Source organism: Kitasatospora sp. NPDC059646 (genome assembly GCF_042734615.1).
GTDB lineage: Bacteria > Actinomycetota > Actinomycetes > Streptomycetales > Streptomycetaceae > Kitasatospora.
Window position 1 is genome coordinate 1 of record NZ_JBHWDS010000005.1, and the last position, 110,909, is coordinate 110,909.

Annotated in this window: 103 protein-coding genes and 1 tRNA gene (1 of these 104 running past the window's edge); 47 read left to right on the forward strand and 57 right to left on the reverse strand. The window is 75.0% G+C overall.

Going from position 1 to position 110,909, the window contains the following annotated elements; genetic code table 11:
• Window positions 1-46: 46 nt before the first annotated feature.
• Both ACFV1L_RS04580 and ACFV1L_RS04585 read right to left on the reverse strand, forming a co-directional pair.
• The gene (locus tag ACFV1L_RS04580; protein WP_380362816.1) at window positions 47-679 is read right to left on the reverse strand and encodes a hypothetical protein; all 633 of its coding nucleotides are present in this window, start codon (window positions 677-679) and stop codon (window positions 47-49) included.
• 14 nt (window positions 680-693) lie between these two features.
• Window positions 694-1,530: a hypothetical protein gene (locus ACFV1L_RS04585; RefSeq protein ID WP_380362818.1), complete on the reverse strand. Its 837-nt coding sequence runs from the start codon at window positions 1,528-1,530 to the stop codon at window positions 694-696.
• 630 nt (window positions 1,531-2,160) lie between these two features.
• Between ACFV1L_RS04585 and ACFV1L_RS04590 the strand changes: the two genes are divergently transcribed.
• Window positions 2,161-2,946: a transglycosylase family protein gene (locus ACFV1L_RS04590; RefSeq protein WP_380362820.1), complete on the forward strand. Its 786-nt coding sequence runs from the start codon at window positions 2,161-2,163 to the stop codon at window positions 2,944-2,946.
• Window positions 2,947-3,118: 172 nt separating this feature from the next.
• Here ACFV1L_RS04590 and ACFV1L_RS04595 read toward each other — a convergent pair whose 3' ends face one another.
• The gene (locus ACFV1L_RS04595) at window positions 3,119-3,919 is read right to left on the reverse strand and encodes an MBL fold metallo-hydrolase (RefSeq protein WP_380362821.1); all 801 of its coding nucleotides are present in this window, start codon (window positions 3,917-3,919) and stop codon (window positions 3,119-3,121) included.
• A gap of 161 nt (window positions 3,920-4,080) precedes the next feature.
• Between ACFV1L_RS04595 and ACFV1L_RS04600 the strand changes: the two genes are divergently transcribed.
• From ACFV1L_RS04600 to fusA, 6 genes are all read left to right on the forward strand, one after another.
• Window positions 4,081-4,767, forward strand: coding sequence for an alpha-ketoglutarate-dependent dioxygenase AlkB family protein (locus ACFV1L_RS04600; protein WP_380362823.1), 687 nt, complete (start codon window positions 4,081-4,083; stop codon window positions 4,765-4,767).
• Window positions 4,768-5,004: 237 nt separating this feature from the next.
• Entirely contained in the window at window positions 5,005-5,868 is an 864-nt protein-coding gene (locus tag ACFV1L_RS04605) for an acyl-CoA thioesterase (protein WP_380362825.1), read from the forward strand.
• 164 nt (window positions 5,869-6,032) lie between these two features.
• Window positions 6,033-7,637, forward strand: a complete 1,605-nt coding sequence (locus ACFV1L_RS04610; protein ID WP_380362827.1) for a DUF1684 domain-containing protein — start codon at window positions 6,033-6,035, stop codon at window positions 7,635-7,637.
• A complete protein-coding gene (locus tag ACFV1L_RS04615) occupies window positions 7,634-8,536 on the forward strand; it encodes a VC0807 family protein (RefSeq protein WP_380362829.1) in 903 nt (300 codons plus the stop codon). Before ACFV1L_RS04610 ends, ACFV1L_RS04615 begins: the two co-directional genes overlap by 4 nt.
• A gap of 121 nt (window positions 8,537-8,657) precedes the next feature.
• The gene (locus tag ACFV1L_RS04620; protein ID WP_380362831.1) at window positions 8,658-9,062 is read left to right on the forward strand and encodes a hypothetical protein; all 405 of its coding nucleotides are present in this window, start codon (window positions 8,658-8,660) and stop codon (window positions 9,060-9,062) included.
• Between the two features lie 505 nt (window positions 9,063-9,567).
• Complete coding sequence (gene fusA / locus ACFV1L_RS04625) at window positions 9,568-11,664, forward strand: elongation factor G (RefSeq protein ID WP_380362833.1); 2,097 nt, start codon at window positions 9,568-9,570, stop codon at window positions 11,662-11,664.
• A gap of 60 nt (window positions 11,665-11,724) precedes the next feature.
• On the opposite strand, the gene ACFV1L_RS04630 is transcribed toward fusA, so the two are convergent.
• Window positions 11,725-12,156, reverse strand: coding sequence for a very short patch repair endonuclease (locus ACFV1L_RS04630; RefSeq protein WP_380362835.1), 432 nt, complete (start codon window positions 12,154-12,156; stop codon window positions 11,725-11,727).
• Between the two features lie 56 nt (window positions 12,157-12,212).
• Window positions 12,213-13,151: a helix-turn-helix domain-containing protein gene (locus ACFV1L_RS04635; protein WP_380362837.1), complete on the reverse strand. Its 939-nt coding sequence runs from the start codon at window positions 13,149-13,151 to the stop codon at window positions 12,213-12,215.
• 141 nt (window positions 13,152-13,292) lie between these two features.
• On the opposite strand from ACFV1L_RS04635, the gene ACFV1L_RS04640 reads away from it, so the two are divergent.
• Window positions 13,293-13,907 carry a YbhB/YbcL family Raf kinase inhibitor-like protein gene (locus ACFV1L_RS04640; protein ID WP_380362838.1) on the forward strand — a complete coding sequence of 205 codons (615 nt, stop codon included), beginning with the start codon at window positions 13,293-13,295 and terminating at the stop codon, window positions 13,905-13,907.
• A gap of 154 nt (window positions 13,908-14,061) precedes the next feature.
• Here ACFV1L_RS04640 and ACFV1L_RS04645 read toward each other — a convergent pair whose 3' ends face one another.
• Entirely contained in the window at window positions 14,062-14,781 is a 720-nt protein-coding gene (locus tag ACFV1L_RS04645) for an SDR family oxidoreductase (RefSeq protein WP_380362840.1), read from the reverse strand.
• 269 nt (window positions 14,782-15,050) lie between these two features.
• On the opposite strand from ACFV1L_RS04645, the gene ACFV1L_RS04650 reads away from it, so the two are divergent.
• The 4 genes from ACFV1L_RS04650 (at window position 15,051) to ACFV1L_RS04665 (ending at window position 18,195) form a co-directional block, all read left to right on the forward strand.
• Window positions 15,051-15,701, forward strand: coding sequence for a TetR/AcrR family transcriptional regulator (locus ACFV1L_RS04650; protein WP_380362842.1), 651 nt, complete (start codon window positions 15,051-15,053; stop codon window positions 15,699-15,701).
• 251 nt (window positions 15,702-15,952) lie between these two features.
• Complete coding sequence (locus ACFV1L_RS04655) at window positions 15,953-17,191, forward strand: MFS transporter (protein WP_380363129.1); 1,239 nt, start codon at window positions 15,953-15,955, stop codon at window positions 17,189-17,191.
• A gap of 134 nt (window positions 17,192-17,325) precedes the next feature.
• Window positions 17,326-17,399 (forward strand) — tRNA-Pro (locus tag ACFV1L_RS04660).
• A 235-nt stretch (window positions 17,400-17,634) separates the two neighbouring features.
• Window positions 17,635-18,195: a hypothetical protein gene (locus ACFV1L_RS04665; protein ID WP_380362844.1), complete on the forward strand. Its 561-nt coding sequence runs from the start codon at window positions 17,635-17,637 to the stop codon at window positions 18,193-18,195.
• A gap of 585 nt (window positions 18,196-18,780) precedes the next feature.
• Here ACFV1L_RS04665 and ACFV1L_RS04670 read toward each other — a convergent pair.
• Window positions 18,781-19,329 (reverse strand): MarR family transcriptional regulator, encoded by a 549-nt coding sequence (locus ACFV1L_RS04670; RefSeq protein ID WP_380362846.1) that lies wholly within the window; start codon window positions 19,327-19,329, stop codon window positions 18,781-18,783.
• Between the two features lie 174 nt (window positions 19,330-19,503).
• On the opposite strand from ACFV1L_RS04670, the gene ACFV1L_RS04675 reads away from it, so the two are divergent.
• Window positions 19,504-22,287 carry an RICIN domain-containing protein gene (locus ACFV1L_RS04675; RefSeq protein ID WP_380362848.1) on the forward strand — a complete coding sequence of 928 codons (2,784 nt, stop codon included), beginning with the start codon at window positions 19,504-19,506 and terminating at the stop codon, window positions 22,285-22,287.
• A gap of 134 nt (window positions 22,288-22,421) precedes the next feature.
• Here the strand turns inward: ACFV1L_RS04675 and ACFV1L_RS04680 are convergent, their stop codons facing one another.
• Together ACFV1L_RS04680 and ACFV1L_RS04685 are read right to left on the reverse strand one after the other, a co-directional pair.
• Entirely contained in the window at window positions 22,422-22,940 is a 519-nt protein-coding gene (locus ACFV1L_RS04680) for an EF-hand domain-containing protein (protein WP_380362850.1), read from the reverse strand.
• A gap of 27 nt (window positions 22,941-22,967) precedes the next feature.
• Window positions 22,968-23,486 carry a hypothetical protein gene (locus tag ACFV1L_RS04685; RefSeq protein WP_380362851.1) on the reverse strand — a complete coding sequence of 173 codons (519 nt, stop codon included), beginning with the start codon at window positions 23,484-23,486 and terminating at the stop codon, window positions 22,968-22,970.
• 435 nt (window positions 23,487-23,921) lie between these two features.
• Between ACFV1L_RS04685 and ACFV1L_RS04690 the strand changes: the two genes are divergently transcribed.
• Together ACFV1L_RS04690 and ligD are read left to right on the forward strand one after the other, a co-directional pair.
• On the forward strand, window positions 23,922-24,527 hold the full coding sequence (locus ACFV1L_RS04690; protein ID WP_380362853.1) for a DNA polymerase ligase N-terminal domain-containing protein: 606 nt from the start codon (window positions 23,922-23,924) through the stop codon (window positions 24,525-24,527).
• Window positions 24,528-24,666: 139 nt separating this feature from the next.
• A complete protein-coding gene (ligD, locus tag ACFV1L_RS04695; protein ID WP_380362855.1) occupies window positions 24,667-25,569 on the forward strand; it encodes a non-homologous end-joining DNA ligase in 903 nt (300 codons plus the stop codon).
• A gap of 22 nt (window positions 25,570-25,591) precedes the next feature.
• Here ligD and ACFV1L_RS04700 read toward each other — a convergent pair whose 3' ends face one another.
• Window positions 25,592-26,968 carry an MFS transporter gene (locus ACFV1L_RS04700; protein WP_380362857.1) on the reverse strand — a complete coding sequence of 459 codons (1,377 nt, stop codon included), beginning with the start codon at window positions 26,966-26,968 and terminating at the stop codon, window positions 25,592-25,594.
• Between the two features lie 441 nt (window positions 26,969-27,409).
• Here ACFV1L_RS04700 and ACFV1L_RS04705 point away from each other — a divergent pair, with 441 nt between their 5' ends.
• A complete protein-coding gene (locus tag ACFV1L_RS04705; protein ID WP_380362859.1) occupies window positions 27,410-28,039 on the forward strand; it encodes a hypothetical protein in 630 nt (209 codons plus the stop codon).
• Window positions 28,040-28,063: 24 nt separating this feature from the next.
• On the opposite strand, the gene ACFV1L_RS04710 is transcribed toward ACFV1L_RS04705, so the two are convergent.
• From ACFV1L_RS04710 to ACFV1L_RS04765, 12 genes are all read right to left on the reverse strand, one after another.
• Window positions 28,064-28,978, reverse strand: coding sequence for a glycosyltransferase family 2 protein (locus tag ACFV1L_RS04710; RefSeq protein ID WP_380362861.1), 915 nt, complete (start codon window positions 28,976-28,978; stop codon window positions 28,064-28,066).
• Window positions 28,975-29,877 carry a glycosyltransferase family 2 protein gene (locus tag ACFV1L_RS04715; RefSeq protein WP_380363131.1) on the reverse strand — a complete coding sequence of 301 codons (903 nt, stop codon included), beginning with the start codon at window positions 29,875-29,877 and terminating at the stop codon, window positions 28,975-28,977. The genes ACFV1L_RS04710 and ACFV1L_RS04715 overlap by 4 nt, the downstream gene beginning before the upstream one ends.
• A gap of 8 nt (window positions 29,878-29,885) precedes the next feature.
• Window positions 29,886-30,872: a glycosyltransferase family 9 protein gene (locus ACFV1L_RS04720; protein ID WP_380362863.1), complete on the reverse strand. Its 987-nt coding sequence runs from the start codon at window positions 30,870-30,872 to the stop codon at window positions 29,886-29,888.
• Window positions 30,869-32,287, reverse strand: coding sequence for a D-glycero-beta-D-manno-heptose 1-phosphate adenylyltransferase (gene rfaE2, locus ACFV1L_RS04725; RefSeq protein WP_380362865.1), 1,419 nt, complete (start codon window positions 32,285-32,287; stop codon window positions 30,869-30,871). Before rfaE2 ends, ACFV1L_RS04720 begins: the two co-directional genes overlap by 4 nt.
• Complete coding sequence (locus ACFV1L_RS04730) at window positions 32,284-32,937, reverse strand: SIS domain-containing protein (protein ID WP_380362867.1); 654 nt, start codon at window positions 32,935-32,937, stop codon at window positions 32,284-32,286. The genes rfaE2 and ACFV1L_RS04730 overlap by 4 nt, the downstream gene beginning before the upstream one ends.
• Window positions 32,937-34,187 (reverse strand): glycosyltransferase, encoded by a 1,251-nt coding sequence (locus tag ACFV1L_RS04735; RefSeq protein WP_380362869.1) that lies wholly within the window; start codon window positions 34,185-34,187, stop codon window positions 32,937-32,939. Before ACFV1L_RS04735 ends, ACFV1L_RS04730 begins: the two co-directional genes overlap by 1 nt.
• Entirely contained in the window at window positions 34,184-35,146 is a 963-nt protein-coding gene (locus ACFV1L_RS04740; protein WP_380362871.1) for a glycosyltransferase, read from the reverse strand. The genes ACFV1L_RS04735 and ACFV1L_RS04740 overlap by 4 nt, the downstream gene beginning before the upstream one ends.
• The gene (locus tag ACFV1L_RS04745) at window positions 35,143-36,207 is read right to left on the reverse strand and encodes a glycosyltransferase family 9 protein (RefSeq protein ID WP_380362873.1); all 1,065 of its coding nucleotides are present in this window, start codon (window positions 36,205-36,207) and stop codon (window positions 35,143-35,145) included. Before ACFV1L_RS04745 ends, ACFV1L_RS04740 begins: the two co-directional genes overlap by 4 nt.
• Entirely contained in the window at window positions 36,204-36,839 is a 636-nt protein-coding gene (locus tag ACFV1L_RS04750; protein ID WP_380362875.1) for a D-glycero-alpha-D-manno-heptose-1,7-bisphosphate 7-phosphatase, read from the reverse strand. Before ACFV1L_RS04750 ends, ACFV1L_RS04745 begins: the two co-directional genes overlap by 4 nt.
• 34 nt (window positions 36,840-36,873) lie before the next feature.
• Complete coding sequence (locus tag ACFV1L_RS04755) at window positions 36,874-37,929, reverse strand: glycosyltransferase family 2 protein (protein WP_380362877.1); 1,056 nt, start codon at window positions 37,927-37,929, stop codon at window positions 36,874-36,876.
• Window positions 37,926-39,596 (reverse strand): carbamoyltransferase, encoded by a 1,671-nt coding sequence (locus ACFV1L_RS04760; protein ID WP_380362879.1) that lies wholly within the window; start codon window positions 39,594-39,596, stop codon window positions 37,926-37,928. Before ACFV1L_RS04760 ends, ACFV1L_RS04755 begins: the two co-directional genes overlap by 4 nt.
• Before the next feature lie 65 nt (window positions 39,597-39,661).
• Window positions 39,662-40,621: a UDP-glucuronic acid decarboxylase family protein gene (locus ACFV1L_RS04765; protein ID WP_380362881.1), complete on the reverse strand. Its 960-nt coding sequence runs from the start codon at window positions 40,619-40,621 to the stop codon at window positions 39,662-39,664.
• Between the two features lie 784 nt (window positions 40,622-41,405).
• Here ACFV1L_RS04765 and ACFV1L_RS04770 point away from each other — a divergent pair.
• Together ACFV1L_RS04770 and ACFV1L_RS04775 are read left to right on the forward strand one after the other, a co-directional pair.
• Window positions 41,406-41,750 (forward strand): hypothetical protein, encoded by a 345-nt coding sequence (locus ACFV1L_RS04770; RefSeq protein ID WP_380362883.1) that lies wholly within the window; start codon window positions 41,406-41,408, stop codon window positions 41,748-41,750.
• 20 nt (window positions 41,751-41,770) lie between these two features.
• Window positions 41,771-42,454: a diguanylate cyclase gene (locus ACFV1L_RS04775; protein ID WP_380362885.1), complete on the forward strand. Its 684-nt coding sequence runs from the start codon at window positions 41,771-41,773 to the stop codon at window positions 42,452-42,454.
• Here the strand turns inward: ACFV1L_RS04775 and ACFV1L_RS04780 are convergent.
• Window positions 42,446-43,360: a DUF6801 domain-containing protein gene (locus ACFV1L_RS04780; protein WP_380362886.1), complete on the reverse strand. Its 915-nt coding sequence runs from the start codon at window positions 43,358-43,360 to the stop codon at window positions 42,446-42,448. The genes ACFV1L_RS04775 and ACFV1L_RS04780 overlap by 9 nt on opposite strands.
• Window positions 43,357-45,705 carry a helix-turn-helix domain-containing protein gene (locus tag ACFV1L_RS04785; RefSeq protein ID WP_380362888.1) on the reverse strand — a complete coding sequence of 783 codons (2,349 nt, stop codon included), beginning with the start codon at window positions 45,703-45,705 and terminating at the stop codon, window positions 43,357-43,359. The genes ACFV1L_RS04780 and ACFV1L_RS04785 overlap by 4 nt, the downstream gene beginning before the upstream one ends.
• Before the next feature lie 215 nt (window positions 45,706-45,920).
• On the opposite strand from ACFV1L_RS04785, the gene ACFV1L_RS04790 reads away from it, so the two are divergent.
• The 7 genes from ACFV1L_RS04790 to ACFV1L_RS04820 all read left to right on the forward strand — a co-directional run bounded on the left by ACFV1L_RS04790 (window position 45,921) and on the right by ACFV1L_RS04820 (window position 53,305).
• Entirely contained in the window at window positions 45,921-46,604 is a 684-nt protein-coding gene (locus tag ACFV1L_RS04790; RefSeq protein WP_380362890.1) for a hypothetical protein, read from the forward strand.
• Between the two features lie 113 nt (window positions 46,605-46,717).
• A complete protein-coding gene (locus tag ACFV1L_RS04795; protein WP_380362892.1) occupies window positions 46,718-47,569 on the forward strand; it encodes a protein phosphatase 2C domain-containing protein in 852 nt (283 codons plus the stop codon).
• Window positions 47,566-49,566 (forward strand): hypothetical protein, encoded by a 2,001-nt coding sequence (locus ACFV1L_RS04800; RefSeq protein ID WP_380362894.1) that lies wholly within the window; start codon window positions 47,566-47,568, stop codon window positions 49,564-49,566. Before ACFV1L_RS04795 ends, ACFV1L_RS04800 begins: the two co-directional genes overlap by 4 nt.
• A gap of 56 nt (window positions 49,567-49,622) precedes the next feature.
• Window positions 49,623-49,850 carry a hypothetical protein gene (locus ACFV1L_RS04805; RefSeq protein ID WP_380362896.1) on the forward strand — a complete coding sequence of 76 codons (228 nt, stop codon included), beginning with the start codon at window positions 49,623-49,625 and terminating at the stop codon, window positions 49,848-49,850.
• Between the two features lie 37 nt (window positions 49,851-49,887).
• Entirely contained in the window at window positions 49,888-50,856 is a 969-nt protein-coding gene (locus ACFV1L_RS04810; RefSeq protein ID WP_380362898.1) for a sensor domain-containing protein, read from the forward strand.
• Window positions 50,853-52,652: a hypothetical protein gene (locus ACFV1L_RS04815; RefSeq protein ID WP_380362900.1), complete on the forward strand. Its 1,800-nt coding sequence runs from the start codon at window positions 50,853-50,855 to the stop codon at window positions 52,650-52,652. Before ACFV1L_RS04810 ends, ACFV1L_RS04815 begins: the two co-directional genes overlap by 4 nt.
• Before the next feature lie 38 nt (window positions 52,653-52,690).
• Window positions 52,691-53,305 carry a hypothetical protein gene (locus tag ACFV1L_RS04820; protein ID WP_380362902.1) on the forward strand — a complete coding sequence of 205 codons (615 nt, stop codon included), beginning with the start codon at window positions 52,691-52,693 and terminating at the stop codon, window positions 53,303-53,305.
• 68 nt (window positions 53,306-53,373) lie between these two features.
• On the opposite strand, the gene ACFV1L_RS04825 is transcribed toward ACFV1L_RS04820, so the two are convergent.
• The 5 genes from ACFV1L_RS04825 to ACFV1L_RS04845 all read right to left on the reverse strand — a co-directional run bounded on the left by ACFV1L_RS04825 (window position 53,374) and on the right by ACFV1L_RS04845 (window position 59,192).
• Window positions 53,374-54,327 (reverse strand): phosphatidylinositol-specific phospholipase C, encoded by a 954-nt coding sequence (locus tag ACFV1L_RS04825; protein ID WP_380362904.1) that lies wholly within the window; start codon window positions 54,325-54,327, stop codon window positions 53,374-53,376.
• A 140-nt stretch (window positions 54,328-54,467) separates the two neighbouring features.
• Window positions 54,468-55,391, reverse strand: a complete 924-nt coding sequence (locus tag ACFV1L_RS04830) for a carbamate kinase (RefSeq protein ID WP_380362906.1) — start codon at window positions 55,389-55,391, stop codon at window positions 54,468-54,470.
• The gene (gene argF, locus ACFV1L_RS04835) at window positions 55,391-56,395 is read right to left on the reverse strand and encodes an ornithine carbamoyltransferase (RefSeq protein ID WP_380362907.1); all 1,005 of its coding nucleotides are present in this window, start codon (window positions 56,393-56,395) and stop codon (window positions 55,391-55,393) included. Before argF ends, ACFV1L_RS04830 begins: the two co-directional genes overlap by 1 nt.
• A gap of 23 nt (window positions 56,396-56,418) precedes the next feature.
• A complete protein-coding gene (locus ACFV1L_RS04840) occupies window positions 56,419-57,642 on the reverse strand; it encodes an arginine deiminase (RefSeq protein WP_380362909.1) in 1,224 nt (407 codons plus the stop codon).
• A gap of 116 nt (window positions 57,643-57,758) precedes the next feature.
• On the reverse strand, window positions 57,759-59,192 hold the full coding sequence (locus tag ACFV1L_RS04845; RefSeq protein ID WP_380362911.1) for an amino acid permease: 1,434 nt from the start codon (window positions 59,190-59,192) through the stop codon (window positions 57,759-57,761).
• A gap of 394 nt (window positions 59,193-59,586) precedes the next feature.
• On the opposite strand from ACFV1L_RS04845, the gene ACFV1L_RS04850 reads away from it, so the two are divergent.
• Entirely contained in the window at window positions 59,587-61,278 is a 1,692-nt protein-coding gene (locus ACFV1L_RS04850) for an FUSC family protein (RefSeq protein WP_380362913.1), read from the forward strand.
• A gap of 131 nt (window positions 61,279-61,409) precedes the next feature.
• A complete protein-coding gene (locus tag ACFV1L_RS04855) occupies window positions 61,410-61,889 on the forward strand; it encodes a MarR family winged helix-turn-helix transcriptional regulator (RefSeq protein ID WP_380363133.1) in 480 nt (159 codons plus the stop codon).
• A gap of 19 nt (window positions 61,890-61,908) precedes the next feature.
• Here ACFV1L_RS04855 and ACFV1L_RS04860 read toward each other — a convergent pair whose 3' ends face one another.
• Window positions 61,909-62,442, reverse strand: coding sequence for a MarR family winged helix-turn-helix transcriptional regulator (locus ACFV1L_RS04860; RefSeq protein ID WP_380362915.1), 534 nt, complete (start codon window positions 62,440-62,442; stop codon window positions 61,909-61,911).
• 191 nt (window positions 62,443-62,633) lie between these two features.
• Window positions 62,634-63,962 carry a YhgE/Pip domain-containing protein gene (locus ACFV1L_RS04865; protein ID WP_380362917.1) on the reverse strand — a complete coding sequence of 443 codons (1,329 nt, stop codon included), beginning with the start codon at window positions 63,960-63,962 and terminating at the stop codon, window positions 62,634-62,636.
• Between the two features lie 194 nt (window positions 63,963-64,156).
• Here ACFV1L_RS04865 and ACFV1L_RS04870 point away from each other — a divergent pair, with 194 nt between their 5' ends.
• On the forward strand, window positions 64,157-64,825 hold the full coding sequence (locus ACFV1L_RS04870) for a MerR family transcriptional regulator (protein WP_380362919.1): 669 nt from the start codon (window positions 64,157-64,159) through the stop codon (window positions 64,823-64,825).
• 110 nt (window positions 64,826-64,935) lie between these two features.
• Here the strand turns inward: ACFV1L_RS04870 and ACFV1L_RS04875 are convergent, their stop codons facing one another.
• The 7 genes from ACFV1L_RS04875 to ACFV1L_RS04905 all read right to left on the reverse strand — a co-directional run bounded on the left by ACFV1L_RS04875 (window position 64,936) and on the right by ACFV1L_RS04905 (window position 73,497).
• Complete coding sequence (locus tag ACFV1L_RS04875) at window positions 64,936-65,796, reverse strand: amidohydrolase family protein (RefSeq protein ID WP_380362921.1); 861 nt, start codon at window positions 65,794-65,796, stop codon at window positions 64,936-64,938.
• A gap of 8 nt (window positions 65,797-65,804) precedes the next feature.
• Entirely contained in the window at window positions 65,805-66,689 is an 885-nt protein-coding gene (locus tag ACFV1L_RS04880) for a 3-hydroxyacyl-CoA dehydrogenase NAD-binding domain-containing protein (RefSeq protein ID WP_380362922.1), read from the reverse strand.
• Complete coding sequence (locus ACFV1L_RS04885; protein WP_380362924.1) at window positions 66,686-68,656, reverse strand: acetoacetate--CoA ligase; 1,971 nt, start codon at window positions 68,654-68,656, stop codon at window positions 66,686-66,688. The genes ACFV1L_RS04880 and ACFV1L_RS04885 overlap by 4 nt, the downstream gene beginning before the upstream one ends.
• On the reverse strand, window positions 68,653-69,447 hold the full coding sequence (locus ACFV1L_RS04890) for a crotonase/enoyl-CoA hydratase family protein (RefSeq protein ID WP_380362926.1): 795 nt from the start codon (window positions 69,445-69,447) through the stop codon (window positions 68,653-68,655). Before ACFV1L_RS04890 ends, ACFV1L_RS04885 begins: the two co-directional genes overlap by 4 nt.
• A gap of 47 nt (window positions 69,448-69,494) precedes the next feature.
• On the reverse strand, window positions 69,495-71,132 hold the full coding sequence (locus ACFV1L_RS04895) for an amidohydrolase (protein WP_380362928.1): 1,638 nt from the start codon (window positions 71,130-71,132) through the stop codon (window positions 69,495-69,497).
• Window positions 71,133-71,179: 47 nt separating this feature from the next.
• Window positions 71,180-72,598 (reverse strand): APC family permease, encoded by a 1,419-nt coding sequence (locus ACFV1L_RS04900; protein WP_380362930.1) that lies wholly within the window; start codon window positions 72,596-72,598, stop codon window positions 71,180-71,182.
• A gap of 200 nt (window positions 72,599-72,798) precedes the next feature.
• Window positions 72,799-73,497 (reverse strand): substrate-binding domain-containing protein, encoded by a 699-nt coding sequence (locus ACFV1L_RS04905; protein ID WP_380362932.1) that lies wholly within the window; start codon window positions 73,495-73,497, stop codon window positions 72,799-72,801.
• A gap of 77 nt (window positions 73,498-73,574) precedes the next feature.
• Here ACFV1L_RS04905 and ACFV1L_RS04910 point away from each other — a divergent pair, with 77 nt between their 5' ends.
• From ACFV1L_RS04910 to ACFV1L_RS04940, 7 genes are all read left to right on the forward strand, one after another.
• Window positions 73,575-74,342: an IclR family transcriptional regulator gene (locus tag ACFV1L_RS04910; protein WP_380362933.1), complete on the forward strand. Its 768-nt coding sequence runs from the start codon at window positions 73,575-73,577 to the stop codon at window positions 74,340-74,342.
• A gap of 103 nt (window positions 74,343-74,445) precedes the next feature.
• Window positions 74,446-75,657, forward strand: coding sequence for a 4-hydroxybenzoate 3-monooxygenase (locus ACFV1L_RS04915; RefSeq protein WP_380362935.1), 1,212 nt, complete (start codon window positions 74,446-74,448; stop codon window positions 75,655-75,657).
• A 24-nt stretch (window positions 75,658-75,681) separates the two neighbouring features.
• A complete protein-coding gene (locus tag ACFV1L_RS04920) occupies window positions 75,682-76,707 on the forward strand; it encodes an amidohydrolase family protein (RefSeq protein ID WP_380362937.1) in 1,026 nt (341 codons plus the stop codon).
• An 18-nt stretch (window positions 76,708-76,725) separates the two neighbouring features.
• Complete coding sequence (ligK, locus tag ACFV1L_RS04925; RefSeq protein WP_380362939.1) at window positions 76,726-77,421, forward strand: 4-carboxy-4-hydroxy-2-oxoadipate aldolase/oxaloacetate decarboxylase; 696 nt, start codon at window positions 76,726-76,728, stop codon at window positions 77,419-77,421.
• The gene (locus ACFV1L_RS04930; RefSeq protein ID WP_380362941.1) at window positions 77,418-78,335 is read left to right on the forward strand and encodes an amidohydrolase family protein; all 918 of its coding nucleotides are present in this window, start codon (window positions 77,418-77,420) and stop codon (window positions 78,333-78,335) included. The genes ligK and ACFV1L_RS04930 overlap by 4 nt, the downstream gene beginning before the upstream one ends.
• 25 nt (window positions 78,336-78,360) lie before the next feature.
• Window positions 78,361-79,668, forward strand: coding sequence for a protocatechuate 4,5-dioxygenase subunit alpha (gene ligA, locus ACFV1L_RS04935; RefSeq protein WP_380362943.1), 1,308 nt, complete (start codon window positions 78,361-78,363; stop codon window positions 79,666-79,668).
• A 1-nt stretch (window position 79,669) separates the two neighbouring features.
• Window positions 79,670-80,641 carry a Gfo/Idh/MocA family oxidoreductase gene (locus ACFV1L_RS04940; RefSeq protein WP_380362945.1) on the forward strand — a complete coding sequence of 324 codons (972 nt, stop codon included), beginning with the start codon at window positions 79,670-79,672 and terminating at the stop codon, window positions 80,639-80,641.
• A 64-nt stretch (window positions 80,642-80,705) separates the two neighbouring features.
• On the opposite strand, the gene ACFV1L_RS04945 is transcribed toward ACFV1L_RS04940, so the two are convergent.
• Window positions 80,706-81,758 (reverse strand): LacI family DNA-binding transcriptional regulator, encoded by a 1,053-nt coding sequence (locus ACFV1L_RS04945; protein ID WP_380362946.1) that lies wholly within the window; start codon window positions 81,756-81,758, stop codon window positions 80,706-80,708.
• A 174-nt stretch (window positions 81,759-81,932) separates the two neighbouring features.
• Here ACFV1L_RS04945 and ACFV1L_RS04950 point away from each other — a divergent pair, with 174 nt between their 5' ends.
• From ACFV1L_RS04950 to ACFV1L_RS04970, 5 genes are read left to right on the forward strand one after another with little or no spacing between them, the layout of a single operon-like run.
• A complete protein-coding gene (locus tag ACFV1L_RS04950) occupies window positions 81,933-83,579 on the forward strand; it encodes an ABC transporter substrate-binding protein (RefSeq protein ID WP_380362947.1) in 1,647 nt (548 codons plus the stop codon).
• A complete protein-coding gene (locus tag ACFV1L_RS04955) occupies window positions 83,579-84,532 on the forward strand; it encodes an ABC transporter permease (protein WP_380363135.1) in 954 nt (317 codons plus the stop codon). The genes ACFV1L_RS04950 and ACFV1L_RS04955 overlap by 1 nt, the downstream gene beginning before the upstream one ends.
• Window positions 84,529-85,395 carry an ABC transporter permease gene (locus ACFV1L_RS04960; protein ID WP_380362949.1) on the forward strand — a complete coding sequence of 289 codons (867 nt, stop codon included), beginning with the start codon at window positions 84,529-84,531 and terminating at the stop codon, window positions 85,393-85,395. Before ACFV1L_RS04955 ends, ACFV1L_RS04960 begins: the two co-directional genes overlap by 4 nt.
• Window position 85,396: 1 nt before the next feature.
• The gene (locus ACFV1L_RS04965) at window positions 85,397-86,368 is read left to right on the forward strand and encodes an ABC transporter ATP-binding protein (protein ID WP_380362950.1); all 972 of its coding nucleotides are present in this window, start codon (window positions 85,397-85,399) and stop codon (window positions 86,366-86,368) included.
• Window positions 86,365-87,174, forward strand: coding sequence for an ABC transporter ATP-binding protein (locus tag ACFV1L_RS04970; protein ID WP_380362952.1), 810 nt, complete (start codon window positions 86,365-86,367; stop codon window positions 87,172-87,174). Before ACFV1L_RS04965 ends, ACFV1L_RS04970 begins: the two co-directional genes overlap by 4 nt.
• A gap of 70 nt (window positions 87,175-87,244) precedes the next feature.
• Here the strand turns inward: ACFV1L_RS04970 and ACFV1L_RS04975 are convergent, their stop codons facing one another.
• The 12 genes from ACFV1L_RS04975 to ACFV1L_RS05030 all read right to left on the reverse strand — a co-directional run bounded on the left by ACFV1L_RS04975 (window position 87,245) and on the right by ACFV1L_RS05030 (window position 99,221).
• A complete protein-coding gene (locus ACFV1L_RS04975) occupies window positions 87,245-88,477 on the reverse strand; it encodes a type III PLP-dependent enzyme (protein WP_380362954.1) in 1,233 nt (410 codons plus the stop codon).
• Between the two features lie 156 nt (window positions 88,478-88,633).
• Window positions 88,634-89,593: an alpha-ketoacid dehydrogenase subunit beta gene (locus tag ACFV1L_RS04980; RefSeq protein WP_380362956.1), complete on the reverse strand. Its 960-nt coding sequence runs from the start codon at window positions 89,591-89,593 to the stop codon at window positions 88,634-88,636.
• On the reverse strand, window positions 89,590-90,531 hold the full coding sequence (locus tag ACFV1L_RS04985) for a thiamine pyrophosphate-dependent dehydrogenase E1 component subunit alpha (RefSeq protein WP_380363137.1): 942 nt from the start codon (window positions 90,529-90,531) through the stop codon (window positions 89,590-89,592). The genes ACFV1L_RS04980 and ACFV1L_RS04985 overlap by 4 nt, the downstream gene beginning before the upstream one ends.
• Before the next feature lie 41 nt (window positions 90,532-90,572).
• A complete protein-coding gene (locus tag ACFV1L_RS04990; protein ID WP_380362957.1) occupies window positions 90,573-91,487 on the reverse strand; it encodes a phytanoyl-CoA dioxygenase family protein in 915 nt (304 codons plus the stop codon).
• A gap of 35 nt (window positions 91,488-91,522) precedes the next feature.
• A complete protein-coding gene (hppD, locus tag ACFV1L_RS04995; protein ID WP_380362959.1) occupies window positions 91,523-92,515 on the reverse strand; it encodes a 4-hydroxyphenylpyruvate dioxygenase in 993 nt (330 codons plus the stop codon).
• A gap of 54 nt (window positions 92,516-92,569) precedes the next feature.
• Window positions 92,570-93,835 carry a beta-ketoacyl-[acyl-carrier-protein] synthase family protein gene (locus ACFV1L_RS05000; protein ID WP_380362960.1) on the reverse strand — a complete coding sequence of 422 codons (1,266 nt, stop codon included), beginning with the start codon at window positions 93,833-93,835 and terminating at the stop codon, window positions 92,570-92,572.
• Window positions 93,832-95,451 carry a class I adenylate-forming enzyme family protein gene (locus ACFV1L_RS05005; RefSeq protein WP_380362962.1) on the reverse strand — a complete coding sequence of 540 codons (1,620 nt, stop codon included), beginning with the start codon at window positions 95,449-95,451 and terminating at the stop codon, window positions 93,832-93,834. The genes ACFV1L_RS05000 and ACFV1L_RS05005 overlap by 4 nt, the downstream gene beginning before the upstream one ends.
• 94 nt (window positions 95,452-95,545) lie before the next feature.
• On the reverse strand, window positions 95,546-96,055 hold the full coding sequence (locus tag ACFV1L_RS05010) for a beta-ketoacyl synthase N-terminal-like domain-containing protein (protein WP_380362963.1): 510 nt from the start codon (window positions 96,053-96,055) through the stop codon (window positions 95,546-95,548).
• Window positions 96,052-97,158: a beta-ketoacyl synthase N-terminal-like domain-containing protein gene (locus ACFV1L_RS05015; RefSeq protein WP_380362965.1), complete on the reverse strand. Its 1,107-nt coding sequence runs from the start codon at window positions 97,156-97,158 to the stop codon at window positions 96,052-96,054. Before ACFV1L_RS05015 ends, ACFV1L_RS05010 begins: the two co-directional genes overlap by 4 nt.
• Window positions 97,155-97,415, reverse strand: a complete 261-nt coding sequence (locus tag ACFV1L_RS05020) for an acyl carrier protein (protein ID WP_380362967.1) — start codon at window positions 97,413-97,415, stop codon at window positions 97,155-97,157. The genes ACFV1L_RS05015 and ACFV1L_RS05020 overlap by 4 nt, the downstream gene beginning before the upstream one ends.
• Complete coding sequence (locus ACFV1L_RS05025) at window positions 97,412-97,699, reverse strand: acyl carrier protein (protein WP_380362969.1); 288 nt, start codon at window positions 97,697-97,699, stop codon at window positions 97,412-97,414. Before ACFV1L_RS05025 ends, ACFV1L_RS05020 begins: the two co-directional genes overlap by 4 nt.
• Window positions 97,700-97,751: 52 nt before the next feature.
• Window positions 97,752-99,221 (reverse strand): class I adenylate-forming enzyme family protein, encoded by a 1,470-nt coding sequence (locus ACFV1L_RS05030; RefSeq protein ID WP_380363139.1) that lies wholly within the window; start codon window positions 99,219-99,221, stop codon window positions 97,752-97,754.
• Window positions 99,222-99,397: 176 nt separating this feature from the next.
• Between ACFV1L_RS05030 and ACFV1L_RS05035 the strand changes: the two genes are divergently transcribed.
• The 3 genes from ACFV1L_RS05035 (at window position 99,398) to ACFV1L_RS05045 (ending at window position 102,934) form a co-directional block, all read left to right on the forward strand.
• Complete coding sequence (locus tag ACFV1L_RS05035) at window positions 99,398-100,492, forward strand: alpha-hydroxy acid oxidase (RefSeq protein WP_380362970.1); 1,095 nt, start codon at window positions 99,398-99,400, stop codon at window positions 100,490-100,492.
• A gap of 199 nt (window positions 100,493-100,691) precedes the next feature.
• Window positions 100,692-101,624 (forward strand): alpha/beta hydrolase, encoded by a 933-nt coding sequence (locus ACFV1L_RS05040; protein WP_380362972.1) that lies wholly within the window; start codon window positions 100,692-100,694, stop codon window positions 101,622-101,624.
• Window positions 101,621-102,934: a PLP-dependent aminotransferase family protein gene (locus ACFV1L_RS05045; protein WP_380362974.1), complete on the forward strand. Its 1,314-nt coding sequence runs from the start codon at window positions 101,621-101,623 to the stop codon at window positions 102,932-102,934. The genes ACFV1L_RS05040 and ACFV1L_RS05045 overlap by 4 nt, the downstream gene beginning before the upstream one ends.
• Window positions 102,935-102,981: 47 nt before the next feature.
• Here ACFV1L_RS05045 and ACFV1L_RS05050 read toward each other — a convergent pair whose 3' ends face one another.
• From ACFV1L_RS05050 to ACFV1L_RS05065, 4 genes are all read right to left on the reverse strand, one after another.
• Window positions 102,982-103,746 carry an ABC transporter permease gene (locus ACFV1L_RS05050; protein WP_380362976.1) on the reverse strand — a complete coding sequence of 255 codons (765 nt, stop codon included), beginning with the start codon at window positions 103,744-103,746 and terminating at the stop codon, window positions 102,982-102,984.
• Between the two features lie 24 nt (window positions 103,747-103,770).
• Window positions 103,771-104,724, reverse strand: coding sequence for an ATP-binding cassette domain-containing protein (locus ACFV1L_RS05055; RefSeq protein ID WP_380362978.1), 954 nt, complete (start codon window positions 104,722-104,724; stop codon window positions 103,771-103,773).
• An 87-nt stretch (window positions 104,725-104,811) separates the two neighbouring features.
• Complete coding sequence (locus ACFV1L_RS05060; RefSeq protein WP_380362980.1) at window positions 104,812-105,969, reverse strand: glycosyltransferase; 1,158 nt, start codon at window positions 105,967-105,969, stop codon at window positions 104,812-104,814.
• On the reverse strand, window positions 105,966-106,283 hold the full coding sequence (locus ACFV1L_RS05065; RefSeq protein ID WP_380362982.1) for a hypothetical protein: 318 nt from the start codon (window positions 106,281-106,283) through the stop codon (window positions 105,966-105,968). The genes ACFV1L_RS05060 and ACFV1L_RS05065 overlap by 4 nt, the downstream gene beginning before the upstream one ends.
• Window positions 106,284-106,382: 99 nt before the next feature.
• Between ACFV1L_RS05065 and ACFV1L_RS05070 the strand changes: the two genes are divergently transcribed.
• The 4 genes from ACFV1L_RS05070 to ACFV1L_RS05085 are packed head-to-tail and all read left to right on the forward strand — an operon-like array spanning window position 106,383 to window position 109,164.
• A complete protein-coding gene (locus tag ACFV1L_RS05070) occupies window positions 106,383-107,315 on the forward strand; it encodes a 3-oxoacyl-[acyl-carrier-protein] synthase III C-terminal domain-containing protein (RefSeq protein ID WP_380362984.1) in 933 nt (310 codons plus the stop codon).
• A gap of 38 nt (window positions 107,316-107,353) precedes the next feature.
• Window positions 107,354-107,668: an acyl carrier protein gene (locus ACFV1L_RS05075; protein ID WP_380362986.1), complete on the forward strand. Its 315-nt coding sequence runs from the start codon at window positions 107,354-107,356 to the stop codon at window positions 107,666-107,668.
• A gap of 3 nt (window positions 107,669-107,671) precedes the next feature.
• On the forward strand, window positions 107,672-108,481 hold the full coding sequence (locus ACFV1L_RS05080) for a hypothetical protein (protein WP_380362988.1): 810 nt from the start codon (window positions 107,672-107,674) through the stop codon (window positions 108,479-108,481).
• On the forward strand, window positions 108,478-109,164 hold the full coding sequence (locus ACFV1L_RS05085) for a 4'-phosphopantetheinyl transferase family protein (RefSeq protein ID WP_380362989.1): 687 nt from the start codon (window positions 108,478-108,480) through the stop codon (window positions 109,162-109,164). The genes ACFV1L_RS05080 and ACFV1L_RS05085 overlap by 4 nt, the downstream gene beginning before the upstream one ends.
• Before the next feature lie 68 nt (window positions 109,165-109,232).
• On the opposite strand, the gene ACFV1L_RS05090 is transcribed toward ACFV1L_RS05085, so the two are convergent.
• Both ACFV1L_RS05090 and ACFV1L_RS05095 read right to left on the reverse strand, forming a co-directional pair.
• On the reverse strand, window positions 109,233-109,730 hold the full coding sequence (locus ACFV1L_RS05090; protein WP_380362991.1) for a GNAT family N-acetyltransferase: 498 nt from the start codon (window positions 109,728-109,730) through the stop codon (window positions 109,233-109,235).
• Window positions 109,727-110,909: the 3' portion of a DUF6271 family protein gene (locus ACFV1L_RS05095; protein ID WP_380362993.1), read on the reverse strand. The gene runs 122 nt beyond the window's last position; the window shows 1,183 of its 1,305 coding nt (coding positions 123-1,305); its start codon lies off the right edge, out of view; its stop codon occupies window positions 109,727-109,729. Before ACFV1L_RS05095 ends, ACFV1L_RS05090 begins: the two co-directional genes overlap by 4 nt.

The window sequence follows — 110,909 nt, forward strand, 5'->3', positions numbered from 1 at the left end:
CGGACACCCGCTGGTGTCCGCGGCCCACGGCCGTTCTCCGGTCCGGTCAGGCGTCCCGGCCGGGCGGCAGCGACAGCACCGAGCGGTGCCGCCCGCCCGCCTGGCCCGCGCCCGGCTGCGGCGCCGGCCCGAGGTAGCCGGACGCCACCCAGCCCTGCCCGTTCGCCTGCGCACCCGACGGCTGCCCGGGCACGAACTGCGGCGCGCCGCCCGCCGACTGCCCCGCGTACGGTTCGAACGACGGCTGCTGCGGGTACCCCGGCGGCTCGCGCCGCTCCGCCGCCTCCCGCGGCTGCTGGTCGCGCACCGCGAAGCCGGTGAACCTCAGCCCCTCCTCGCCGGAACGGTCGCCCGGCAGCGCCCGGAACATCCGCCGGTACTCGGAGTACAGCGAGTCGTAGATCGGCGTGGCCGACGCCGGGTGCTCCGCGTCGTACGACGGGCGCATGCCGGGGATCGACCGGTTGGCGGCGGAGGAGTGGGGACGGCCGGGGGAGGCGAGGTCGTAGCTGTACACGTAGGAGCCAACGAGCGAGACCGGCTTGGGATGCGGGGGCGCCGCCCCCAGTCCTATGGCCCGCCCGCCGCCCCGTCCCTCCTCAACCTCCGCCCGGACGGCGGGGGTTGACGCGGCGTCGGAGGATCCGGTGGCGGCCGGGTCGTTCACGGGGTCGGTCATCGGCGCGCCCCCGCTCAGGTGCCGGCCAGCGGCAGGACGCCGGCGGCGAGCAGACCGCGGGCGGCGGCCCGGTCCAGCGCCTGGCGCAGCAGGTCCTCGCGGGGCTGGCGGCCGACCGTGCCGGCCGGCACCGCGTACATGACCATCTCGGACTTGCGGGCCGCCGCGGCCCGCCACGACGGGGTGACCTGCAGCGGCTGGTGGGCCTGCCACCAGGCGGCCGAACCGCCGGTCGCCGACGGCTGCAGGATCGCGTGCAGCTGCCCCATCGCCATCAGCACCGACCAGCCGGCCCGCGGCCGGGCCGGCGTCAGGTTGACGTCGTGGACGAGCTGGAAGCCGTGCTCGGTCAGCAGCGACAGGAACTGGTCCTCGCCGGTGGTGCTGCCCGGCCGCCCGACCGGGCCGGTCGGCTCGACCACAAGCGCGGCCTGCTGGGTGTCGCCGCACAGCACGATGCCGCAGGTCACGCCCAGCACGGCGGGCTGCGGCCGGCCGGCCGGCGCGGGCGCGATCGGCTCCGGGATGCTCACCGGCGCCGCGGGCACCGGCGCGGGCGGCTCGGGCGCGGGGGCCGCGGCACCGCCCCGGTTGATCGAGGCGACGGCGCCGCGCAGCTGCTGCTCGTCCACCGCCACCACCTGGGACGGGATGCAGCGGGCGTGCGCGAACGCCAGCACCGCCGTCTCGTCGCCGACGAACAGCACCGTGCTGGTGGGCTCGCGCAGCGAATCGCCCGGTTGTCGGCACGAGGTGCAGTCGTACGCGTCCGGGGCGTGCGCTCCCGCCAGCAGGCTCTCGGCCTCGTCGTCGCCGATCTCGGCGCGTACGTCCTCGCTCACCTCAAGCATGCGCGGCACAAAGACTCCTCGTTTCGCCCTGACGTTCTGGGTGCGCCCGGCGGGGACCCTCCGGGCGCGCGGCGCGGGGCGCGCCGATCGCCATTACCAACGGGAGGTTGTGGCCGGGGTCACGGGTGACCGGCCGGACGACGGTATTTGCGCGGCTTCTGACTGCCCTGTGTGCACGGAGCGTCGCTATTTGTCGACGCTGTGCCCGACCTCACACCGGCCAAAGAGTGACCGGGGCCATATCCCCATAAGGTTTGATCTTGGGAAAATGGGGCGAATGGGACATTTATCCTTCTCTTACTTGATCGATACTCCCGGTAACCCCCGGCTGACCTGGGACAACCCGAAACTGTTTGGCGCCCCGCCCGGCGGCTCGTAGGTTCATGGCCGGTGCAACGAGCACCTCCCGGGTTCACCCCCGACGCACGGTCCGCCCGGCTCACCCCGGACCCGGACCCTGCGCCCACCGGCGCGACGGCAGCCAGCCGCCGCCGGGGATGCGGACAGGTGGCCGGGGCGGCAGCGGCACGTCCGACACGTGCACGGCCGCCCACCGGACTTGGCGAGCGAACACGGCCCTTCCAGGGCCTGGTTCCGCCTGCCCATCCCGGGAACGTCGAGAGGAATCTCATGACTTTCCGTAACGAGACCGCCGCTGCCACCACCGCCTCCAAGCGCAACCGCGTCCGCGCGGCTGTCGTCGGCGGCGCCCTGCTCGCCGTCCCGGTGGCCGGCCTCGTCACGGCCACCTCGGCCTCCGCCGCCGACGTCGCGACCTGGGACAAGGTCGCCCAGTGCGAGTCCGGCGGCAACTGGTCCATCAACACCGGCAACGGCTTCTACGGCGGCCTGCAGTTCACCTCCTCCACCTGGGCCGCCTTCGGTGGCACCGCGTACGCCGCGCAGGCCAACCTGGCCACCAAGGCGCAGCAGATCGCCGTCGCCGAGAAGGTGCTCGCCTCCCAGGGCCCCGGCGCCTGGCCGGTGTGCTCCGTCAAGGCCGGCCTGACCAAGGGCGGCACCCCGGCCCAGGTCGACACCTCCGCCGGCTCCTCCTCGACCTCGTCCTCGAAGTCGACCTCGTCGAACACCGCGAAGTCCGACTCCGCGAAGTCGAACAGCACCGCCACGGACAACTCGGCCAAGGCCTCCCGCTCCGAGTCCCGCGCGCAGGCCCCCAAGGCCGCGACCAAGGAGACCACCTCCTCGGCCAAGCAGGACGCCCCGAAGCAGACCTGGAAGAACAACTCCGCGGCCAACACCGCCAAGGGCAGCTACACCGTCAAGTCCGGTGACACCCTGTCGAAGATCGCCGCCGGCCTGGGCGTCGACTGGCACACCCTGTACAACAACAACACCGGTGTCGTCGGCGGCAACCCGGACCTGATCTACCCCGGCCAGGTCCTCTCCGTCTGAGACCCTGTCCGAGACCCCACGGTCTGGCACCCCCCGGAAGCACCCGCTTCCTCCGGGATCCCCTGATCCCACCCTGTCGGCGTGAAGCCGCCACCCCCTCGCCGGGGTGGCGGCTTCCGCCGTTCCGGGCCGGAGGCCGGGGGCCGGGTGTTCGGGTGTTCGGGTGTTCGGGTCAGGGGTGGGCCAGGGCCGTGCGGACGCTGGCCGTGACGGTGGCCGGCAGCGCCGCCGACGGGAAACGGCGCAGCAGGGCGGCCTCCACGTCCTCCGGCTCGACCGGCTTGCCGAGCTCGGTCTCGAAGGCGCGCAGGTAGTCCCGGGTCCAGGCGACCGGGTCGGCGTGGTCCGGGGCCGGTGCGGCGAGCCGGCGGTGACCCGGGACGGTGAACTGCGGATCGAGCCCGGCGACCTCGTCCAGCAGGTCGACCCAGGCGACGCGCTCGGCCGCAGTCGGGGAGTCGGCGATCCGCGGATGGACGTTCAACCAGAGCAGCGGCCCGCCGAACAGCGTCCGGCTGCGGTGCTCCCACACGTAGTGCCGGTCCGGCAGGCCGAGCGACGCCCCGCGCAACTCCAGCCGGTGGCCCTCCAGGTCCACCGCGTCCTCGTCCAGCGGCTCCAGGGCGACCAGCCGGGACGGCAGTTCCGACCCGAGACCCGACCACTCCGCGCGCACCGCCGCGTGATCACGCTCGATCCGGGCCAGCACCGGAGCGGGCCCGACGAACCGGACCTCCGGGAACTCGTCGCACAGGACCTCCGCCGCGAGCCAGAACTCCGGCGCGAAGTCCGGCACCAGCACGGTGCTCAGCCGCCGCCCCGAGGACGCCACCTCCCGCGCCAGCCGCCGCCCGTCCGACACCCGCAGCCCCGTACCCACCAGCACCGCCCGATGCTGCCCCAGCGCGAGCAACGCCACCTGGCAGAACGACTCCTCGGGAAGATCCACCACCCGGAACTCCAGCGGATGCATCGCGCCTCCTCCGCCAACCGGCAACACCCCTTCCCCCAGGGTCCGACGGGACGGGGGCGGGCGCATGCGGGAAGCCGAGACGCGAAGGGGCGGGGGCGAGGTGTGGGGCGGCGGCCGGCGGGCCCGGGAGGGGGAACGGGCGGCGGTGGGAGCATGGAGGGGTGAGCGGTGGCGGGGTGTTCTCCGAGGAGCTGTTCGGGCGTGGTCGGGAGGAGCCGGCGCCCGGAGTGGTGCTGGTGCCCGGGTGGCTGGGGGCGGCGGAGCAGCGGGAGCTGGTGGCGGAGTGCCGGGAGTGGGCGCGGCCGCCGGCGGGGATGCGGACGGTGACGCTGCCGACCGGCGGGGTGATGTCGGTGCGGACGGTGTGCCTGGGCTGGCACTGGTACCCGTACGGCTACGCGCGCACCGTGCTGGACGGCGACGGTGCGCCGGTGAAGCCGTTCCCGCCGGGGCTCGGCACCCTGGCCCGGCGCGCGGTCGAGGAGGCGTACGGCGACGGCGCCGGCGAGATCGCGGGCGCGGCCGGTTTCGCGCCGGACGTGGCGCTGGTCAACCACTACCCGCACGGCGCGAAGATGGGCCTGCACAAGGACCGCGACGAACGGGTGAACGCGCCCGTGGTGTCGCTGTCGCTGGGCGACAGCTGCGTGTTCCGGCTCGGCAACACCGAGACCCGCACCCGCCCGTGGACGGACCTGGAGCTGCGCAGCGGCGACCTGCTGGTGTTCGGCGGCCCGATGCGGTTCGCGTACCACGGGGTGGTGCGGACGCTGCCGGGCACGGCCGACCCCGACCTCGGGCTGGTGGGGCGGCTGAACATCACGGTGCGCCAGTCCGGCCTGGAGTGACGGCGGCCGTCGTGACCGCGACGGCGTGGCCTCCGGGCGGGCGGGCGGCCGGCGTCGGCCCCGGGACGGTGCGGCCTCCGGGTGGGACGGGCCGTCCGGCTGTCGGCCCCGGGACGGCGGGTGCGCCGCGTGCCGGAGGGCGGGAATTCCCGGCGGGCGCGGAGACTTGTGCTGGACGGAACACGGCGTCCGGCGGTACACCCTGCCCCGCCCGGACGCCCGGAGAGGGAGCGAGACATGGGAACCCCCGTCGACCAGCTCGTCGACCTGCTCGACCTGGAGCGGATCGAGCTGAACATCTTCCGCGGCCGCAGCCCCGAGGAGGCGCTCCAGCGCACCTTCGGCGGGCAGGTCGCCGGCCAGGCGCTGGTCGCCGCGGGCCGCACGGTGGACGAGGACCGGCCGGTGCACTCGCTGCACGCGTACTTCCTGCGCCCCGGTCTCCCCGGGGTGCCGATCGTCTATCAGGTGGACCGGATCCGGGACGGACGGTCCTTCACCACCCGCCGGGTGCTGGGCATCCAGGACGGGCGGTCGATCTTCGCGCTGACCGCGGACTTCCACAAGCCCGAACCCGGAGGCATCGAGCACCAGTTCCCGATGCCGGACGTCCCCGCCCCCGAGGACCTGCCGAGCGCCCTGGACGAGGTCGGCGGACGGCTCGGCGAACTGCCGCCGTTCATCAGCCGCCGCCAGCCCTTCGACATCCGGTACGTCGACCGGCTGAAGTGGAGCCGCGAGGAACTCGAGGGCGTCGAGGCGCGCAGCGGCGTCTGGCTGAAGACCAACGGCCCGCTGCCCGACGACCCGCTGATCCACGTCTGCGCGCTCACCTACGCCAGCGACATGACGCTGCTGGACGCCGTCCGCGCCCCCGTCGAACCCCTGTGGGGCGAACGGAACTTCGACATGGCCTCGCTCGACCACGCGATGTGGTTCCACCGCCCGTTCCGCGCCGACGACTGGCTGCTGTACCGGCAGGAATCGCCCATCGCGCACGGGGCGCGGGGCCTGGCCCGTGGCGAAATCTACGACCGGGCGGGGCAGTTGGTGGTCTCCGTCATGCAGGAAGGCCTGTTCCGCCCGCTCGCCGGGCGCTGACCCGCACGGCCGGACGCGGCGCCGACCCGCACCGGCCGGCCCCTCGCCGGCCCGGCCCGTCGAGCGATCGAAGCGGAACCCCCGAACCCGATCGAAGCAGAACCCCCGAAGCAGAACCCCCGAACCAGAGCCCCGAACCAGAGCCCCACTTGGGAGGCAGTCCGATGACCGACACCGCAGCCGAGGCGTGGCAGCACTGGACCGAGTCCCGGAACGCGGCGGTGAGCGCCCCGCACGGCCCACTCGCGCTGACCGGCACCCACTGGCTGGAGCCCGAACCGGCCGAACTGCCCGGCCTGCCCGGCCGCTGGTGGGCCGAGAGCGGCACCGTGTGCGCCGAACTCGTCACCGGGGACGGCGTCCGGCTGGAAGGCGAGCAGCGGGAGGCCACCGGTCGGGTCGCGCTGCGCCCCGACACCGACGCGGCCGCGCAGATCGCGGTGCTGAACGGCATGCGCCTGGTGCCGATCGAGCGCGAGGGCGAACTCGCGCTGCGCGTCTTCGACCCGGCCGCACCGCGACGCGCCGCGTTCGCCGGGATCTCGGTCTATCCGTACGCGCCCGAGTGGGCGGTGCCCGCCGTGTTCACCCCGTTCGACAAGGGCGCGCAGGACGTGCTGGTGGAGAACGCCGACGGCCGGGCCCGTCCGCTGACCGTCACCGGCCAGGTCGCCTTCACCCTGGCCGGCCGCCCCCACACGCTGACCGTCAGCGGCTCCGGCGGCCCGCTCAGCGGCGTCGTCGCGGACGAGACCAGCGGCCGGGAGACCTACCGGTTCCGCTTCATCACGCTGCCCGCGCCGGACGCGGACGGGAACACCGTGCTGGACTTCAACCGGGCGTTCCTGCCGCCGTGCGCGTTCTCCGACCACTTCATCTGCCCGTTCCCGCCGCCCGGCAACCGGCTCACCGTCCCCGTCGAGGCGGGCGAACGGCACGTGGTCGGCGTCGGTGGGGTTTTTGGGGGGCCCCTCCACCCCGGGGGGGCTCTGGGCCGGGTAATGTCCCGGCCCGCGGGGGGTCGCCGCGGGCCCGTCTGCTTGCCCGCACGACTTCTTGCTCGTTCGAGCAAACAGCGCTACCTTCTTGCTCGGGCAAGCAAGGGATGGCTCGGGCGAGCAGAGAGGGGTGCTCCGGTGGGGCGCACGTTCACGGAATCGGCGCGGCGTCGGCAGATCGTCGAGGCGGCCATCGAAGTGATCGCCGAGGCGGGGTACGCCAAGGCCTCGTTCGCGCGGATCGCCAAGCACGCGGGGCTGAGCAGTACCGGGATGATCTCGTACCACTTCAAGGGCAAGGACGACCTGCTGCGCGAGGTGATCGCGGAGGTGATGCGGGTCTCCGAGGCGTACATGCTGCCGCGGATCGAGGCGGAGACCGGGCCGCGGGCGCGCCTGCGGGCGTACATCGAGTCCAACGTCGAGCTGGCGGCCGCGCATCCGCGAGAGCTGGCGGCGCTGGTGGAGATCCTGAACGGCCAGGGCGACGACGCGGAGGGCCAGTTCGCGGCGGGCCGCCGGGCGGTGATGGATTTTCAGGAGCAGCTGGTCCGCGCCGCGCAGGCGGACGGCGAGTACGGGGCGTTCGACGCCCGGGTGCTGGTGACGGCGATCCGGGGGGCGATCGACGCGGTCCTGGTCCGCGTCCTGCGCGACCCGCAGATGGACGTGGCCGCCAGCGCAAAGGAGTTGGCCGACCTGTTCGACCGGGCGGTGCGCCCCGCGGAGGTCTGCATGGAAGCGCACCGGATCCCGGGGGAGGACGCATGAACGAGCAGGGGGCGGAATCGGTGGGGGCGAAGAACGTGACGGGGGAGAACGCGATGGCGACGGACCTGGCGGGGGCGGACGTGACCGCCGGAGCGGCTGCGGCTGCGGGCACAGGCAGCTCGGCGAGTACGGCCGGCCCGGCGAGTACGGCCGGCCCGGTGGGAGCGGCCGGCACCGTGGCTGCGGTCGGTGCCGTGGCTGCGGCGGAGCCGCCGCGAACGGCGGACGGGCAGGTGGACTGGGCGGCACTGGCGGGGGACGACTCGACGCCGGCGCAGCGGGTCGCGCGCGGGCGTCGGCAGGCCGCCAAGGCGGTGGTCTTCGAGTTGGCGGTCCCGCTGGGCGCGTACTACGCGCTGCTCGGCTTCGGTGCCGGCCAGTGGGCGGCGATCACGTTGAGCAGCCTGGCCGCACTGCCGTGGCTGCTGTACGGCCTGGTGCGCCACCGCCGACTGGACGTGATGCCGGTGTTCACGCTGCTGCTGATCGCCGTCGGCGCGCTGCTGTCGGCGGTGACGGGCAGCCCGAGGGTGCTGATGGTGCGCGACAGTTGGGTGTTCGGGGTGATCGGCCTGTGGATCCTCGGCAGTCTGCTGACCCGCCGTCCGTTCATGCTCGGCGCGGCCCGGACGGTGGTCGCCGCGAAGATCGGCCCGGCGGGCGCGGACGCGTGGATCGGGCAGTGGGACGACGACCCGGTGTTCCGCCGCCACATCCGCCTGCTGACGCTGGTCTGGGGTGTCGGGTTCGCCTTGGACGCCCTGATCCGGGTCGGCTTCGCGCTGACCCTTCCGCTCGGTGCGGTGCCGTTGGTCAACTCGCTGCAGTGGCTGGCCGTGCTGGGCTCGATGATCGGCTTCCACACCTGGTACGTGAAGCGGAACGGTCTGCTCGTCTGAGGCCGGGCACGGGGGAGGCCGTGGTGCGGTGGTTCCGTTGCGGGGCAGCGGGGCCGCCGCAGGCGGGTGTGGGCGGTGGTGGGCACGGTCGGTGTCAGTGGCGAGGGGAAGGATCGGTGACGTGATAGCCGTCGAGGACGTGATCGAGCGGGCCGGCCCGGAGGGCGTGCTGCCGCTGGTGTCCCTGGCCGACTTCTTCGCGGGCAACACCGTCGAGGACTCGTTGGCGCCGAACCAGTGGGGTTACGGCCGTCCGCCGCTGGCCGAGCTGGCCGCCGCCCTGGACCGGATCGCGGATCGGCCCGAGGTGGCCTGGGTGCGGGTCCAACTCCACCCGGAGACACTGGAGTTGGAGGAACTGCTCGCGGAGGCCGTCGCGGTGTGCACCAGTGCGGACGCCGAGACCTGCGAGTCGTGGACGGCGGGCTGGGAGTCCGACGGCGTGCTGAACGGCCTGGTGGACGAGTACCGGGACGTCCCGCCGGTCCCGGACGGCATGGCGATCCGCTCGATCGTCTGGGACTGACGGCCCGTCAATGTGACTCGTCAATTTGCCTCTTGTCGGGAGGCGGCGGAAATCCCGGTGACGGCGAGGGGCGCGTGTCCCTAGACTCGCCTCGCTGCAAGACGCCCGGGCCGGACGGCCGGCCGGGGTGCACCGTGACGTGGAGAGGGAGGGGCCGGCCGTGCGTAGCACCGCTGCTGTCGTTCCCCCGTCGCGGTTCGAGGTGATCCTGGTGTCCTGGGCAGGCCGGCGCCCGCTGCGCGGCCGGTGCCGGTAAGGCCCTTCGAGCTCCCACCCAACCCCCTGCTGTGAAGGCCCCGTTGAGGGACCCGTCGGCGCTGCCGAGACTGTCTTCGCGGCCGTCTTCGGGGCAGTCTTCGCGACCGTCTCGTGGTCGCCTCCGCAGGTGCTGCACCGCCGTGAAGTGCTGATCGGAGTCGGGTCGGGTGCTGTGCGACTGCTGCCGCTCGTGGTGCCGTGAATTGCGCTGCCCAATCCAGGACCGACCTCCGAAAGGCACGGGGCCATGCGCACCGACCTCTCCACCACCACCAGCACCAGCACCAGCACCCGCACCGTCACCGTTCCGGCGGCCGCCGCGGTCCGCAACCTCGGCATCCTCGCCCACGTCGACGCTGGCAAGACCACCGTCACCGAACGCATCCTGTTCCTGGCCGGCGAGACCCACCGGCGCGGGGAGGTGCACGACGGCACCACCGTCACCGACTGCCACCCGCAGGAGCGCGACCGCGGCATCACCATCTTCGCCGCCGCGGTCGGTTGCGACTGGGCCGGGCACCGGCTGAACCTGATCGACACGCCCGGGCACGTGGACTTCGCCGACGAGGTGGAACGTGCGCTGCGCGTGCTGGACGGCGCGGTGGCGGTGTTCGACGCCGTGGCGGGCGTCGAACCGCAGAGCGAATCGGTGTGGCGGCAGGCCGACCGGCACGGCGTGCCGCGAATCGCGTTCGTCAACAAGATGGACCGGCCCGGCGCGGACCTGGACGGCGCGGTCGCCTCGATCCGGGAGCGGCTCCACCCGGTGCCGCTGGCCGTGCAGTTGCCGATCGGCCGGGAGGGCGGCTTCACCGGCGTGGTCGATCTGCTCCGACTGCGCGCGCTCACCTGGCCGGACGGTGACGACGGCCCCGATGGCGTTCAAGTCGGCGACGTCCCGGCCGAGTTGGCCGAAGAGGCGGAACGCCGACGACAGGCGCTGGCGGAGGCGGTGGCCGAACTGCACCCGGCGGCGCTGGACGAGTACTGCGCCACCGGCACCCTGGGCGCCGACACGCTCGCCGGCACGCTGCGTCAACTCACCGCCGACGGACAGGCGGTGGTGGTGCTGTGCGGCTCCGCGTACCGCAACCGGGGGATCGAACCGCTGCTCGACGCGGTGACGGCGTACCTGCCCTCGCCGCTGGACGTCCCGCCGGTGCGCGGCGACTGGCAGGGCACCGTCCAGGAACGTCCCGCCGACGCCCGACAACCGCTGGCCGCCCTGGTGTTCAAGGTGAACGCGAACACCACCGGACGGCTCAGCAGCCTGCGGATCTACTCCGGCACCCTGCGGAAGGGGGACACCGTGCTCGACGCACGCACCGGGCGCACCGAGCGGATCGGGCGCATCCTCCGGGTGCAGGCCGACCGGCACACCGAGACCGACACGGCGGTGGCCGGCGACATCGTCGCCGTCATCGGGCCCAAGGCCGCCCGCGCGGGCAGCACGCTGTGCACGCCCGACGCCCCGCTGGTGCTGGAGCCGGCCGTCGCCGCCGACCCGGTGGTGACCGTCGCCGTCGAGGCCCGCCGCTCGGTGGACACCGACCGGTTGGCGGCGGCGCTGTTCCGGCTCGCCGAGGAGGACCCGTCCCTGGTGGTCGGCACCGATCCGGAGAGCGGGCAGCGGGTGCTGTCCGGGCTGGGCGAACTGCACCTGGAGGTCGCGGTGGAGACGCTGCGCCGCTCCGGGCTGGAGGTCACCGTCGGGCGGCCGCAGGTCGCCTACCGGGAGACGCTGTCCCGGCCGGTCGCCGGCCTCGTTCTGCGGCACGTCAAACAGGACGGCGGCACGGGGCAGTTCGCGCACATCGTGATCGACGTCGAACCGCTCGGCGAACCCGGCACGGACGGCTTCGAGTTCCGCTCCACCGTCACCGGCGGGCGGGTCCCGCAGGAGTTCGTGCAGGCCGTCGCGGCGGGCTGCCGGGACGCCCTCGCGGACGGCCCGCTCGGCCACCCGGTCACCGGGGTCCGGGTCACCCTCACCGACGGGGCGACCCACGTCAAGGACTCCTCCGACCTGGCCTTCCGCACCGCGGGACGGCTCGCCCTGCGCGAGGCGCTGCGGCGCGGCGACCCGGTGCTGCTGGAGCCCGTGGTCACCGTCACCGTCACCGTCCCGCCGGACGGCGTCGGCGGCGTCCTCGGCGACCTGTCCGCCCGGCGCGGCCGGGTGCACGGCTCCGAACCGCGAGGCGCCCACGGCACGGTCCTGACCGCGACCGTCCCGCTCGCCGAACTCTTCGGCTACGCGGGCGCCCTCCGCGGCCGCACCCAGGGCCGTGGCACCTTCACCACCCGCCCGGCCGGCTACGCCCCGGCCCCGCACCGGCAGTAACGGCCCGACCGGCGGCCCCACCCGCAACTCGCGGGCGGGGCCGCTCACTTGGCGGCCGAGCTAGGGGCGGGACGCGCGGGCACGGCGGGCGCGGACCAGGTCGTGGATGGTGCGGGCGATGTCCTCGGGGGACTGGTGCTCCCAGAAGCGGAGGACGGTCCAGCCCTCGGCGGTGAGGTGGTCGGTGGTCTCGCGGTCGCGGGAGATGTTGCGGTCGAGCTTGCTGCGCCACCAGTCGGCGTTGGCCTTGGGGCTGGTGGCGTGCTCGGGGCAGCCGTGCCAGAAGCAGCCGTCGAGGAAGACCGCGACGCGCGGACCGAGGAACAGGATGTCGACCGTGCGCCGCGGCATGCCGGGAACGCGCGCGTTGACCCGGTAGCGCAGGCCCGCGGCGTACAGCAGCCGTCGGACCGCGAGTTCCTGGGCGGTGTCCCGGGAGGACTGCCGGCTCATCCGGGCGGCGACGGACGGCGAGGACGCGGTGGGCGACATACCGCCAGTATCCGCCGGCCCTCGGACAGCGGTCGAAACCCCGGCCGCGGGGTGGCTCACGCGGCGGTGATCGGATGGACGACCGTGCCCGCGGTGCGGCCGGTGTGGGCGGTGACCAGGCGGCGGAGGGCGTGTTCGGTGGCCCGGTCGGCCGGGGTGACGGTGAACAGCAGGTGGTCGGAGGCGGGGCCGGTGGACAGGATGTCGTAATGGAGGCGGAGCTCGCCGGCCTCGGGGTGGCGGACGCGCTTGCTGCCGGCGCTGCGTTCGAGGACGGTGTGGTCGTTCCACCAGGCGTCGAACTCTGGGCTGTGGCTGCTCAGTTCGGCGACCAGCGCGGCCAGTCGGGGATCACCGGGGTGACGGGCGTGCCCGGCCCTCAGGTGGCCGACGGTCTCGCGGGCGACCCGCTGCCAGTCGAGCTGACCGGCGCGGGACGCCGGGTCCAGGAACAGCATGCGCGCCGTGTTGTCGGCCCGTCCGGTGCCGAAGCCCGGCCCGAACAGGGCGCGCGCCGCCGGGTTGTGGGCCAGCACGTCCAGCCGGTGGTCGGTCAGGTAGGCCGGGAACAACGGTATTCCGTCCAGGAGTTGGAGCAGCGAGCCGCGGACCGGAGTGACGCGCCCGGAGCCGCCGGGGTCGTCGAACGTCTCGCGGCGGCCTTCGTGCCGGCTCTCGGGGCGGGCCAGCAGGTGCAGGTGCCGGCCCTCGTCCGGGGTCAGCCGCAGGGCTTCCGCGAGCGCGTCCAGGACGGCCGCCCCCGGGGTGCCGACCCGCCCCTGTTCCAGGCGGACGTACCACTCGACGCTGACGGCGGCCAGCTGGGCCACCTCCTGGCGGCGCAGCCCCGGCGTGCGGCGGCGCGGGCCGCGGGGGAGACCGACGTCCTCGGGCTGCAGGCGGGTGCGCTTGGCACGCAGGAAGGCTGCCAGCTCGGCCTGTTGGGGCGGGCGACGGGGTTCGGGGTGAGGTGCGCGGTGCGGCGTGCCGGTCATGGTGTCGATGATGGTCGCGGGCGCAGCGGGCCGTCCAGCGGCGATCCTGGTACGCCGGATGCCACCATGCGGCGTGGCTCCCCAACTCCTCCGACGAGGACGAGGGTTGGTGAGACGAAACCGACCTGAGGAGAGATCCCGTTGCCACGCCCGTCCCGCACCACCGCGCTGCTGCTGGCCTCCGCCACCGCCCTCACCCTGCTGGGCGCCGCCGATTCGAGCGCCCAAGTTCGCTCGTCGGTCCGCGAGTTCGGTCGCACATCGGTCCGCTCCGGTATTCCGGTCGACGCGAAGCGCTTCGCCGTCACCAGTCCCGACCTGGTGAACGGCGGCTTCCCGCAATCGAATTGGGCGAACGCGTTCGGCTGCGACGGCGGCAACCGCCCGCTCCACCTGGAGTGGCACGGCGCCCCCGAAGGCACCCGCAGCTTCGCCGTCACCATGTTCGACCTGGACGCCCCGACCGGCTCCGGCTTCTGGCACTGGCTGAGTTGGGACCTGCCGGCCACCACCACCGCACTCGGCGACACCCCGCCGCCCGGCACGGTCTCCGGGACGGACGACGCCGGCCTGCGCGGCTACCTGGGCCCCTGCCCGCCGGTCGGCGACCGCCCGCACCGCTACCGGATCACCGTCTACGCGCTGGACACGCCGAGCCTGGCCCTGCCGGCCGAAACGCCGCCCGCCGTCACCGCGTTCACGATGAGCGGCCACGTCCTGGCCTACGCGCAGGTGACGGCGGTGGCCGCGCGGTAGCCGTCCCCGATCAATGCGGCCGGTCCGCACGCGAGTTGATTGCCTGCGGGCCGGACTGCGGTGGGGGAGCGGTCGGTTCACCGCGGTGCGTGCCGCGGTCGGTTCACCGTGGTGCCTGCTGCGGTCGGTTCACTGTTGCGCGTGCCGCTGGCGGTCAGTTCAAGGTGATCAGGTGGAGTCCGCCGTCCGACTCCAGCACGGTGCCGGTCAGGTTGCGGTTGGTGGCGGCCAGGGCCACCGCCTCCGCGACGTCCTCCGCGTCCGCGATCCGCCGGACCGGCAACTGGGCCGCGGCGTGCGCGAAGTAGGCCTCCCGGGCGTCTTGCGGCAGACCGTCCCACCACGGGGTGGCGACCAGGCCGGGGGAGACCGCGTTGACCCGGCGCGGGGCGAGCTCGACCGCGAGCGGCCGGATCATCGACTCCAGCGCGCCGTTGACGGCTGCCAGGCCGGCGGTGCCCGGCAGGGCCGTCCGCGCGGAGATGGCCGTGACCAGGGTGATCGACCCGTCCTCGGCCAGGTGTGGCAGCGCGGCCTGGACGGTCGTCAACTGCCCCCAGAACTTGGCCTCGAACGCGCCGCGCAGGGCGACCAGGTCGAGCTCGGCGAACGGGCCCGCTCCCTCGGCGCCGCTGAGCGCGACCACCAGCCAGTCCAACGTCCCGATGGTGCCCAGGACTTCGGCGATCTGCTCGCGGTCCCCGCCGTCCGCGCGGTGCCCGACCAACTCGGGGTCGCTCACCGCGAGCGCCTCCAGGCGCTCCTTGCTGCGGCCCACCACGTGCACCGCCGCACCCTGAGCGTGCAGCCGGCGCGCGGTGGCCAGCCCGATGCCCGAGGTGCCGCCGACCACCAGTGCAGTGCGCTCACTCATGCGTGCCATCTCCCCTGTGCCAGTTCCTGTGTCGGTTCCCGGGTCGGTCCCTGCACCCGTCCATGCGCTGCTCCTCGGGCCTGCTTACGTGAACCGACTCTCGCGGTTCGGCTCTCGTGATCCGGCTCTCGCAGTTCGGTCCGTGGCTCGGTCTCGCGGTTCGGCCGAAGTCGGTTCCGGCGGAGTGCGCTCCCGATGTGGTGCGGTGCCGGCCGTCCGGCTATTTCGAACCGCGACGTCTCGTCTCGAATTAAGGTAGCGTGCTGCCCGTGATCGAGCAAGCAGAATCTGCCGCCGGCAGAGCACCTGACGGAACATCAACTCCCGGACGTCCGGGCCGACGTCGCAGCGAGGAGAGCCGGCAGGCGATCCTGACCGCCGCGATCGAACTGCTCGGCGAGGTCGGCTACGCGCGCCTCACCGTCGAAGGCATCGCCGCCCGCGCCGGCACCGGCAAGCAGACCGTCTACCGCTGGTGGCCTGGCAAGGCGGACGTCCTGCTCGAAGCCGTCACCGTCCATGCCCGGCAGCACATCGCACTGCCCGACACCGGCGACCACGCCGCCGACCTGCGGACCTTCCTCGCCGCCACGTTCGCCGCCGCCACCCCGCCCACCACCGACGCCCTCCGCGCGCTGATGGCCGAGGCGCAGGTCGACCCCGCGTTCGGCGACCGCTTCCGCCAGACCCTCCTGCACCCGCGCCGCGAAGCCCTCGGCACCCTCGTCGACCGCGCCCGCACCGCCGGACTGCTCGCCCCCCACCTCACCACCCCCACCGCCGTCGACCTCGCCTTCGGAGCCCTCTGGTACCGACTGCTCGGCACCCGCGACCCGCTGGACGACGACCTCGCGGAACTCCTGACGCGGACACTGCTGCAGCCGCCCGCCGCACCCTCCGGAGACGCCCCCCGGATGTGATCGCCGGACCTGATCGCCGGACCTGATCTCCGGACATGATCGCCGGAACGCGATCGCCGGGCGGGGCCCTCGGTCGTGGCCCTCGGTCGTGGTCGCTGGACGCGAGGGTGGACGGGAGCTGATGATCGGCCGCGGAGCGGGGTGGTGCGGGACCCGGCCGCGGGCCCGTCGGGGAGCTGACCGACCATGGCGGGGTGCCCACCGACTCACCCTCCCGCCCGCCGATACCCGCCCCCGCCCCCGCGTCCCGGCTGCGCCGGCTGACCCGCGGCGCCTTCGCCGACCTCACGCCGCTGCGCCACAGCCCGGACTACCGGCGGCTCTGGTTCGGACAGTCCGTGTCCGCGATCGGCCAGCAGATGACCGCCGTCGCCGTCTCCGTCCAGGTCTACGACCTCACCGGCTCCACCTTCGCCACCGGCCTGGTCGGACTCTGCTCCCTCTTCCCCCTGATCGCCTTCGGCCTGTACGGCGGCGCGATCGCCGACCGGGTCGACCGCCGCCGCCTCGGACTGATCGGCTCCGGCGGACTCGCCGCCGTCTCCGCCCTGCTCGCCGTCCAGGCCCTGCTGCACCTCGACACCGTCGCCCTGCTCTACGCGGCCGTCGCACTCCAGGGCGGCTTCTTCGCCGTCAGCTCGCCCGCCCGGTCCTCGATGATCCCCCGACTCGTCCCGCGCGAGCAGTTGACCGCCGCCAACGCCCTCAACACCATCGGCATGAACCTCGGCCAGACCGTCGGACCGATGCTCGGCGGCATCGCCATCGCCGCGTACGGCGCCCAAGCCGCGTACCTGGTCGACACCGTCGCCTTCACCGCCACCCTCTACGCGATGTGGCGACTGCCCGCGATGCGCCCGCAGAGCGTCGGCGGCAAGCGCGCCACCGTCCTGGACGGCCTGCGCTTCCTGCGCGACCAGCCCAACCTGCGGACGTCCTTCCTCGCCGACCTCGCCGCGATGATCTTCGGCCTCCCGCGCGCCCTCTTCCCCGCCATCGCCGTCGCCTTCTACGGAGGCGGACCGGGCACCGTCGGCCTCCTGGTCGCCGCCCCCGCCGTCGGCGCCCTGGCCGGCGGACTCTTCTCCGGCTGGATCGGCCGCATCCACCGGCACGGCGTTGCCGTCCTCGCCTCCGTCGCCGCATGGGGCCTCGCCATCGCCGCGTTCGGACTCGTCCACAACCTGCCGCTCGGACTGCTCCTGCTCGCCGCGGCCGGCTGCGCCGACACCGTCTCGATGATCTTCCGCAACACGATGATGCAGGTCGCCGCCCCGGACGAGATGCGGGGCCGCCTCCAAGGCATCTTCATCGTCGTGGTCGCCGGCGGGCCCCGCCTCGGCGACTTCGAATCCGGCACCGTCGCCACCCTCACCACCCCCACCGTCTCCATCCTCACCGGCGGCCTCGCCTGCGTCGCCGCCGTCCTCCTCCTCGCCGCCCGCCGCCCCGCCTTCCTCCGCTACGACGCCCGCCACCCCACCCCCTGACCCGCCCCCGCCACACCCCCCGAAACCTGGCAGCGAGCACCCCCCGACGTGCTGTATTGTTTTCCACGTCGCCGGGACACCGGAGACAAGGTCAGAAGGCCAAGAAGCCCGCCGGGCAACTCGGCAGACGACCACGGGACGTGGCGCAGCTTGGTAGCGCACTTGACTGGGGGTCAAGGGGTCGCAGGTTCAAATCCTGTCGTCCCGACAGTGATGTCGGAAGGCCGTTGATCGGGAGAAATCCCAGATCAGCGGCCTTTTCCGCTGTCCGCCTCTTGATGCCGCCACCTGCCCCTGCCATGCTTCGGGCGATCTTGCCAGGGGCCAGCCGGGGACCGCGGTGTCGGCCGGGCACAGCCGGGAGGGCAATGGGGCCGAGCCTCGTCGGGGAAGAAGGCGGCGCGCGAAGCCGGGAGAACCCGGGGTCCAACACGGTGCCGAAGATGTACGTGCGGCGGTTCGCCGAGCACCGCGGCCGACGTCAGCACGAACTGGCCGTCCGCAGGACCGCCGCCATCGACGCACCGTTCCCGCGATGGTCGGCAACATCCTTGCCGAGCGCGGCTATTACTGGGGGATCACCCTGGAAGGCGTGCCCCACCACGTGGTCGAGGATCGCCCAGGAACTCGCCGCCGCCATCCTGTCCGGCAGGTCCGCCGACCGGCTCGCCCCCTGGCGTCCCGACCGCGCGCCCATCGCGGACCGGACGAAGCAGGAAGCCGTCGAGGAAGCGCTCGTCCAGCACCGGGCGCTCGCCGCCGAATCCCGTCTGCGCCCGCCCCTGACCGGCGACTGGCCCGGCCGCCTGGACGACGCCTACCGCCACCAGCTCACCACCGCCTACGACCGCCTCCCCGAAGGCTTCACGCTCCCACCCGAGTTGGCACCCCTCGCCTACGAACACGGCCCCGAACTGGCCGAACTGATCGCCCGTCACCTCGCCCGCGCCGCCCGGGCCGCAGCGCCGGCGCGTGCGGTCGGCGGGAGGAGCGGGCTGCCGTAGCGCACCGACCGCTGGCCGCCGAGGGCCGGCAGGGGCAACGACCGGCGCCCTCCAGCCGGTCCGGCGGGTCGTCCGGTTCGGCCGGGCACCGGACCGGGCCGCCGATCCGACCTGGTCCTGCGACCGTCGCGGAGCAACCGCGGCCGAGACCCGCCCCCGTGTCGAGGGCACCGCCCCGGCCGCAGCCCCGCTCGCCGTCCGAAAAAGCGCCGGGAAAGCGGGCTGCTTCGCTCTCGCAGGGGCCGCGGGGCCGGAGAGGCGGGCAGCCGCGGGCGGGTCGCGGCGACCCTGCTCACCGCTTCGGCGTGGACGGTCTTGTGCTGGTAGTCCCGCGCCAGCAGGCTTGCACCGTTCCAAGGCCGGGACCCCGCACCGGCGGCAACGGCTCGGTCACCGCTTGCTGAGCATCCGTCAGGGACGGGGCGCTGAAAGGCCCGAAGCCGCCCGCCCGTGCCGAGTCGGCGGCTCGGCAGGGCAGGGCAGAGCAGGGCAGGGCAGGGCGGGGCGGGGCACGGAGGTCACCGCACGGCTCACTGGCCGGTGCGGCAGCCGTGGGCGTCGCCGCCGTTCCGGGGCGGGCGCGGTTCAGTCGACGGGCGGGGTGAGGCGCAGGAGGCCCTCGATCTGTCCTTCGGCGATGTCGGCGGCTCGGCTGAGGTAGCTGCCGATGACGGCGAGCTGGGCGTCGTCGTAGGAGGCGATGAGTTCGGCCTGCGCCTGTTCGGCCTGCTCCCAGGCGGCGGCGACGTCCGGCCGCCGTTCGAGGGTGAGCCGGACGTGGACGAGGCGGCGGTCGGCGGTGTCGCGGCGACGGGCGACCAGCCGGGCCTGTTCGAGGCGGTCGACGAGCCGGGTCGCCGAGCCCGTGGTGAGGCCGGTCAGGTCGGCGATCTGCCGGGTGGTGAGTTCGCCGCGCTGCTGGGCCAGCGAGCGCAGGCACTGGACGTCGGTCAGGCCGAGGCCGAGGCCGGTGGCGAGCGCCTGCTGGTAGCGCACCCAGACGGCGTGCCGCCGGTTGCCGAGCGCGGCGACCCACGCCACCAGTTCCTCCCGGGTGGGCTCCGGGCCGGGGGAGTCCGGGGCCGGGTCGGCCGTCGGGTCCGTGCCGCCGCCTCTCGTGGGACGTGCAGTCATTGGTCGCCTCTCCACTCTTCCCGCTCACGCAGTCACTGCGTGGCGCAGCGACTGTGTAAAGTGACCCGGCAAGCGTACGTCGCGCCTGCCTTCCGCCGCCGGGCCGCGCCCGGTCGGCCGCCGTCCCCTGCGCGGCCCCACTTCCCGGGGGCCCCACTTCCCGGAGGATCCCTGGTGTTGTTCCCCGCCCTTCGCCGACCAGCGACCCGCACCGGGCCCGCGCCGACCGCCCGCCAGGCCGACCGGTCGACCGCCCCTCACGCCGACCGGTCGTCCGCCCGTCACGCCGACCGGTCGTCCGCCCGTCACGCCGACCGGTCGTCCGCCCGTCATGCCGACCGGTCGTCCGCCCGCCACGCCGACCGGCCGACCGGCCGCCACCGCGGCCGGGCGACCGCCCTCGGCCTGGCCGCCGCCCTCGGTGCCGCCCTGCTGGTGCCGGTCGGCGCGCCGCCCGCGGCCGCCCAGCCCGGCCCGCCGAACAAGCTGGGCCCGGTCCAGTTGCAGAACGTCACCACCGGCCTGTCCGTGGACGCCGCCGGGCAGGACATGGCGGACGGGCAGCCGATCCTGCAGTACGTCTTCAAGGCCCAGGGCAACCAGGAATGGTGGTTCGAGCCCGTCGGCTCCGCCTACTACCTCAAGAGCAACGTCAACGGGGCGTACTGCCTGTCCCGCACCGCGCCGGACGCCCAGGGCCAGGTCCTCGCCGAGCTGCGCACCTGCGGGGGCCCCGAGACCCAGTGGCAGTTCGAGCAGGTCAGCCCGGACGTCTTCCACATCAAGGCGCCGGGCCAGGAGGTCTACCTCAACCCGGCCACCGACTTCGGCGGGGAGTCCGCGAACGGCAGGCGGCTGACGGCGGGCGCGAAGCAGCCCGGCACCCAGAGCCAGTGGTACCTGACCAACACCTCGCTCCAGGAGGGCGAGGCGCCCGCAGACCCGCGACTCGACCAGGCCACCTTCCTGACCACGCACAACGCCTTCCACAACGCCGCCGAGGCGGGCCCGATCGCCCCCAACCAGAACCGCTCCCTGCTGACCCAGCTCCGCGAGGGCGTCAGCGGTCTGATGCTGGACGCGCACATGCGCGGCAACGACGTCGTGCTCTGCCACGCCCCCTGCCTCGACGGGGGCGCCCGCCTCCTGTCGGACGCCATGGCCGAGATCGTCACCTTCATGAGGACGGAGCAGGTGGACGGCCAGAAGCCGATCGTCACCGTCTTCTTCGAGGACTACGCCGACCGCACCCGCATGCGGCAGACCCTCGAAGCCGTCCCCGGCCTCAAGGACCTCGTCTTCGACCCGGAGACGAGCGGCGTCAGCACCAACGGATGGCCCACCCTGTCCGCGCTGCGCGCCGCCGACAAGCGGCTGCTGCTCTTCACCGACGACCACGGCACCGCCATCCCCGAGGTCGGGCTGCGCCCCGGCAGCGACTGGACGGTCGAGAACTACTGGAGCATCGGCGACACCGGCAGCAACTGGGACTGCTACAGCCGCTGGGGCGGCGTCCCGCTCACCCGGCGCAACGCCAAGTTCTCCCCGCTGTTCGTCATGAACCAGTTCCGCAACGCCCCGACCATCATCAGCGCGGCCATCGACAACGGCGACAAGCTGGTCGAGCGCGCCCGCAACCACTGCGGCCCGGCCGCCCGCAAGATGCCCAACTACGTGGCCGTGGACTTCTACGAGATGCCGCTGGGCGGCGCCACCCACCGGGCGATCCAGACGATCAACCGCCTCCACTACGTCGAGGGCCCGGCCGCGCCCGTCGTGCCGCCCACCGTCCCCGCCGGCTTCGCCCGCCCCGCCGACACCTCGGTGGCCAAGGGGTACTCCTTCCTGCGCACGGCCATGAACGAGTTCCCCTACCCCGTCTCGCTGGGCCTGCCGCGCAGCTACCGGGGCGGCTACTTCGCCCCCGGCGACCAGTTCGGTCCGACCGGCTTCCAGTCGTCCTTCGTCTACGACGACGCCCTGATGATCGACGCGTTCCTCGGCAGCGGCAACGCCGACGACAGGGCGCGGGCGGTCACCCTCGGCGACGCCCTCCTCTACGCCCAGGACCACGACCCCCAGCCGGACGGCCGGCTGCGCTCCTCCTACCTGCCCGAGCCGTTCGTGACGAAGACGGGCGCGCCCTACATCGGCGGCTGGTCCACCTACACGGGCAACATGGCGTGGGTGGGCATGGCCTGGTCCCACCTCTACCGGGCGACCGGCCAGCAGCGCTACCTGGACGGTGCGCGCAAGGCGGCCGAGTGGATCCAGAGCCACGCCGCGGACAGCCGGGGCGCCGGCGGCTACACCGGCGGCGTCCGGGCGCTCGACGAGGTCGGAGCCGAGTACCAGGCCATCACCTGGAAGGCCACCGAGCACAACATCGACGTGGGCGCCTTCTTCGCGATGCTCGCCACCCTGACCGGCGACCAGGTGTGGAAGAGCCGCTCCGACGCCGCGTTCGGGTTCGTGCGCTCCATGCGGGCCGCCGACGGCCACCTGTGGACCGGCACCGGACTCGACGGGGTCAGTGTGAACACCGACGTCGTCCCCGCCGACGTCCAGGTCTGGAGCTACCTCGCCACGCTCAGCCCCGACGACGCCCCGGCGGTCGACTGGCTCGTGCGCAACCAGCTCACCCAGGACGGTCCCTACCAGGGCGTCCCGTTCGGCAGCGCCGACCGCAGCAAGGTGTGGTTCGAGGGCACTGCCCAGCTGCTGAGCGCCCTCTACGCCCGCGGCCGCGCCGAGGACGCCGGCACCGCCGCCGCCCTGGTCTCCTCGCTCGCCACCGCCCAGGAGCAGGCCCCCAACCACGACGGCTTCGGCATCGTCGCGGCCTCCCGGGACGGCCTCGACACCGGGATGGGCGACCAGTACTACGCCTCCCTCCACACCGGCGCCACCGCCTGGTACCTCCTCGCGGCCCGCAACTCCAACCCGTTCCGCCTCTGATCACCCCCTGCTGCGGAAGGGCCGGCCCCCGCCGGCCCTTCTTCGCTCTCCTGAGCTCTCCTGAGCTCTCCTGAGCTCTCCCGAGCTCTCCCGAGCTCTCCCGAGCGGCGGCACCAGCGCCGGGCGGGCGGCCGTCAGTACAGGGCGGTGCCCATGGGGGAGTGGTCGCCGGTGACGTAGGCGCGGATCGCTGCCAGGTAGGCGGCGCGGTCGACCAGTCCGGTGCCGGTGGGATCGAGTGCGTCGAAGGCCGCGTCGGCGTTGTCGGGCCGGTTGCCGAGCGCTTGGCGCAGGGCGGTGAACTGGGCCCGGTCGAGGGCGCCGTCCCGGTCGGCGTCGGCGAGGTCGAAGAGGGCGCCGAGGGCGTACTGGCAGACGGTGTCGAACTTCTCGGCGTCCACCCAGGCGGCGTACTCCTGATAGGTCATCACGCCGTCGCCGTTGGCGTCCATGGCGGCCCAGGCGCGTTCGCCGGCGGTGCGTGCGGCGATGACGAGGGGGTCGTCGTCGGTTCGTCCGGTGGCTCGTCGGACGCGTTCGATGCGGACGAAGTAGTCGTGGCGGGAGGCGACGCCGTCGCCGTCCGTGTCGAGCATGGCGTAGATGCGGGCCTTCGGGCTGACGGTGGTGTCGGCCGGGGCGGGGTGCGGCATTGGCGGGTCCTCTTTCGCGGGCGGGCGTCAGTGGGTGAGGCGGAGGACGAGGGTCGAGTCGACCTCGGTCTCGCCGGCGGGGGTGCCGCAGCCGGTTCCGGTGCTGCTGCCCACGGCGTTGAGGGTGTCGCCGGCGAAGTGCGCGCTGTCGTCGGTGACGGTGCCGGTGACGACGAGGGAGGCGGTGCCGTTGACCTTGACGACGTCGGTGTGCTCGAAGCGGAGGGTGGAGGTGGTCCGGTCGGCCCAGTGGACGGTCGTGGTGGAGGTGTCGCCGTGTTCGTCGCCGGTGCATTCGGTGGCGGGCATGGTGACCGTCCGCTCGAAGGCTCCGGTGACCGTGGGGGTGCCGGCGGCGTCCACGCACTGGACGGTGCCGGTCATGGCCAGGGTGTCGGGCAGCGGCAGGTTGGTGCCGCCGGGGTCGACGGCGGAGGCGAAGACGCCGTGGGCCTTCAGCACGCAGGTGGCGTCGACGGTGGGTTCGCCGGGGTCTGCGGAGGCCGAGGGCCCGGTGAGCAGCGGCACCAGGGCGAACAGCGGCACGGCGGCCAGCAGGGCGCGGCGGACGGGGTCTTCATGGTCGGTCTCCTGTGCTCTCTGGTTCTCGGGAACGGCCCGACGGCCGTGACCGGCGGCACGCGGCGACGTCGCGGTTGCCGGCGGCGACGGCGATCGTGATCCGAGATCCAGTGAAAGTCGGCTGGCCGCGTGTCCGCGAAAGGCCCGGCCGGTGTCCACTCCGATGGCTGATGCTCCGTCAGGCTCCGGCGTGGACGGAGCCGGTGGCCGTGGACGGTGAGCCGGCGTGGACGGCGATGACCGGCACCACCGCGCCGCGGAGCCGATCGGCAGGGGCCCGGGTGAGCGGGGCGCCCCCGCAGTGCTGCGGCTGCCCGGAGTGCGCGCTGCCCCGCCGGAACGTGTCGCGCCATCGGGGAGGGGTAGGCGCGGGAGCGGAGTCCGGGAGGAGGAACGGTGATGCCCGAAGCCGACACCTTGGCGGAGTACCGCCGGAAACGGGACTTCCGGCGCACGCGCGAGCCCAGCGGCGAGGGCGGCGCCGGGGCCGGCCGGGAACGCGCCTTCGTGGTGCAGATCCACGATGCCGGCACCATGCACTTCGACTTCCGGCTGGAGGTCGACGGGGTGCTCAAGTCCTGGGCCGTTCCCAAGGGGCCGTCCGGCGATCCGCACGACCGGCGCCTGGCGATGCCCACCGAGGACCACCCCCTGGAGTACCGCGACTTCGAGGGGACCATCGCCGAGGGCGAGTACGGCGCCGGCACGGTGATCATCTGGGACGAGGGCAGCTACCGGAACCGCAGCACCGACGGGCGCGGCCACGAGATCCCGTTCGCCGAGGCGCTCGCCGGCGGCCACGCCTCGTTCCGGCTGGACGGGCGCAAACTGCACGGCGACTGGGCGCTGACCCGCTTCCGGGACGGAGACGGGCAGCGGGAGGCATGGCTGCTGGTCCGGCACGGCCGGAGCGGAGCCGGCGGCACGCCCGACCCGCGCCGGGCCCGCTCTGCACGCAGCGGACGGACGCTCAAGCAGGTCGCCGCCGAGCAGGTCGGCGGATGACCCGGCCGGACCAGGACCGCCCCCCGCCCGCCGACAGGATCCGCGAGCGGGCCCGCCCCGAGCCGGCGGACCGAACCGGCCGCCCCGGCCCGCGCGACGACCGACGGCCCACCGACGCCACTCGGGAGCGAGGCACCCCATGACCAGCACCGGTATCCGCGCGAGCGGCCGCACCGTCCAGATCAAACGGGCCGACAAGGTGCTCTTCCCCGAGGACGGCCTCACCAAGGCCGACCTCGCCGACCACTACCGCCGGGTCGGCCGGTGCATCCTGCCCCACCTGCGCGGGCGGCCGCTGATGCTGGAACGCCACCCGGACGGCATCCACGGCGGACGTTTCCTGCAGAAGGACGTCCCCGACCACTTCCCGGACTGGATCCACCGCACCGAACTGCCCAAGGAGGACGGCACCGTCACCCACGCCCTCTGCGACGACCTGGCCACCCTCCTCTACCTGGTCGACCAGGCGTGCATCACCCCGCACCGCTGGCTGTCCAAGGCCGACCGTCCCGACCGCCCCGACCGGCTGGTCATCGACCTCGACCCGCCCGGCGAGGACTTCGCACCGGTCCGGCGGGCCGCCGCCCGGCTGCACGGGCTGCTCGACGAACTCGACCTGCCCGCCGCCCTGATGACCACCGGCTCCCGCGGCCTGCACGTCCTGGTCCCGCTCGACCGCCGCGCCCCGTTCGACGACGTCCGCGCCTTCGCCCGCGACCTGGCCGGCCTGCTCGCCGCCCGGTACCCGGACGAACTCACCACCGCCGCCCGCAAACAGGCCCGCCGGGGACGGCTCTACCTCGACGTCCAGCGCAACGGCTACGCCCAGACCGCCGTCACCCCGTACGCCGTCCGCGCCCTGCCCGGCGCCCCGGTCGCCGCCCCGCTGGACTGGAACGAACTGGACGACCCCGACCTCAGCTCGCGCCGCTGGACCGTCGCCACCATCGACGAGCGGCTGCACGGCGACGACCCCTGGGAGCGAGTGCTGCGCCGCGGCCGCTCCCTGACCGCCGCCGGCCGGAGACTGGCACAGCTGTGAGCCGGGGCCCGGCGGCGACGCTTCAGCCGGCGACCGGAGCCTGCTCCAGGACCGCGACCGGTCCGGCCGCGACCGGTCCGGCCGGTGCCGGACCTGCCGCCCGGCGCCGCAGGACGGCGGCTCCGCCCACCGTCCCGCCGACCACCAGTCCGCCGGAGAGCAGGGCGCCCCGCGCACCCAGCGCCTGGATGGACCCGCCGAGCACGAGCGGTCCGGCGAGGCCCCAGACGGTGCTGATGCTGCGCCAGGCGCCCAGGACCCGGCCGCGCAGCGGCGCCGGCGGGTCGGTCTGCAGGATCGTCGAGACGGCGGTGTCGCTCAGCGACTCCAGCACGGCCATCGGGACGACCAGCAGGGCGAGGAACAGGAGGGTGGGCGAGAGCGCGGCGAAGCACTGGAGCACGCCGCCGGCGGCCGTCAGGACGGCCACCAGCCGGACGGACGGGCTGCGCAGCCGTCCGGCCAGCACCGCACCGGTGATCCCGCCGGCTGCCAGGACGGTGGCGATCACCCCGAATTCCTGCGCGCCGCCGTGCAGGGCGCCGCTGACCAGTGCGGCGAGCGTCAGGCCGTAGTTGCGGCCCAGCATCGAGCCCAGGCCGGTCAGGCACGCCAGTGCGACCAGGCGGCGCCGGCTGCAGAAGAAGGCGACGCCGTCCCGGACGCCCTGCCGGGCGGCCGGCGGCCGGGCCGGGTCGGCCGCGACCGCGCCCGCGGCCGGCCGCAGGAAGGGGATGACCGCCGCCACGAGGACGAAGGAGACGCCGTTGACGACGTACGCGCTCGCCATTCCGAACAGGGCCACGACGACGCCGGCCGACGCGGTGCCGGCCAGCCTTCCGACGCTGTGCACCACCGAGCCGACCGAGATCGCCGAGGGGACGTCCTCCGGCGGCACGAGGTCGTTGCCGAGGAGGGCGCAGGCCGGCCCTTCGACCGTGGCGATCAGCCCGGTGAGGACGGCCAGCACCATCAGGGCGGGGACGCTCAGTGCCCCGACAGCCACCAGGGCCGCCGTGGCGAAGGCGATCACGGCCAGCACCGCCTGGCTGGCGGTGGCCGTGAGTTTGAGCGGCCAGCGGTCGACCGCGGCCCCGCCGACGAGTCCGAGCAGCAGGCCGGGGGCGACCTGCAGGGCGAGCGAGAGTCCGGTGACGGCGGCCGACCCGGTCAGCTGGAGCACCAGGAGGTTCTGGACGGTCAGCTGCATCCACGCGCCGGCGTTCGAGACCAGGTTGGCCAGCGACCACCAGCGCATGCTGCGGTGGCGCAGGGCGCGCCACGGGGCGCGCGAGCCGGGCGGGACGGTCGGGGGGACGGCAGGACGGTCCGGGCCGCTGCGTTGGGCGGGGAGGAGGACGTTCGGGGTCGCCGGGGACGCCTTGGTGGTGGGCAGCACGTCTCACATCTGGATCAGGTGGGCACAGGGAGGGCTCCGGACGGACGACCGTCGTACGGGAGCGGGCGGCTCGGACGTGGAGCGGCCCCGTCCATCCTGACCGGTCGCTGCGGGTGGTCGGGAGGTCGATCGCGTCACACCCCCGCACGGAGGACGCCTGCACCCGCCTGACCAGCGGCGTTGTCCGCCTGGTGGGGTCTGTCACACGGTGTCGGCCGTCGTTCCGGCCCGGAGGGGGGTGACGCTCCGCGACCGGTTCGGTGCGGTCGGCCCCCCGTGCGGAGGCCGGGGTGCGGTCCGCGAGCGGGTCGGGAACGCTGGTGGGAGGAGTGGACGGCGGTCCTTTCCGGACCCGGTCGCGCGGACGGTGCAGGCGGACCGGTCACCGTCCGCCCTTTCGACCCGGCCTTCCTTTCCCACCTCCCGGAAGGAGGACGGCCGATGGAACAGGCTGGACGCATGGAGGGACTGTCCGCCCGCCTGCCCGTGGCGGGCGTGCCCGAGGGGGTGCGGGAAGCCGTGGTGGTGGCCGCCCCGCTCGACGGCGCCGTCGTCGGCTTCGGCGGGTGCATGGCGATGCTGGCGGCGTCCGGGGCCCGGCTGCGGGTCGTGCTGCCCGGCGCCGGACCGGGTTTCCACGGGGCGGTGCCCCGCGAGGTGCTGGCCTTCCTCGGCGCTCCGGGGGCGGAGCTGGAATGGCTGGAGGAGCCGGGCTGCGACGAGGCCGTCCGCCGCCTCTCGCTGCTGGTGAACGGCGCCGACCTGTGCGCCGCCCCCTGGTGCGGGGACCGCGGGACGGCCGTCGGGTCGGCGCGGTGGGCGGCGCTGATGGCGTGTTCCCTGCGGTTGAGGCCGCCGCTGGTGGAGTACTGGGTGCCCGGCCACTGCGCGGCGCCGCACGGCTGCGGGGAGCCCTGGCCGCGCGCCTCACGGGTGGCGCTGCCGCCCGGGGCGGAGCGCCTCAAGCGCCGGGCCCTGGACGCCGGCCGGTTCGCGGATCCCGGCCCCGGCCGCACCGGTGGGGCGTCGCCCGCCGAGCGGTTGGGCTCGCGCGAGATCCTGTTCGTCTGAGCGGGCCGTGGGCGGGGCGCGGGCTCATCCGACGTAGCGGCGGGCGGTCGACGACCGCTGGGGAGCCTCCAGCAGCCGCAGGTCGCGCTCGACCCGGGCCGGCAGCCGCCGGCGCTCGCGCAGCACCCAGGGCAGGCCGGCGGCGGCTTCCGCGAACGCACGCACCGAGACGGCGTCGCGGGGGACGGTGCGCAGCAGGTGGGCGGTGCGGCGCACGACGGTGGCGGGACGGCGCCGGAGCCAGGTCGTCCACAGGGTGTTCCGGATCCCGTGGCGGCGGCGCAGCGTCGGGTCGCGCAGCGGGGACGGCCGGTGGTGGACGGTGAGGTCGGCGGCGTAGACGAGCCACCAGCCGTCCGAGGCGAGGTCGTGGGCGAGGAGTTCCTCCTCGCCGCCCAGCCACAGCCGCGGTGAGAAGCCGCCGGCGGCCCGGAACGCGGAGAGCCTGACGACCGTGGCTCCGGCGAGGAACGAGCCGAGGGCGGGACCGGGCAGGCCCGGCGGGGCGGGAAGCGGGGAGTCGCGCAGTTCGGCCACGATGGGGTCGTCCGTCGGTGGCCGGTCCGGTGCGGCCGGGTCCTCGACCACGATCCGGGCGGTGACGGTGGCGACGTTCGGGTGGGCGTCCAGCAGGTCGGCGGCGGCGCGCAGCGAGCCGGGCTCCCACCAGGTGTCGTCGTCGCTGAACGCCAGGTAGGGGCAGTCCAGTTCGCGGGCCGCGAGGTTGCGGCCGCAGGCGCCGAGGTTGCGGCCGGGGGTGAGCAGCCGGACCTCGGGATACCGCTGTCGGACGGCTGCCGCGGTGCCGTCGGCGGACGCGTTGTCCACGACGAGGACGGGGGGCCGCTCGGGCAGGCGGGTGAGCCGGGCGAGGGTGTGGAGCAGCTCGTCGCGGCGGTTGTGCGTGATGACGGCGACGGCGAGGCGCTGATCGGTCATCGCGCCTCCCCGTCGACGGCCCCGGCCTGTTCCAGGCGGGCCACCGACCGCTCCACCTCCGGCGGGAGCGGCCGGCGCAGCGCCAGCGCGGCGGGGAGCCTGGGCACGGCGCCGGCCAGTGCCCGGGCGGCCTGCGGGTTCCCGGCGGCCTCCCGCACCAGGCCGGCGCTCTGCCGGGCGACCTGGGGCCACGGCCGGCGCAGCCAGCAGGTGAGCAGTTCGTTGCGGCGCAGGCGCGCGAGCCTGCCGGGCCGGGGTCCGGGGTCCGGGTGGTGGTGGGCGACGACCTGGGGGCAGTGGGCGACGCCCCAGCCCGCCGCGGTCAGGTCGAGCGCCAGCAGCGCCTCCTCCCCGCCGAAGTGCAGCAGCGGGTGGAAACCTCCCACTTCGAGGAACGCGCTCCGTCGGACGATGCTCGCGCAGGCGAGGAAGCCCAGCACGGAGGGCCCCGGCAGGTCGGGTGCCACACCGAGCGGGGAGGCCGCGAGCCGGTCGTCGATGGGGTCGGCGCGGCCGCCGGGCCCGACCCGGGTGGCGGCCGCGAGCAGACCGAGCCGCCGGTGCCGGTCGAACAGGCCGGCCGCGAGGGACAGCGCCCCGGGCCGCCACCACGAGTCGTCGTCGCTGAAGGCGACGTAGGGGGTGCCGAGCTGCTCCACGCCGAGGTTCCGGGCCACCGCGCCCCGGTTGCGGCGCAGGACGCGCACGGCCACGGCGGGGTGGCGGTCCCGGACGGCCGCCGCGGTCCCGTCGGCGGAGGCGTTGTCCAGGACGAGGACGGGCGGGGCCTCGGGCAGGCTGCGGAGCCGGTCGAGGGTGTGCAGCAGGCGCTCCCGGCGGTTGCGCGTGATGACGACGACGCCGATCGGGGGTACCGGGGCGGCGGGCGGGCTCTGCATCGCGGCCATCACGTCCTCTCTGCGCGCAGGCGTGGAAGGGCTTGCAGTTCGGACAGCACGTCGTCCGGGTCGATGCGCAGCAGTCGCGGGTCCGGGTCCGCGCCGTGGGCGTCGCCGGGCCGGTCGCCGTCGAGGGGGCCGGGCCGCCACAGGATCCGGTGGCGGGCGTCGGCGGGCGGCCCCCACAGGCGGGGCGACACCGGGCCGAACAGGGTGACCGAGGGTGTGCCGAGGGCCGTGGCGAGGTGGGACAGGCCGGTGTCCCCGGCGACCACGGCGCCCGCCTCGGCGACCAGCGCCGCCAGGGTCTCGAACGGCACGTCGGCGGTCCCGCCGAGGACCGACCCCGGGGGCAGGCCGGCGCGGGCGGCCACCTCGCCGGCGAGTCCCGCCTCGCCCGCGCCGGCGGTGACGACCACCGGCCGGCCGGAGCGGTGCAGTTCGCGCGCCACCGCGGCGAAGCGGGCGGCCGGCCAGCGGCGCGCTCCCGCGTCGGCGCCCGGGTGCAGCACCACGGCTCCGGGCGCGGGGGAGCGGACCGCGGGGCGCCGGATCAGCAGGTCGGCCGGGTCAGCGGGGATGCCGTGGCAGTGCAGGAGGCGGCACCAGCGGTCCCGTTCGTGCTCGTCCGGCCGCCACCTGGTGCCGCCGGCCCCCGCTGCCGCGTAGCCGATGAGCCGACGGGGCTCCAGGGCCCGCAGGGGCCGCAGGCTCTCCTCGCCGCAGCCGTGCAGGTCGACCGCCAGCGCCGGCGCGGGCCCGTCCCAGCGCAGTTCGCCCGGCACCTGGCGGCCGGGCGCGTCGGTGGCCAGCAGCCGGTCGACGCAGCCGGTGGCGGCCACCGCCCGGGCCAGCCGGCCGGGCGCGGCCAGGACCAGCTGGTGGCCGGGGTGGTGGCGGCGCAGGGCCCGCAGGGCCGGGACGCCGGTGAGCAGGTCGCCGAGGCCCAGCGCACGCAGCACGAGCAGCCGCGGCCGGCCGTCCGCCGTGCTCACGCGCCCGCTCCCGCGGACGCCGGCCCGCTCCGGCCGGAGCCGGCGGCGGCGGCCCGTTCGGCCAGGGCGGTCGTGGACCTGCCGCTCAGGTAGGGCAGGACGAGCGCGTGGCCGCCCCACTCGGCCAGCACCTCGGCCTCCGGGAGGGCCTCCACCGTGTAGTCGCCGCCCTTCACCCAGACGTCGGGTCGCAGCTCGCGCAGGACGGCGTGCGGCGTGTCCTCCTCGAAGACGGCGACGGCGTCGACGCAGCCCAGCCCCGCCAGCACGCTGGCCCGGTCCGCGACCGGGGTGAGGGGCCGTCCGGGGCCCTTGAGGCGTCGGACGGAGTCGTCGGAGTTCAGGCAGACCACGAGGCAGTCGCCCAGCCGGGCCGCCGACTCCAGCAGGCCGACGTGTCCGGCGTGCAGCAGGTCGAAGCAGCCGCCGGTCGCCACCACCGTCCCGCCGCGCGCGCGGACGGCGGCCGCCAGTTCCGCTGCCCGCACCGGCAGCGGGGCCGCGGGCCGACCGGCCGGTGGTGGCAGGGCGAGCCCGCCGGCGCCGCCCGAGGCGACGAAGTCCGCGGCGGCCACCACCCCGCAGTGCACCGCCTCCTCGGTGATCGCGCCGCGGGCCAGGGCCACCGCGGCGGACGCCGCGAAGCAGTCGCCGGCGCCGCAGGGGTCGCCGCCGGCTTCGTGGGGCGCGGGAAGCAGGATCGGGCTGTCGGTGCCGCGGCTGAGCAGGGCCCCGCGCGGGCCGAGGGTGACCGCCACCGCCGCGGCCCGCCAGTGGCGGGCCAGGAGCGCGGCCCGCCGGGTGTGGTCGGCGAGGCCGTCCCCGGCGGCGGACCGGGCGTCGAGGGCCGCGGCCGTGGACCGCGCCTCGGCCGCGTTGGGCGTCACCAGCCGTGCGCCCGGGACGGGCGGGCCGCCGCGCGGGTGCGGGTCCCACACCACCGGACAGCGGCGGGTGGCCGGGGTGAGCAGCGGCGTCAGCACCTCCGCCACGCCCCGCCCGTAGTCGGACACCAGGACGGCCCCGGCGGAGCCGAGGATCCGGCGGGCGGCGCCGTTCGCCGGGCCGGGGCGTCCCCCGCCGCGGTCGATCCGGAGGAGGGGCCGTTCGTCCACCCGGATCCGGGTCTTGACCGGGATGTCGCCGTCCAGCGGGAGCTCGGCCAGCTCGACGCGGCCCGCCAGGGCGCGCCGCAACCGGTTCGAGGCCTCGCCCCGGCCCAGCGCCGTGAGCAGCACCACCCGCTGTCCGGTGCGCGCGGCCAGGACGGCGGCGAGGGCCGCGCCCCCGGGCCGGCTGCGCTCGGACTCGACGTCGACCACCGGGACGGGCGCGTCGGGGGCGAGCCGGGTGGCCGCGCCGTCCACGTCGACGTCGAGCAGGCTGTCGCCGACCACCACGAGCGGCCCGTTCACGCGACCTCACCCGCCGGGCGGACGTCGTCGGCCTTGGCGCGCCCGCCGGTGCGGCGGGCCAGCGCCGCGTCGAACGCCTCGCAGATCAGGTGGAGGGCCATCAGGTGGACCTCCTGGACGGTGGCGGTGGTCCCGGAGGCGACGCAGAGGGCCTCGTCGGCCCGGGCCGCCAGCGGGTTGGGGGCCGGGCCGGTCATCGCCCACACCCCGAGACCCGCCCGCCGGGCGGCGTCGGCGGCGCCGAGCAGGTTGTCGCTCCGTCCGGAGGTCGACATCAGGATCAGGACGTCGCCGGGTCGCCCGTGCGCGGTCACCTGGCGGGCGTACACCTCGTCGAAGCCGTAGTCGTTGCCGACCGCGGTCAGCGTGGACGTCTCGGCGTGCAGGGCGAGCGCGGAGAAGGGGGGCCGCTCGTCGCGGTAGCGGCCGACGAGTTCGGCGGTGAGGTGCTGGGCCTGCGCGGCACTGCCGCCGTTGCCGGCGACGAGCAGGCGCCCGCCGGCCGGCAGCAGGCCGGCCAGTGCCTGGCCCCAGCTGGTGAGCAGCGGCAGCTGTCCGCCGCGCAGGGCCCGCACGGCGTCCTCCAGCGCGGTGCAGTGCCGGGCGGCCTCGGCGAGGTCGTGCGCCGACTCGTGGAAGTGAGCGCTCATCACAGTCCTCCCGACGGTGCTCCGGTCCGGGCCCGCGGTTCGCGGGCCGCGGGGCGGGGGCGCACCGCCTCCTGGTAGATCTTCTCGGTGTTCGCCGCGACCCGGCCCCAGCTGTAGAAGGCGAGGACCCGACGGCGCCCGGCGGCCCCGAAGGCGCGGCGCAGCCGCTGGTCGCCGAGCAGCCTGGCGGCCGCCGCGGCCAGCGCCGCTCCGGAGCCGGCCGGCACCAGCAGGCCCGTCCGGCCGTCGGCGACGGTGTCGAGGTGCCCGCCGACCGCGGTGGCGACCACCGGCACGCCGCACGCCATCGCCTCCAGCGGGACGATGCCGAAGGGCTCGTAGTGCGCGGGGCAGAGGACGAGGTCGGCGCTGCGCAGCAGGGCCGGCATCCGGGTGCTGGGCACGCCGCCGAGCAGGACCAGCCGGTCGGCCACGCCGTGGTCGGCGGCCAGCGCACGCAGTCGCCGGCACTCCGGTTCGTCGTCCAGGCGGTCGGCCGGAGGGCCGCCGGCGAGCAGCAGTTCGGTGTCGGGCAGCCGGGCGAGGGCTTCGAGCGCGGTGGCGCCGCCCTTGCGGGCGACGAGTCGGCCGACCATGAGCAGCCGGTGCGGCGCCGAGCGCGGTGCCGTCTCCCCCACGGGGCTGAACCGGTCCGGGTCGACGCCGCAGGGCACGACCCGGATGCGGTCGGCGGGCACGCCCATCGCGAGGAGTTCGGCCACCTCGTCGCTGCAGGTGGCGATCACGCGTGCGGCCGTGCGGCCGAGGTGCGCCTCCAGCGCGATCCGCCGGGCGGGACTGGTGTCCTCGCGGCCCTGGTGGCGGCGTTTGACGGTGCCCAGGGCGTGATAGGTGTGGGCGACCGGTATGCCCAGGTGCCGGGCTCCGCGCAGGGCGGCCAGTCCCGACATCCAGAAGTGCGAGTGCACGACGTCCGGTCGGCGGCGACTCCAGTACCGGGCCAGGTGGTCGCCGAACTCGTCCATGTACGGCAGGAGTTGGTCCTTGGGGACGGGGCGGGCCGGTCCGGCCGGCACGTGGTGGACCACGACGCCGGGGCGCATCACGACTTCGTCGGCCGGTTCGGGGCGGTCCCGCCGGGTGTGGACGACCACGTGGTGGCCCAAGTCGGCGAGGGCACCGGCGAGTGCGGCGACGTGGACGTTCTGGCCGCCCGCGTCCACCCCGCCGAGCACCGCGAGCGGGCTGGCGTGCTCGGACACCAGGGCGATGGTCAGGGGCCCGTTCACCCGGTCACCTCGTCGATCAGGCGGTCCCAGTCCGCCAGGAACCGCTTCAGTCCGTAGCGGCCGAGCGCCGCCTGGCGGGCGCGGGCCCCGTCCGCCGCGGCGGCCGCGGCGTCCGTGAGGTAGTGGCGGACGGCTTCGGCCAGTTCGTCGAGGTCGTTGGAGACCACGCCCGCGCCGGGCGGGACCGCCCGGGTCACCTCGGTGGTGGCCAGGGCGACCACCGGCATGCCGAGGTGCATGGCCTCCAGCAGGGAGAGGCCGAGCGAGGTCCAGCGCACCGGATGGAGGTAGAGGCGGCGCCGTGCCATCTCGGCGTGCAGCCGGGCCTGGGGGAGGTCGGCGACCCGGCAGCGGTCCTCGGCCAGGCCGAGGTGGGCGGCGAGCCCGGCCGTTCCCATGCCGAACACGTCCAGCGGGCTCTGCCGGGCGAAGAACGGCAGGAGGTCGGTGCCGGTGGTGCGTCCGCGGCGGACCGGCTCGTTGACCACCACGGCCGTTCTCGCCAGGGCGCCGCCGTACTGGTGGCCGGGGTCGACGATGCCGTGCTCGATCACCCGGGTGCGGGTGTGCCCGCAGTCCCAGAACAGCCGGTTGAACTCGGTGACGTGGACGACGACGAGGTCGTCCCGGTCCGCCGCCCAGTGGCGGGTGTCGGGGACGTCGCCGTGCGGGCTGTTGTGCTCCAGGCAGACGGCGGGCACGTCCCGGCCCGGGCGGCGGCCCAGCCACCGGGCGGCGAGTTCGGCCTCGTGCGGGCGCTGGAGCACCACCAGGTCGATCTCGGCGGACCGCAGCTCCTGCGGGGTCCGTTCGACCACCGTGTCGGGCCAGTCGAAGGTCGCGGCGCGGCCGAGCCCGTCCGGTCCGCGCCCGGGCAGGACGGGCACCGTGTAGGTGTGGGCGCCCTGGACGAACGCGGTCGTCCAGGAGCCGTGCACGTGCCACAGCAGGATGTTCATGAGGTCACCTTTCTGGTGCGCGGCCGGGCGGGCGGGAACGGCCCGTCCGGGCCCGCCGCTCCGCCGGTCAGCCGGTCCACGGCCGCCGCGATCTCGGCGCCGGTCAGGGTGTCCAGGCAGGGATGGCCCTCGACGGGGCAGCGCCTGGCGCGGCTCCCGGCGCACGGCGCGTCCTGCCGGCCGAGCAGCAGGTGCGGCACGCCGAACGGCCGCCAGCGTCCGGCCGGCACGACCGGCGAGAACAGGCTCACCACCGGGGTGCCGACGGCGGCGGCCAGGTGGGCGGGGCCGGTGTTGCCCGCGACCACGGCGTCGGCCGCGGCCAGCACCCCCGAGAGGGCCCTGAGGTCGGTGCGCCCGCCGAGGTCCAGGGCGTGCGCCCCCGCGACCTCGGCGGTGAGTTCCTTCTCCGCCGGGCCCCCGGTGACCACCACCCGCCGTCCGGACCCCGCCAGCGCGCGCACGGCCGCCGCGAGCACCGCGGGGCCGGCGGCGCGGGCGGGAACGGCCGCGCCGGGATGGACGACCACGTACGGGTCCGGCCCGGTCAGGTGCCGCAGGTCGGGTGGCGGCAGCACCCGCAGCCGGCCGTCGTCGCCCGGAGGAAGCGGGAAGCCCGCCGCCCGGGCCAGGTCGAGGGCCGCCTCGGCCTCGTGCCGGCCGGGCGCGCGCCGGTGGCGCAGGTCGAGCAGCGAACCCGGGTAGTCCTCGCAGTCGGCGGCGACGGCGGCCACGCCGGCCAGCCGGAGCAGCAGCGCCGTCGGCAGCGGGCTCTGGTGGAAGGAAGTGAGGACCACCGCGCGGTCGAAGCGCTGCCGGGCGAGCTCCGCCACGACGGCCCGGACGCCCTCGGGGTCCAGGGGCGGCGGGTCGAAGCCGACCCAGGGGGCCTCCCAGACGATGGTCCGGTCGACCCCGGGCAGCAGCTCGGCCGCCGCGGCGCCCTGGGGCCCGCAGAGCATCGCCAGGTACGCCGAGGAGGCGGCGACGGCCCGCACGGCGGGCCCGGCGAGCAGGACGTCGCCGGCGCTGTCGAGGCGCACGACGAGGGTCCGCGTCACGAGGCCCGCCCGGCGGGGAGCAGGTGGCCCAGGGCCAGCCGGACGGCCGCGCCGAGGTCTGCGGCGACGGTCCGCGCCGCCGCCGTCTCCTCGGCACGGGTGACCGGGGTGGGCACCAGGACGGGGAACGCCCCGGCGGCCTCGGCCGCAGCGCCGTCGGACCCGATGTCCCCGATGACGACCGCCCGCCGGGGCGGCACCCCCAGCACCCGGCAGGCGGCCAGCACCAGCCCGGGAGCCGGCTTGCGGCAGGGGCAGCCGTCCTCCGGCCCGTGCGGGCAGACGGCCCAGACGTCGATCGGGCCGACCAGCGCCTCGATGCGCCGGTTCACCGCGTCGACCTGCCCCCGGGTGAGCAGCCCGCGCGCCACCCCGGACTGGTTGCTCACGACGCCCACCCGGACGCCGGCCGACCGCAGGGCGGCGACGGCGGCAGCCGCGCCGGCCACCGGGCGCACGGCGGCGGGATCACCGTTGTACGGCACGTCGTGGACGAGCGTGCCGTCGCGGTCGAACAGCACGGCCGCGCCCGGCGGGGCCGCCCGGCCCGCGGGCCCGCTCGCGCGGATCCACGGCAGCGGGCCGCCCGCGGCCGTGCGCCCGGGTGCGGTGGAGTCGGTGGGAAGGGCCATGGTGGGTGCTCCTCGGCTGCCGCCCCGGCGGGGCTCAGCGGTGGGCCGGAACCGGTCGGCCGTCGTCGGTCGGGGACTGGCTGCCGTCCTGCGCGGGCCGCCAGGGCGCGGCCCGGCGGTGCCGCAGGAGTCCCGCGGCCCAGTGGTAGCCGGCGGCGGGAGGGATCACGGCGCTGGTGAGCAGCATGGTCCGGACTTCGCCCGCGAGCCGCGGCCCGGGCGCGATCCGGGCCAGGGCGAACTCCCCGCTGCCCGCCAGCCAGAGCCCCGCCAGTGCCAGAGCGGCGCGGGGGCGGCCGGCCAGTCCGGCGACGACGGCGCCGGCCAGGCAGCCGGTGACGGCCAGGTGCCGGGGCAGCCGGCCGCGTGCCGCCCCCGCCCGGTGCCACCAGTGGCGGCCGTGCAGCCGGTTCATCAGCACGTCGTCCGCGTTGCCGGCCTGCTGGCGCAGCGACACCCAGCGGTCGGCCGGCCGGACGGGGTGCAGGGTCGTGCGCGCGCCCCGGGTGAGCTGCCAGCCGGCGTCCAGGACGCGCAGCGCCAGATCGGCGTCCTCCCGGAACGCCCGCCGGAAGCGCTCGTCGAAGCCGCCGACCTGCTCCAGGGCGGCGCGGCGGTACGCCATGTCCGCCGTGATCCACCACGCCGTGGCCAGCCCGGCCGTGGACCGCTCCCAGTCGGTCGGCCGCCGGTCGGCGGGCAGCGGCACCACGATGGTGCCCTGGCTGCCGCCCGTGCCCGGTCCGCAGGCCGCGAGGTCGGCGGCCAGGTCGGCGGGCCAGGTCGGCCCGGGCACCGTGTCGTCGTCCAGGAAGGCGACCCATTCCTGTCCGACGCTCCGCCAGCCGGTGTTGCGGGCGGCCGCCGGGCCGTTCCCGCAGCCCGCCAGCACCGTGGTCCGGTCCCGGAGGGACGGCGGGACCGCCACGTCCAGCGGCCCGCAGTCGGTCAGCGGCCGGTCGTCCACCAGGACCACCCGCTCCGGCGCCGGGCCGGCGGCGTCGGCGAGCGCGGCGAGGGTGACGGAGAGGCTGGGCCGGCCGAGCGTGGGGATGACCACCGCGTACGAGGGATCGGTGCCGTTCGTCATGACCGCGCCTCCGACCGGCCCGGCCCGGCGAACAGGCCACCGCGACGGACCACGAACGGGCCGAGCGCGAGCAGGTCGATCGGCGCCGAGCCGAAGCACTCCAGGGCGTCCCGGACGTCGTCCACCATCGGGCGTCCCGCCGTGTTGAGGCTGGTGTTGACGACCACGGGAAGGCCGGTGAGCAGCTCGAACCGCTCCAGCATCCGTGCCGTCAGCGGGTCGTCCACGGGATCCACGCTCTGGATCCGGGCCGTCCCGTCCACGTGGACCACGGCGGGAATCCGGTCGCGCCACTCGGGGGCGACCTCGTGGACGAACAGCATGTACGGGCTCGGGTGCGGCCCGCTGAAGATCTTCGGCGCCCGGTCGGCGAGGACCATCGGCGCGACGGGACGGAACTGCTCCCGCCCCTTGACGTCGTTCAGCCGTTCGAGGTTCTGGGCCCGGCCCGGGTGGGCGAGCAGGGAACGGTGGCCGAGCGCGCGCGGCCCGAACTCGGAGCGGCCCTGGAACCACGCGACGACGCCGTCCGCGGCCAGCTCCCGGGCCACCTCCGCGGCCACGTCCTCCGCCCGCTCGTAGGGGACGGCGGCGCGGCGCAGCCAGGCCTCCAACTCCTGGTCCGACCAGCCCCGGCCGAGGTCGGCGCCGGGCATCGGTTCCACCTGCTCCCCGGCCGACGCCGCGAGGTGCAGCGCGGCACCCAGCGCGGTGCCCGCGTCCCCCGCCGCCGGCTGCACCCAGACCCGCTCGAACGGGCCCTCGGCGGCGATGCGGGAGTTCGCCACGCAGTTCAGCGCCACCCCGCCCGCCAGCGTCAGCAGGCGGTCGTGGGTGCGCCCGTGCAGCCAGCGCGCCAGGTCCAGCAGGACCTCTTCGAGCACCCGCTGCGCGGAACACGCGAGGTCGGCGTGGGCGGGGGTCCACTCCTGGCCGGGCCGCAGCGCCGGTGCGAACTCGGACCACGGCACGCCGGCGGCGTGGAAGCCGCCGTCGCCGGTGGAGTACACGTACCGGCGGAGTTCCGCCGCCGACGTCGGCGACCCGTAGGAGGCCATCGCCATCACCTTGTACTCGTCCGAGGACCGCAGGAACCCCAGGTGCTGGGTCAGCTCCTCGTACACCAGGCCCATCGAGTGCGGGAGGTCCTGGGCCGCGAGCTGCTCCAGCCGCGGACCGACCCGGCGGGCGGCCAGGTGCGACGCCGACTCGCCCCGGCCGTCGAGCACCAGCACCGAGGAGGGGGTGCTCTCCCCGTCGGCCGCGAAAGCGGCGGACGCGGCGTGCGCGACGTGGTGCGGGACGAACCTGACCTTGGCGGGATCCAGCCCGGGCAGCACCTCGGCGAGGAAGTTCGGGGCCTGCCTGGCGTAGGTCAGCCGCAGGTGGTCCCAGGGATCGTCGAGGCCCAGCTGCTCGGCGGGCCGGGCGAGCGCCGGGTCGAAGGAGTAGCCCACCAGGTCGAGGTCCCGGGGCCGGACGCCCGCGTGCTCCAGGCACCAGCGGGCGGCCCGGTCGGGCAGCTCCCACGCGGAGAACGGCAGCGGGCGCTTGCCGTGTTTGCGGCGGCTGAAACGCTCCTCCTCCGCCGCGGCCACCGTCCGCCCGTCGATGACGAGGGCGGCGGCAGGGTCGTGGAAGAGGGCGTTGATGCCGAGGATGCGCATGGTGACGGCCTTCCGGATCGGCGGCGGCCCCGCACGCCGGGGTGGGACGGGGCCAGGGGGACTGGTCAGGCCTCGGGGTTCTCGCGGAACCACTCGATGGTGCGGGCGAGCCCTTCGCGGGCGGGCACCGTCGGCTCCCAGCGGAGCTTTCCGCGGGCCAGGGTGATGTCCGGGCGCCTGACCGCGGGGTCGTCGGTGGGCCGTGCGATGAACTCCACCGTCGACCGGGACCCGGTGAGCTCGATGACCAGCCGGGCCAGCTCCAGCATCGTGAACTCGGTGTCGTTGCCGAGGTTCACCGGACCGGCCAGCTCGGAGGAGGCCATCGCGAGGATGCCTCTCACGGTGTCGCTGACATAGGTCAGCGAACGCGTCTGACTGCCGTCGCCGGTCACCGTCAGCGGCTCGCCGGCCAGCGCCTGGCGGATGAACGTGGGCACCGCCCGTCCGTCGTGCGACCTCATGCGGGGCCCGTACGTGTTGAACAGGCGGACGATCGCCGTGTCCACCCCCTCGGCGGAGGCCTCGGCCGTGGTCAGCGCCTCGGCGAACCGCTTCGCCTCGTCGTAGACGCTCCGCGGACCGACCGGATTGACGTTGCCCCAGTAGGACTCGCTCTGCGGATGCTGCAACGGATCGCCGTACACCTCCGAGGTCGAGGTGAGCAGGAACCTCGCGCCGTGCCGCTGCGCCAGTGCCAGCGCGTTGCGGGTGCCCAGGCTGCCCGCGTCCAGGGTGTGGACCGGGAGCCGGAGGTAGTCGGCGGGCGACGCGGGGGAGGCCAGGTGCAGGACGAGGTCCACGGGCCGGTCGACGTCCAGCCCGTCGGCGACGTCCGCCTCCAGCAGTTCGAAGCCGGGACAGGACGCCAGGTGGCGCACGTTGGCCGGCGAACCGGTGCAGAAGTCGTCGACACAGGTGACGGCATGGCCGAGCCGGACGAGTTCCGTGCAGACGTGGGAACCCACGAAACCGGCCCCTCCCGTCACGACGGCATGGATGTGGTCGGTCGCCAAGCTGCGCATCGGAGTCCTTTCGGTCGTCGCGGACCAAGGGTCCGCGGCCCCCGAGCAAGCTTTGGCAGACCTGGGAGGTCCCGCCACTCGGTCCGCGCGGCCCCGGCCCAGGTCCCCGGAACCGCGGGGCGCCTCCGCCGCCCGGCTCGCCCGGGCGGGGAGCGGCATCCGGAGGCTCGCGGACGAACGGCCGCCGGCGGCCCGGCCGGTGCTCCATCGGAAGGAACCTCGCGCCACCGGGAGCAGGCCGGTCACCGGCGGCGAGCCGACGGGCCGGCCTCCCGGCCGGCCTCCTGCGCGGAGCAGGGCGCTGCGTGCCCCGTCAGGTCCGGCGGGCGGGTGGTCGGGACCGGCCGGTGCCCTGGACGGTGATCCTGATCGTCGGGACCTCGCAGCCCCGGCGAGGAGGCAGGTCGGGCAGGAGCGGCGTCGGCCTGGAGGGCGGGCGCCCCGGAAGCGGCGGCACCGGTGGCAGCGGTGCGGTTGCGGTGGAAACGGCGGTCATGGTCTCGGCTCTTCTCTGCTCGATCCGCCCCGTCACGGCGGCTACCCGGATCCGGTGCCACCAAGCCCGCGCCCACCCGCCACCCGGTCGGCCGTCCCCGGACGGTGCCCGTGCGGCCGTGTCGACGTGCTGATCCTATCGGGGGACGGCGGCCCTTGCGTCGTCATCGGCACGGCGGGCGGGGCGGTCCCCCGGTCGCCGAGCTGGCGCCCTGCGGTGCCCGGCCGGGCCGGCGACCGACCGGCCCGCCCGGCGGCGGGTCGCCGGCGGGGGACGTAGGTTGCGGGCATGACCAGTGAGGACACGACAGTCCCGGCCGTGGGCGTGCGCTCGTTGGACGAGGTGCTCGACGCGATCGAGGCCGCCGGCCGGCGCCCGCAGCCGTGGACCGGCTTCGAGCACGGCGTCCTGCGCGCCTACCGGTGGGCCGCCGGACTCCAGGCCGCCGCGCCGGTGACCGCCGCCGCGGCGCTCGGGGCGGTCGGGCCGTGCCGGGCCCAGCTGCTGGCCGAGTGCCAGGCCGCCGCCGTCCGCCTGCGCGACGCGTCGGCGACGGGCGGGGACAGCGCGGGCGCCCTGGGCGTCTACCGGGCGCTGGCGTGGCTGTGCGGCCACCACGACGACCGTCCCTGACCGCGACCGTCCTGCGGGAGATGCGAACCATGCCCACTCCGAACAGCCGCCCCCGGTGGGGTGGTCGGCGCCCCGGCAGCCGGGTGACGTCCGGGTCCGACGACGTGGAGGCCGCCAGCAGGCGCTTCCTCCTCTACGGGGTGCTGCCCCTGTGGTTCGCCCCGGCCGTCGCGGACTGGGCCATGCACCGGCGCACCAGGATCGAGGACACCAGCGGAATGCGCGAGTCCCTCGTCCACGCCTTGATGATGGCCGAGGCGGGCGGCCCGGTCGTCCTCGGCCTGACCGCCGAGATCAACCCGCTGGTGCTGACCGTCATGGCGGGTGCGGCCGCCGTCCACGGGGCGACCGCGCTGTGGGACGTGGCCCTGGCCACCGGGGAGCGGGAGATCACCCCGGTCGAGCAGCACATCCACAGCTTCCTGGAGGTCCTTCCGCTGACCGCCGCGGCCTTCACCACCTGCCTGCACTGGGACCAGGTCCGCTCCCTGCTGCGCGGTGGAGACTCCCGCCGAAGCTGGCGCCTGCACCCCAAGTCGCCCCCGCTGCCCGCCGGTTACCTGGCCGGTTTCGCCGCCGCCGTCACGGTCTTCGTCGCGCTGCCCTACGGCGAGGAACTGCTGCGCTGCGCCCGGGCCGTCCGCCGGAACGGGCCCGCGCCAGGACCTGCCGCGGTCGTCCCGGGGCGGGGCTGGTCAGGGTGAGGGATCGGACGCCCGGCGGCGCTTCGATCGGCGGTGCAGGACGGCGGCTGCGGCGAGGGCGGCGCCGAGGGCCGCGGCGATCGCGGCCGTGATCGGGCCGACGCCCCCGGTTCGGGCGGCCCCGGTCAGGGGGACGGCGGACGCCGCTGGTGGCGGAGGGGCCGGCGTGCTGCTGGGGGTGGCGACGGCGGAGGCGTCCGTTCCCGGCGGGGTGGTGGCGGCGGGGCCCGCGGAGGACGGGGCCGGGGTGGACGGGCGGGTGCTGGCGGAGGGAGTGGGGGACGCCTTCGCGGGGGTGACCTCGAAGGGGGCGACGGTGCCGTCCTGGCCGGCGTTCAGGGTGCAGGGGACGTCGACCCGGCCGGGCCCGGCCAGCTTGCCGTCGGCGTCCTTGGGCACGAGGTGGAGGGTGAAGTCGCCGGCGGTCACGCGCCCGGCGCCGGGGCGGGTGAAGGAGAGACGGGGCGCGTTGCCGGTGGCGGGGACCTCGAAGGAGCCGGACGCCGGCACGGCGGTGGGGGCGATGGCGAGGTGGACGGGGACGGCGGTCTCGTTCTGCGGAGCGAGGACGCGGGTCTCGGCGTCGACCGAGCCTTCGAGGGTGCGCACCCCGAGCACGTAGCGCAGGCCGAGGGTGAAGGAGGCCTCGATGGTGGCGGCGGCGTGGATGGCGAAGGCCGGGCTGGACTCGCCGGCCGGCAGGGTGGCCGGGATGTCCGCGGAGATCCTGGCGGTGATGGCCTGTCCGCCGATGGTCGGGAAGACGCAGGTGTAGTGCAGGGTGGGGGCGGCGGGCCGGGCGGCCGCGGGGGCGGTGGCGAGGGCGCCCAGCAGGGCGGCGGCGGCCCCGGCGGCCGCCAGGCGGGTGCGCGGGCTCGGCCGGTGGGTACGGGATTCGGCGCTCATCGTGCCCCTTCCGTCGGGAGGTCGGGTCGGCCCGGCGGGCGGCCGTGGCGCTGCCGGTGACTGCGGCTCAGGTGGCTCTGGATCCAGGCGTGGCGGAACTGGTAGACCGCGCCGACCTGGCGGAGCACGCCGCGCTGGTGGGCGTCGTCCAGGAAGGCGATCAGCGCCCAGGGCAGTTGGCCGGTGAGCGGCAGCCAGATGCGGGCCAGCGCCACCCACTGGCCCCAGGCGGTCAGGCTGACCCCGTAGGCGAGCCCGGCACCGAACGCGGCCTCCAGTCCGAACACCAGGCCGACCTCGAAGCCGCGCAGCGGCCCGTACACGATGCCGTTGAGCAGGCCGACGCCGATGCCGAGGACGAGCGCCCAGGTGAGCAGGTGGTAGGCGACGTTGCGGCGGTCGATGTGCAGCAGGTCGGCGGGGCTGACGACGGATTCGGTGCGGACCGGGGCCTCGAACAGGGCGATCAGGCCGAAGACCAGCCCGGTCGCGAGGGCGATCGGCGGGATGAACAGCAGCCCGGCGGCGACTCCGGCGCCCTGTCCGTCGGCGAGGCCGATCGGGGCGACCAGGTATTCGTCGACCAGGATGAGCAGTGCCATTCCGGCCGCTCCAGCGCCCAGGCCGATCAGGAACCGGGTGCGGGCGTTGCGGCGGGTCGCCGGGGTGCCGGTGCCGAGCCGCATGCGGACCGGTGAGGGTCTGAGGGCGGCGCGGGCGGAGACGTGCCAGTAGACGAGCCCGAAGAGCGTGCCGGCGGCGAGCCCGTGCAGGACGCCGACCAGCAGGCCGCGGACGACGGCGAACCGGAGGCTGTGCTCGGTGGCGACCAGGTCGACGGGCAGGTTGCCGATCGCGGTGGTGACGCCGAAGGCGAGGCCGGCCAGGACAGCGACGATCAGGGTGCGGGAGAGGCGGCTCATGCCGGTGCCGATCTCCCACCAGGTGAGGTCCTGCCGTTCGCGGCCGAGCCGGGTCAGGTGGTCGGCGAGGTGGCCCAGCCAGCGTTCGGCGCGTTCCGCGTCCCACGGTCCGGGCCGGCGGTGGGCGGTGTCGAGCCGTTCGCCGGGGCGCGGGCGGTAGACGGCGGGGACGAACCCGGCCACCAGGTGCTCCTCGATCGACTCGGGGTCGGGGAAGCGGGCGGTGTCCAGGAGTTCGCCCGGCCGCCGCTCGGGGTGGTCGCTGTACATGGTGCGGGCGAGGGCGATCATCAGCGGGGTGCGCAGCGCGGCGGCGAGGTTGGCGCGGCCGGCGCTCGTCGCCGTCCAGGCCGGGTCGAGGACGGCCTCCCAGGTCGCGCCCCGTCCGTCGGGGTCGGCGGGCCCGGGGAAGGCCGGATCGGTCCGGGGCAGGTAGCCGCGCAGGTCGTCGAGGTCGAGGTCGCGCAGTTCCAGGACGGCGGCGGCGGCCAGCGGGGCGTGGGCCGTCCGGACGGCAGCGGTGAACTCGGTGTGCCGGCTGGTCAGGACGAGCGGCAGCGGGGAGAGGTTGAGCGCTTCGAGGGCCGGGGCGCGCAGGCCCTCGGCGAGCTCGTCGAACCCGTCGAGGACGGGGAGGACGAGGTCGTCGTCGAGCAGGTCCGCGGCCAGCGTCTTGCCGCTGGGGACCCGGCGGGCCAGGTGCGGGTAGTCGCGCAGCAGCCGGCCGATCAGCCAGTCGCGAAGGGCCACGGCGGTCGGGTCCCAGGCGCCGACGCTGAAGATCACCGGCACCCGTTCGTTGCGGGTGCGGGCGTCCAGCAGGTCGAGGGCGAACCGGACCGCCAGGATCGACTTGCCCGAGCCGGCCCGGCCGAGGACCACCAGCCGGCCCGACGGCACCCGCCGGTAGACCTCGGCGACCCGCCGCAGGTCGCCGCCGAGGTCCGGTTCGGCGCGGGCCTCCCCGGGGTTCAGCAGGAGGGCGTTCGCCGACTGGTCGGCCACCCCCGCCGACACCTGCTGCCAGCGCACCGGCAGGGCGAACGGGTGGTGCACCCGGTGCTGGGCCTCCTCGCGGCGCCAGCGCTGCCGGCTCTCGCGGGCCAGCTCCTCGGCGGCGTCGGCGAGCGGGCCGCGGTCCCGGGGCGGCGGCAGCGGCTGCGGCGCGGGTTCCGGCGCCGGCGGGGCCTCCGGCTCGGCCGGCCCGCCGCCGAGGGCGCTCAGCCGCCGGCGGTCCTCGGGGCCGGCGTCGAGCGCGTCCGCGAGGCTGCCGATGGTGCCGCGCCGGTGGTCGAAGGGCCGGTCGGTCTCGATCCGGCGGACGGTGCTCTCGCCGAGCCGGGCCCGCTCGGCGAGCTGGAACTGCGTCAGACCGGCTTGCTTCCGTAACCGGCGCACCAGTGCTCCGAGCGTCTCCGCCACGAAACCGACCTTCCCCCGAGGATCCGAAACAGGGGCGAGCCTACCGCTGACCACCGGTCAGATATGACCGGCGCTGTGACCTGTGCTTTCGCCTGACGCAACATCAGCATCGGTGGAGCGGACGGCGGTTCGCGGCCCCGGCGCACCCGCTGCGCGGCCCCGGGCCGCCCCGTCCGCGACACCTGTACGGGAACTTGAGGGAGGCGGTGTTTGCGATGGCGGAGGCGAAGGGCGTCCTGCTGCCGGCCTACGTGGTGGCCGACGAGTCGGGGTCGATGGCCCCGTACCAGCGGGAGCTGGGGGACGGGGTGGCGTCGCTGTGCGAGGGGCTGCGGGCCGAGCCGATGGTCGCGGCCAAGCTCCGGCTGGCCGTGCTGGGCTTCTCCGACGACGTCCAGGTCCGGCTCGCGGTGGCCGACATGCGCACCGAGACCACGGTGCCGCAGCTGGTGATCCGGGGGGTGACCAACTACGCGGCGGTCTTCGAGGACCTGCTGCAGCGCATCCCCGGCGACGTGAAGTGGCTGCGCGGCGAGGGCTACCGGGTGCACCGCCCGGTGGTCTTCCTGCTCAGCGACGGCCAGCCCACCGACGGCTCGGCCTGGCACGCGCCGCACGCCGAGCTGACCGACCGGGACCGCACCCCGACCGCGCCCAACATCATCGCCTGCGGCCTGGGCGACGCCCGGGCGCAGACCATGGTCGACGTGGCGACCCGCCCCGAGTTCGCCTTCCTCGCCAAGTCCGGCACCGACATCGGCCGGGCGATCTCGGAGTTCTTCCACTCGCTCACCATGAGCCTGGTGGCCTCCGGGCACGCCCTGAACTCGGCCAACCCGCAGCTGGTGGTGAACCGGCCCGACCAGTTCACCATGGCCATCGACGAGGTCGGCCGGTGACGCCCGCCCGCCGGGGCGACCCCGACCCCGTACCGCCGGCGGCGCCCCCGAGGCCTGCCGGCCCGCCGCCGGCCGGGCCGGGCCCGGCGCCGTGGCAGCGGATCACGGTCGACGTGCCGGGCCTGGAGTTCGAGGCCCGGCCGCCCAGCCAGTACGCCTTCGACTTCCCCGACAGCGAGTGCGAGGGCTGGTCCACCGACCGGCTCACCCTGCGGTTCGCCTCCGTCCGCGGCGCCAAGCACCGCTACTACCGTCAGCCGCGCCAGGACGCGGTGCGGGCCGCCGTGCACGAGGCCACCGGCAGCATCGTCTTCGCCGTCGCCGACGGCGTGTCCAGCGCCGCCGAGTCCCACCAGGGCGCGGTCGAGGCGTGCCGGGCCGCCGTCGAACGCATCCTGCACCTGCTCGACCGGGGCCCGGAGCGGCTCGACGGCGCCGACGTCGCGGCCCACGCCGCGGAACGGCTGCGGGAGTTGGCGCGCTGGCGGCTCGGCGTCCCCGCCCCGCAGACGGCCGAGGTGGCCCGCCTGTACGCGACCACCCTGGTGGCCGGGGCGGTCCGCGCCGCGGGCGACACCCTGGAGGCCGAACTCTTCCGGATCGGCGACTCCGGGGCCTGGCTCCTCGACCGGGCCGGCGGGGGCTACCACCCGCTGTTCGGCGGCAAGGCCGTACCGGGCACGCCGCTGGTCGGCAACGAGGTCTCCCCGCTGCCCCTGGTCCCCGACCGGCCGGAGACCGCCGTCGGACGGCTGGCCGAGCCGTGGACGCTGCTGGTCGGCACCGACGGGTTCGGCGACCCGCTCGGCGAGGGCGACGGCCGGGTCGGGAACCTGTTCTCCCGTCAACTCGCCTCGCCTCCGCCGCCGTTGTGGCTCGGCCACGTGCTGGACTTCACCCGGGAGACCTTCGACGACGACCGCACCCTGCTGGCGATCTGGCCCCGCGCCGAGGGACACCGGTGAGCGCGGGGCCGGCCGCCCCGGTCGAGTTCGCCACGCTCGACCTGGGCGGGGAACTCGGCCGGGGCGGCCAGGGAACGGTCCACCGGGTGCGCAACAAGCGCATCAACGAGTCGGCGGCCGACGGCGGCTGGGAGGTCGTCTACAAGGAGTACGCCCCCGCCGTGCTGCCGCAGGTCGACGCCGCCGCGCTGGCCGCCGCCGTCGCCCTGCCCGGACGGCTGACCGGCGAACAGGGCCGCTGGCTGTGCGAGAAGACCGCCTGGCCGGCCGCCGTGGTCCGGCGCGGCGGACGGACGTGCGGGTTCCTGATGCGCGCCGTCCCCGACCGCTTCCACTTCACCCTCCGGACCCTGGCGGCCGGCCACCAGGGCCCGCCCCGGCTCGCCACCCTGGAGTACCTCCTCAACGACGACGCCTACGTCGCCGGGATCGGACTGGCCGTCACCGACCGGGACCGGCTGCTGCTGCTCGCCGACCTCGCCACCACCCTCGACCGGCTGCACCGCTTCGGCGTCGCCGTCGGCGACCTCTCGCCGAAGAACCTGCTCTTCGCCCTCGCGCCGCAGCCCGAGTGCTTCCTCATCGACTGCGACGCCGCCCGCACCGACCGCGCGACGGTCCTGCCGCAGGCCGAGACCCCGGACTGGCACGTCCCCGCGGGCGAGGAACGGGCGACCCGGCACAGCGACACCTACAAGCTCGCCCTGCTCGCCGTGCGCCTGTTCGCCCGCGACCAGAGCACCACCGACCCGGCCGCGCTGGCGGCGATCGACCCCGCCCTCGGCGCCCTGGCCCGCGCCTCGCTCGGCACGGACCCGGCCGCCCGGCCGACGCCCGCCGCCTGGGCCGAGCAACTGGCCTCGGCGTCCGGCCGCCCGAAGGCCGGGCGCGGGGCGAAGGCCGCCGGGGGAGCGAAGCCGAAGCCGGGCGGCGGTGCGAAAGCGGGCGGGGGACCGAAGGCGAAGCCGGGCGGCGGTGCGAAAGCGGGCGGGGGAGCGAAGCCGGGCGGAGGCTCCTCGGCGGGTCCGGTCGGTCCGGCAGGCGCCTCCGGCGCGGGAACGGGCAGCGCGGCGGCGCGCGTCGGCAAGGTGCTCGCCGCGCTGGCCGCCGTCGCGGCCCTGGTGCTGGTGGCGGTCCACCGCAGCGACTCCCACCCGGCCGACGCCCGCTCGGCCGCCGACAGCCACCCGCTGACGGTCAGTCACCAGCCGCGCCCCGCCGGCAGCACGTACCGGATCCCGCAGCCCGACCCGACCGTCACCCGCACCCGCCCGCCGACACCGACGCCGACACCGACGCCCACACCCACTCCGAGCCCGACGCCGACCGATCCGATCGCCACCGCGTCCCTCGGCGACTGCTTCCACGACACCGGTACCAGCGACCGCGCCGACCTCACCCCGACCAGCTGCACCGCCGGCGCGTTCAAGGTCGTCCGGATCAACGAGGGCAGCACCGACCTGGACGGCTGCGCCAACGTGCCCGGCAACGACGAGAGCGTCAGCTCCAAGCGGTACTCGCGGGTCCTCTGCCTCAGCTACCAGAGCCCCGGCGGCGACTCCTACCACGCCCAGCAGGGCGACTGCGTCTTCGGACCGAACGGCTCGGGACCGTGGTCGCTGCTGTCCTGCCGGACCGGCGCCTTCAAGGTCCTCGCCGTCTACCGCGGCACCAGCGACCACTCCAAGTGCGACAACTGGCCCCACTACAACCAGTGGCGGACCGTCGCCGGCCCCAGGGGCGCCGACCGCGACGTCCTGCAGTGCCTGTCCATGGTGTTCCCCGACGACGCGGGCTACGCCACCGTCCGCGAATGCCTGTTCAACTCGGGCACCACCTTCACCAACGTCGGCAGCTGCGAACGCTCCAACGTCTACGTCACCGGACGCACCAGCACGCCCAACTACCCCGCGTTCTGCGGCCAGGACGCCTCCACCTACTGGCGCTCCAACGAGTTCCCCGACCTCGGCTACACCGTCTGCTGGCGCTGGCGCTGACCCCGCCGCGCGGCGACCCACCGACCCACCATCACCTCGACGTCCAAGGAATCGACATGGCATACCGCTACCGGTGCGGCGAGTGCGGCTTCAAGACCTCCTGGGGCACCGAGTCCCAGGGCGAGCGGGCACAGATCGCGCACTACACCGACCGCCACCCCGGCCTGCGCCCCGGCGGAACGGTCGAGGCCAACGGCAAGAACCCGGAGGGCGGCATCGGCTGCCTCGGCCTCCTCGCCGTGCTCCTCCTGCTGTTCGTCCTCGCCGTGGCGTGCAGCCGATGACCGGCGCCGACCCGAACTCCACGACGAGGGGGACGTCATGACGAAGCACTACTGGAACCAGGACCCGGCCGCCGCACCGGCACCGCCGACCTGGCAGCAGACACCCCGCGCGGTGCCGCCCCGGCTCGGCGGCGGCGCGGCAGCACCGGCGCCCGGCGGGGCGGTCCCCGGCGGGCCGGCGGCCGCGGTGCCGTCCGCGCCCGCGGCTCCGGGCCGACCGACCGGCCGGGGCACACCGCCGCCCACGTCACCGCCCACGCCGACAGTCGCGCAGACGGTCACCGCGCCGGGCGCCCAGCCGCCCGCCGCAGCGCGGGCGGCGCGCCGCGGAACCGGGACACTGCGCCACCGGTGGCTGCTGGTGGCCGCGGTACTGCCCTGCCTGCTGCTGGCCGGCATCGGATGGCGGCTCTGGCCGCAGCAGCCGACGGGCCTTCCGCCGCACATCGCCGAGGGCACCGTCCAGGCCGACCTGATCGCGCCGGACAGCGTCAGCAGACTGGCCGGAACGACCCTGCTGGCCGGGCCCCAGTCGAACCGGCCGCACGCCCCGCTCGCCGCGGCCCCGTCGGAATGCGCCACCGCCGCCGGACCGACCACGCAGTCGGTCTACGGACAGGGGTGGAAGGCGTTCCTGTCCGCGACCTACCAGGACGCCGCAGGCTCGGGCAGCTACACCGTCAACCAGGTGATCGGCGTGTTCCCGAACGGCGAGAAGGCCAGCGCGGCCTTCCGCACCCTCACCGAAGGCCTCACCAAGTGCCCGACCTCCACCCTCACCGACCGGGCCGGGCGCACCTCGAAGTGGACCTACGCGGCGCACCCCGCCACCGAGGTCGCCGTGGCGTGGACCGCGACGCAGGGCGACACCGCGAACTGGGCCTGCTACCACCAGGCCCGGGTGAAGGGCGCCAGCCTGATACAGGCCTCCGTCTGCCAGGCCGGTGACGGCGAGCCCACCGCCTCCCTGATCGCCGACGAACTCACCGGCAAGGTGACCGGATGACCGCGCCCTCGCGCAGGACGGCCGCGGGCCGCCGGCGGACGCTGCCGCGCATCCTCCACCTCGTGCTCATGGCACTCCTGGCGCCGATCGTCGCCGCAGGGGCGCAGACCGTCGCCGCGACCGACGCCGCGGCCGTCCCGGCACAGGCGGGCACCGTCGCCCCCGCACCGCTGGTGGCCCCCGGGGGCTTCGACGCCGCGCTGGCGACCCTCATGGCGGAGATCGACGACGCGAACCGGCAGGCGGCGCAGCTCGCCCAGCAGGGCAAGGACGTGGTCGCCGAGGCGGAGCGGATCACCAAGGAGGCCGCCGCCATCCGCGACAGCAAGGCGGCGCTCAACGCCAGGGTCGCCGCAGTGAACCAGGAGATCGACGGCCACAACGGGCGCGCGAAGGCCCTGGACGGCGAGATCGCCGCCCACAACGCCAAACCGCACACGTTCCAGATGCCCGCCGACGCGGGCGCGGCCGCCGCCTACGACGCCGAGGCGAGCCAACTGGAGGCCAGGAAGAACCAGGAAAACGCCGTGGAGGACAAGATCCAGGGCGAGCAGAACCAGATCCGGCAGGAGGCCGACCAGGTCGACGCCCGGTCCTCCCAGCTCGACGCCGCCTCCAGGGCCAACGACGCCAAGGCCGCCGACCTCACGACGAAGGAACAGCAACTCCAGTCCCGGGAACAGCAGTTGCTCGGGCGGATGGCGCAGGCGATCCAGAGCTTCGCCACCGCCCCGTCGAACCCGGCGGCCGCCATGGACCAGGGCGGCGACGCGCCCGCACCGGCCCCGCAGGCCGGCAACCGGTCCGCCGGCCAGGAGGAGGACACCGGCGACAGCCCCTACCGCAGGCCCCGGGCCGCCGCGCTGACGCAGTACGCGCAGCAGCACGGCACCACCGTCGACACCCGCCCGGGCACCGCATACCTGACACCCGACGCCGTCCGGCGGCTCTCCCCCGCACAGGCCGCCACCCTCGGCAGCCCGGCCGTCAGCTACGACGGACTGGTCCGCAAGCCCAACGGCCACTACACCGCCCTCCGGGTCCAGGCCCCGGCCGCCACCACCGCCCCGGCCCCGGCCGCCCTCGAGTCCGGCGGGCTCGTCGTGCACCGCGACGGCGCAACGCTGACCGTCGACGACGTCACGACGGTGCAGGAGGCGCCCGTCGCCCCGGAGCCCGCCCCGGGACACGGCAGCCCGTCCCCCGGCGAGGACGGCAACCGCGTCTCCACCTGCAAGGACAAGAAGCCGTCGGGGGCCACGGACCTGGACGGCGGGGGATGGGTCGACTACCTGCCGTCGGACGCCCAGGGCCGCAACCGGGGAGTCAAGGCCTGCCTCGAAGGGGCGCCCAGCTCCAAGAGGGGCGAGTCCGCGACCAAGGCCGGCGACATCCGGGGCTGGATCGACGCTCAGGCCCGGGCGCTCGCGCTCGGATTCAAGACCACCGACCTCGCCCGCTGTCACTCCGTGCCGCGCATGGCCGGGGGAACGGCGGACGAGCGGAACCTGACGCCCTGTTTCCAACTGGGGGCCAACACCAACCAGGCGACCGGCGGCACCATCACCAACAGCATGCGGGCTTTCGAGACCAGAGCCGAAGGCGGCATGAACCGCGGCTACGTGCTGTACGACGTGCGACCGCAGTACAACAGCACCGGCAGCAGCATTCCGAGCAAGTGGGACATGTCGCTCTACGCGTGGGACGCCACCACCGGGGCGAGTACGGACTCCGCCTGGACGGTCGTGGACAACGCGCGCTACGGCCCGGGCGGACTGGTGAACCTGGGAAATTGAATCCCTCCGGCGAGGACGGGCGGACGACGGGAGTGGACGTGAACGTCGAGGAGACGCTGGAGCGGCTGGGCGCGGTGATCGGGCCGCCGCCCGCAGGAGGGGTGGCGCCGGTTCCGTGGGAGCTCGGGCGCGAGGTGCTCGGTTTCGAACTGCCTTCGGACTACCGGGCGTTCGCCGACCGGTACGGGACGGTCAGCGTCAGAGGCGAACTGCACATCTTCACGCCGTCGGCAGCGCCCAGTCCCCAAACCGGGCAGCCACTCGGCTTCGAGGGATTCCTGTACTGCACGACGGATCCCTACGGCTACTGCGCGATGCTGGCCCAGGCCTACCGGGACGGGGACTACGCCGAGTGCCCGTATCCGCTGTTCCCGGCCGAGGGCGGGCTGTTGAAGTGGGGCAACAACTGGAGCTCCGACCAGTTCTTCTGGCTGATGCGGGGCCCGGAACCGGACCGCTGGCCGGTCGCCGCCAAGTTCGACTCGATGCGCGAGTGGGACCTGTTCGAGGGCGGGTTCCTGGAATTCCTGCTGGCGGCGGTGACGGGGCAGTATCCGTACCACGAGGAAGTCGTTCCCGGCGGGACGAAGCAGGCCGGCGACGGCCGTGACTATCGCTTCCGGGGCGACTGGTCGAAGCAGCTGTGGCCGTGAACCCACCCGCAGCCCGCCCGCCGGCACCGCCGCCCCGAAGCAGCGGCCGTTCGCGCCGCTGTTCGTGGTCAGGCGGGGAAGTTCTTGTCGATGAGCATCTGCAGGACGTTGACGTGGAAGTCGGGGAAGTCCATCGGGACGATGCCGTAGCGGGCGGGGCGGGTGGTGTGGGTGGTGAGGTAGGGGTAGACGGACTGGTCCATCAGGGTCTGTTCGGCGGTTTTGGGCCACAGGCCGCCGGCGTAGCTGAGGAAGTTGACGTACATCTGCGGGGAGTCGGGGTCGGCGGTGGCCGCGTCGAACTGCTGGGTGATCGCCTGGCCCTTGACCTGCAGGGGGAACAACTGGTCGGTCTGCCAGAGGTCCTGGGTGCGGAAGTACTGGTTCGTGCCGCTGGACCACTGGATCAGGCCCCAGTCGTTGGCGAAGTCGGCGAGGAGCACGATGCGTCCGCGGGCGGTGCCGAGGGTGGGCCAGCCGTAGAGGTGGAAGAGGCTGCGGTAGCCGAGGTCGTCGAGGTAGTGGTTGATCCGGCGGCGGAACTCGGCGGCGTCCAGGGCCTGGCCGCCCGCGTTCTCGTTCTTGAGCCGCATGACGATCGTCTCGCCCCGATGGGCCGTCAGGAAGGCGCGGCACTGGTCCAGGACGTCCTGGAGGCGGACGTACTGGTAGGCGTCGGAGTGGTAGATGCCGAGTTCGTCGGCCGTTCCCTGGAGGCCGTTGCAGCGGATGTCCAGGAACCGGACGCCTTGGGCGAGTTGCTCGGGGACGCCCCAGTTCTGGGTGTGGGACCACTCGGTGCCGTGGGCGGGGTCGGTGCAGCAGGAGTCGTGGGTGCCGGGGACGGTGAGGCCGAGCAGGGAGCGTTCCGGTGCGAGGTACGACATCCAGTCGGCGGTGGGCTTCCCGCCGGGCGTGCCGGTCGCCGCGCGGGCGGCGGGGGCCGGGAGGAGGCCGCCGAACGCGGTGGCGACGGCGGCGGCGGTGCCGCGGGTCAGCAGCGTGCGGCGTGCGATGGCCATGGGATTCCCCCCGGGGTTCGGTCGACCCTGCCCTCATGCCTTGCGTTGTCCTGTTCATGCCCCGCCCGTCGCGGGGGTATGCGGCGGGACGCCCGTGCTTCGGGCGTCCCGCCGGACGGGCGGGTGCGGCCGACGCGGCGTCAGGCCGCCGGGGCGGGCCGGCAGGTGGTGCCGGTGGTGCCGAGGAGGGTGCCGAGTGCGTCGTCGAGCGGCCCGATGGCGGCCGACCCGCCGGTGCGCTCGACGAATCCGGCGGCCGCCTCGGCCTTGGGGCGCATCGACCCGGCCGGCAGGTCGAGTCGGCGCAGCTCCTCGGGGGTGGCGACGGTGACCGCCCGGGGCCGGGAGGTGCCGAAGCCGCGGAAGACGTGGGTGACGTCGGTGAGGATCAACAGGGCGTCCGCGTCCAGCCGTTCGGCGAGCAGGGCGGCGGTGCGGTCCTTGTCGACGACGGCCTCGACGCCGCGCAGCAGGCCGGTGCCGGGGTCGCGGACCACCGGGACGCCGCCCCCGCCGGCCGCGATCACCACCGTCCCGGTGGCCAGCAGCGTGCGGACGGCCGGCAGTTCGACGACCTCCCGGGGCAGCGGCGACGGCACCACCCGGCGCAGCCGCCCGCCGTCCCGGGCGCAGCTCCAGCCGCGCTCGCGCTCCATCGACCGGGCCTGTTCCTCGGTCAGTCCGCCGCCGATGAACTTGTCCGGCAGGCCGAAGGCGGGGTCGCCCGGGTCGACCTCGGTGTGGGTGACCAGGGCGGCGACCGCCCGATCGGGCAGGCGGCCGGCGAGTTCCCTGGCCAGCAGGGTGCCGATCATGCCCTGGGTCTGCGCGCCGAGCACGTCGAGCGGGTAGGGCGCGCTCAGCGCCGGGTCGTTCTCGCTCTCCACGGCGAGCAGGCCGATCTGCGGCCCGTTGCCGTGGGTGATCACCACCTGGTGGCCGGCGAGGGCGAGTTCGGCGAGCGAGCGCCCGGCCTCGTGGACGTGGTGCCGCTGGACGGCGGCGTCCGGGTGCTCGCCCCGCTGGAGCAGGGCGTTTCCGCCGAGGGCGGCGACGATGCGCATCAGTCCCGCCCCAGGGTGGCGACCAGGATCGCCTTGATGGTGTGCATCCGGTTCTCGGCCTGGTCGAAGACCAGCGAGGCCGGCGACTCGAAGACCTCGTCGGTGACTTCGAGGCCGTCGAGCCCGTGTTCGTCGGCGAGTTCGGCGCCGAGGTCGGTGCGGCGGTCGTGCAGGGCGGGCAGGCAGTGCAGGAAGGCGGTGTCGGGGTTGCCGGTCGCCGCCAGGGTCTTGGCGTTGACCTGGTACGGCAGCAGCCGGGCGATCCGTTCGGGCCACTGGGCGTGGTCCTCGCCCATGGACACCCACACGTCGGTGTAGAGGTAGTCCGCTCCGCGCACGGCCTCCTCGACCTCCTCGGCGAGGGTGATCCGGGCGCCGCTGTCCCGGGCGAGCCGCCGGCATTCGTCGACGAGCGCCGGGGCGGGCCACAGTTCGCGCGGGGCGGCGACGCGCACGTCCATGCCGAGCAGACTCGCCATCATCAGCAGGGAGTTGGCGGTGTTGTTGCGGGCGTCGCCGAGGTAGCAGAAGGAGATCTCCTGCACCGGCTTCCCGCTGTGCTCGCGCATGGTGAACACGTCGCACAGGCTCTGGGTGGGGTGGCACTCGTCGGTCAGGCCGTTGTAGACCGGTACGCCGGCGTGGCGGGCGAGGTCGGTGACGGTCTGCTGGCCGAAGCCGCGGTACTCGATGCCGTCGTACATCCGGCCGAGGACCCGGGCGGTGTCGGCGGTGCTCTCCTTGTGGCCCATGTGCGAGCCGTCCGGGCCGAGGTAGGTGGTGGTGGCGCCCTGGTCGGCGGCGGCGACCTCGAAGGCGCAGCGGGTGCGGGTGGAGGCCTTCTCGAAGATCAGGGCGATCCTGCGGCCGGTCAGCCGCGGCGTCTCGGTGCCCGCCCGCTTCGCGGCCTTCAGTTCGGCGGCGAGGTCGAGCAGGTGGTGGATCTCGGCGGCGGTGAAGTCGAGCTCGCGCAGCCAGTGGCGGCCGTGCAGGTTGACGTCCATGGTGAACTCCTTCTCGGCGGTGGTCAGTTGGCGGGGTCGCGCTGGATCGGACAGCTCATGCAGCGCGCTCCGCCGCGGCCGCGGCCGAGCTCGGAGCCGGCGATGGTGACGATCTCGATGCCCTGCTTGCGCAGGTAGGTGTTGGTGGTGGTGTTGCGCTCGTAGCCGACGACGACCCCGGGTTCGAGGGCGAGGAAGTTGCTGCCGTCGTCCCACTGCTCGCGCTCGGCGGTCCGCACGTCCAGGTCGGCGGAGAGGAAGCGGACCTTGTCCAGGCCGAGGGCCTCGGCCAGCGAGGCGGCGAGGTCGGCGTCGGCCCGCACGTCGAAGCCGGCTGCCCGCTCGGGGGCCGGGGTGAGGGTCCAGGAGCGCAACTGGTCGGCCAGGCCCGGGTAGAGGGTGAAGGTGTCCCGGTCGATCATCGTCATCACCGTGTCCAGGTGCATGAACGCCCGGCTGGCGGGCAGCCGGACGGCGATCAGCCGGTGCGCGGTGTTGGTCAGGAAGAGCTGCTGGGCGAGGGTCTCGACGGCCTGCGGGGTGGTGCGCTCGCCCATTCCGACCATGACCACGCCGGGCGCGAGGACGTGGACGTCGCCGCCCTCCAGGCTCAGTCCGCTCGGCGTGGTGGTGCCGTCGATCAGCGGCGGGGCGGTCTCGGCGAACAGCGGGTGGAAGCGGTAGATCGCGGCGGTGTGCAGGGTCTCCCGCCGGCGGGCCGGCTTCGCCATCGGGTTGAGGCTGTGACGCGCGCCGATCCAGCAGGAGTTGTCGCGGGGGAAGAGGTGGTTGGGCAGCGGCGGCAGGGCGAAGTCCTGGTCGCCGACGGTGTGCCAGACCAGGCTGTGCGGGCTGCGCAGCGGCAGGTCGTCCTTGAGGACGCCGCCGATCAGGTACTCCGCCAGGGTCTCGGCGTCCAGGTCCGTGCACAGCTCGTGCAGCGGGTCGACCAGCGCCGGGCCGACGGCGGCCGGGCTGACGACCTGACCGAGCAGCCAGGCCCGGGCCCGCGGCAGTTCCAGGGTCTCGGCGAGCAGCCGGCCGTAGTGGTGGACGGTCACGCCGTGGTCGCGCAGCACCTGGGCGAAGGCGTCGTGCTCCTCGCGGGCGCGCTTGGCCCACAGGATGTCGTCGAAGAGCAGCTCGTCGACGTTGCGCGGGGTGAGCCGGGACAGTTCCAGGCCGGGGCGGTGCAGGATCACCTGGCGCAGGCGGCCGGCCTCGGAATCGACACGCAGGACGGACATGGGTGGTTCCTCTCAAGGGAGTTGTCGGGGCGCCGGGGTGCGGCGGTTCTCGCAGGGGGTGACGCGCGGTCGGCGCGCGCAGCGGGAGGGCGGGCAGGCCGGGCGGTGCGGCCCGCCTACGGCAGCGGCGGCGCGGTGGCCGGGCCGGGTGCGGCGGTCGGCCCCGGGACGGCGGTGCGGTCGGCCCCGGCGGTGGTGCCGTGGGCCGGGTGCGGGCGCTCCACCCAGATGTAGGCGGGGACGCCGAGCAGGACGGTGAACAGGCCGTAGTAGACGGTCTGGTAGCCGCTGCCCTGGATCGACCAGTAGGAGAAGGCGAGGGCGAGCAGCGTGACGGTGACGTCCTTGACCAGCCGCCGCCGGTCGAGCTGCTCGCGGCCGTGCTGCACCAGCCAGTAGAGCTGCGCGGCCGCCGAGACCAGGTACGGGATCACCGCGGTCAGCACGCTCAGCAGCACGATCTCGGTGAACACCTTGGTGAACCGGGTGTAGCTGAACACGGTCAGCAGCGAGGCCAGCACGGTCGCCGAGAGGATGCCGAAGGCCGGCACCTCGCCGCGCCCCCTGGTGCGGGCGAACACGGACGGGAAGAGGCCGTCGCGGGCCGCCGCCATCGGCATCTCCGCGCAGATCATCGTCCAGCCGTTGAGCGCGCCGATCCCGGAGATGATCGCCGCGGCGGCGACCAGGTCGCCGGCCCAGTGGCCGCCCGCGATGCTGTTCATCGCGTCGGTGAACGGCGCGCCGGAGGACAGGAGTTGGTCGTGCGGCACGGTGCCGAAGACGGCCAGGGTGCCGAGCAGGTAGATCGCGGCGCAGGCCAGCGTGCCGTAGACGGTCGCCCTCGGCACGTTGCGGCGCGGGTCGCGCACCCGCCCGGCCGCCACCGAGGCGGTCTCCAGCCCGATGTAGCTGAACAGCGCGATCGCGCCCGCCGCGGAGATCGCGCCCAGGGCGGATCCGCCGCTCGCGTTGAAGGCGCCGAAGTTGCCCGCCTTGACGAACAGCAGCCCGGCCGTGGCCATGAACCCCAGCGGCAGGAACTTCAGGACGGTGGTGACCACCTGGAAGGCGCCGATGTTGCGCACCCCGGTCAGGTTGACGATCGCCGGCACCCACAGGCCGATCAGCGCGATCGCGATCGAAGCCCCGGTGTGGTGCCCCTTGTTGACGAACACCTCGACGTAGCCGACCCAGGCGACCACGATCGCCGCGTTGCCGGCCCAGGCGGTGATCCAGTACGACCACGCGGTGAGGAAGCCGGCGAACTCGCCGAACGCCTGCCGGGCGTAGACGTAGGGCCCGCCGCTGTCCGGCACCCGCTCCGACAGCCGCCCGAAGGTCACCGCCAGCGCCACCGCCCCGACGGTCACCAGCACGAACGCCACCAGCGCGATCGGCCCGTACGGCGCGAGCGCGGACGGCAGTGCGAACACCCCGGTACCGATGATGCTGCCGACGACCAGCGCGGTCGCCGCGGGCAGTCCGAAGGTCTTGTTCCCCTGCGCGGACGGTTCGGCGGCTGGTCGGGCACGGTCGGGCGCGGACATGGTCTGTCTCCTAGGGCGGGGAGGACGGACACGATGAGGGGTTGTCGTCCGTCGATCCCGATCCTCGACCGGCGAGGCCGGGCGGCCCAGGGACCGACGGTCCCCGATCGCGCCGCCGGCGGTCCCCGCCGCACCGGCCTGTCGGCCCCGGTCCCCCGACCGCCGGCTGCCGCGACCGGCCCCGAAGCCGACCGCCCGCCATCCGCGCCCGGCCGGCGGCCCGGAACCAAGTCGCCCCTGCCGGTCGAGAGTTGCGCTCGCCCCAGCGCCCGGCACCGGCCTCCGCGGGTGCACCGCGCGAAGGAGTGCCGACCGGCACCCTGGTACGCCCGGCACCCGGGACGGCTGCCGAACCCATGTGATTTACGAGTAAATTAACTGTTAACCTTTTTTCATGCTCGAACAGTCCCCACCCGCGCCGCGTGCCCGTCGCATCCCCGTGCCACCGCTGCGCCAGGTCCTCCGGCTGGGCGCTCCGGTGGACATCTGGCACAAGCCCGCCGTCAGTGCTGTCGTGACCGCGGGGGCCGTGAACCTCACGCTGCTCGGGCTCGGCCGGCTCGACCTCGCGCTGTACGCGATGGCGGGCGGCCTGTGCGCCCTCTACGGCCACGGGCTTCCGTATCCCGCGCGGGCCCGTACGGTCGGCGGGGTGGCGGTCGGCACGCTGCTGAGCACGGGGGTTGCGCTCACCGCGGCCTCGCTCACCCGGTCGGTGGCCGTGCTGGTCGCGGTCTGCGCCGTGCTGGCGGCGCTCCACAAGCTGGCCTGCGAGGCGGGGCGGGTCGGTCCGCCCGGGGCTCTCATCGTGACCTTCACCAGCACCACCTGTGCGTTCGTGCCCCAGCGGCTCGCCGAACTGCCCGGGCACCTGGCGCTCACCGCCGCCGGCGCCGCCGTGGCCTGGGCGGTCTGCATGGCCCCGGCCCTGGTCCGGCCGTTCGGGCCCGAGCGGATCCTGACGGCGCGCGCGCTCGAAGCCGCCGCCCGCCTGCTGTCGAGCGAACCCGCCCGCCGCCCGGCCGCCCGGACGGCGCTCGCCGCCGCCGTCAACGCCGCCCGCCACGCCCTCGTGCCGGACGCGGCGCCCACCGTCGCCGAGCCGCGCCGCCGGACCGCGGCCGGCCTGGAACGCCTGCTCGTCCGCGCCGAGTCCGCCCTCGCCTCCCGACCCGCCCACCCCGACCCCGACGCCGCCGGGCAGTACGAACGGTGGGCCCGCGAGCTGCGGCGCAACCGGCCGCTGCCGGTCGTCGAACTCACCGCCGCCGAGGCCGCGGAGCTGCGCGGCGTCGAGGCGGAGGCGGCGACGGCGGCCGCGGGCCGGCCGTCGCGGTGGCAGGCGCTGCGCCCCGGCTCGCCGCTGCCGCCGATCGTGCTGCGGGTCGCGCTCGGCTGTGCGGCCGCCGGGTGGGCGTCGATGGCGCTGGGGGTCGGACGGCCCGGCTGGGCGGTGGTCACCGCGGCCTCGATCCACCAGGCGAGCGCGGGCCTGTCCTGGCAGCGGTCGCTCCAGCGGGTGCTCGGCAACCTGCTCGGGCTGCTCGTGTTCACCGCGCTGCTGCCGGTGTCCCGGACGGGACAGCTCGCGCTCGTCCTGCTCGTGCTGGCCTGCCACTTCGCGACCGAGGCGACGATCACCCGCAACTACTGGCTGGCGAGCAGCTTCGTGACCCCGCTGGCGCTGCTGATGACCGAATTCGCCGGCTACCAGGACGCCCGGACGATGGTCACCGACCGCTGGCTGGACACCTGCCTCGGCGCCCTGTTCGGCCTGGCCGCCTGCCTGGTGGTGACCAACCGCCGCACCGGCACCCGCGTCGACCGGGCCCTCGCCGCGCTCCAGGCGGCCACCGAGGCGGCCCGCAGCGCCGTCGCGCACGCGCCGACCGCGGCCGCCGCCCGCCGCCGGCTCGCGCACGCGCTCGTGGAGCTGCGCGAGGCCGCGGACGTCGCCTCCGGCGAGTGGTGGCAGCGCGCGCTGCCGCAGGCCCGGATCGCCCGGGCCGAGCGGGAGGGGCACGGGCAGCTGGCCGCCATGCTCGACGGACGCGGCGGCCACGGACGGTCCGTGGCCTGCCCCTAGGATCGAAGTCGGCCACCCGGCCCGGCACCCCCCTGCGGCGGGCCGGTGCGGCGCCGGGACCGGTTCGGACAGCGATCGCCCGCAGTGGCAGAGACGGAGCAGCGCACGTGGAGGACGCCGTCGCGGGCGTGATGCGGCAGTGGCAACAGGCCTACCCCGAGCTGGATCCCGAACCGATCGCCGTGCTCGGCCGGATCAACCGGATCGCCGCCCTCCTGCAGCAGGGCAGGACCGGTCCGCTGCCCCAGGAGGGCCTCACCCGGCCCGAGTTCGACATCCTCGGGGCCCTGCGCCGCACCGACCGCGAGCTGACGCCCTCTCAACTCGCCCGGGAGACCTTCGCGTCGGGGGCCGCGGTCACCAAGCGCCTGCGGCAGCTGGAGGAGCGCGGCCTGGTCGCCCGCCGCGCCGACGACCGCGACCGCCGCGTCTCCCACCTCTCCCTGACCGCCGAGGGAGCGGAACTGGTCGACCGGGTCTACCCCGACCTGCTCGCCTACGACCGGACCCTGCTCTCCGGCCTGACCCCGGAGGAGCGCGAGGACCTGTCCCGGGACCTCGGCCGCCTGCTGCTCGTCCTGGAGGGCAGCAGCGGCAGCACTCCGCTCTGACCTCCCGCCGGGGGCGTCGTCAGTGCGGCGGCGGCACCGGGCGGAACGCGCCGGCGGAGTGCTGCAGGGCCCGTTCCAGGCGGTCGGCCAGTCCGGCCAGGGCCCGCAGTTCGTCGGCGTCGAACCCGGCCGTCAGCCGGGCTTCCCGGGCGTGCAGGCCGGCCAGGACCCGGTCGGTGAGGCGGAGGCCGCGCTCGGTGAGGCGGAGGTGGACGACGCGGCGGTCGTTTTCGTCGCGTTCGCGGACGACCAGTCCGCTCTTCTCCAGCTTGTCGGCGCGTACGGTCATTCCGGAGCAGGTGACCATGTCGATCGCGGCGAGCCGACCGGTGGTCAGCCGGTGGTCGGGGCCGGCCCGGCGCAGCACGGCGAGGATGTGGAAGGCGGGCGCGGTGAGTCCGTGCTCCTTGAGGTCGGACGCCAGCAGCGCCGTCAGCGCCGAGGCGACGTCGTGGAGGCGGCCGAGCGGCCGCAGCGGGACGGCGGCGTCCGGGGTGCGGCGGGAGAGGCCGCCGGGCGGGGTGGGCGCCGCCCGGTGAGTGGACCGAGGCATGGTGGCCGTTTCGATGGTCGTGTCCGGTGGGCCCTTCCGGCCGGGAGGGGCCCCGCGGTTCGGTGTTCCGCGGGCCGGGGCGGGCGCCGCGGACGGCCCGGCACCGGCGCGGGGCCGGTGCCGGTGCCGGGTGATGTCGCGCAGGTGCGTCGGCACCGGACCGGCGGTGGCGAGCAGCCGCGGGTCGGAGGTCAGCCGATCGCCTGCGCGGCCGGCGTCAGGGGCGCGGAGCGGTGGAGGCCCCGGCGGTCGTAGAGGCGGGTGACGAGGAGGCCGAGGGCGACCGAGAGGGCGAACCCGAGGCCGACCATGGTCCAGGCGCGGCCGAGTCCGGCGCCGGTCCGGGCGTCGAAGTACAGGATGGCGCGGACGCCGTCGACCACCTGCCGGAAGGGTTCGAACTCGCCGAGGAACCGGTAGAAGGACGGCAGGGCCTGCAGCGGGACGGTGCCGCCGGCGGACGGAACGGCGAGGCCGATCAGGATCAGCATGGACACGATGGGGCCCGGCGTACCGAACGCGGCGAGCAGGGCCAGCGCGGTGATCCCCATCGCGGCCGTGGCGCACGTCCCGAACAGCCAGAGCATCGGCAGGTGGGGGGCGTCGATGCCGATGACGCCGGCGGCCGCGGCCAGGGCGAGCGCGGAGGTGAGCATCGACAGGGCGACCATGAGGACGGAGCCGACGGCGAAGTGGCCGACCCGGCTGAGGTGCTGGGCGGGCTTGAGGCTGCGGAACGGGCCCTTGTCGTTGGCGAGCCAGCCGAGGGCGGTGTCCAGCTGGGCGTGGATCACGTTCGCGCCGAGCATGCCGCCGAGGACGAGGACGAGCGTGTAGAAGAAGGCGCTCATGCCGAGGCCGCTGTGGTCGCCGAGCGGGTGGCCGGTCCGGACGGTGGTCCTGATCGGGTCGTCGAGCATCAGCCCGGCGGCGGCCGGCGGGCCCGCCTGCTGTGCGGGGTGCTGCGCCGCCTGCTGGGCCAGCTGCTGGGTGAGCCGTTCGCCGAGCCGGGTGGAGACGGACCGGACGACCTGCTGGTTGATCTCGGAGGCCATGGTGGAGCCGAAGCTTCCGGCGGCCGGGTTGGTGAGCACCGTCACGGTCGGCGGGTGCGCGCCCGGCTGGAGCGGTCCGGCGAGCGCGGCCACGGACGCCGAGAAGTCGTCCGGGACGACGAGTGCGCCGAACACCTTGTCGTCGGCCATCAGCTCGTCGGCGGTGCGGCGGTCGACCTGTTTCCAGGCGACCTTCCCCTCCAGCTCGGCGGAGCCGGTGATCTGTGCGGTGATCTGCGTGCCCAGGTCGATCCGCCGGTCGGCCGCCTGTGCGCCCCGGTCCTCGTTGACGACGGCGATCGGCAGGTCCTTCATCGAGCCGACCGGGTCGTTGTTGGCGCCGAGGTAGAGCAGCGACAGGACGAACGACAGCAGGCCGAGGATCACCGCGGAGGGTATCCACAGGCTCCGGCGGCGCAGCAGCCCGCGGGCGCTCGTCGTGTGTGCGGGGGTCGGCTGGGACATGGTGCTCCAGGTGCGGTGTCGCGCCCGCGGCGGTGCCGGGGTGCGGGGACGGCGGCTTCCCGGTGGCGTCGCTGGTCAGCCCGCGCGCTGGAAAGCTTCACTTTCTAGCAAGATAGTTGCACTGTCGAACAAGACCGTCCAGCTGGGGATCTGGGAGACTGGTCACACGCGGAACCGTTCGATTGAGTGAGCGCATGAGGATCTCTGACCTGAGCCGCCTGTCCGGGACACCGGTCGGGACGATCAAGTACTACCTGCGCGAGGGCCTGCTGCCGCCCGGCCGGCCCCTCGGGGCCACGCTGACCCTGTACGGCGACGAGCACGTCCGGCGCCTGCGGCTGATCCGCGCCCTGACCTCCCGCGGCGGCCTGTCGATCGCCGCCACCCGCGACATCCTCACCGCGATGGACCAGCCGCTCGAACCGCTCGACACGCTCAAGGTCGTGCACTACTCGCTGCCCACCCCCGTCGACGCCACCGAGACGGACGCGGTGGACGAGCACCTGCCGCGGGTCGACCGGCTGCTCGCGGCGCTGGGATGGGACATCTCCGAGGAGTCGCCGCACCGCCGCGCGCTCGCCGCGAGCCTGATGGACCTCAGCCGCCTCGGGCTGGAGTACCGCACCGAGGACCTGCTGCCCTACGCCGAACCGGCAGCCGTCGTCGCCAGGCTCGACCTCGACCGGCTCGAACACCTCGACGACCGCGTCCGGCTCGCCGAACACGCGGCGGTCGTGGTCCTGCTGCTCGAACCGGTCCTGGCGGTCCTGCGGCGCCTCGCCCAGGAGAACGAGTCCCACCACCGTGCCGCGTTCACCGGCACGACCGACCCGGCCGCCCCCGAGCCCGGACCGCAGGACTGACCGCCGGCCGGCCCGCCGCGAGGGGCGGACGCCGACGGCCCGCCGCAGTGGTGCGGCGGGCCGTCGGAGCGTGGGGCGGGGCGGGTGCCGCGCGGTCGGCGTGCGGGGTGTCAGAGGGACAGGATGCGCGCGGCGTTCTCCCGGAGGATGAGGGGGCGGACCTCCGGCTTGATGTCGAGGGCGTCGAAGTCGGCCAGCCAGCGGTCGGGGGTGACGACCGGGAAGTCCGAGCCGAACAGCACCTTGTGGCGGAGGAAGGAGCCGGCCGCCTTCACCAGCTGCGGCGGGAAGTACTTCGGCGACCACCCGGACAGGTCGATGTACACGTTGGCCTTGTGGGTGGCGATGGAGATCGCCTCGTCCTGCCAGGGCACCGACGGGTGGGCCAGGACGATCGTCAGCCCGGGGAAGTCGGCGGCGACGTCGTCCAGCAGCATCGGGTCGGACCAGCGCAGCTTGATGCCGCGTCCGCCGGGGAGGCCGGCGCCGATGCCGGTCTGCCCGGTGTGGAACAGGGCGGGGACGCCGAGTTCCTGGATCGCCTCGTAGAGCGGGTAGTGCTCGCGGGCGTTCGGCGCGAACGCCTGGAGGCTGGGGTGGAACTTGAAGCCGCGGACGCCGTGGTCGAGGACGAGGGCGCGGGCCCGGGCGGCGGCGTCCGGGCGGTGCGGGTCGACCGAGCCGAACGGGATGAGGACGTCGGAGTGGGCGGCCGCCGCCGCGGCGATCTCCTCGCTGGACAGGCCGGGACGGCCGAGGCCGGTGGTGGCGTCCACCGTGAAGATCACGGCGGCCATCCGCCGCTCCCGGTAGTAGGAGGCCAGGCGTTCGACGGTCGGGGTGCGGTCCTGGCCGGACTTGAAGTACGCGGCCGAGGCGTCCATCAGTTCCGCGTCGAGTGCGAGCCGGCCGTGGGCGTCCTGCTCCACGTGGACGTGGAAGTCGACGGCGATCGGATCGGTGGGGTTCATCGGGGCGCTCACAGGTGCTCGGTCCGGTTCTTGGCGTCGAGGAGGAGGGTGAGGAGGGCGTCGCGTTCCGCGACGAGGTCGGCCTCGGCGGTGCCGGCCAGCTCGTCGCGGACGCCGTCGGCGATCGCGCGCGCCAGCTCGGGGGTGAGGCGGGGCGCGCCGAGGTCGGCCCACCACTCCTCCATGGGCGGGCCGAGGTGCTCCAGGACGTGCGCGATGCCGCCCGGCCCGCCCGAGAGGTGCTGGTTGAGGAAGGGGCCGAGCAGCGCCCAGCGCAGGCCGGGGCCGTGGGCGATGGCGGTGTCGATGTCGGCGACGCTCGCCGCGCCCTGCTCGACGAGGGAGTAGGCCTCCCGCCACAGGGCGGCCTGGAGCCGGTTGGCGACGTGGCCGGGCAGTTCGCGGCGCAGCCGGATCGGGCGGCGGCCCAGGCCGCGGTAGAAGTCCACGGCCCGTTCGACGGCGGCCTCGGAGGTCCGCGCGCCCGGTACCACCTCGACCAGCGGGACGAGGTGGGGCGGGTTGAACGGGTGCCCGACCAGGACCCGTTCGGGGTGGGCCGCGCAGGCCTGCTGGATCCGCGACGGCAGCAGCCCGGAGGAGCTGCTCGCCAGCACGGTCCCGGCGGGGGCCGCGGCGTCGAGGACGGCGAACACCTCGTCCTTCAGCTCGGGCCGCTCCGGGCCGTTCTCCTGGACGAAACCGGCGTCGGCGACGGCCTCGGCGAGGTCCGGGGTGAACGACAGCCGGCCCTGGTCGGCGGTGACGGCGGCGCGCAGCCGCCGCTCGGCGCCGGGCGCGGGATCGGTGGCGACGACCTCGTGCCCGTGGGTGAGGAACAGGGTGGTCCAGGAGGCCCCGATGACGCCGGCGCCGACGACGGCGACCTTCACGACGTGCTCCCGGCCCCGGCGGCCCGGGCGGCGGCGTACGAGACGAACGGGTCCAGGGAGCGGGGGTCGGCGAGGACGTCGGCACTGGCGACGGACTCCGGGCGGGCGCCCAGCAGGATCCGCTTGACCGGCACCTCCAGCTTCTTGCCGGTGCGGTTGCGCGGGACGGCAGGCACCCGCTCGATGACGTCCGGGACGTGCCGCGGCGACAGCGCGGACCGCAGGGCGCGGGCGATCCCGGTGCGGAGGGCGTCGTCCAGCTCCGCGGGGCCGGCGACGAACAGCAGCAGTTCCCCGTTGCCCCCTTCGGGGTCCTCCAGGTGGACGACGAGGCTGTCCTCGATGCCGGGGAGGTCCTCGACGACGGCGTAGAACTCGGCGGTGCCGAGCCGGACCCCGCCCCGGTTGAGGGTGGCGTCGGAGCGTCCGGCGACGACGCAGTGGCCCTCGGGCGCGAACCGCACCCAGTCGCCGTGCCGCCACACGCCCGGGTACTCCTCGAAGTACGCGGCCCGGTAGCGGGAGCCGTCGGCGTCGCCCCAGAAGCCGACCGGCATCGACGGCATCGGCTCGGTGATCACCAGCTCGCCCAGTTCGCCGACGACCCGTTCGCCCGCGCTGTCGTAGGCGTACGCGGCGACCCCCAGGCAGGGGCCGGAGATCTCTCCGGCGCGCACGCTCTGCAGCGGGCTGCCCTGGAGGATCCCGGTGCACACGTCGGTGCCGCCGCAGCCGACGTTCAGCAGCACCCGGTCCCCGAACTGCTCCGCCACCCAGCGGAAGCCCTCGGCGGCGAGGGGGCTGCCGGCGGCGCCGATCTGCCGCAGCCGCGACAGGTCGAACTCCTCGGCGGGCCGGATCCCGGCCTTGCGGCAGGCCATCAGGTAGCCGGGGCTGACGCCCATCAGCGTCGTCCCGGTCTCCTCGGCGATCCGCCACTGCTCCCGCAGGTCGGGGTGGACCGGATTGCCGTCGATCATGACGATCGAGGCGCGGACGAGCAGCGCCGAGACCAGGGTGTTCCACAGCATCCAGGCGGTGGTGCTGAACCAGAGCATCCGGTCGCCCGGCTTCAGGTCCCAGCTCAGCGCGTTGTTCTTCAGGTGCTCCAGGAGGATCCCGCCGTGCCGGTGGACGATCGCCTTGGGGATCCCGGTGGTGCCGGAGGAGAACAGCACGAACAGCGGGTGGTCGAACGGCACGGGTGCGAAGGACAGTTCGGCCGGCTCGGCGAGCAGCTCCGGCCAGCCGAGCGCGTCGGGGAGGGTGTTCGGCCCGTACGGGACGTGGACGACCCGTTCCACGGTGGGCAGCCGGGCGGCGATCTCGGCCACCTCGGCCCGGCGGTCGACGTCCCGCTCCCCGTAGCGGTAGCCGGCGACGGTCAGCAGCACCTTCGGTTCGAGCTGGGCGAACCGGTCGACGACGCTGCGCGGGCCGAACTCCGGCGCGCAGGCCGCCCACACGGCGCCGATGCTCGCGGTGGCGAGGAAGGCCACCAGCGTCTCCGGGATGTTCGGCAGGTAGGCGACGACCCGGTCGCCCTCGCGGACGCCGAGGCGCAGCAGTCCGGCCCGGGCCCGGGCGACCCGGTCGCGCAGCTCGCCGAAGGTCAGCTCGACGGGCGGCCTGGTCTGGGAGCGCGCGACGACGGCGACGGCGTCGTCGTCGGCGGACCCGTCGCTGCGGAGCGCGTGCTCGGCGTAGTTGAGGGTCGCGCCGGGGAACCACTCGGCATCCGGCATCGACCTGCGGCCGAGGGCGGCCGTGGGCGGGGTGTGCGGGCGGACGCCGAAGAAGTCCCAGACCGAGGACCAGAAGCCGTCGAGGTCGGTGACGGACCACTGCCACAGGCTGTCGTAGTCCGGAAAGGCCAGCTGCCGTTCCGACTCCAGCCAGCGGAGGTAGCGGCCGATCTCCGACGCGTCCCTGACCGTGGCGCCGGGGGTGTGCAGGATCTCGCTCATCGGGCGCCCTTCCCGGGGGTGGCGGGGGTGGCGGCGACCTTCGCGGCGCGGCCGTCGAGGAACGCCCGCATCCGTTCCTGGGCGTCGCGGCTGCCGGCGGCGACGGCCGACATCAGGGATTCCAGCAGCAGGCCGCCGGCGGGCGAGGCCTCGGCGATCCGCGGCAGCGCCTGCAGGACGGCGAAGTTGGTCAGCGGCGCGTTGGCCGCGATCCGCGCCGCGAGCTCCAGGGCCCTGGCGCGCGCCCCGCCCTCCTCGGCCAGGTAGTGCGAGAGGCCGGCGGCGTGGCCCTCGGCGGCGTCCAGGACGCGGCCGGTGAGCATCATGTCCGCCATCCGGTGCGCGCCGATCAGCCGGGGGATCCGGACCGAGCCGCCGCCGCCGACGAACAGCCCGCGCTGCCCCTCGGGCAGGGCGTAGAAGGCGGACGGCTCGGCCACCCGGATGTGGGCGGAGGCCGCCAGCTCCAGGCCGCCGCCGATCACCGCGCCCTTCAGCGCGGCCACCACGGGGACGCGCCCGCCCTCGACGGTGTCGAAGACCCGGTGCCACATCAGGGAGTGCTCCAGGGCGTCCTCGGTGGACCGCTCGGTCAGCTCGCCGAGGTCGAGGCCGGCCGAGAAGTGGTCGCCCTCGGCGTCCAGGACGACGGCCCGGACGTCGGCGCCCGGCCGCCGGAAGAACTCCTCGACGGCCAGCACGGTGGCGTCGTCGAGGGCGTTCCGCTTGGCCGGGCGGCGGAGCGTCAGGACCGCCACTCCGTCCCGGCGGTCGATGGAAAGCGTGCTCAAGGAAGGCTCCTCAATCATCGGGGATCCCGCGGGCCGGTGACGGACCGTCAGGCGGCCGCGTGGACCTGTTCGCCGCCGACGTAGGTGCGCAGCACCCGGGCGTCGGCGATCTCCTCGGCGGGGCGGGTGAAGATGTCGCGGTCGAGCACGACCAGGTCGGCGAGGCTGCCCACGGCCAGCACCCCGGCGTCGTCGTGCCCGTTCAGGTGCGCGGTGCCGGCCGTGTACGCGGCGACGGCGGAGGCCAGGTCGAGCCGCTGCTCGGGCAGGAAGACCCGTCCGTCGGTGGCCCCGGGCTCCATCCGGTTGACCGCCACGTGCAGGCCCGCCAGCGGGTCCGGGCTGCTGACCGGCCAGTCGCTGCCGGCCGCGAGGGTGGCGCCGGCCCGCAGCAGGGCGCCGAACGGGTACTGCCAGGCGGCCCGTTCCGGCCCCAGGAAGGGGATGGTGAGGGTGTCCATCTGCGGCTCGTGGGCGGCCCACAGCGGCTGGATGTTGGCGGCGGCGCCGAGCCGGGCGAAGCGCGGGAGGTCGTCCGGGTGGACCACCTGGAGGTGGGCGAGGTGGTGGCGGGTGGCGCGCCGGCCGTTGGCGGTGCGGGCGGCCTCGACGGCGTTCAGCGCCTCGCGCACGGCGCGGTCGCCGAGCGCGTGGAAGTGCACCTGGAAGTCGAGCGCGTCCAGTGCGGTGACGTAGTCGCACAGGGCCGCCGGATCGACGAAGCTGAGGCCGGAGTTGGCGGTGGCGCAGCCGCAGCCGTCCAGGTAGGGGCTGGTCATCGCGGCGGTGAAGTTCTCCGCGACGCCGTCCTGCATGATCTTCACCGAGCCGGCCCGGAACCGTCCGTGGCTCAACTCCGCGCGGCGCGCCACGAGTTCGGGGATCTGCTCGGCGCCGCGCTCGCGTTCCCACCAGAGCGCGCCGGTCACCCGGGCGGTCAGCGCGCCGGAGCGGGCGGCGGCCAGGTAGGCGTCGGCGGGGTCGGCCTGCCCGTTGAACGCGCCGAGCAGGGCGTCCTGCCAGCCGGTGATGCCGAGCGAGTGCAGCAGCCGCTGGGCGCGCAGCAGCCCGTCCAGCCGGTCGGCGGCGGTGAGCGGCGGGATCAGCCGGGCGACCAGGGAGGTGGCGCCCTCCTGGAGGGTGCCGTTCGGGGTGCCGTCGGGCTCGCGCTCGATCCGGCCGTCGGCCGGGTCGGGGGTGTCGGCGGTGAGGCCGGCCAGCTCCAGGGCCCGGGTGTTGGCCCAGGCGCCGTGGTGGTCCCGGTTGGTCAGGTACACCGGCCGGTCGGGGACGACGGAGTCGAGCAGCTGCCGGGTGGGCAGGCCGCCCTCGAAGCTCTCCATCGACCAGCCGCTGCCGGTGATCCACTCCTGCTCGGGGCGGGCCTCGGCGTACGCCCGGACGCGGGCCAGGTAGTCGGCGACGTCGACCGTCCCGGTGAGGTCGCAGGCGGCGAGTTCGACGCCGCCGCCCACCGCGTGGATGTGGGCGTCCTGGAACCCGGGCAGCAGCAGCTTGCCGGTGAGGTCGACGACCTCCGTCCTCGGCCCGATCAGCTCCCGGACCTCGTCGTGCCCGACGGCGGCGATCCGGTCGCCGACGACCGCCAGGCTGCTCGCCCGGGTGCGGGCCGCGTCGCCGGTGTGGACGGGACCGCGGGTGAAGACCAGATCGGCCTCGGTCATGGGTGGTGCTCCGTTCTCGGGGTGGTGCGGACGGTCCGGCGTCCGGTTCAGCGGGCGTCGCCGAGGAAGTACGGCGAGCGTCGCCGCCAGCGGGCCCAGGCCGCCGCCGGCAGCCCGCTGACGATCATCAGGATCACCACGGTCAGCTCGAACCAGCCGTTGTCGGCGGAGAGTTCGAAGTGGTCCGCGGAGGTGTAGAAGGTCCGGGCGAGGTAGCCGCCGACCGCGAGCAGCGCCGCCGCGCCCAGCAGCGGCCCGACCACCGCGCGCAGCCCCTCCAGCGGGGCGGTGCGCAGCAGGTGGCGGAACCGGACGGCGGCGGCGACGGCGGTCAGCGCGTAGTAGAGCGCGACGACGATGCCGATCGCGTTGACCGCGGCCGAGATCAGGTCGGTGACGGTCGGGATGGCGATCGAGGCCAGCGCGAGGGCGACCGCGACGCCGGTGATCAGCAGGGTGCCGGCGGCGGGGGTGGAGTGCCGGGGGTGCAGCCGGGTCCAGACCGGGCCGAGCACCCGGTCGCGTCCCATCGCGTACATCCCGCGCGCGGTCGGGATGACCGAGGACTGCAGCGAGGCCACCGCGGAGAACATCAGCGCGATCAGCGGCAGCGCGGCCAGCGGCTGGCCGGCGAGCCGGGAGCCGAACCAGGTCAGCCCGTGGGCGCCGTTGTCGGCCAACTCGCCCAGCGGCAGCACCCGTTGGAAGGCCGTGCCGGCCAGCAGGAACAGCAGCAGCATCGCCACCAGGGCGATCGTGCCGCCCCGGGAGGCGTCGCGCGGGTCGCGGACCTCCTCGCCGACGCTGAACACCGACTCGAAGCCCCAGTAGCAGAACACCGCGAGCACCATGCCCTGGGCGACCGCGTCGAAGGACGGGATGTCGAAGGGGTTGTACCACTGCAGCGAGAACGGCTGGTCGCCGGCGAACAGCCCGTAGCCGCAGAAGCCGAGCAGCACGACGTACTCGAAGACCAGCAGCGCCTTCTGCAGCCGGGCGGCCAGGTCCAGCCCGCGGACGGCGACCAGTGCGGCGCCCACCAGCACGACCAGCCCGAGCAGGGTGCACTGGACGGTCGAGTCGGCGTCGAGCCGCAGGCCGGCGACGCTGCGGACGCGGGCCTGGTCGAGCAGCTGGATGATCGAGGAGCCGGTGACGGTCGTGGTGTACGCCATGAAGACCACGGTCCCGACGGTGTTCACCCACCCGGTCAGGAAGCCCAGCCAGGGGTTGAGCGTGCGCCCGACCCACCGGTAGCTGCTGCCCGCGTCCGGCTCCGAGACGTTCAGCCGCCCGTAGCCGCCGGCGATGGCGAGCACCGGCAGGAAGGCCAGCAGCATGATCGCCGGGAGGTGGAGGCCGACCACTCCGGCCATCAGGCCCAGCCCGATGCCGATGCTGCTGGTCGCGGCGGTGCTGGAGGCGGCGATCGCCGCACCGTCGAGGAGTCCGAGGGAGCGCCGCATGGCGGGCCGGGGGCCGCCCGCGTCGATTCTCGGACCGCTGCTCGTGGCCGTCGTCGTCGATGCCAAAAGATCACCGCCTGGGGTGGTGTGGGGGTGGGGGTGCGAGTCATGAAACCGGCGGGCGCCGCGAAACGTCAATGCTGTTGTCGTAAGAGCGCCCGGTGCGGCCTCCGACCGGTCCCCGCCCCCGCGGCCCCCCGTCAGCCCCGCGGGCCGACCGCCCGCATGCCCCCGGCCAGGGCGATCTCCGACGCCGGGCCGGACCCGAGGAGGTCGAGGACCTCGCCGGCCCGGCCCGGCCGGGCGGACGCGGCCAGGACGCCCCCGGCGAAGACCGAGTCGATCGCGGCGTCGCCCGGAAGCGGGCCGACGACCAGCACGCCCGGCAGGCCCGCCAGCTCGCTGCGCTGCTGGAACGCCAACCCGGCCCGGCCGGACGCCAGCAGGGTGCCGGCGGGTACCCCCGGGGGCGCCTGGACGAGCCGGTCCGCGAGCCGATCGGCCAGGCCCAGCCGGCCGATCAGCTCGACCAGGGCCGTCCCGCTGGGGCCGGTCGAGTACGCGATCCCCCGCGCGGACAGCAGCGCCGCCCGCAGGTCGGACTCCGAGTCGAGCGCCGGCACCGGCGCCCCCTCCGGCACGGCGGCCACCACCTGGGAGACCCACAGCGGCCGCACCGTGCCGCCCAGGACGTGCCCCGTCCGCGCCAGCGCGGCCAGCGCCCCCTCGGCGAGGACGAGCAGGTCGGCCGCGGCGCCCTCGCGCACCCGCCGGGCGACCTCGACCCCGCCGGCGGACTCGAACCGCACCGGGAGGCCGTGGGCCAGCCGCAGGTGCTCGGAGAGGTCCGCCAGGATCGGTCGGGTCGCCATCGAGGACAGCCCGGAAATCTGGTCCATTTTCGCCTCCTTGGCTCCGGCAGACGGGTTGCGGCGCGGCCGGAAGCGGCCCGGCGCCGGTCTGCGAGACTGACCGGATGAGCACATCCCGGAGCACGGCGGCCGGAAAGGTCCTGGAAGTCCTCTCGACCTTCGACCGTGAACACCCGTCGCAGACACTGTCGGAGATCGCTCAGCGTACGGGCCTGGCCCTCAGCACCACGCACCGCGTGATCGCCGAGCTGGCGGGATGGGGAGCGCTGGAGCGCGCGGAGGACGGGTCGTGGCACGTCGGGCTGCGCCTGTGGGAGATCGCCTCCGGGTGCCCGCGGACCCAGATCCTGCGCGACGCGGCGCTGCCGTTCATGCAGGACCTCTACGAGGCGACCCACGAGAACGTCCAGCTCGCGGTGCGCGAGGGCACCGAGCTGGTCTTCGTGGAGCGGATCGCGGGGCACCGGTCGGTGGAGGTGGTCACCATGGTCGGCGCCCGGTTCCCGATCGGCTCCACCGGGATGGGCCGGGTGCTGCTGGCGCACGCCCCCCGGGAGATCCAGCAGGAGGTCCTCGAATCCCCGCTCCGGGCCTGGACCCCGTACACCGTCACCGACCCGAAGGCGCTGCGGGCGCAGCTGGACCGGATCCGCCGCGAGCAGCTCTTCGTCAGCGACCGGCAGCTCTCGGAGCGCTCGGCCGCGGTGGCCGCGCCGGTGCGGATCGGCCGGACCGGCCCGGTGGGCGCCGCGCTCGGGATCGTCATCGCGGCGCGCGGCGCGAGCCGTGCGCGCGGGCTCCGCGAGCCGCTGCTGAGGGCCGTCCAGGGGATCTCCGAGGAGCTCGGCAGGCGGGCCCGGACGACGGCCTGACGGACCGGCGGTTTCCGCCTGGCGGAAAGGCCGGGGACGGGACGAGGGTGCGGATGCCAGCGTTCGGGGTGTTCGAAATCCCGTGCCCCGCCCAGGAGATGCCATGGCCGATGCCCCCGTCGACACCGTCGCCCAGGTTCCCGTCGTCGTCGTCGGCGCCGGCCCGGCGGGTCTGATGCTGGCTCACCTGCTCGGCCGGGCCGGCGTCGGGACGGTCGTGATCGACACCCGGACCCGCGCCGAGATCGAGTCCACGCACCGGGCCGGCATCCTCGAGGCGGACGCCGCCCGGGACCTCGTCGAGACCGGCGTCTCGGAGCGGATCCTGCTCGACGGCCACGAGCACGAGGGCGTCGAACTCCGCTTCGGCGGGCGGCCGTACCGCATCGACTTCCAGCAGCTGGTCGGCGCGTCGGTGTGGCTCTACCCGCAGACCGACGTGTTCGTCGACCTGGCCGACGCCCGGGAGCGCGACGGCGGCACCGTCCACTTCGGCATCCGGGACACCGAGGTCCTGGACATCGCCACCGACGCCCCCCGGGTCCGCTGGACGGCGCCCGACGGAACCCGCCACGAGGCCCGGGCGCGGTACGTGGTCGGCGCGGACGGCTCGCGCAGCATGTGCCGCGACCTGGTGCCCGAGGACCGGCGGACCCGCTACGGCAAGGAGTACCCCTTCGCCTGGTTCGGCATCATGGCCGAGGCGCCGATGAGCGCGCCCGAACTGGTCTACGCGCACTCCGAGCACGGGTTCGCGCTGATCAGCCAGCGCACCGCGACCGTGCAGCGGATGTACTTCCAGTGCGACCCCGACGAGTCCCCGGACGCCTGGCCGGACGACCGCATCTGGGAGACCCTCCAGGCCCGGGTCGCCGGCGAGGACGGCTTCCGGCTCCAGGAGGGGCCGATCCTGGAGAAGACCGTGCTGCGGTTCCGCTCCTTCGTCCAGGAGCCGATGCGCTGGGGCTCGATGGCGCTGGCGGGCGACGCCGCGCACACTGTGCCGCCGACCGGGGCCCGCGGGCTGAACCTGGCGCTGCACGACGTGAAGGTCCTCGCCGGCGTCCTGCTGCGGGCGCTCGGCAGCGAGGGATCCGCCGCGCTGGACGACTACCAGCCGCGCGCCCTCCGGCGGATCTGGCGGGCCCAGAACTTCTCGCACTGGATGACCGGCCTGCTGCACACCGCGCCCGGCGACACCCCGTTCGACCTCCGGCGCCGGCTCGGCGAACTCGACAACGCGGTGGCCACCCGGGCCGGCCGCACCTTCCTCGCCCAGCAGTACACCGGCTGGCCCGCCGGCGCCCAGGCCTGACCCGGACCCGTTCAGGAGAACCCCATGATCATCGACTGTCACGGCCACTTCACCACCGCACCATCGCAGTTGGCGCAGTGGCGGGACCGCCAGGTGGCGGCGGCCGGCTCCGCCGCCGACGCGCCCGACCCCGACGACCTGGTCATCACCGACGACGACCTGCGCGAGGCGATCGAGGCCAACCAGCTGCGGCTGATGGACGAGCGCGGCGCCGACCTGACGATCTTCTCGCCGCGCGCCAGCTTCATGGCCCACCACATCGGCGACTTCGCGGTCTCCTCGGCGTGGGCGCGGATCTGCAACGACCTGGTCCACCGCGTCAGCACCCTCTACCCCGACCGGTTCGCGATGGGCGCGATGCTCCCGCAGTCGCCCGGCGCCGACCCGGCGACCTGCCTGCCCGAGCTGCGCCGCGCCGTCGAGGAGCTCGGCGCGGTGTCGGTCAACCTCAACCCCGATCCGTCGGGCGGCAGGTGGACCGCGCCGCCGCTGACCGACCGCAGCTGGTACCCGTTGTACGAGGCGCTGTCCGAGTACGACGTCCCCGCCATGGTCCACGTCAGCACCTCCTGCAACCCGGCCTTCCACACCACCGGCGCCCACTACCTCAACGCCGACACCACGGCCTTCATGCAGCTGGTCCAGGGCGACCTGTTCGCCGACTTCCCGACGCTGCGGCTGGTGATCCCGCACGGCGGCGGCGCGGTGCCCTACCACTGGGGGCGCTTCCGCGGCCTGGCGGCGGCGCTCGGCAGGCCGGACCCCGAGACGCTGCTGGACAACGTCCTCTTCGACACCTGCGTCTACCACCAGCCCGGCATCGACCTGCTGACCCGGGTGATCCCCAGCCGCTCGATCCTCTTCGCCAGCGAGATGATCGGCGCCGTCCGCGCCGTCGACCCGCGTACCGGCCACCACTACGACGACACGAAGCGGTACGTCGACGCCACGCCGAACCTCTCCGCCGAGGAGCGGGCCGCCGTCTACTCGGGCAACGCCCTCCGCGTCCACCCCCGCCTCGCCGCCCGCCTCGCCGCGGCCGGCCGCTGACCCCAGGAGGACCACCGCATGGAGCACACCGAGATCGGCGTCGTCCGCACGGCGATCACCCGCGCCGACCCCGAGGCGGTCGCCGCGCTGTCCGCGTTCGGCGTGGCGACGATCCACGAGGCCATGGGCCGGGCCGGACTGATGCGCCCCTACCTGCGCCCGGCCCACCCGAAGGCCCGGCTGTGCGGCACGGCCGTGACCGTGCTGCTGCAGCCCGGCGACAACTGGATGCTGCACGTCGCCGCCGAGCAGGTCCGCGAGGGCGACGTCGTGGTCGCCGCCTGCACCACCGAGAGCGAGGACGGATTCTTCGGCGAACTGCTCGCCACCTCCTTCCGCGCCCGCGGCTGCCGGGGCCTGGTCATCGACGGCGGCGTGCGCGACGTGGCCGAACTGGAGGAGATGGACTTCCCGGTCTTCGCCCGTGCGGTCAACGCCAGGGGCACCGTCAAGGCCACCCTCGGCTCCGTCAACGTCCCGGTGGTCTGCGCCAACGCCCTGGTCCGGCCCGGCGACGTGGTCGTCGCCGACGGCGACGGCGTCGTCGTCGTGCCGCGCGAGCGGGCCGCCGAGGTCGCCGAGGCCGCGGCGGAGCGGGAGGCGGGCGAGGCCGGCAAGCGCGCGCGGTTCCGCGCGGGCGAACTCGGCCTGGACATCTACGACATGCGCGGCAAGCTGGCCGCGCTCGGGCTGCGCTACGAGGACCGGGCATGACGGCCTTCGAGAAGACCCCCGGCTGGCTGGACTGGTACGCCGGCCCCAGCCGCCCGGAGTTCCGGCTGCCCGCGGGCGCCGTCGACGCCCACTGCCACGTCTTCGGACCCGGCGAGCGGTTCCCGTACGCCCCCGAGCGCAAGTACACCCCGTGCGACGCCTCCGCGGAACAGCTCTTCGCGCTCCGCGACCACCTGGGCTTCGCCCGCACCGTCGTGGTCCAGGCGACCTGCCACGGCGCCGACAACAGCGCCATGGTCGACGCCCTGCGGGCCTCGGGCGGCCTGGCCCGCGGCGTCGCGACGGTGCGCCCCGGGATCGCGGACGCGCAGCTGCGGGAACTGCACGAGGCCGGTGTGCGCGGCGTGCGGTTCAACTTCGTCAAGCGGCTGGTGGACGCGGCGCCGCGGCAGGACCTGTGGGACGTCGTCGAGCGGATCCGGCCGTACGGCTGGCACGTCGTCGTCTACTTCGAGGCCGCCGACCTCCCCGACCTGCGCGAGTTCCTGCTCTCGATCCCGGTGCCGCTGGTCGTCGACCACATGGGCCGGCCCGACGTCGCCCAGGACCCGCACGGGCCGGAGTTCGAGGCGTTCCTGGACTTCCTGCGGGCCCGGCCCGACATCTGGTGCAAGGCGACCTGCCCGGAGCGGCTGTCGGTGAGCGGCCCGCCCGCCCTCGACGGGGAGCGGGCCGCCTACCGCGACGTCGTCCCGTTCGCCCGGCGCGTGGTCGAGGAGTTCCCCGACCGGGTGCTGTGGGGCACCGACTGGCCGCACCCGAACCTCACCGGCCACATGCCCGACGACGGCCTGCTCGTCGACTTCGTCCCGCACATCGCGCCGACGCCGGAGCTGCGGCAGCGGCTCCTCGTCGACAACCCGATGCGCCTGTACTGGCCCGACGCCGACTGACCCACCATCCGATCGGAGCCCGACCATGCCGCTGGACAAGACCTACCAACTGGTCCCGGGGACGACCATCTTCGACGCCGAGCAGTCCGCCAGGGGCTACCACCTCAACCAGTTCTGCATGTCGCTGATGACCGCGGAGAACCGCGAGCGGTACCTCGCCGACGAGCGCGGCTACCTCGACGCGTGGCCGCTGCGCGAGGAGCAGAAGCAGGCGCTGCTCGACCGCGACCTCAACGCCGCGATGCGCGAGGGCGGCAACATCTACTTCCTCGCCAAGTGGGGCGCCACGCTGGGACTCTCCTTCCAGCAGATGGCCGGCTCGATGACCGGCATGACCGAGCAGGAGTACCGCGACATGATGCTCCGCGGCGGCCGCTCGGTGGAGGGGAACCGGATCGACCACGCCGTCCTCGAAGCGGCCCACGCCGACCGCACGCCGCCGGCCGAGCACGCCGCCGTCACCGCCGCCGTCTTCACCTCGCACGTGCCGGCGATCGGCGCGGCGATGGACCACCGCAAGACCGAAGAGCCCTACTGGCAGCCGCTGTTCGCCGGCTACGAGTACTCCCGGCAGTGGGTCCGGGAGAACCTCCCGGACGTGGTCCTCCTGGTCTACAACGACCACGCCACCAGCTTCGACCTGTCGGTGATCCCCACCTTCGCGCTCGGCACCGGCGCGTCCTACCCCACCGCCGACGAGGGCTACGGACCCCGGCCCGTCCCGGGCATCGAGGGCCACCCCGAGCTCGCCGCGCACATCGCGCACTCGCTCATCGAGGACGACTTCGACCTCACCCTCGTCAACGAGATGAGCGTCGACCACGGCCTGACCGTCCCGCTGTCCCTGATGTTCGGCGACGTCGAGGAGTGGCCCTGCAAGGTGATCCCGCTCCACGTCAACGTGGTGCAGTACCCGGTGCCCTCGGGCGCCAGGTGCTTCGAGCTCGGCCGGGCGCTGCGCCGGGCCGTCGAGTCCTACGACCGGCCGCTGAAGGTCCAGGTGTGGGGGACCGGCGGCATGAGCCACCAACTCCAGGGCCCCCGGGCCGGCCTGATCAACCGTGAGTGGGACAACGCCTTCCTGGACCGCCTGGTCGAGGACCCGGCCGCCCTGGCGCGGGTGCCGCACCTGGAGTACGTCGAGGAGGCGGGCTCGGAGGGCATCGAGCTGGTCATGTGGCTGATCGCCCGCGGGGCGATGAGCGACATCGACGGAGGCGGCGAGACCGAGGTCAAGCACCGCTTCTACCACGTCCCGGCGTCCAACACCGCCGTCGGGCACCTGATCCTGGAGAACCACCCGCGGGCCGAGGCGCCCGCCGTGAAGGAGTGACATGACCGACGACCGACCCGTCCGGATCGCCCTCGCCGGAGGCGGCGCCTTCGGCGCCAAGCACGCCGCCGCGCTCAGGCGGATCGAGGGCGTCGACGTGACCGCCGTGGTGAGCAGCTCGCTCGACAGCGCCCGGAAGTTCGCCGCCGAGCAGGGCGTCGGCCGGGCCGCCGCGTCGCTGGACGAGGTGCTGGCGATGGACGACGTCGACGCCGTCGTCCTCGCCACGCCCACGCCGCTGCACGCCGAGCAGACGCTGGCCTGCCTGGAGGCGGGCAAGCACGTGCAGGTGGAGATCCCGCTGGCCGCCTCGCTCGGCGACGCCGAGGCCTGCCTGGCCGCGCAGCGGCGCACCGGGCTGGTCGCGATGGCCGGGCACACCCGGCGCTTCAACCCCAGCCACCAGTGGGTGCGGCAGCGGATCCGGGCCGGGGAGTTCCGGATCCAGCAGATGGACGTGCAGACCTACTTCTTCCGCCGCACCAACCTCAACGCCCTGGGGCAGCCGCGCTCCTGGACCGACCACCTGCTGTGGCACCACGCCGCGCACACCGTCGACCTGTTCGGGTACCAGACCGGCTCGCCGATCGTGCAGGCCAACGCGGTCCAGGGGCCGGTCCACCCCGAACTCGGCATCGCGATGGACATGTCGATCCAGCTGCGGGCGGAGAACGGGGCCATCTGCACCCTGTCGCTCTCCTTCAACAACGACGGTCCGCTGGGCACGTTCTTCCGCTACATCGGCGACACCGGCACCTACCTGGCGCGCTACGACGACCTGTTCACCGGCAAGGACGAGCCGATCGACGTGAGCGGCGTCGACGTCTCGATGGACGGCATCGAACTGCAGGACCGCGAGTTCGTCGCCGCCGTCCGCGAGGGCCGGGAGCCGAACTCCTCCCTCGCCCAGGTGATCTCCTGCTACCGGACGCTGGCCGCCCTGGAGGAGCAGCTCGACGGCGCCCGGCGCTGACGGCGCGAACGGGCGGGCGCCCGAGCCCCTGGGACCGGGCCGCGCGTCGGCCGGTCCCGGTGCGCTACGCCGGCGGTGCCGGCGCCGCGCGCACGGAGGAGGCCCGGATCTCCAGCACGGTCGGCACCAGCGCCCCGGTGGGCTCCCGGCTGCCGCTCTCCAGGGCGGCCATCAGCAGTTCGATGCCCTTCACGGCGACCGCGGCGGGCCGGAGGCTGAGCGTGGAGACGGCCGGGCGGGAGTGCTCGGCGGAGGCGTCCTCGCTCGCGCAGACCAGCAGCAGGTCGCGGGGGACGTCGCGCCCCGAGCGCCGCACCGCGTCGAGGACGAGCGGCGGGGTGGCCTCGGCGACGACGAACAGGGCGTCGGGGCCGGGCCCGTCCATCAGCCGTTCGACGGCGGCGACCACCGGGCCGTCGCCGGGGCCGTCGGTGGTCGCCAGCAGGGGCGCGGCGCCGTGTTCCGCGCACCAGAGCCGGTAGGTGTCCGCGACGGCGCGGTGGAAGCGGGTGAGGGTGCCGGGCAGCACCACGGCGGTCTGCCGGGCGCCCTGTTCCCGCAGGTGGTCGAGGACTTCGCGGACCGCGCCGTCGGCGTTGACGTCCACCCAGTGGGTGCCGGGGCGGCCCTCGACGGAGCGGTCGGTGAACAGCGGGATGCGGGCGGCGACGAAGTCCTCGATCAGCGGGTCGTCGTCCAGCGGGTCGGCGACGATGGCGGCGTCGAGCGGCAGGTCGGCCCACTCCTGCGGGGCGCGGCGGGAGGGCAGCAGGACGAGGGCGTAGCCGTGCTGCAGGGCCGCGGCGGCGGTGGCGTTGGTGAGCTGGGTGAAGTACGGGGAGGACATGTACGAGCCGGTGTCGTCGGCGAACTCGCCGACGGCGTAGCCGATCAGCCGGGCGTGGCCGGCCCGCAGCAGCCGGGCGGTGGCGTTGGGCCGGTAGCCCAGCCGGCGGGCGGCCTCGCGGGCGCGTTCGCGCACGGCGCCGGACATCCGGCCGGTGCCGTTGAGCGCGGCGGAGACGGTGGTCTTGGAGAGGCCGGCCTCGCGGGCCACGTCGACCAGGCGGATCCGGGGGGTGGCGGCCGGTTCGCCGCTGCGCGGGCTGTCGCTCATGGGCGGAATGCTGCCAGGTCGGACGGGCGTCCGTCAGCAGTCGCGGCGGTATTCCGGACAGTGGGCGCGACCTTTGAAAAATCGTTCCCGCAAGGGCTTGTGCGGGAACGTTCCCGCATCAATACTCCACTGCAACTCCCAGCCCCCACGACCCAGAAAGGGGTGGGCTTCGCCGTGCGCCCTCTTCCGCGCCGCCCCAGAACCGCCACCCTGCTCGCCTCCGGAGTGCTCCTGCTCGCCACGGCCGCGACCGCCTGCTCCGGCGCCACCGCCCGGCACGGCGCGACCGCCGGCGCCGACCAGGTCACCGCCCTCACACCGGCGGCCAAGGGCCCGCTGCCCTCGTTCACCTGGTCGCTGTACGCCGAACCGCAGTCCCTCGACCACGCCCTCGCCTACGACTACCCGCCGAACACCGTGCTGGCCAACGTCTGCGAGCAACTCTTCCGCGTCACACCGGACTTGAAGATCGAACCGGCGCTCGCCGTGAAGTCCGCCAACCCCGACCCGCTGACCTGGGTCTACACCCTGCGCGAGGGCGTCACGTTCCACGACGGCGGGACGATGACCGCCGACGACGTGGTCGCCTCGCTCACCCGGCAGATGGACCCGGCCACCGGCTCCTCCTGGGCCAGCGCCTTCAAGAACGTCGCCTCGATCACCGCGACCGGCCCGCTCGAAGTGACCATCAGGCTCACCAAGCCCGACGTCCTGCTCGACGAACTGCTCGCCGCCTCGCCCGGCACCGTCGAGAGCGCCGCCTACCTCGCCAAGGCCGGCAAGGACTACGGCAGCCCCCGGGGCGGCATCGACTGCACCGGCCCCTACGCGCTCGACACCTGGGCCCAGGGCGAGAGCATCACCCTGAAGAAGAACCCGGCCTACTGGGACGGCTCCCTCGCCCCGAAGGCCGACAGCGTGAAGTTCGTGTTCATCCCGGACGCCGCCGCCCGCGCCAACGGCTGGCTCTCCGGCGCCGTGGACGGCGGCTACATGGTGCCGTCCAGCTCCCTCGGCCAGCTCCAGGGCTCCGCCCGGGGCAAGGTCTGGTTCGGCCCCAACACCGCCGCCGCCGACCTCGCCGTGCTCGACCTCAAGGGCGCCCTCGGCGACCTGAAGGTCCGTCGGGCGCTGTCCATGGCCCTGGACCGCGACGGCATCATCAAGTCCGCCGCCGGCGGCATCGGCGTGCCCGCCAAGGCGCCCGCGGCGCAAGGGGCCTGGGCCCTCGTGCCGGACCGCACGGCCGGCTACTACGCCGCCCTGCCCGCCCCGGTCCACGACGTGGACGGCGCCCGCAAGCTGGTCCAGGAGGCGGGCGCGACGGGCCGGAAGGTGGTGATGGCCACCAGCTCGCTGGCCCCCGAGATCAGCGTCGTCGGCAACGCCGTCCAGGCCGCCGGCAAGCAGATCGGCCTCGACGTCGAACTCCGCCCGGTCTCCCCGGACGCCTACTCGGCGCTGTTCACCGACCCGGCCGCCCGGGCCGGCATCGACCTGGTGGTCACCAACGGCTACGACAACACCCCGGACCCGCTGGAGTTCTACCAGTCCCTGCACACCGGCGACTTCGGCAACTACGCGAACTGGTCGAACCCCGAGTTCGACGCCCTCTACGACCGGGCCGTGGCCGCCACCGACCCTTCCACCCGGGCCGACCTCACCGCCCGGCTCCAGCAGATCGCCGTCCGCGAACTGCCCACCATCCCGCTGTACGAGGCGCCGTTCTCCGTCTTCCTCGGCAGCAGGGTGACCGGCGCCCCCGCCGGCATCGCCCAGCTCTACTACCCGTGGGCCGCGACCATCGGCTCCGCCCGCTGATGGCCCGTTACCTGCTCGGCCGGCTCCTCGGGCTGGCGGCGGTGCTGCTGGTGACCTCCTTCCTGGTCTTCAGCGCCGTCCACCTCGCCCCCGGGGACCCGGTCTCCTTCCTGCTCAAGGGCCACCCGGCCAGTGCCGAGGCCAGGGCCGCGATCGCCGCCCAGTACCACCTGGACGACCCGTTCCTCGTGCAGTACCTGGAGTGGCTCGGCAACGTGCTGCACGGCGACTTCGGCCGCTCGGTGCAGTTCCGCCAGGACGTCGGCCCGCTGATCGCCTCCCGGCTGCCCGGCACCGCCCTGCTGATCGGCTACGCGGCCGTCCTGGTCTGCGCCGGCGGCGTGCTGACCGGCATCCTCGCCACGCTGCGCCCCGGCCTCCTCGACCGGGCGGTGCTGATCGGCACCGGCGTGGCCACCGCCACCCCGCCGTTCGTCACCGCGATCGCCCTGGTCTCGCTGTTCGCCGTCCAGCTCGGCTGGTTCCCCGGCCCCGGCGCCACCGGCAGCGGACTGGGCGGCCGGCTCCACCAGCTGACCCTGCCCGCCGTCGCCCTCTCCGTCACCCTCGCCGGGCTGCTCGCCCGGGTGACCCGCTCGGCGATGCTCGACGAACTCGCCCGCGAGCACGTCGACGTGGCCCGCTCGCGGGGCGTCCCGGAACGCACCGTGATCCGCCGGCACGTGCTGCGCGGCGCCCTCGGTCCGATCGTCACCGTCGGCGGGACGACCCTGGCCGGACTGCTCGTCAGCACCTCGATCGTGGAGACGGCGTTCAACGTGACCGGCGTCGGCCAACTGCTGGTGCAGTCCGTGACGGCCAAGGACTTCCCCGTCGTCCAGGCGGTCACCCTGCTGACCGTGCTCGGCTTCGTCCTGGTCAACCTCGCGGTCGACCTGCTCGGCCCGCTGATCGACCCGCGGGTGTCCCTGGCCCGGGGAGGCGCCGCATGAGCACCGCACTCGTCCAGCCGGTGCGCCGCCCGCTGCTGCGCCGGCTCCGCCGGCTCGGCAACGGCCCGCTGTTCACCGCCGCCGTCCTGCTGCTCGGCGCGCTCGTCCTGCTCGCCGCGCTGGCGCCGCTGATCGCCCCGTACGACCCGGAGGCGCTGGACCTGCGCTCCTCGCTGCTCGGCAGCAGCGCCGACCACCTGCTCGGCACCGACCAGTCCGGGCGGGACGTGTTCTCCCGGCTGCTGTACGGCGCCCGCACCGGGCTGCTCGGCCCGCTGCTGGTGGTCGGCCTCTCCACGGCGGCCGGCCTGCTGCTCGGCACGGTGGCGGGCTGGCGCGGCGGCTGGGTGGACGCCCTGCTGTCCCGCCTGCTGGACCTGGTGTTCTCCGTCCCCGGCCTGCTGGTGGCGATCATGTTCGTGGCCGTCAGCGGCCCCGGCCCGACCGCCCCCGTGATCGCCATGGCCGTGGCCTACACCCCGTACGTCGGCCGCCTGGTGCGGGGGCTCGCCCGGCAGGAGAAGGCCCGGCCCTACCTGGAGTCCTACCGGGTGCAGGGCTGGTCCGGCTGGACCGTCTGCGTCCGGCACCTGCTGCCCAACATCGCGCCGACCGTGCTCGCGCAGTCGGCGATCAACTTCGGCTACGCCCTGATGGACCTCGCGGCGCTCTCCTTCCTCGGCTTCGGCGTGCAGCCGCCCGCCGCGGACTGGGGCGCGATGATCAACGAAGGCGAGTCGGCGCTCCAGCAGGGCGCCATGCTGCCCGCCCTCGCGCCCTCGGCCTGCATCGTGCTGGCCGTGGTGGCCTTCGGCATCGTCGGCGAGGGCGTCGCCGACCGGCTCGCGCGACGGGAGCGCTGAGATGAACCCACCCCTGTTGGAGATCGACGGCCTCGGCGTCCGGCTGCCCGCCGACCGCGCCGCCCGGCCCGTCCTGGACGGCGTCTCGCTGAGCGTCGCGGACGGGGAGACGGTCGGCCTGGTCGGCGAGTCCGGGTCCGGCAAGTCCGTCGCCTGCCGCAGCGTCCTCGGCCTGCTGCCCGCCGGCGCCCGCACCGAGGGACAGGTCCGGGTCCGCGGCCGCGACGTGCTCACCGCCGACCGCGCCGCACTGCGCGAACTCCGGGCCCGCCGGGTCGCCATGGTGTTCCAGGACCCGCGCGCCGCCGTCAACCCGCTGCACCGGATCGGCGACTTCCTCACCGAGGGCCTGCGCGCCGCCGGCGTCCCCGCCGCCCTCGCCACCGCCCGGGCGGTCGAACTCCTCGGAGCCGTCGGCATCCAGGACCCCGGGGCCGCCCTGCGCCGCCACCCGCACGAGTTCTCCGGCGGCATGCTGCAGCGCGTGGTCATCGCCGCCGCACTCGCCGGCGAACCCGACCTGCTGATCGCCGACGAACCCACCACCGCCCTGGACGTCACCACCCAGGCGGAGGTCATCGCCATCCTCACCCGGCTCCAGGCGGAGCGCGGCACCGGACTGCTGTTCGTCACCCACGACCTGGAACTCGCCGCCGCCGTCTGCGACCGGATCCACGTCATGTACGCCGGGCGGATCGTCGAGACCCGCGCCACCGACGAACTCTTCGCCCGCCCGCGCCACCCCTACACCGCCGGACTGCTCGCCTGCACCCCGCGGATCGACCCGGACGCCCCACCGCCCAGGCCGATCCCGGGCCGGCCGCTCTCGCTCGCCGAGACGCCGCCCGGCTGCGCGTTCGCCGCGCGCTGCGCCTTCGCCGAGCCGCGCTGCTCGGCCGAGGCGCCCGCGCTCCGCCCGTCCGGCGACGGTCTCGCCGCCTGTCTGCGCGCCGACGAAGGGATCCTGGCATGACCGAGCCGACCGGCCTGGTGGTCGAGGGACTCCGCAAGGGCTTCGGCGGCCGCACCGTGGTGGACGGGGTCTCCTTCACCCTGCCCCCCGGCGGCTCGCTCGGGATCGTCGGGGAGTCCGGCTGCGGCAAGACCACCACCGCCCGGATGCTCGTCGGACTGGAGAGCGCCGACGGCGGAACCGTCCACCTGGACGGGGTGGACCGCTCGCTGCGGCCGCGCGGGCGCGCCGGCCGGCTGGAGCGCGCCCGCGGTATCCAACTGGTCTTCCAGGACCCGTACTTGTCGCTCGACCCGCGGATCCCGATCGGCGCGTCCGTCGACGAGGTGCTGCGGCTGCACTCCGCGCTCGACCGGGCCGGCCGCCGCCACCGGGTCGCCGAACTCCTCGACCAGGTCGGCCTCGGCGAGCGCGAGGCCGCCGCACTGCCCCGCCGGCTCTCCGGCGGCCAGCGCCAACGCGTGGCCATCGCCCGGGCGTTGGCCGCCGAGCCGAAGGTGCTGATCCTGGACGAGGCGGTGGCCGCGCTCGACGTGTCGATCCAGGCGCAGATCCTGGACCTGCTCGCCGGAATCCGCCGCAGGTCCGGGGTCGCCTTCCTCTTCGTCAGCCACGACCTCGCGGTGGTCCGGCACCTGACCGAGGAGGTCGCGGTGCTGCGGGGCGGCCGGGTGGTCGAGGCCGGCCCGACGGTCCGGGTGCTCACCGCACCGCAGCACCCCTACACCCGGCTGCTGCTGGACTCCGTCCCCCAGCGGGGATGGGACCCGGGCCGGATCGCCGAGGGCCGCCGGACCCTCGGCTGAGCCGGGCCCGCCGGCCGCGCCCCTGCACATGGGGGAGGGGCACGGCCGCCCGCCGCGGCCCGGCCGGGCGTCAGAACTCCGTGGCCGCCGGCCGGTCCGGGAGCCGGCCGGCGGCCGGGAGCACCGTGCAGGGCAGCGGCGCGAAGCCGTTGAAGCCCCGGGTGAGGTAGCTGACCGCGTACGCGCCGCTGGAGAGGATCCACACCGGGTCGCCGGAGGCGACGGCCCGGGGCACGGCGACGCGGCCGCTCCCGTACCCGTGCGGGAAGGCGTCGTCGCTGTCGCAGGTGGGGCCCGCCACCACGGCCGGGACGCAGTCGGCGCCGGGGTGGGTCGGGAAGACCAGCCGGTACTGCAACTGGTCCGTCTCGTAGAGCCCGTTGAACTTCCCGCAGCTCAGGTAGAGCCAGTGCTCGCGCTCGCCGTCCGGCTGCTGGCGGTCCGTCAGGCGGTAGACGTGGGCCCGGATCGCGCCCTGGTCGGCGACCAGGTGGCGGCCGGGTTCGAGGACGAAGTCGGGTTCGCCGCCGTGGAGCCGGCGGAGCCGGGCGATGCCCTGCCGGACGGTCCGGAAGATCTCGCCGAGCGGCGGGTCGAGGGCGGCGCCGTGCCGGTCGAGGTAGCCCAGGGCGGGCAGGCCGCCGCCGAGGTTGACGTGGTCGAGTTCGATCCCGTGCCGCCGGAGCTCGACCAGGACGTCGCCGAGCAGGTCGAAGGCCACCGTCCAGGCCTTGGACGTCAACTGCTGGGAGCCGACGTGCACCGAGAGCCCGGCGGGGGTCAGGCCGGCCTGCCGGGCGGCCGTCAGGACCCGGACGGCGTCCGCCGGCGAGCAGCCGAACTTGCGGCTCAGCCCCCACAGTGCGCCCTCGCCGTCGGTGGCGAGGCGGCAGAACACCCGGGAGCGCGGGGCGTGTTCGGCGATCGCGGCGACGTCCGGGAGGCTGTCGGTGGCGAAGTCCCGGATGCCCAGGCGGTACGCCTCGGCGATGCCCCGGTCCGACTTGACGGTGTTGCCGTAGTGCACCCGGCCGGGCGGCACGCCGGTGCGCAGCGCCTGGGCGATCTCGTCCGGGCCCGCCGCGTCGAAGCCGGCTCCCCGTGCGGCCAGTTCGGCCAGCACCTCGTCCACCGGGCAGGCCTTCATCGCGAACCGGACGGCGACGCCCGGCAGTTCGTCCAGCAGGGCGGTGTAGCGGCGGGCGATGCCGGCCAGGTCGTAGAAGATCCGGTCGTCGGCGGACGCCGTCAGGGCGGAGTGCAGCGCGGGGCTGAGGGAGCGGGCTCCGGCTGTCCGGTTCAACGGGCCGGGCCCTGGTCGGGCCGGGTCCTCGCCGGGCCCGGACGCGGGGCCGGCCGGGCGCCGCCGGCGGGGGCGGCGGCTTCGGAGCGGTACGGGTGGTCCGTCGGCATGCGGTCACTTCCAGGGCGGGCGTCGTGCGGGCAGGGGCGGTGCGGGCTACTGCGTGACGGCGCGTACGGCGTCGCGCAGCTGGTCGCGGTGGGGTTGCAGGGCGCGGTCGAGCGGGCGGGCGAACGGCAGCACGGCGCCGTCCGGGCGGGTGATCCGGCGGGGCGGGGCGACCAGGCGCATCTCCTCGGCCGCGGTGGCGAGGACCTCGGCGCCGATGCCGCAGCTGCGGTTGGAGTCGTCGACGACGACCAGGCGGCCGGTGCGTTCCAGCGAGGCGGCCAGGGCGGGCCAGTCGAAGGGGTGGAGGGTGCGCGGGTCGAACACCTCGACGGAGACCTCCGGGGCGAGCTCCTCCGCGACGGCCAGCGCGTCGTGCACCAGGTGGCCGACGGCGACCACGGTGACGTCGCTGCCCTCGCGGTGGATCCGGGCCGTGCCGAGCGGGACCGGTGCCAGCTCCCGGGTGACGGTCTCGCGGACCGGCAGGGCGGCGGCGGGGGCGAACACGACCACCGGGTCCGGGTCGGCGATCGCCGACCGCAGCAGCCCGTAGGCGTCGGCGGGGGTGGCGGGGACGACGGTCTTCAGCCCGGCGTGGGCGAACAGGCTGTACGGGTGGTCGGAGTGCTGGCCGGCCCAGCCGTCCCGGGAGCCGGAGCCCGGCACCAGGCAGGTCAGCGGGACGGCGGCCTGGCCGCCGGTCATCAGGGAGAACTTGTGGGCCTGGTTGACGAGTTGCTCGAACACCAGGAACAGCAGCGAGGGGATCTGGAACTCGACCACCGGCCGCCGTCCGGTCAGCGCGGCGCCGACGGCCATCGAGGTGAAGGCCTGCTCGGAGAGCGGCGTGTCGACGATCCGGCCGGGGCCGAACCGGTCGAGCAGGTTGAGGGTGGGGCCGGCCAGGCCGGCGCCGATGTCCTCGCCGAAGACGCAGACCGCCGGGTCCGCCGCGAGGGCGTCGGTCAGCGCCCGGTTGAGCGCCTTGGTGTACGAGAGCCTCATGCCCGTGCCCCCGCCCTCGGGCGCAGCCCGTCGGCGTAGAGGTGGTCCGACGCCCCGGCCGGCTCCGGGGGTTCGGAGGCGAGGGCGAACCGCTGTGCGGCGTCGAGCTGTTCGGCGACCGAGGCGTCCAGGTGCGCGGCGAGGCCGGGCGGCAGGAGCGCGGCGGCGCGCGGCAGCGGGTCGAGGGCGCGCCGGGCGGCGACCTCCTCCGGGGTGCGGTAGCGCAGTTTCATCAGCCGTTCCATGGTGTGGTGGCCCTCGAAGCGGTAGGTGTGGCACTCCAGGAAGCCGGGGCCGCCGCCGGCGGCGGCCCGTTCGACGGCCTCGGCGGTCGCCGCGCGGACGGCCTCGGTGTCCATCCCGTCCACCTCGGCGGCGGGGATCCCGAAGGCGGCGGCCCGGCCGGTGGCGCTGCCGGCCACCGCGGCGGCGGCCGGCAGCGTGGTGGCGTAGCCGTTGTTCTCGCAGACGAACAGCACCGGCAGCCGCCACATCGCGGCCAGGTTGAAGGACTCCAGCAGGACGCCCTGGTTGAGCGCGCCGTCGCCGAAGAACGCGACGGCGACCCGGTCCTCGCCGGCCTGCCGGGCGGACCAGGCGGCGCCGACGGCGATCGCGCCGCCCGCGCCGACCATGCCGTTGGCGCCGAGGATGCCGAGCGAGAGGTCGGCGGCGTGCATGGAGCCGCCCCGGCCGCGGTTCAACCCGCCGGTGCGGCCGAGGAGTTCGGCCAGCAGCCGGTCGGGGGCCGCGCCCTTGGCGAGGACGTGGCCGTGGCCGCGGTGGGTGGAGGTGATCCGGTCCTGCGGGCGCAGCGCCGAGCAGACGCCGACCGCCACCGCCTCCTGCCCGATGTACGGGTGGATGCCGCCGGTGATCGCCCCGGACTTCACCAGGCCGAGCGCGAGCTCCTCGAAGCCGCGGATCAGCCGCAGCATCCGGTAGCGCCCGGCGGGGGAGCCGAGGTCGGGCAGCTCGGTCACCGGGCGTCCCGCCAGATCACCGGGCAGATCTCGGGGTCGGCGTAGTCGGGGCGGCCGTCGGCGGTGCGGCGGACCAGCACGTCGTGGTTGTAGGAGGCGGGGGTGCCGTCCGGGCGGGTGGCGTGCCGGTACTCGTTGGCGCCGTCCTGCAGGTGCAGCGAGATCGCCCGGCGCGGGAAGTCGGCCAGGTTGGCGCCGCTGCCGTGGTAGGTGCGGCAGTGGTGGAAGCTGACGTGGCCGCGCGGGATGACGACGGGGACCTTGCGCACCTCGGCGCCGTTGTGGGCGGCGTTGGCGGCGAGGATCGACTCCAGTTCGGTGCGGTCGCGGTGGGCGAAGTGCCGGGTGGCGTCCTCCTCGGAGGGCAGTTCCTCCCAGCGGTTGCTGCCGTCGACCATGGTGATGGTGCCGTTCTCCACCCCGCAGTCGTGGAACGGGACGAAGGCGGTCAGCATCCGTTCCGAGGTGGAGGTGTGCCAGTAGTGCTTGTCGAAGTGCCAGGGCACCTGGTTGGTGGGCTCCTCGGGCACCGGCGGCTTGAGGATCAGGGTGGACTGGAAGATCCGGATCTCCTCGGCCCCGGCGAGCACCGCGGCGACGGCGCCGATCAGCGGCTTGCGCAGGATCGCGCCGATCGCGTCGCTCTCGTGGTGCACGTAGTCGTTGTGCCGCTGGACCGGCCCGTGCGCGGGCTCCCAGGCGGCCAGGTTCGGCGGCCGGACGGCGAGGGCGCGGTCGCGCCGGCCCTCGTAGTAGTCGTCGGTGGCGGCTTGCAGGGCGTCGATCTCCTGGTCGGTGAACAGCTTCCGGGAGAGGTACCAGCCGTGCTCGCGGTAGCCGGCCACCTCCTCGGGCGTGGGCAGCAGGGCGGTCTCGGCCGGGGTCAGGACGAACTCGGGTGCGGTGGCCACGGGGTGGTGCCTCCTCGGGTCGGCGGTCGGGGTGGTCAGACGGAGGCGGCGGCGCGCTGGCGCTCGACGGCCTCGTAGAGCGCCTTGATGTTGGCGGTGCCGAAGGTGCCCGCGCCCTGGCGCTCGATCAGTTCCAGGAAGAAGGTCCGCCGGGGGTGGGTGGAGCGGGCGAAGATCTGGAACAGCTGGCCGCCGTGGTCCTGGTCGACCAGCACGTCGAGTTCGCGCAGCGTCCCGACCGGGATCGCGGTGTCGCCGAGCCGTTCGGCCAGGCCGTCGTAGTAGGCGCCGGGGGTGGACAGGAACTCGACGCCGCGGGAGCGGGCGGTGCGGACGGCGGTGGCGATGTCGGCGGTGCGCAGCGCCAGGTGCTGGACGCCCGCGCCGCCGTGGTCGGCGAGGAAGGTGTCGATCTGGCCGGCCCGGCGGCCGGTGTCCGGCTCGATCAGGGTGAAGGTGACGTCCCCGGACGGGCTCTGCACCACGCCGGAGTCCATCGCCTGCTCGCCGACCGCGATGTACTCGCCGAAGATCCGGTGCATGCCGAGCGCGGCCTCGCAGAACCGGACGGCCTCCGCCAGCTGCCCGGCGGGCACGCAGATCGCGACGTGGTCGAGGGCGTCCAGCAGTTCGCCGCCGGCCGGCTCCGGGGCGTCGTCCGGCAGCGGGACGAAGCGCAGCGCGGTGTCGCCGAACCCGGCGATCAACGCGCCGTCGCCGTCCAGGACTTCGGCGCCGTGCCGGGCGGCCCGGTCCAGCGCGGCCCGGGGGTCGGGGCAGCCGAGCGCCAGCACGGCGACGCCGTCGCCGTGCCGCTCGACCCAGCGGGCCACCGGGTGGTCGGTGATCCCGCTGGAGTGCAGCCGCAGCCGGACGGCGCCCTGGCGGAGGTGGACGGCCTGCACCCCGGGCCGCCAGGCCGGCTGTTCGGCGTCGCGGCGGAAGCCGAAGCCGGCCTGCAGCTCTGCGGCGGTCTGCGCGGCGTCCGCGCAGCGGTACTCGACATGGGTGATCGTCTGGATCGACAACTGGACTCCCTGCAAGCGGAGTGGAGAGCGGAGGGGCCGGGCCGCGGCGGCCGGCTACTTGGCGGTGCGGGTGGGCGTCGGCCCGAGGACGAGGCTGGTGTTGTGGCCGCCGAACGCGAAGGCGTTGCTCAGCGCGGCCCGCAGGACGGCCGGGCGGGCGGCGCCGCGGACGTGGTCCAGGTCGCAGGCCGGGTCCGGCTCGTCCAGGTTGAGGGTGGGCGGCAGCAGACCGCGGGCCACGGCCAGCGCGGTCACGGCGGCCTCCACCGCCCCGGCCGCGCCCAGCAGGTGGCCGGTGGCGCCCTTGGTGGAGCTGACGGCGGGCCGGTGCTCGCCGAACACGGCGTTCAGCGCGGCCGCTTCGGCGCGGTCGCCGAGCCTGGTGCCGGTGCCGTGCGCGTTGACGTAGCCGATGTCGGACGGGGCCAGGCCGGCGTTGGCCAGGGCGGCGCGCATCGCGTCGGCGGCGCCCGCGCCGTCGGGGCGGGGCACGGTCGGGTGGTGCGCGTCGGTGCTGGAGCCCCAGCCGAGCAGTTCGGCGTACCCGGCCGCACCCCGGGCGGCGGCGTGCTCGACGCTCTCCAGGACCAGGACGGCGCTGCCGTCGCCCAGCACGAAGCCGTTGCGGCGGGTGTCGAACGGCCGGGAGGCCTGCGCCGGATCGTCCCAGCCCTGGGCCAGTGCACGGGCGTTGGTGAAGGCGGAGACGATGGTCGGGTGCAGTGAGGCGTCCGTTCCGCCGCACACCACCACGTCCGCGTCGCCGGCCCGGATCAGCCGCAGGCCCTCGGCCACCGCCTGGGCGCCGGCCGCGCAGGCCGTCACGATCGCGGTGCTGAAGCCCCGGATGCCGTGCTTGATCGCGATCCGGGCGGTCGCCATGTTGGACAGCATCCCGGGCAGCAGGTACGGGCTGACGCCGGGTCGGCCGCGCTCCCGGCGGCGGTGGGCCTGCTGCTCGTAGGTCTCCAGGCCGCCGCCGCCGGTGCCGAGCACCACGGCGGTGCGGCGGGCGTCGGCGTCGCGTCCGACCACCAGCCCGGCGTCGGCCAGCGCGTCGTCCGCTGCGGCCATCGCCAGCAGCACGAAGCGGTCGACGCAGCGGGTCTCGGTCGGCGGCAGCACCTCCCGGCCGTCGAGGTGCGGGGCGATCCCGGCGGCGGGCAGCCAGCCGTGCGCGACGTGGTCCTCCGGGACGGCGGTGATGCCGCCGATCCCGGCGGTCAGCGCCTCGAAGACCTCGCCGGGCTTGCGGCCCAGCGGGGTGACCAGGCCGATGCCGGTGACGACGGCGCCCGGCCGCCGCGCGGTCCCGGTCATCGGGCGGCCACCGCGGCGAGGTGGCGCTCGCGCAGCAGCACCTTGCGGACCTTGCCGGTCGGGCCGAGCGGAAGGTCGTCCGCGCCGACCGCCAGGACCGAGCGGACGGTGGCGGCGGTGTGCTCGTCGAGCGCGGCGAGCACCGCCGCGGTGCGGTCGGCGGCCGGGTCGGCGCCGTCCGCGAGCAGGAGCAGCACGTCGGTGACGACCCGGTCGCCGTCCTTCACCGCGACGACCGTGCAGTCCAGCACGTCGGGGACGTCGGCCAGCACCCGCTCCTCGGACATCGCGGTGTACAGCCGCCGGCCGCCGCCGAGGTCGACCGCGTCGACCAGCCGGTCGACGTGGTAGTAGTAGCCCTCCTCGTCGCGGTACACCAGGTCGCCGGTGAGGAAGCGGCCGCGCAGCCGGGTGCGGTAGGTGGTGACCGAGTCGTTCCAGTAGCCGGGGGCCAGCGTCGGGGAGGCGGTGGCGAGTTCGCCGACCTCGCCGGGGCCGAGCGGCTCGCCGTCCGGGCCGACCACCTCGCAGTCGACGAAGGTGTGCGGACGGCCCACGCAGCGGCCGTACTTCTCGGTGCCGGGGGCGTGGGTGAGGTGGAAGTGCGAGTGGCCCATCTCGGTCGAGCCCAGGCCGTCGACGAACACCGAGCCCGGCAGCCGGCCGCGGCCCTCGCGGGTGACGGTCTCGCGCGAGCCCCGGGCGATCAGGCGGCGGATGTGCGCCTCGTGCGCGCAGTCGCCGGTGTTCCACCACAGGCCGACCGAGGACAGGTCGCGGGCGGCGAGGTCGTGCCGGGCCAGGTCGGCCCAGGTGGTGGCGAAGCCGAACACGGCGAGCGGCCGCCAGCGCTCGATCGCGTCCAGTACCGCCGGGCCCGACTGGCCCGACAGCAGGTGCAGTTGGGCGTCGAAGCTGAGCGCCAGGTTGACCGCGATCAGGGTGGCGGCGTGCGCGGCGGGCAGCGCGCTGAGCACCCGGTCGATGCCCTGCGGGCGGGGCAGCGCGGCGCGGTGCCGGATCGACGCGTACAGGCTGGCGTGCGAGTGCACCACGGCCTTGGGCATCCCGGTGGTGCCGGAGGAGTGGGTGATCGCCACCGGGTCGTCCGCGGCGTGCCGGTACGGCTCGGGCGCCGCGTCCGGGTCGCCGGCGCCGAGGTCGGCGGCGTCGGCGAGCACCGGGGCGGCCGGGTCGTGGCCGGCCAGTTCGGTCCGGTGCGCGGGGTCGGCGAGGATGCCGACGGCGCCGAGGCGGGCGATGTAGCGGGCCGCGCGCTCCCCCTCCACCCCGGGGTTGAGCAGCGCCGGGATCGCGCCGAGCCGGGCCAGCGCCAGGAAGGACAGCACCTGGTCGGCGGCGGCGCTCGCGTACACCGCGACCGGGTCCCGGCGGCGGACGCCGAGGGCGTGCAGGGCGGCGGCCCGGGCCCGGACGGCGCGGTCGACCTGACGCAGGGTCAGCGCCTCCCCGGCGGTGTGCCCGTCGACCGCGGTGTCGAAGGTCAGCAGCGGGGCGTCGAGACCGAGGCCCAGGGCGACCCTGCGGGTCAGCACGTTCCCGGCGCCGACGTCCGGGTCGTTCGCCAGGAGGCTGCGGATGCTGCGGATGCTCACGGTGATGGATCCCTCCCACGGTGCTGGCCGTGCGGGTGCGGTGCGGCGTCCGGGGACGCGTACGGACGGGGTGACGGAAAGCGGGTGCGCGCGCTCAGGCGGTCACCAGGACGGCGGTGGCGTGGCCGCCCTCCTCGGCGTCGGACCCGCTCTGCTCGGCGGGCTCGGCGGCGATGACCAGGACCTGGTCGGCGTCGCCGTCCGCCAGCAGGAGGGCGGCCGACTCCAGTGCGTCCGGGGGGACTTCACCGGGTGCGGCGGCCTCCGCGGGGCTGATCGCGACGACCGGGCCGGTCAGGCCCCAGCGGGCGGCGACGTGCCCGAGGACGGCGTTCGGGTTGGACTGGAAGAACAGCAGCGGCGGCATCCGGCGCCGCTCCGCGCCGGTGTCGATGGCCAGCGCGGTGGCGCGGTCGCCCCCGGCGCTGGCCAGCAGCAGGCCGGTGCGGCGCGGCTCCCCGGGCTCGCCGTAGTGCGCCGCCAGGCAGCGCTCGGCGACGGCCGCGACCAGCGGGTTGAATTCCGACGCGGGGAAGCCGGGCAGCGGGGGCGGCGGCTCGCCGGGGGGCCGGCTCGCCGTGGCGAGGACGCGCAGGCGGCTCACGCGGCGGCCACCAGGAGTGCGGTGTTGGCGCCGCCGAACGCCGAGTTGAGGCTCAGCGCGTAGCGGGGGCGGACGTCCGCGCGCGGCCCGGCCGGCACGAGGTTCAGCCCGATCTCCGGGTCCGGGCCCAGGAAGCCGGCGTTGACCGGCAGCCGTCCGCTGTCCAACGCGCCGATGGTGACGGCGAGTTCGAGCAGGGCGGAGGCCTCCAGGGCGTGCCCGTGGACGGACTTGCTGGAGCTGACCGGCAGCCCGGCCGACGCGTCGCCGAACACCTCGCGCAGCGCCCGCGCCTCCGCCAGGTCGGACATCGGCGAACCGGTGCCGTTGGCGTTGACGTAGCCCACCTCGAACGGGGCGACCCCCGCCCGGGCCAGCGCGGACCGGGCCGCCCGGGCCACGCCCGCGCCGTCCGGCCGCGGCCGGCACACGTGGTGCGCGTCGCCGGAGCGGCCCCACCCGGCCAGCCGGGCCAGCGGACGGGCGCCGCGCGCGGCCGCGGCGTCCGCCGCCTCGACCGCCACGGCCACCGCGGCGTCCCCGAGCAGGGTGCCGCTGCGCCCGGTGCTGAACGGCCGCAGCTCGCCGTCGCGGGCCAGCGCCCGGCCCGCGTCGAACGCGGCGAAGACGCCCGGCTCCACCAGGTGCCCGGCCGCGACCAGCACCCGGGGGTGCCGGCCGGAGCCCACCATGACGGCGGCGTCGGCCAGCGCGGTGGCGGCGGCGACGCAGGCGCCGGTGTAGACCCGGGCCACCCCGGCCGCGCCGAGGGCGGCGGCGCCCTTCGACACCTCCGCGGCCACCGCGCGGGTCCGCAGGTCGCTGTGCAGCGCGAGCAACAGCGGTGCCCCGGACGGGAGTTCGGACTGCGCGCAGGCGTCGGCGACGGCGCCGAGCACCGCGGCGGCGAGCGGCGGCGGATCGGCCAGCAGGGCCGCCCGCCGGGTGCCGCGCCGGGAGACGTCGAAGCGGGTCACCTCGGCGAACCCGGCGTCGCCGGTGGCGGTCGCGGCGGCCAGCGGGGCGAGGCCCGCGCCGAAGGCGCTGAGCACCCCGAGGCCAGTGAGCACCGGCCGTCCGGCCGGCGGTGCGCTGCTGCTCATGACCGGGCGACCCCGCCGGGGGAGGCGGCGAGCACGGCCTCGCGCAGCACCGCGACGGCGTCGTCCACCGTCCGGACGGCGGCGAACTGCTCGTCCGAGAGGTCCAGTTCGATGCCGTAGCGCTGCTCGAACTCGGCGGTCAGCCAGGTGAGTTCGAGCGAGCCGAGGGTCTCGGGCACGCGCTCCGCGGCCCGCTGCCCGAACGCGGCGAGCATCGCCACCACCTCGGCCCGGCCCGGCAGCACGGGCGTGCTCACGCGGCGGTTCCGGCGGTGGCGGCGGCGGTTCCCGCGCCGGCGGCGATCCGGCGGGCCACGTCGGCGGTGAACTCGTCGAGGGTCATCAGCGCGGTGGTCTCCATCTCCTCCACCTCGAACTTGACCCCGAACTCGTCCTCGACCTGGACCGAGAGCTCGGCGAGCGCCAGCGACTCCAGGTCCAGGCCGGCCGGGCCGAGGTCGGTGTCGCCGGTGATCCCGTCGACGTCGTAGTTCATCCCGGCGAGTGCCGCGACGACGAACTCGTGGATGCGCTCCTGCATGGTGTGCTCCTCGTGCTGGGTCGGGGTTGCGGTGCGGTGGATCGGCGGTCGGTCAGGGGGCGGCGGCCGGTCGGGGTGCGGCGGCCGGTCGGGGTGCGGCGGCCGGTCGGGGTGCGGCGGCGCGCAGCGCGGCGGCGTCGCGGACGAGCTTGCCGGTGGCGGTGCGGGGCAGCGCCGGGAGGAAGGTGAGCTGCCGGGGCCGCTTGAAGGCGGCCAGTTCACGGGTCAGCGCCGCCCGGACGGCGTCGGCCCGGTCGGCGACCCCGTCGGTCCCGTCCGTCCCGGTGGCCAGATAGGCCTCGATGGCGCCGTCCGCGAGGACCACCACGGCCTCGCGGACCTCCGGCAGGGCGGCCAGGGTGTGCTCCACCTCGTTCAGGTCGACCTTGAGGCCGCCGATCGAGACCTGCGAGTCGCGCCGGCCGAGCACGGTGACGCGGCCGGTCGCCGGATCGACCCGGCCGGCGTCGCGGGTGTGCAGCCGGCCGTCCGACCAGCGGGCGGGGTCGGTGAGGCCGGGGTACGGGGAGGTGGCCATGGCGATGTGCAGTTCGCCGCCGTCCTCGCGCACGTCCATGCCGTGGACGGGCACGGCCTCGGGGTGCAGGGTGCCGTCGAGGTCGGTGGCGATGACGCCGAGCTCGGTCATCCCGTACATGGTGCCCAGCGGCACGCCGTACCGGTCGGTGAAGGCGGCGGGCAGGCCCGGGCGGACCAGCTCACCGGCGACGATCATCCGGCGCAGCTGCGGCAGCGGCGGCGGATCGGCCGCGCCGGCCAGCAGTTCGGCGTGGAACGGGACGCCGATCACGGTGGTGGGCCGGTCGTCCGAGGCGATCGCGGCCAGGATGCCCGCCGTGGTCGTCCGCTCCGGGACGGTCAGCGGCACCCGGGCGTGCAGGCTGTTGAGCAGCCCGCCGACCAGGCCGAGGACGTGCACCACCGAGGACAGCAGCACCACCCGCTCGCCGGCCTTCGGGAACTCCGCCAGCCGTGCGTAGCAGTCGAGTTCGCGCAGCAGGTCGGCGGCGGTGCGGGCGATCACCTTGGCCGGTCCGGTCGAGCCGGAGCTGAGCTGCACCAGGGCGTGGCCGGTCGCGGCCGGGCGGCCGCCCGGCAGCGCCACCGGCACCGGGTCGGTCACGGCGAAGCCGCGCATGGCCGCCGCCGGGCCGTGCGCCGACTCGACCAGCACCTGGGGCGCCAGCCGTTCGACGGCGCGCGCGACCTCGTGGTCGGTGAGCCGGTGGTCCAGCAGGACGGCCTGGGCGCCCAGCCGCCAGCAGGCGAGCAGCGCGGCGGTCCAGCCGAGCGAGGGCGCCAGCCGCAGCGCGGCCGTGCCGCCGCGGCGCAGGCCGGCGGCGGTCAGCCGGTCGGCCTGCTCGGCGACCAGGGCGCGCAGCGCGGCCCGGTCGACGGGGGAGCCGAAGCGCAGGCACTCCTGGTCGGCGGGGCCGGCCAGGAGGTGGCGGTCCACCCAGTCGTGCGGCTGGGGCAGGGGAGAAGAGGTTCCGGTCAACACCACTCCACGAAGGGGAGGTTGGAAGGACGCCGGTCGCGACGAGCGGGGTCGGTTCGGCTTCCCGACGATGACACAGGCGTTCGAGCCGAAGCAAGGTCTAGACCATTGGGGGTGCGGCCTCCTACGCTGCCGGGCCGGAGCGGGCCCGACCGAGGCCTGCCCGGAAAGGCAGACCCGTGCAAGCACTGGAACTCGCGGACTTCGAACGCGCGGCCCGCGACCGACTCCCCGCCGAGATCTGGGACTTCGTACAGGGCGGCAGCGGCGCCGAACGCACCCTCGCCGCCAACCGGGCCCGGTTCGAACAGTGCCGGCTGCGCCCCCGCACCCTGGTCGACGTCTCGGCCACCGACCAGCGCCTCACCCTGCTCGGCAGCCGCCTGCAGACCCCGATCGGCATCGCCCCGATGGCCTACCACCAGCTGTTCCACCCCGAGGGCGAGGTCGCCACCGCCCGCGCCGCGGGCCGCGCGGGCGCGCTCATGGTCGCCGGGATCTTCGCCAGCCGCACCCTGGAGTCCATCGCCGACGCCGCCACCGGCCCGCTCTGGCTCCAGCTGTACTGGCTGCGCCGCCGCGACGCACTCGCCGCCCTGGTCGAACGCGCCGAAGCCGCCGGGTACCGCGCCCTCGTGCTGACCGTCGACGCCCCCCGGATCGGCCGCCGGCTGCGCGACGCCCGCAACGGCTTCGCGATCCCCGCGCACGTCCGCGCCGTCAACGTCGACCAGGCCGTGATGGCGGCCAGCCACCGCGCCGGCCACGGCAGTTCGGGCATCGCCGACCACGCCAAGGAACAGTTCGACCCCACCCTGACCTGGGCCGACCTCGGCTGGCTGCGCGAACGCACCCGCCTGCCGATCGTCCTCAAGGGCATCCTCACCGCCGAGGACGCCCGACTCGCCGCCGAACACGGCGTCGACGCCGTCCTGGTCTCCAACCACGGCGGCCGCCAGCTCGACGGTGCCCTCCCGTCCCTCGCCGCCCTGCCCGAAGTGGCCGCCGCCGCAGGCCCGAACCTGCCCGTCCTCCTGGACGGCGGTGTCCGCACGGGCACGGATGTTGCCCTCGCGGTCGCCCTCGGCGCGCGCGCCGTCCTGATCGGCCGCCCCCTCCTGTGGGGGCTGGCGGTCGACGGCGAGCGGGGCGCCGCGCAGGTTCTCGACCTGCTGAAGGCCGAACTCGACGACGCGATGGCACTGTTGGGCCGTCCGCGGCTGGCCGATCTCGACCGCGGCGTGGTCGTTCCGGAAGGCCCTGGCGGCTACTGATCGCCGGCGAGCGCGAAACAGGGGCGCGGGGAGCTGCGCGACCGGCGCCACCCCGTCCGCGAGGTCGCGATCACGTGCAGGTCACTGCCCTGCGCCGCGATCCTGCTGCGGGGCGCCCTCCGCTTCGCGCAGTTCCCCGCGCCCCTGGTGGCGCCCTCCCCGTTCTCGCATCCCATCCGCACCGATCCCAGGAAGTCCCATGCCACTGCACCCCCAGGCCGAGGCCGTGCGCGCGCAGCGCGCTGCGGCCGGCACGCCACCGCTGTACACCCGTACGCTCGGAGAGGCTCGCGCCGCGGATCTCGCCGACCTCCGGGCCGCCGCCGGGAACCCCGAACCGGTCAGCTCGGTCGAGGAGTTGACCGTCGACGGCCCCGGCGGCCCGCTGCCGCTGCGGGTGTACCGCCCCGAGAGCGGCGATCGGCTTCCCGTCCTGCTCTACCTGTTCGGCGGTGGCTGGACCCTCGGCTCGTTGGACACCGGCGACGCGATCTGCCGCCGGCTCACCAACGCCGTCGGCTGCGTCACGGTCTCGGTCGGCTACCGGCTCGCGCCCGAGCACCCGTTCCCGGCCGCCGTGCACGACGTGGTCGCCGCCGCCGAGTGGATCGCCGCGCACGCCCCCGAACTCGGCGCGGACCCGGACCGGTTGGCCGTGGCGGGCGACAGTGCGGGCGGCAACCTGGCGGCCGCGCTGACCCTGGCCGCCCGCGAGCGCGGCGGTCCGGCGATCAGGCACCAGGTGCTGGTGTACCCGAACACCGACCACGGCGCGGACACCCCGTCCGCCCGCGAGCACGACGACCCGCTGCTGTTCAACCGCCGCTCGGTGGCCTGGTACTGGGGCCACTACCTGGCCGATCCGGCGGACGGGGCGAACCCGCTGGCCTCGCCGCTGCGCGCCTCCTCGCTGGCCGGACTGCCGCCCGCGACCGTGATCACCGCCGAGTACGATCCGCTGCGCGACGAGGGCGAGGCGTACGCGCACGCGCTGCGCTCCGCCGGGGTGCCGGTCGAACTGCGCCGCTACGACGGCATGCCGCACGGCTTCTTCGCGATGGCCGGCGTCCTGGACGACGGCCGGGAGGCCCAGCGGTTCGCCGCCGAGCGGCTGCGCGAGGCCCTGCGATGAGCGCCGTGACGCTGCCGCTGGGCGACCTGCACGCCAGCCTGGCCGATCCGCTGCTGGACGCGATGACCTTCCTCAACGAGGTCACCGAGCGCTACCCGGACGCGCTCTCCTTCGCTCCGGGCCGCCCGCACGAGGGCTTCTTCGAGCCCGAGGACGTCCACACCTACCTGGACGCGTACCTCGCGCACCTCGCCGAACGCGGTCTCGGCAGCGGGGCGGTGCGCACCGCGCTGTTCCAGTACGGCCCCACCAAGGGCATCATCGCCGACCTGGTCGCCCGCACCCTGGCCAACGACGAGGGCCTGCACGCCGATCCGGCGTCGCTGGTGCTCACGGTCGGCGCCCAGGAGGGCATGCTGCTGGTGCTGCGCGCGCTGTGCGCCACGCCGGAGGACGTCCTGCTGGTCAGCTCGCCCTGCTACGTCGGCGTCACCGGCGCCGCCCGGCTGCTCGACCTGACGACCGTGCCCGTCCCGGAGGGGCCGGGCGGCGGGCCCGACCCGGCGGCCGTGCGCGAGGCGGCCCGCGCCGTCCGCGCGGCCGGCCGCCGCCCGCGCGCGCTGTACGTCGTCCCCGACTTCGCCAATCCGTCCGGCGCCAGCATGCCGGTCGGGGCGCGGGCCGGGCTGCTGGACGCGGCGGCCGAGGAGGGGCTGCTGGTGATCGAGGACAACCCGTACGGCTTCTTCACCCGCGAGCCCGGCGAGCCCGGTGCGCGCCCCACCCTGAAGGCGCTGGACCGGCGCCGCCGGGTGGTCTACCTGGGTTCCTTCGCCAAGACCTGCTTCCCCGGGGCCCGGCTCGGCTACGTGGTCGCCGACCAGCAGGTGCTGGCCCCGGACGGCCGGCGCACGCTGCTCGCCGACGAGTTGGCCAAGCTGAAGAGCATGACGACGGTGAACACGCCGGCGCTCAGCCAGGCCGTGATCGGCGGGATGCTGCTCCGGCACGGCTGCCGGCTGCGCGAGGCGAACGGCCCGGCCCGCGCCCACTACGCGGCCAACCTCGCTGCGCTGCTGCGGGAGTTGGAGCGGCACTTCCCGCCGGCCGAGCGGGCCCGGCTCGGCGTGTCCTGGAACGAACCGGAGGGCGGGTTCTTCGCCGTGCTCCAGGTGCCGTTCACCGCCGACGAGGCGGCGATGGAGCGCTGCGCCCGCGAGCACGGCGTGCTCTGGACGCCGATGGCCCCGTTCTACCCGGCGGGCGGCGGCGAGCGCCGGCTGCGGCTGTCGATCAGTGCCCTGAGCGGGCGTCAGATCGAGGCCGGCGTGGCCCGGTTGGCCGAGTTCGTCCGGGCCGCCGCAGGCTGAACACGAAGGGGAGGGGCCGCGGCCCCTCCCCTTCCCACTGTGCGCGGCTACCGGATCCGGGCCGAGAACAGCCGGGCCGAGGCGGACACCGCCGCGACGGTCAGCACCGCGACGATCAGCAGCCCCTGCCACACCACGCTGTCGCCGGGGTGCCCGGAGAACAGGGCCCGCATGCCCTCCACCGCCCAGTAGAAGGGGTTCCACTCCGCCACCCGCTGCAGCCACACCGGTGCCAGCGCCAGCGGCAGCAGCACGCCGGAGAGCAGGCCGATGGGCTGGGCGACGGTGTTCACCACCGGCGCCATCGCGGCGTCGTTGGGCAGCGCCAGCGCGATGCCGTAGGAGAGCGCCGAGGTCATCAGCGCCAGCAGGGCGAGCAGGAGGTAGGCCAGCAGCAGGCTCCCCGGATCGACCCGCAGGCCGAACGGGAGCGCGCACAGCGTGATGATGACCGCCTGGACGAGCAGTCCGAGCGTCTCGCGCAGCGCCCGCCCCAGCAGCAGGGCGAGCCGGCTGACCGGGGTCACCCGGGAGCGTTCGACGATGCCGGCCTTCAGTTCGCCGAGCAGGCTGAAGCCGGTGTAGAGGCCGCCGAAGATGCAGAGCACCGCCAGCAGGCCGGGGACGTAGATCTGGTAGGCCGCGGCGTAGCTGGTGGCCCCCATGGGCGCCAGCACCTTCTTGAGCAGCGGGGCGAACAGCAGCAGGTAGAAGACCGGCTGGGTGATGCCGATGACGATCCAGATCGGTGTGCGCCACATCAGCAGCACTTGCCGCTGGAAGACCAGCCAGGTGTCGCGGGCGAGCTTCACGGAAGGAACCCCAGGGATCTCTCGTCAGGACTGTTCGATGGAGCGGCCGGTGCGGGCCAGGAAGACGTCGTCCAGGCTCGGCCGCTGGAGCTGCACCGTCCCGGGGACGATGCCCGCCCCGTTCAGGACGCTCAGCAGTCGCGGGATCGCCGCCGCGCCGTCGTCCAGGTAGAGCCGCAGGCCGTCCTCGCCCGGCTCCAGCCGGTGCACGTACGGCTGCCCGCGCAGGGCGTCGGCGGCGGGCCCGGCCAGGCCGGCGGTGAGGCCGAGCAGGACGACGTCGCCGGAGATCTCGCGCTTGAGCGCCTCGGGCGTGCCCTCGACGACGACCTCGCCCTGGTCGACGATCGCGACCCGGTCGCAGAGCGCGTCGGCCTCGTCCAGGTAGTGGGTGGTGACCACCACCGTCATGCCCTCGCCGCGCAGCCGTTCGATCTCGGTCCACACCTGGCCGCGGCTGGCCGGGTCGAGGCCGACCGTCGGCTCGTCGAGGAACAGCACCTTCGGCGCGTGGATCACCCCGAGGGCGATGTCCACCCGGCGGCGCTGGCCGCCGGAGTAGGTGCTGCAGTGGCGGTCGGCGAACTCGGTCAGCTCGAACGCCCGGACGGCGTCCGCGGCCTGCCGCAGCGCGTCGGCCTTGCGGATGCCGTACATCCGGGCCTGCATCACCAGCTCCTCCCGGCCGCTGACCGCGTCGGCGGTGCCGCCGCCCTGGGCGACGTAGCCGATCCGGCGGCGGACCTCGGCCGGGTCGGCCAGCAGGTCGGCGCCGGCGATCCGGGCTTCGCCGCCGTCCGGGCGGATGAGCGTGGCGAGCATGCGCAGGGTGGTGGTCTTCCCGGCGCCGTTCGGGCCGAGGAAGCCGTAGATCTCGCCCGCGCGGACGTCCAGATCGATGCCGCGGACGGCGTCGACGACGGTGCGGCCGTGCTTACCGGACGGGTAGGACTTGCGAAGTCCCTTGGTCTCGATCAACCAGAACTCCCGGGCTGGGATGGGGATGCGGGGCCCGCGACCGCCGGCCCCCGTACGGAGGGCGGCAGTCGGCGGGCGGGGGCGGGGTCAGGGGGCGGCCAGCGCTTCCAACCGGGCGGCGGCGGCCGGCGCCCCGCCGCCGGACAGCAGTTGACGACCGATCGACTCGGCGGCCGTCCGGTGGGAGGGCTCGCCGAGCACCCGTCGCAGCCGCTCGGCGATCACCGGCGGACCGACCCGGGCGAACGGGACCCGGAGGCCGGCCCCGGCCTCCACGACCCGCTGCGCCACGAACGGCTGGTCGTTGCGGATCGGCGCCGCCAGCACGGGCACACCGTGCGCCAGCGACTCGACCACGGTGTTCATCCCACCATGGCAGAGCACCGCGTCCAACCGGCCGCCGGACAGCAGTTCCACGATCGGTGCCCGATCGACCACCACGGCGGAGTCCGGAAGGGCAGCGGGCAGTGCCCCGCGGGGCGCGGCGACGACCGCCCGGACGTCCCCGCCGAGCTGTGCCAGCGCCTCGACGGTGCGGTGCAGGAAGTCCGCGCCGACCGCGTCCGACATGGTCCCCATGGTGACCAGCACGGTGCGCCGGCCCGGCTCCAGCCGCTCCCACGGGAACGCGGGGTCCGACGGACGCGCCGTCAGCACCGGCCCCACCAGGGCATGGTGGGGCGGCGACGGCAGGTCGCCGAGCAGCGCCCGGCCGGTGGTGGCCAGCAGGAGGTGCGGGGAGAACCGCGGATCGCTGAACCCGTCCGCGGGCAGCCCGGCCCGCTCCCACAGGCCTGCCAGCAGGCCGTCGATCCAGGCCTCGACCCGCGGCAGGTGCCGGTACGGGCGGCCCAGCTCCATCGCCCCCGGCGCCAGGCTCGCCCACGGCAGCCCGTGCCGGTGCGCGACCAGCGCGCCCGCCGGGGTGTGCTGGTCCACCAGCAGCGCGTCCGGCCGGAACTCCCGCACCACCGCGTCCAGCGGCTTCAGGGTGAACCTTGCGTAGGGGACGACGAAGCCCTCCCACAGCGAGCGCAGCGAGGCCAGGCCGTGGCCGCCCATCGCCCGGAACATCCGGTTGCCGGTGCCGAAGACCCGGGCGCCGGGGCCGAGCAGCGGCCGCAGCATCGTCTCGGTGCCGGTCCAGGCGACCTGGTGGCCGCGCACGACCAGCTCGTCCGCGATCCCGGCCGCCGGGTTGACGTGCCCGGCCAGCGGCGGCACCACCATCAGGAAGCGGCTCACCGGCGCACCAGCTCCGCCAGGTCGCCGACGGTCAGCGCGGCCAGCCCGTCCAGGCCGAGGCCGGCCCGCAGCGCGGCCAGGTCGGCGCCGAAGCGCTCCCGCAGCAGCGCGTCCAGGACGGCGAACTCGCTCTCGTCCAGGGCGAGATCACCGTCGAGTCGGTCCCCGGGGGCGAGCGACTCTGCCCATTCGGGCAGAGCGTCCGCGGCCTCGGCCAGTGCGGCCAGCAACCCCGGGTCGAGGGCGGCGGGAGGCTCGGAGGCCGGGCCGGAAGCGGGTTCTCGGCATGCGAAGGAAGGCTGGTGATCAGTCATCGGAAGGCTCCACCGGCTCGACGGCAACGGGGGTGAGGGAGGCGGCTCCAGGGCGGTGATCGCTTGTGCGACCCGCGGAGCGTGGGAATACTAACCGGCGTGACCGCACTGGAGGCAGTGGCCGTCCACCTCCCCCCGCGACTCGAACCGATCGAAACCGTGGGCGCCCGGATCGGCCTTACCCCACGTCAACTCCGACTCTTCCGCCGCTTCCACGGCCTGGACCAGGTGCGCCTGGACCCGGACGGGACGCTGCTCGACCTGCTGGACGCCGCCGTCCGGGCCCTGCCCGAACTGCGCGGCAACGAACACCGCGTCCGCTACCTGCTGCACGCCCGCAACACGCCGGTCGCCGTGCCCTACCCGCTCAACCCCCTGCACCGGCTCCGGGAACGCTTCGGCCTCACCCGCGCCGACGCCTTCACCGTCACCCAGCAGGCCTGCGCCGCCTCCCTGCTGGCCGTCGACCTGGCCGGCCGGCTGCTGGCGGACGACGGCGACCCGACGGCACTGGCCCTGGTGGTGGCGGGGGAGAAGACCTTCACCCGGGACGCCCAGCTCCTCCCCGAGACCACGATCTTCGCCGAGGCCTCGACGGCCTGCCTGGTCAGCGCCGACGGCGAACGGAACCGGGTGCTCTCCTACGCGGTCCGCCAGCGCCCCGAGTTCTACGGCCGCCCGGCCGAGGACCCGGAGCTGATGACCCGCTACCAGCGGGAGTACCAGCCCGCCATGATCGAGACCGTGCACGCCGCGCTCGACCGGGCGGGCCTGGAGCTCTCCGACATCGCCCTGCTGCTCCCGCACAACGTCAACCAGGCCTCCTGGCGGATGATCTGCCGCCAACTCGACTACCCCGTCGAACAGGTGGTCCTGGACAACGTGGCCGCGGTCGGCCACAGCTTCGCCGCGGACGCCTTCGTCAACCTCCGCACCGCCACCACCGGCGGGGCCCTCCGGCCGGGCGACCACTACCTGATCGCCGCGGCCGGCGTCGGCGCCACCTTCGCCGCGATGGTCCTGCGGCACTGAATCCCCGCTCCTCCCCACCACCACCGGACGGTCCACCCATGTCAGACCCCGCCCTCCCAACCGCTGCCCCGGCCGCCACCGAGCCGGTCGACCCCGAGGTGCGCGTCCGCATCCGGCGCGGCATCGAGGAGGTCCTGCCGCGCATCCTGGGCGTCGAACTCGCCGACATCCCCGAGAACGCCTGCTTCTTCGACGACTTCGGCCTCACCTCGGCCGGCATCGTCGACCTGGTCCTGGAGATCGAGGAGCAGCTCGCCATCCAGGTCGACGTCGAGCACCTCGCCATCGACGACGTCCGCACCGTCGACAGCCTCACCGACTACGTCGTCGGGCACCACGCCGACGAGGACTGACCGATGCCCGCCGAGACCCGCGGCCTGCGCGTGACCAGGGCGGTCGCCGCCGGATTCGACGGCCGCTCCGCCGCCGCCCTCCACCCCGACCTGCGCACCTTCACCGGCGACCTGGTCCGCCCGTACGGCCTGCCGCTGCGCGAGGACCTGCTGGCCGAGGGCGCCGGGCACGACTACGGCGAGATGGCCGCCGGCCTGTTCGCGCAGGCGCTGCCCGGCGGCGAACCCGCGGACCTGCTGATCCTCGCCTTCGCCTCCCCGGACGTCCGGCCCGCCGCGCCCTCCTCGCTCCGCCTCAGCCGGCACTGCCCCGGGCAGCCGACCGCCTTCGCCGTCTGCGACCAGGGCAGCGCCACCGCCTTCGCCGCACTGCGGATCGCCGCCGCCCACCACCGCACCGGCGGCTGCCGGCGCGCCGTGATCGTGCTCGCCGAGCAGAGCGCGCTGCACTACCGGCCCGCCGAACCCGTCGAGCTGCCCACCGGGCACCGCGCCGTCGTCCTGGTCTGCGAGGAGGCCCCGGCCGCCGGGATGCGGATCCGCCAGGAGGACCGGCCGGACGGCCTGCGGGCGCTCCGCTCCGTCCTCGACGAGCACCGCGAACTCGGGCCGGGCGCACGGCTGTTGCTCGCCGCCGGGCTGGCCGGCGACGGCCTTCCCGAGGGTGCGGAGGCGGCCCGCCCCGGACAGCCGTTCACCGGCGTCTGGAGCCTGCTCGCCGACCGCCTCGCCGACCGCTCCGCCGGCGGCCCGCTGCTGGTCGCCGACCACGACCGGCAGTTGGGCCGGCTCAGCACCCTCACCCTGCCGTGACCGGCGACCTCGACGTCATCGACGTCTGGAGCATCCCCACCGACCAGCCGCCGGCCGTCGTCCGCCGGCTGTACGGCCTGCTCGACGCCGAGGAGCGGGAGCGGGCCGACCGGGCCCGCGACCCGCGGCAGGGCGAGCGGTTCGCGGTGGTCCGGGGCGTCGTGCGGCTGCTGGTCGCCGAACGCCTCGACCTCGCACCCGCCCGACTGGTGTGGCGGCGCGGCCCGCACGGCAGGCCCAGCCCGGCGGGCAGCGGCCGGATCGACGTCAACTGGTCCGCCTCGGGCGCCCTCGCGCTGCTCGCCCTCGCGGAGGGGCGCCGGGTCGGGGCGGACGTCGAACAGCTCCGCCCGCCCGGCGTCGGCGCCCGGATCGCCCGCCGGCACTTCCCGCCCGCCGACGCGGCCCTCGTCCTCGACGCCCCCACCCCGGCCGACGGCGCCGACCGGTTCACCCGGCTCTGGTGCCGCCGCGAGGCCTGCGTCAAGGTGTACGGCGGCCGGCTCGCCCAGGGGCTCGGCCTTCCGCTCGCCGGGTCCTCCCCGCTGCGCCTGGCCGACGCGGGGCCGCTCGGCCCCGGCCCGCTCCGGCTGGCCGACGTCCCCGTCCCGGGCCCGTTCCGCGCCGCGGTCGCCGCCGACACCGACCGGCCGTTCGCCGTCCGCCGGCACCATTGGGCCTGAACACCCGGGCGCCGACAGCACGGTGAGCCCGACCGGCACGGCCGCCGGTCGGGCTCTCGCGGCGCGTCTCAGCCCACCGGCCGCGACATGTAGACCGCGCGCCGCCCGTAGGACGCGGGCAGCGCCACCTCCCGGTGCGCGCGGTAGCCGTAGAAGCGCAGCAGGATGTCGCTGCCGCGCACCGCGACCATCGACACCTGCGCGAAGCCGCGCTCCACCGCCTGCTCCTGGGCGTGCTCCATGAGCTTCGCGGCGAGCTCCCGGCCGCGCAGCTCCTCGGCCAGCACCAAGTCGTGGACGTGCAGGTTGTCCGACGCGAACGCCCCGTCCTCCGGCGCGGCGAGGTCCGGGCAGCGCAGCGGCGGGTACGGCAGGCTCAGCAGGTAGCCGCGGACCGCGCCGTGCTGCTCCAGCACCCAGCAGGTCTCCGGCGAGCTGCGGACCCGGGACTGCAGCGCCTCCCGGCCCTCGGAGAGGCCGTCGGCGGCGTAGGCGTCGTGTTCCAGCGCGACCACGGCGTCCCAGTCCCCGTCGGCCAGTTGCCGGATCAGGAACTCCCCGGTCACCCGGCGAGTCCCCGCTCGCGGGCGGCGGCCACCATCGGCGCCCACGCCTCGATCAGCACGGCCCAGCGCTCGGCGTCCTCCCGGGCCTCGTCCAGGAGCTGCTGCCGCTGCCCGGCCACCACGTCCGCCAGCTCGGCGTACTTGCCGCCCAGCTTGCGGTACAGGCGGTCCACCTCGTCCAGGCACCGCTCGTTGACGTCCCGGTCCAGGCCGATGGTGCCGCGGACCAGGCGGAGGATCGGCTCGACCTTCAACTCGTGGCGCTCGTCGAGGAGTTCGCGGCCGAGGTCGATCATCTGGCCGTACACCGGGTACAGGTACAGCATCGAGAGCAGCATCTTCACGAAGCGCAGCTGGTACGAGACGAACCCGGCGCCGATCCGGCGTTCGGGCGTGTAGTAGTTGACGATGTGCCGCTTGTGGACGACGGCGGGCAGCTGCGCGTGCACCAGGGCGTGCAGCAGGGCGTAGTCGGCGCCGATGGTGCGCAGCGAGGGCACCAGCGGCAGCACCTCGTAACCGCGGTGGTCCAGGGCGACGTTGCACATGTAGACGTCCCAGATGTCCGGCACGCCGAGCACCGAGTCGTCGGGGTCGAAGGTCTCCGGTTCGGCGCCCTTGAAGGAGATGTCCACCATGGCGTCCTGCTCCTCCCGGGTCCACACCCGCGGCGTCCACAGGCGCACCAGGTCCCGGTAGACCTCCGGGTCCAGCTCGTTGATCTCGCCGATGTCCACGTTGAGTTCGCCCATGAAGGAGGCGCTGACCAGCATCACCGGCCGGTCCGCGTCCGCCGGGTCGAGCTCGGAGCGGGTCACCCCGGCCACCGCCTCACCGGCCGGCTTGCCGAGGGACCGCAGCTCGTGGTGGATCGGGAACATCTTCGCGCCGTCGACGACCCGGTAGTCGAAGTCGTCGTTGCGCAGGTGCGCCGAGGTGCAGCCGAGGGCGGCGGCACCGAGGAAGATCCGGTTGACGCAGGAGCCGTACGCGACGTCCCGGGGCAGCATCAGGTCGAGCAGCAGGTCGGGGTCGGCGCCGCCGGAGCGCCGTGCCACGTCGAGGAAGAACGCGCGCTGCGCCTCGTTGCCGAGGTGGTGGACGAACACGCCGGGGGCGGGGGCCAGCGCGGCCACGGCGTCCGCGTTCTTCGCGAACTCGGCGTCCCCGGTGGTGTCC

What these genes read in the sequence shown, in the direction of transcription:
- ACFV1L_RS04580 (WP_380362816.1), bottom strand. Translation starts at nt 679, where the DNA reads ATGACCGACCCCGTGAACGACCCGGCCGCCACCGGATCCTCCGACGCC.
- ACFV1L_RS04585 (WP_380362818.1), bottom strand. Translation starts at nt 1,530, where the DNA reads ATGCTTGAGGTGAGCGAGGACGTACGCGCCGAGATCGGCGACGACGAG.
- ACFV1L_RS04590 (WP_380362820.1), top strand. Translation starts at nt 2,161, where the DNA reads ATGACTTTCCGTAACGAGACCGCCGCTGCCACCACCGCCTCCAAGCGC.
- ACFV1L_RS04595 (WP_380362821.1), bottom strand. Translation starts at nt 3,919, where the DNA reads ATGCATCCGCTGGAGTTCCGGGTGGTGGATCTTCCCGAGGAGTCGTTC.
- ACFV1L_RS04605 (WP_380362825.1), top strand. Translation starts at nt 5,005, where the DNA reads ATGGGAACCCCCGTCGACCAGCTCGTCGACCTGCTCGACCTGGAGCGG.
- ACFV1L_RS04610 (WP_380362827.1), top strand. Translation starts at nt 6,033, where the DNA reads ATGACCGACACCGCAGCCGAGGCGTGGCAGCACTGGACCGAGTCCCGG.
- ACFV1L_RS04615 (WP_380362829.1), top strand. Translation starts at nt 7,634, where the DNA reads ATGAACGAGCAGGGGGCGGAATCGGTGGGGGCGAAGAACGTGACGGGG.
- fusA (WP_380362833.1), top strand. Translation starts at nt 9,568, where the DNA reads ATGCGCACCGACCTCTCCACCACCACCAGCACCAGCACCAGCACCCGC.
- ACFV1L_RS04630 (WP_380362835.1), bottom strand. Translation starts at nt 12,156, where the DNA reads ATGTCGCCCACCGCGTCCTCGCCGTCCGTCGCCGCCCGGATGAGCCGG.
- ACFV1L_RS04635 (WP_380362837.1), bottom strand. Translation starts at nt 13,151, where the DNA reads ATGACCGGCACGCCGCACCGCGCACCTCACCCCGAACCCCGTCGCCCG.
- ACFV1L_RS04645 (WP_380362840.1), bottom strand. Translation starts at nt 14,781, where the DNA reads ATGAGTGAGCGCACTGCACTGGTGGTCGGCGGCACCTCGGGCATCGGG.
- ACFV1L_RS04665 (WP_380362844.1), top strand. Translation starts at nt 17,635, where the DNA reads ATGTACGTGCGGCGGTTCGCCGAGCACCGCGGCCGACGTCAGCACGAA.
- ACFV1L_RS04670 (WP_380362846.1), bottom strand. Translation starts at nt 19,329, where the DNA reads ATGACTGCACGTCCCACGAGAGGCGGCGGCACGGACCCGACGGCCGAC.
- ACFV1L_RS04680 (WP_380362850.1), bottom strand. Translation starts at nt 22,940, where the DNA reads ATGCCGCACCCCGCCCCGGCCGACACCACCGTCAGCCCGAAGGCCCGC.
- ACFV1L_RS04690 (WP_380362853.1), top strand. Translation starts at nt 23,922, where the DNA reads ATGCCCGAAGCCGACACCTTGGCGGAGTACCGCCGGAAACGGGACTTC.
- ligD (WP_380362855.1), top strand. Translation starts at nt 24,667, where the DNA reads ATGACCAGCACCGGTATCCGCGCGAGCGGCCGCACCGTCCAGATCAAA.
- ACFV1L_RS04705 (WP_380362859.1), top strand. Translation starts at nt 27,410, where the DNA reads ATGGAACAGGCTGGACGCATGGAGGGACTGTCCGCCCGCCTGCCCGTG.
- ACFV1L_RS04710 (WP_380362861.1), bottom strand. Translation starts at nt 28,978, where the DNA reads ATGACCGATCAGCGCCTCGCCGTCGCCGTCATCACGCACAACCGCCGC.
- ACFV1L_RS04715 (WP_380363131.1), bottom strand. Translation starts at nt 29,877, where the DNA reads ATGCAGAGCCCGCCCGCCGCCCCGGTACCCCCGATCGGCGTCGTCGTC.
- ACFV1L_RS04730 (WP_380362867.1), bottom strand. Translation starts at nt 32,937, where the DNA reads ATGAGCGCTCACTTCCACGAGTCGGCGCACGACCTCGCCGAGGCCGCC.
- ACFV1L_RS04740 (WP_380362871.1), bottom strand. Translation starts at nt 35,146, where the DNA reads ATGAACATCCTGCTGTGGCACGTGCACGGCTCCTGGACGACCGCGTTC.
- ACFV1L_RS04750 (WP_380362875.1), bottom strand. Translation starts at nt 36,839, where the DNA reads ATGGCCCTTCCCACCGACTCCACCGCACCCGGGCGCACGGCCGCGGGC.
- ACFV1L_RS04755 (WP_380362877.1), bottom strand. Translation starts at nt 37,929, where the DNA reads ATGACGAACGGCACCGATCCCTCGTACGCGGTGGTCATCCCCACGCTC.
- ACFV1L_RS04760 (WP_380362879.1), bottom strand. Translation starts at nt 39,596, where the DNA reads ATGCGCATCCTCGGCATCAACGCCCTCTTCCACGACCCTGCCGCCGCC.
- ACFV1L_RS04765 (WP_380362881.1), bottom strand. Translation starts at nt 40,621, where the DNA reads ATGCGCAGCTTGGCGACCGACCACATCCATGCCGTCGTGACGGGAGGG.
- ACFV1L_RS04770 (WP_380362883.1), top strand. Translation starts at nt 41,406, where the DNA reads ATGACCAGTGAGGACACGACAGTCCCGGCCGTGGGCGTGCGCTCGTTG.
- ACFV1L_RS04775 (WP_380362885.1), top strand. Translation starts at nt 41,771, where the DNA reads ATGCGAACCATGCCCACTCCGAACAGCCGCCCCCGGTGGGGTGGTCGG.
- ACFV1L_RS04780 (WP_380362886.1), bottom strand. Translation starts at nt 43,360, where the DNA reads ATGAGCGCCGAATCCCGTACCCACCGGCCGAGCCCGCGCACCCGCCTG.
- ACFV1L_RS04790 (WP_380362890.1), top strand. Translation starts at nt 45,921, where the DNA reads ATGGCGGAGGCGAAGGGCGTCCTGCTGCCGGCCTACGTGGTGGCCGAC.
- ACFV1L_RS04805 (WP_380362896.1), top strand. Translation starts at nt 49,623, where the DNA reads ATGGCATACCGCTACCGGTGCGGCGAGTGCGGCTTCAAGACCTCCTGG.
- ACFV1L_RS04810 (WP_380362898.1), top strand. Translation starts at nt 49,888, where the DNA reads ATGACGAAGCACTACTGGAACCAGGACCCGGCCGCCGCACCGGCACCG.
- ACFV1L_RS04815 (WP_380362900.1), top strand. Translation starts at nt 50,853, where the DNA reads ATGACCGCGCCCTCGCGCAGGACGGCCGCGGGCCGCCGGCGGACGCTG.
- ACFV1L_RS04825 (WP_380362904.1), bottom strand. Translation starts at nt 54,327, where the DNA reads ATGGCCATCGCACGCCGCACGCTGCTGACCCGCGGCACCGCCGCCGCC.
- ACFV1L_RS04830 (WP_380362906.1), bottom strand. Translation starts at nt 55,391, where the DNA reads ATGCGCATCGTCGCCGCCCTCGGCGGAAACGCCCTGCTCCAGCGGGGC.
- argF (WP_380362907.1), bottom strand. Translation starts at nt 56,395, where the DNA reads ATGGACGTCAACCTGCACGGCCGCCACTGGCTGCGCGAGCTCGACTTC.
- ACFV1L_RS04840 (WP_380362909.1), bottom strand. Translation starts at nt 57,642, where the DNA reads ATGTCCGTCCTGCGTGTCGATTCCGAGGCCGGCCGCCTGCGCCAGGTG.
- ACFV1L_RS04845 (WP_380362911.1), bottom strand. Translation starts at nt 59,192, where the DNA reads ATGTCCGCGCCCGACCGTGCCCGACCAGCCGCCGAACCGTCCGCGCAG.
- ACFV1L_RS04850 (WP_380362913.1), top strand. Translation starts at nt 59,587, where the DNA reads ATGCTCGAACAGTCCCCACCCGCGCCGCGTGCCCGTCGCATCCCCGTG.
- ACFV1L_RS04855 (WP_380363133.1), top strand. Translation starts at nt 61,410, where the DNA reads ATGCGGCAGTGGCAACAGGCCTACCCCGAGCTGGATCCCGAACCGATC.
- ACFV1L_RS04860 (WP_380362915.1), bottom strand. Translation starts at nt 62,442, where the DNA reads ATGCCTCGGTCCACTCACCGGGCGGCGCCCACCCCGCCCGGCGGCCTC.
- ACFV1L_RS04865 (WP_380362917.1), bottom strand. Translation starts at nt 63,962, where the DNA reads ATGTCCCAGCCGACCCCCGCACACACGACGAGCGCCCGCGGGCTGCTG.
- ACFV1L_RS04870 (WP_380362919.1), top strand. Translation starts at nt 64,157, where the DNA reads ATGAGGATCTCTGACCTGAGCCGCCTGTCCGGGACACCGGTCGGGACG.
- ACFV1L_RS04875 (WP_380362921.1), bottom strand. Translation starts at nt 65,796, where the DNA reads ATGAACCCCACCGATCCGATCGCCGTCGACTTCCACGTCCACGTGGAG.
- ACFV1L_RS04885 (WP_380362924.1), bottom strand. Translation starts at nt 68,656, where the DNA reads ATGAGCGAGATCCTGCACACCCCCGGCGCCACGGTCAGGGACGCGTCG.
- ACFV1L_RS04895 (WP_380362928.1), bottom strand. Translation starts at nt 71,132, where the DNA reads ATGACCGAGGCCGATCTGGTCTTCACCCGCGGTCCCGTCCACACCGGC.
- ACFV1L_RS04900 (WP_380362930.1), bottom strand. Translation starts at nt 72,598, where the DNA reads ATGCGGCGCTCCCTCGGACTCCTCGACGGTGCGGCGATCGCCGCCTCC.
- ACFV1L_RS04905 (WP_380362932.1), bottom strand. Translation starts at nt 73,497, where the DNA reads ATGGACCAGATTTCCGGGCTGTCCTCGATGGCGACCCGACCGATCCTG.
- ACFV1L_RS04910 (WP_380362933.1), top strand. Translation starts at nt 73,575, where the DNA reads ATGAGCACATCCCGGAGCACGGCGGCCGGAAAGGTCCTGGAAGTCCTC.
- ACFV1L_RS04915 (WP_380362935.1), top strand. Translation starts at nt 74,446, where the DNA reads ATGGCCGATGCCCCCGTCGACACCGTCGCCCAGGTTCCCGTCGTCGTC.
- ACFV1L_RS04920 (WP_380362937.1), top strand. Translation starts at nt 75,682, where the DNA reads ATGATCATCGACTGTCACGGCCACTTCACCACCGCACCATCGCAGTTG.
- ligK (WP_380362939.1), top strand. Translation starts at nt 76,726, where the DNA reads ATGGAGCACACCGAGATCGGCGTCGTCCGCACGGCGATCACCCGCGCC.
- ACFV1L_RS04930 (WP_380362941.1), top strand. Translation starts at nt 77,418, where the DNA reads ATGACGGCCTTCGAGAAGACCCCCGGCTGGCTGGACTGGTACGCCGGC.
- ligA (WP_380362943.1), top strand. Translation starts at nt 78,361, where the DNA reads ATGCCGCTGGACAAGACCTACCAACTGGTCCCGGGGACGACCATCTTC.
- ACFV1L_RS04940 (WP_380362945.1), top strand. Translation starts at nt 79,670, where the DNA reads ATGACCGACGACCGACCCGTCCGGATCGCCCTCGCCGGAGGCGGCGCC.
- ACFV1L_RS04945 (WP_380362946.1), bottom strand. Translation starts at nt 81,758, where the DNA reads ATGAGCGACAGCCCGCGCAGCGGCGAACCGGCCGCCACCCCCCGGATC.
- ACFV1L_RS04955 (WP_380363135.1), top strand. Translation starts at nt 83,579, where the DNA reads ATGGCCCGTTACCTGCTCGGCCGGCTCCTCGGGCTGGCGGCGGTGCTG.
- ACFV1L_RS04960 (WP_380362949.1), top strand. Translation starts at nt 84,529, where the DNA reads ATGAGCACCGCACTCGTCCAGCCGGTGCGCCGCCCGCTGCTGCGCCGG.
- ACFV1L_RS04965 (WP_380362950.1), top strand. Translation starts at nt 85,397, where the DNA reads ATGAACCCACCCCTGTTGGAGATCGACGGCCTCGGCGTCCGGCTGCCC.
- ACFV1L_RS04970 (WP_380362952.1), top strand. Translation starts at nt 86,365, where the DNA reads ATGACCGAGCCGACCGGCCTGGTGGTCGAGGGACTCCGCAAGGGCTTC.
- ACFV1L_RS04980 (WP_380362956.1), bottom strand. Translation starts at nt 89,593, where the DNA reads ATGAGGCTCTCGTACACCAAGGCGCTCAACCGGGCGCTGACCGACGCC.
- ACFV1L_RS04985 (WP_380363137.1), bottom strand. Translation starts at nt 90,531, where the DNA reads ATGCTGCGGCTGATCCGCGGCTTCGAGGAGCTCGCGCTCGGCCTGGTG.
- ACFV1L_RS05000 (WP_380362960.1), bottom strand. Translation starts at nt 93,835, where the DNA reads ATGACCGGGACCGCGCGGCGGCCGGGCGCCGTCGTCACCGGCATCGGC.
- ACFV1L_RS05015 (WP_380362965.1), bottom strand. Translation starts at nt 97,158, where the DNA reads ATGAGCAGCAGCGCACCGCCGGCCGGACGGCCGGTGCTCACTGGCCTC.
- ACFV1L_RS05025 (WP_380362969.1), bottom strand. Translation starts at nt 97,699, where the DNA reads ATGCAGGAGCGCATCCACGAGTTCGTCGTCGCGGCACTCGCCGGGATG.
- ACFV1L_RS05040 (WP_380362972.1), top strand. Translation starts at nt 100,692, where the DNA reads ATGCCACTGCACCCCCAGGCCGAGGCCGTGCGCGCGCAGCGCGCTGCG.
- ACFV1L_RS05045 (WP_380362974.1), top strand. Translation starts at nt 101,621, where the DNA reads ATGAGCGCCGTGACGCTGCCGCTGGGCGACCTGCACGCCAGCCTGGCC.
- ACFV1L_RS05065 (WP_380362982.1), bottom strand. Translation starts at nt 106,283, where the DNA reads ATGACTGATCACCAGCCTTCCTTCGCATGCCGAGAACCCGCTTCCGGC.
- ACFV1L_RS05075 (WP_380362986.1), top strand. Translation starts at nt 107,354, where the DNA reads ATGTCAGACCCCGCCCTCCCAACCGCTGCCCCGGCCGCCACCGAGCCG.
- ACFV1L_RS05080 (WP_380362988.1), top strand. Translation starts at nt 107,672, where the DNA reads ATGCCCGCCGAGACCCGCGGCCTGCGCGTGACCAGGGCGGTCGCCGCC.